General features: G+C 62.1%; 103 protein-coding genes, 1 tRNA gene and 1 riboswitch (2 of these 105 cut by a window edge). Of the genes, 51 read left to right on the top strand and 53 right to left on the bottom strand.

Annotation, left to right across the window (positions count from 1 at the left end; translation table 11 throughout):
- The 4 genes from RY831_RS07310 to apbC all read right to left on the bottom strand — a co-directional run.
- A protein-coding gene (locus RY831_RS07310) for a 4Fe-4S binding protein (protein ID WP_326505659.1) crosses the window boundary here: on the bottom strand, window positions 1-2,056 show its 5' portion. The gene continues 47 nt to the left of window position 1, outside the view; only the first 2,056 of its 2,103 coding nucleotides appear in the window; the start codon lies at window positions 2,054-2,056; the stop codon falls past the left edge of the window.
- Window positions 2,040-2,618, bottom strand: a complete 579-nt coding sequence (locus RY831_RS07305) for a DUF3306 domain-containing protein (RefSeq protein WP_326505658.1) — start codon at window positions 2,616-2,618, stop codon at window positions 2,040-2,042. Before RY831_RS07305 ends, RY831_RS07310 begins: the two co-directional genes overlap by 17 nt.
- Window positions 2,608-3,126, bottom strand: coding sequence for a DUF3305 domain-containing protein (locus RY831_RS07300; protein WP_326505657.1), 519 nt, complete (start codon window positions 3,124-3,126; stop codon window positions 2,608-2,610). Before RY831_RS07300 ends, RY831_RS07305 begins: the two co-directional genes overlap by 11 nt.
- Window positions 3,127-3,365: 239 nt before the next feature.
- A complete protein-coding gene (gene apbC, locus RY831_RS07295) occupies window positions 3,366-4,454 on the bottom strand; it encodes an iron-sulfur cluster carrier protein ApbC (protein ID WP_326505656.1) in 1,089 nt (362 codons plus the stop codon).
- Window positions 4,455-4,659: 205 nt separating this feature from the next.
- On the opposite strand from apbC, the gene mobA reads away from it, so the two are divergent.
- The 3 genes from mobA (at window position 4,660) to lon (ending at window position 9,183) form a co-directional block, all read left to right on the top strand.
- Window positions 4,660-5,259 carry a molybdenum cofactor guanylyltransferase MobA gene (gene mobA, locus RY831_RS07290; protein WP_326505655.1) on the top strand — a complete coding sequence of 200 codons (600 nt, stop codon included), beginning with the start codon at window positions 4,660-4,662 and terminating at the stop codon, window positions 5,257-5,259.
- A 48-nt stretch (window positions 5,260-5,307) separates the two neighbouring features.
- Window positions 5,308-6,588 (top strand): molybdopterin molybdotransferase MoeA, encoded by a 1,281-nt coding sequence (gene moeA, locus RY831_RS07285; RefSeq protein ID WP_326505654.1) that lies wholly within the window; start codon window positions 5,308-5,310, stop codon window positions 6,586-6,588.
- Between the two features lie 219 nt (window positions 6,589-6,807).
- Complete coding sequence (gene lon, locus RY831_RS07280) at window positions 6,808-9,183, top strand: endopeptidase La (RefSeq protein ID WP_326505740.1); 2,376 nt, start codon at window positions 6,808-6,810, stop codon at window positions 9,181-9,183.
- A gap of 26 nt (window positions 9,184-9,209) precedes the next feature.
- On the opposite strand, the gene RY831_RS07275 is transcribed toward lon, so the two are convergent.
- A complete protein-coding gene (locus tag RY831_RS07275; protein ID WP_326505653.1) occupies window positions 9,210-10,343 on the bottom strand; it encodes a cytochrome P450 in 1,134 nt (377 codons plus the stop codon).
- Between the two features lie 8 nt (window positions 10,344-10,351).
- Entirely contained in the window at window positions 10,352-10,891 is a 540-nt protein-coding gene (locus RY831_RS07270) for an antibiotic biosynthesis monooxygenase family protein (protein ID WP_326505652.1), read from the bottom strand.
- A gap of 180 nt (window positions 10,892-11,071) precedes the next feature.
- On the opposite strand from RY831_RS07270, the gene RY831_RS07265 reads away from it, so the two are divergent.
- Complete coding sequence (locus RY831_RS07265) at window positions 11,072-11,761, top strand: ArsR/SmtB family transcription factor (protein WP_326505651.1); 690 nt, start codon at window positions 11,072-11,074, stop codon at window positions 11,759-11,761.
- A 33-nt stretch (window positions 11,762-11,794) separates the two neighbouring features.
- Here RY831_RS07265 and RY831_RS07260 read toward each other — a convergent pair whose 3' ends face one another.
- The 12 genes from RY831_RS07260 to RY831_RS07205 all read right to left on the bottom strand — a co-directional run bounded on the left by RY831_RS07260 (window position 11,795) and on the right by RY831_RS07205 (window position 27,240).
- Window positions 11,795-12,562 (bottom strand): phytanoyl-CoA dioxygenase family protein, encoded by a 768-nt coding sequence (locus RY831_RS07260; RefSeq protein ID WP_326505739.1) that lies wholly within the window; start codon window positions 12,560-12,562, stop codon window positions 11,795-11,797.
- Between the two features lie 128 nt (window positions 12,563-12,690).
- A complete protein-coding gene (locus tag RY831_RS07255) occupies window positions 12,691-13,437 on the bottom strand; it encodes an energy transducer TonB (RefSeq protein WP_326505650.1) in 747 nt (248 codons plus the stop codon).
- A gap of 2 nt (window positions 13,438-13,439) precedes the next feature.
- Window positions 13,440-16,808 carry a pilus assembly protein gene (locus RY831_RS07250; RefSeq protein ID WP_326505649.1) on the bottom strand — a complete coding sequence of 1,123 codons (3,369 nt, stop codon included), beginning with the start codon at window positions 16,806-16,808 and terminating at the stop codon, window positions 13,440-13,442.
- A 45-nt stretch (window positions 16,809-16,853) separates the two neighbouring features.
- Window positions 16,854-17,513 (bottom strand): pilus assembly PilX family protein, encoded by a 660-nt coding sequence (locus RY831_RS07245; protein WP_326505648.1) that lies wholly within the window; start codon window positions 17,511-17,513, stop codon window positions 16,854-16,856.
- The gene (locus RY831_RS07240; RefSeq protein WP_326505647.1) at window positions 17,510-18,622 is read right to left on the bottom strand and encodes a PilW family protein; all 1,113 of its coding nucleotides are present in this window, start codon (window positions 18,620-18,622) and stop codon (window positions 17,510-17,512) included. The genes RY831_RS07245 and RY831_RS07240 overlap by 4 nt, the downstream gene beginning before the upstream one ends.
- A gap of 12 nt (window positions 18,623-18,634) precedes the next feature.
- A complete protein-coding gene (locus RY831_RS07235; RefSeq protein ID WP_326505646.1) occupies window positions 18,635-19,057 on the bottom strand; it encodes a hypothetical protein in 423 nt (140 codons plus the stop codon).
- Between the two features lie 10 nt (window positions 19,058-19,067).
- Window positions 19,068-19,673, bottom strand: coding sequence for a pilus assembly FimT family protein (locus RY831_RS07230; protein ID WP_326505645.1), 606 nt, complete (start codon window positions 19,671-19,673; stop codon window positions 19,068-19,070).
- Entirely contained in the window at window positions 19,673-20,104 is a 432-nt protein-coding gene (locus RY831_RS07225; RefSeq protein WP_326505644.1) for a type IV pilin protein, read from the bottom strand. The genes RY831_RS07230 and RY831_RS07225 overlap by 1 nt, the downstream gene beginning before the upstream one ends.
- 210 nt (window positions 20,105-20,314) lie before the next feature.
- Entirely contained in the window at window positions 20,315-20,629 is a 315-nt protein-coding gene (locus RY831_RS07220) for a hypothetical protein (RefSeq protein ID WP_326505643.1), read from the bottom strand.
- Between the two features lie 54 nt (window positions 20,630-20,683).
- Window positions 20,684-20,780, bottom strand: a riboswitch (cyclic di-GMP riboswitch).
- A gap of 71 nt (window positions 20,781-20,851) precedes the next feature.
- Window positions 20,852-21,496 carry an MBL fold metallo-hydrolase gene (locus RY831_RS07215; protein WP_326505642.1) on the bottom strand — a complete coding sequence of 215 codons (645 nt, stop codon included), beginning with the start codon at window positions 21,494-21,496 and terminating at the stop codon, window positions 20,852-20,854.
- A 78-nt stretch (window positions 21,497-21,574) separates the two neighbouring features.
- The gene (locus tag RY831_RS07210; protein WP_326505641.1) at window positions 21,575-24,343 is read right to left on the bottom strand and encodes an F-box/LRR-repeat protein; all 2,769 of its coding nucleotides are present in this window, start codon (window positions 24,341-24,343) and stop codon (window positions 21,575-21,577) included.
- A gap of 518 nt (window positions 24,344-24,861) precedes the next feature.
- Window positions 24,862-27,240 carry a hypothetical protein gene (locus RY831_RS07205; protein WP_326505640.1) on the bottom strand — a complete coding sequence of 793 codons (2,379 nt, stop codon included), beginning with the start codon at window positions 27,238-27,240 and terminating at the stop codon, window positions 24,862-24,864.
- Window positions 27,241-27,736: 496 nt separating this feature from the next.
- Between RY831_RS07205 and RY831_RS07200 the strand changes: the two genes are divergently transcribed.
- Window positions 27,737-30,592: an amidoligase family protein gene (locus tag RY831_RS07200; protein WP_326505639.1), complete on the top strand. Its 2,856-nt coding sequence runs from the start codon at window positions 27,737-27,739 to the stop codon at window positions 30,590-30,592.
- 288 nt (window positions 30,593-30,880) lie between these two features.
- Here RY831_RS07200 and RY831_RS07195 read toward each other — a convergent pair whose 3' ends face one another.
- A complete protein-coding gene (locus tag RY831_RS07195; protein ID WP_326505638.1) occupies window positions 30,881-32,152 on the bottom strand; it encodes an amidohydrolase family protein in 1,272 nt (423 codons plus the stop codon).
- A 230-nt stretch (window positions 32,153-32,382) separates the two neighbouring features.
- Here RY831_RS07195 and RY831_RS07190 point away from each other — a divergent pair, with 230 nt between their 5' ends.
- Window positions 32,383-33,291 (top strand): ion transporter, encoded by a 909-nt coding sequence (locus RY831_RS07190; RefSeq protein ID WP_326505637.1) that lies wholly within the window; start codon window positions 32,383-32,385, stop codon window positions 33,289-33,291.
- 32 nt (window positions 33,292-33,323) lie between these two features.
- Here RY831_RS07190 and RY831_RS07185 read toward each other — a convergent pair whose 3' ends face one another.
- Window positions 33,324-33,656, bottom strand: a complete 333-nt coding sequence (locus RY831_RS07185; protein WP_326505636.1) for a cupin domain-containing protein — start codon at window positions 33,654-33,656, stop codon at window positions 33,324-33,326.
- 235 nt (window positions 33,657-33,891) lie between these two features.
- On the opposite strand from RY831_RS07185, the gene RY831_RS07180 reads away from it, so the two are divergent.
- The 3 genes from RY831_RS07180 (at window position 33,892) to RY831_RS07170 (ending at window position 37,653) form a co-directional block, all read left to right on the top strand.
- The gene (locus RY831_RS07180) at window positions 33,892-35,016 is read left to right on the top strand and encodes a branched-chain amino acid ABC transporter substrate-binding protein (protein WP_326505635.1); all 1,125 of its coding nucleotides are present in this window, start codon (window positions 33,892-33,894) and stop codon (window positions 35,014-35,016) included.
- 184 nt (window positions 35,017-35,200) lie between these two features.
- Window positions 35,201-36,994: a thiamine pyrophosphate-requiring protein gene (locus tag RY831_RS07175; RefSeq protein ID WP_326505738.1), complete on the top strand. Its 1,794-nt coding sequence runs from the start codon at window positions 35,201-35,203 to the stop codon at window positions 36,992-36,994.
- A gap of 53 nt (window positions 36,995-37,047) precedes the next feature.
- Complete coding sequence (locus RY831_RS07170; RefSeq protein ID WP_326505634.1) at window positions 37,048-37,653, top strand: undecaprenyl diphosphate synthase family protein; 606 nt, start codon at window positions 37,048-37,050, stop codon at window positions 37,651-37,653.
- On the opposite strand, the gene RY831_RS07165 is transcribed toward RY831_RS07170, so the two are convergent.
- The 6 genes from RY831_RS07165 to RY831_RS07140 form a co-directional block, all read right to left on the bottom strand.
- Window positions 37,586-38,383 (bottom strand): SOS response-associated peptidase, encoded by a 798-nt coding sequence (locus tag RY831_RS07165; RefSeq protein ID WP_326505633.1) that lies wholly within the window; start codon window positions 38,381-38,383, stop codon window positions 37,586-37,588. The genes RY831_RS07170 and RY831_RS07165 overlap by 68 nt on opposite strands.
- Before the next feature lie 133 nt (window positions 38,384-38,516).
- A complete protein-coding gene (locus RY831_RS07160; RefSeq protein ID WP_326505632.1) occupies window positions 38,517-39,434 on the bottom strand; it encodes a manganese catalase family protein in 918 nt (305 codons plus the stop codon).
- 430 nt (window positions 39,435-39,864) lie between these two features.
- Window positions 39,865-40,671, bottom strand: a complete 807-nt coding sequence (phnE, locus tag RY831_RS07155; protein ID WP_326505631.1) for a phosphonate ABC transporter, permease protein PhnE — start codon at window positions 40,669-40,671, stop codon at window positions 39,865-39,867.
- Complete coding sequence (locus RY831_RS07150; RefSeq protein WP_326505630.1) at window positions 40,668-41,504, bottom strand: PhnE/PtxC family ABC transporter permease; 837 nt, start codon at window positions 41,502-41,504, stop codon at window positions 40,668-40,670. The genes phnE and RY831_RS07150 overlap by 4 nt, the downstream gene beginning before the upstream one ends.
- Before the next feature lie 17 nt (window positions 41,505-41,521).
- The gene (locus RY831_RS07145) at window positions 41,522-42,349 is read right to left on the bottom strand and encodes a phosphonate ABC transporter ATP-binding protein (protein ID WP_326505629.1); all 828 of its coding nucleotides are present in this window, start codon (window positions 42,347-42,349) and stop codon (window positions 41,522-41,524) included.
- On the bottom strand, window positions 42,349-43,200 hold the full coding sequence (locus RY831_RS07140; protein ID WP_326505628.1) for a putative selenate ABC transporter substrate-binding protein: 852 nt from the start codon (window positions 43,198-43,200) through the stop codon (window positions 42,349-42,351). The genes RY831_RS07145 and RY831_RS07140 overlap by 1 nt, the downstream gene beginning before the upstream one ends.
- On the opposite strand from RY831_RS07140, the gene RY831_RS07135 reads away from it, so the two are divergent.
- Together RY831_RS07135 and RY831_RS07130 are read left to right on the top strand one after the other, a co-directional pair.
- Window positions 43,199-43,402, top strand: a complete 204-nt coding sequence (locus RY831_RS07135; RefSeq protein ID WP_326505627.1) for a hypothetical protein — start codon at window positions 43,199-43,201, stop codon at window positions 43,400-43,402. The two genes, RY831_RS07140 and RY831_RS07135, sit on opposite strands and share 2 nt — an antisense overlap.
- A gap of 67 nt (window positions 43,403-43,469) precedes the next feature.
- Window positions 43,470-43,868: a chemotaxis response regulator CheY gene (locus RY831_RS07130; protein ID WP_326505626.1), complete on the top strand. Its 399-nt coding sequence runs from the start codon at window positions 43,470-43,472 to the stop codon at window positions 43,866-43,868.
- A gap of 44 nt (window positions 43,869-43,912) precedes the next feature.
- Here RY831_RS07130 and RY831_RS07125 read toward each other — a convergent pair whose 3' ends face one another.
- A complete protein-coding gene (locus RY831_RS07125) occupies window positions 43,913-44,599 on the bottom strand; it encodes a type 1 glutamine amidotransferase domain-containing protein (protein ID WP_326505625.1) in 687 nt (228 codons plus the stop codon).
- 189 nt (window positions 44,600-44,788) lie between these two features.
- Between RY831_RS07125 and RY831_RS07120 the strand changes: the two genes are divergently transcribed.
- Window positions 44,789-47,050 (top strand): molybdopterin-dependent oxidoreductase, encoded by a 2,262-nt coding sequence (locus RY831_RS07120; protein ID WP_326505624.1) that lies wholly within the window; start codon window positions 44,789-44,791, stop codon window positions 47,048-47,050.
- A gap of 202 nt (window positions 47,051-47,252) precedes the next feature.
- On the opposite strand, the gene RY831_RS07115 is transcribed toward RY831_RS07120, so the two are convergent.
- A complete protein-coding gene (locus tag RY831_RS07115) occupies window positions 47,253-47,588 on the bottom strand; it encodes a hypothetical protein (RefSeq protein WP_326505623.1) in 336 nt (111 codons plus the stop codon).
- A gap of 141 nt (window positions 47,589-47,729) precedes the next feature.
- Here RY831_RS07115 and RY831_RS07110 point away from each other — a divergent pair, with 141 nt between their 5' ends.
- A complete protein-coding gene (locus RY831_RS07110) occupies window positions 47,730-48,098 on the top strand; it encodes a helix-turn-helix domain-containing protein (protein ID WP_326505622.1) in 369 nt (122 codons plus the stop codon).
- Window positions 48,099-48,189: 91 nt separating this feature from the next.
- Here the strand turns inward: RY831_RS07110 and RY831_RS07105 are convergent, their stop codons facing one another.
- Complete coding sequence (locus tag RY831_RS07105) at window positions 48,190-48,384, bottom strand: hypothetical protein (protein ID WP_326505621.1); 195 nt, start codon at window positions 48,382-48,384, stop codon at window positions 48,190-48,192.
- A gap of 249 nt (window positions 48,385-48,633) precedes the next feature.
- Here RY831_RS07105 and RY831_RS07100 point away from each other — a divergent pair, with 249 nt between their 5' ends.
- From RY831_RS07100 to htpX, 6 genes are all read left to right on the top strand, one after another.
- On the top strand, window positions 48,634-49,866 hold the full coding sequence (locus tag RY831_RS07100) for a putative DNA modification/repair radical SAM protein (RefSeq protein WP_326505620.1): 1,233 nt from the start codon (window positions 48,634-48,636) through the stop codon (window positions 49,864-49,866).
- Window positions 49,863-51,293 (top strand): UdgX family uracil-DNA binding protein, encoded by a 1,431-nt coding sequence (locus tag RY831_RS07095; RefSeq protein WP_326505619.1) that lies wholly within the window; start codon window positions 49,863-49,865, stop codon window positions 51,291-51,293. The genes RY831_RS07100 and RY831_RS07095 overlap by 4 nt, the downstream gene beginning before the upstream one ends.
- A complete protein-coding gene (locus RY831_RS07090; RefSeq protein WP_326505618.1) occupies window positions 51,290-52,669 on the top strand; it encodes an exonuclease domain-containing protein in 1,380 nt (459 codons plus the stop codon). Before RY831_RS07095 ends, RY831_RS07090 begins: the two co-directional genes overlap by 4 nt.
- Window positions 52,670-52,788: 119 nt before the next feature.
- Window positions 52,789-54,405, top strand: coding sequence for a diguanylate cyclase (locus RY831_RS07085; protein WP_326505737.1), 1,617 nt, complete (start codon window positions 52,789-52,791; stop codon window positions 54,403-54,405).
- A gap of 78 nt (window positions 54,406-54,483) precedes the next feature.
- The gene (locus RY831_RS07080) at window positions 54,484-54,825 is read left to right on the top strand and encodes an HPF/RaiA family ribosome-associated protein (RefSeq protein WP_326505617.1); all 342 of its coding nucleotides are present in this window, start codon (window positions 54,484-54,486) and stop codon (window positions 54,823-54,825) included.
- Window positions 54,826-54,869: 44 nt separating this feature from the next.
- Window positions 54,870-55,742, top strand: a complete 873-nt coding sequence (gene htpX, locus RY831_RS07075) for a protease HtpX (protein ID WP_326505616.1) — start codon at window positions 54,870-54,872, stop codon at window positions 55,740-55,742.
- A 140-nt stretch (window positions 55,743-55,882) separates the two neighbouring features.
- Here htpX and RY831_RS07070 read toward each other — a convergent pair.
- Window positions 55,883-55,959: transfer RNA gene (locus RY831_RS07070), tRNA-Met, on the bottom strand.
- A 122-nt stretch (window positions 55,960-56,081) separates the two neighbouring features.
- Between RY831_RS07070 and RY831_RS07065 the strand changes: the two genes are divergently transcribed.
- Window positions 56,082-56,303, top strand: coding sequence for a hypothetical protein (locus RY831_RS07065; protein ID WP_326505615.1), 222 nt, complete (start codon window positions 56,082-56,084; stop codon window positions 56,301-56,303).
- An 86-nt stretch (window positions 56,304-56,389) separates the two neighbouring features.
- Here RY831_RS07065 and RY831_RS07060 read toward each other — a convergent pair whose 3' ends face one another.
- Both RY831_RS07060 and RY831_RS07055 read right to left on the bottom strand, forming a co-directional pair.
- On the bottom strand, window positions 56,390-56,914 hold the full coding sequence (locus tag RY831_RS07060) for a PaaI family thioesterase (RefSeq protein WP_326505614.1): 525 nt from the start codon (window positions 56,912-56,914) through the stop codon (window positions 56,390-56,392).
- Between the two features lie 74 nt (window positions 56,915-56,988).
- The gene (locus RY831_RS07055; RefSeq protein ID WP_326505613.1) at window positions 56,989-57,435 is read right to left on the bottom strand and encodes a winged helix-turn-helix transcriptional regulator; all 447 of its coding nucleotides are present in this window, start codon (window positions 57,433-57,435) and stop codon (window positions 56,989-56,991) included.
- Window positions 57,436-57,587: 152 nt separating this feature from the next.
- On the opposite strand from RY831_RS07055, the gene RY831_RS07050 reads away from it, so the two are divergent.
- Window positions 57,588-57,971 carry a DUF4148 domain-containing protein gene (locus RY831_RS07050; protein ID WP_326505612.1) on the top strand — a complete coding sequence of 128 codons (384 nt, stop codon included), beginning with the start codon at window positions 57,588-57,590 and terminating at the stop codon, window positions 57,969-57,971.
- A gap of 85 nt (window positions 57,972-58,056) precedes the next feature.
- Here the strand turns inward: RY831_RS07050 and RY831_RS07045 are convergent, their stop codons facing one another.
- Entirely contained in the window at window positions 58,057-59,631 is a 1,575-nt protein-coding gene (locus RY831_RS07045; RefSeq protein ID WP_326505611.1) for a CHASE domain-containing protein, read from the bottom strand.
- A 205-nt stretch (window positions 59,632-59,836) separates the two neighbouring features.
- On the opposite strand from RY831_RS07045, the gene RY831_RS07040 reads away from it, so the two are divergent.
- Complete coding sequence (locus tag RY831_RS07040; RefSeq protein WP_326505610.1) at window positions 59,837-61,039, top strand: MFS transporter; 1,203 nt, start codon at window positions 59,837-59,839, stop codon at window positions 61,037-61,039.
- A 395-nt stretch (window positions 61,040-61,434) separates the two neighbouring features.
- Here the strand turns inward: RY831_RS07040 and RY831_RS07035 are convergent, their stop codons facing one another.
- From RY831_RS07035 to RY831_RS07020, 4 genes are all read right to left on the bottom strand, one after another.
- Window positions 61,435-61,848: a hypothetical protein gene (locus tag RY831_RS07035; RefSeq protein ID WP_326505609.1), complete on the bottom strand. Its 414-nt coding sequence runs from the start codon at window positions 61,846-61,848 to the stop codon at window positions 61,435-61,437.
- Window positions 61,849-62,025: 177 nt separating this feature from the next.
- The gene (locus tag RY831_RS07030) at window positions 62,026-64,080 is read right to left on the bottom strand and encodes a putative bifunctional diguanylate cyclase/phosphodiesterase (RefSeq protein WP_326505608.1); all 2,055 of its coding nucleotides are present in this window, start codon (window positions 64,078-64,080) and stop codon (window positions 62,026-62,028) included.
- Window positions 64,081-64,246: 166 nt separating this feature from the next.
- Window positions 64,247-65,560: an MFS transporter gene (locus tag RY831_RS07025; RefSeq protein ID WP_326505607.1), complete on the bottom strand. Its 1,314-nt coding sequence runs from the start codon at window positions 65,558-65,560 to the stop codon at window positions 64,247-64,249.
- Window positions 65,561-65,570: 10 nt separating this feature from the next.
- A complete protein-coding gene (locus tag RY831_RS07020; RefSeq protein ID WP_326505606.1) occupies window positions 65,571-66,593 on the bottom strand; it encodes a MerR family transcriptional regulator in 1,023 nt (340 codons plus the stop codon).
- Between the two features lie 261 nt (window positions 66,594-66,854).
- Between RY831_RS07020 and RY831_RS07015 the strand changes: the two genes are divergently transcribed.
- Window positions 66,855-68,078 (top strand): NHL repeat-containing protein, encoded by a 1,224-nt coding sequence (locus tag RY831_RS07015; protein WP_326505605.1) that lies wholly within the window; start codon window positions 66,855-66,857, stop codon window positions 68,076-68,078.
- Window positions 68,079-68,159: 81 nt separating this feature from the next.
- Here RY831_RS07015 and RY831_RS07010 read toward each other — a convergent pair whose 3' ends face one another.
- From RY831_RS07010 to RY831_RS07000, 3 genes are all read right to left on the bottom strand, one after another.
- The gene (locus RY831_RS07010; RefSeq protein ID WP_326505604.1) at window positions 68,160-68,573 is read right to left on the bottom strand and encodes a hypothetical protein; all 414 of its coding nucleotides are present in this window, start codon (window positions 68,571-68,573) and stop codon (window positions 68,160-68,162) included.
- Window positions 68,574-69,008: 435 nt separating this feature from the next.
- Window positions 69,009-70,886: a putative bifunctional diguanylate cyclase/phosphodiesterase gene (locus RY831_RS07005; protein ID WP_326505603.1), complete on the bottom strand. Its 1,878-nt coding sequence runs from the start codon at window positions 70,884-70,886 to the stop codon at window positions 69,009-69,011.
- A gap of 135 nt (window positions 70,887-71,021) precedes the next feature.
- Window positions 71,022-72,179: a GGDEF domain-containing protein gene (locus RY831_RS07000; protein WP_326505602.1), complete on the bottom strand. Its 1,158-nt coding sequence runs from the start codon at window positions 72,177-72,179 to the stop codon at window positions 71,022-71,024.
- A gap of 449 nt (window positions 72,180-72,628) precedes the next feature.
- Here RY831_RS07000 and RY831_RS06995 point away from each other — a divergent pair, with 449 nt between their 5' ends.
- The 5 genes from RY831_RS06995 (at window position 72,629) to pdeM (ending at window position 79,176) form a co-directional block, all read left to right on the top strand.
- Window positions 72,629-73,192, top strand: coding sequence for a septal ring lytic transglycosylase RlpA family protein (locus RY831_RS06995; protein WP_326505601.1), 564 nt, complete (start codon window positions 72,629-72,631; stop codon window positions 73,190-73,192).
- A gap of 138 nt (window positions 73,193-73,330) precedes the next feature.
- Window positions 73,331-74,368 (top strand): ligase-associated DNA damage response exonuclease, encoded by a 1,038-nt coding sequence (locus RY831_RS06990; protein ID WP_326505600.1) that lies wholly within the window; start codon window positions 73,331-73,333, stop codon window positions 74,366-74,368.
- Complete coding sequence (locus RY831_RS06985; RefSeq protein ID WP_326505599.1) at window positions 74,361-75,980, top strand: ATP-dependent DNA ligase; 1,620 nt, start codon at window positions 74,361-74,363, stop codon at window positions 75,978-75,980. Before RY831_RS06990 ends, RY831_RS06985 begins: the two co-directional genes overlap by 8 nt.
- Window positions 75,981-76,015: 35 nt before the next feature.
- Window positions 76,016-78,511 (top strand): ligase-associated DNA damage response DEXH box helicase, encoded by a 2,496-nt coding sequence (locus RY831_RS06980; protein ID WP_326505736.1) that lies wholly within the window; start codon window positions 76,016-76,018, stop codon window positions 78,509-78,511.
- On the top strand, window positions 78,508-79,176 hold the full coding sequence (gene pdeM / locus RY831_RS06975; RefSeq protein ID WP_326505598.1) for a ligase-associated DNA damage response endonuclease PdeM: 669 nt from the start codon (window positions 78,508-78,510) through the stop codon (window positions 79,174-79,176). The genes RY831_RS06980 and pdeM overlap by 4 nt, the downstream gene beginning before the upstream one ends.
- 8 nt (window positions 79,177-79,184) lie before the next feature.
- Here pdeM and RY831_RS06970 read toward each other — a convergent pair whose 3' ends face one another.
- The 5 genes from RY831_RS06970 to RY831_RS06950 form a co-directional block, all read right to left on the bottom strand.
- Window positions 79,185-80,360, bottom strand: a complete 1,176-nt coding sequence (locus RY831_RS06970) for a hypothetical protein (protein WP_326505597.1) — start codon at window positions 80,358-80,360, stop codon at window positions 79,185-79,187.
- 124 nt (window positions 80,361-80,484) lie between these two features.
- A complete protein-coding gene (locus tag RY831_RS06965; RefSeq protein WP_326505596.1) occupies window positions 80,485-81,717 on the bottom strand; it encodes a metal-dependent hydrolase in 1,233 nt (410 codons plus the stop codon).
- Window positions 81,718-81,803: 86 nt separating this feature from the next.
- Window positions 81,804-82,700 (bottom strand): helix-turn-helix domain-containing protein, encoded by an 897-nt coding sequence (locus RY831_RS06960; protein ID WP_326505595.1) that lies wholly within the window; start codon window positions 82,698-82,700, stop codon window positions 81,804-81,806.
- A 279-nt stretch (window positions 82,701-82,979) separates the two neighbouring features.
- The gene (locus RY831_RS06955; RefSeq protein WP_326505594.1) at window positions 82,980-83,750 is read right to left on the bottom strand and encodes a TerC family protein; all 771 of its coding nucleotides are present in this window, start codon (window positions 83,748-83,750) and stop codon (window positions 82,980-82,982) included.
- Window positions 83,751-83,855: 105 nt separating this feature from the next.
- A complete protein-coding gene (locus RY831_RS06950) occupies window positions 83,856-84,545 on the bottom strand; it encodes a Bax inhibitor-1/YccA family protein (protein WP_326505593.1) in 690 nt (229 codons plus the stop codon).
- Window positions 84,546-84,694: 149 nt separating this feature from the next.
- Here RY831_RS06950 and nhaR point away from each other — a divergent pair, with 149 nt between their 5' ends.
- Window positions 84,695-85,606 (top strand): transcriptional activator NhaR, encoded by a 912-nt coding sequence (nhaR, locus tag RY831_RS06945; protein WP_326505592.1) that lies wholly within the window; start codon window positions 84,695-84,697, stop codon window positions 85,604-85,606.
- A 32-nt stretch (window positions 85,607-85,638) separates the two neighbouring features.
- Here the strand turns inward: nhaR and RY831_RS06940 are convergent, their stop codons facing one another.
- Window positions 85,639-86,247 (bottom strand): LysE/ArgO family amino acid transporter, encoded by a 609-nt coding sequence (locus RY831_RS06940; protein WP_326505591.1) that lies wholly within the window; start codon window positions 86,245-86,247, stop codon window positions 85,639-85,641.
- A gap of 128 nt (window positions 86,248-86,375) precedes the next feature.
- Here RY831_RS06940 and RY831_RS06935 point away from each other — a divergent pair, with 128 nt between their 5' ends.
- The 5 genes from RY831_RS06935 (at window position 86,376) to RY831_RS06915 (ending at window position 91,156) form a co-directional block, all read left to right on the top strand.
- On the top strand, window positions 86,376-87,287 hold the full coding sequence (locus tag RY831_RS06935; protein ID WP_326505590.1) for a LysR family transcriptional regulator ArgP: 912 nt from the start codon (window positions 86,376-86,378) through the stop codon (window positions 87,285-87,287).
- Window positions 87,288-87,303: 16 nt separating this feature from the next.
- Window positions 87,304-88,518 (top strand): MFS transporter, encoded by a 1,215-nt coding sequence (locus RY831_RS06930; protein WP_326505589.1) that lies wholly within the window; start codon window positions 87,304-87,306, stop codon window positions 88,516-88,518.
- A 72-nt stretch (window positions 88,519-88,590) separates the two neighbouring features.
- Window positions 88,591-89,898 (top strand): family 1 glycosylhydrolase, encoded by a 1,308-nt coding sequence (locus tag RY831_RS06925; protein WP_326505588.1) that lies wholly within the window; start codon window positions 88,591-88,593, stop codon window positions 89,896-89,898.
- Between the two features lie 59 nt (window positions 89,899-89,957).
- Window positions 89,958-90,389 carry a 4-carboxymuconolactone decarboxylase gene (gene pcaC, locus RY831_RS06920; protein ID WP_326505587.1) on the top strand — a complete coding sequence of 144 codons (432 nt, stop codon included), beginning with the start codon at window positions 89,958-89,960 and terminating at the stop codon, window positions 90,387-90,389.
- 188 nt (window positions 90,390-90,577) lie between these two features.
- On the top strand, window positions 90,578-91,156 hold the full coding sequence (locus RY831_RS06915; protein WP_326505586.1) for a CHRD domain-containing protein: 579 nt from the start codon (window positions 90,578-90,580) through the stop codon (window positions 91,154-91,156).
- A 50-nt stretch (window positions 91,157-91,206) separates the two neighbouring features.
- Here the strand turns inward: RY831_RS06915 and RY831_RS06910 are convergent, their stop codons facing one another.
- Window positions 91,207-92,607 carry a PQQ-dependent sugar dehydrogenase gene (locus RY831_RS06910; RefSeq protein ID WP_326505585.1) on the bottom strand — a complete coding sequence of 467 codons (1,401 nt, stop codon included), beginning with the start codon at window positions 92,605-92,607 and terminating at the stop codon, window positions 91,207-91,209.
- Window positions 92,608-92,788: 181 nt separating this feature from the next.
- Window positions 92,789-94,378, bottom strand: coding sequence for a cardiolipin synthase (gene cls / locus RY831_RS06905; protein ID WP_326505584.1), 1,590 nt, complete (start codon window positions 94,376-94,378; stop codon window positions 92,789-92,791).
- Window positions 94,379-94,467: 89 nt separating this feature from the next.
- Between cls and RY831_RS06900 the strand changes: the two genes are divergently transcribed.
- On the top strand, window positions 94,468-95,340 hold the full coding sequence (locus RY831_RS06900) for a DUF429 domain-containing protein (RefSeq protein ID WP_326505583.1): 873 nt from the start codon (window positions 94,468-94,470) through the stop codon (window positions 95,338-95,340).
- 267 nt (window positions 95,341-95,607) lie between these two features.
- On the opposite strand, the gene RY831_RS06895 is transcribed toward RY831_RS06900, so the two are convergent.
- Window positions 95,608-95,859, bottom strand: coding sequence for a DUF6139 family protein (locus RY831_RS06895; RefSeq protein WP_326505582.1), 252 nt, complete (start codon window positions 95,857-95,859; stop codon window positions 95,608-95,610).
- 347 nt (window positions 95,860-96,206) lie between these two features.
- Here RY831_RS06895 and RY831_RS06890 point away from each other — a divergent pair, with 347 nt between their 5' ends.
- From RY831_RS06890 to RY831_RS06870, 5 genes are all read left to right on the top strand, one after another.
- A complete protein-coding gene (locus RY831_RS06890; protein WP_326505581.1) occupies window positions 96,207-97,466 on the top strand; it encodes a dienelactone hydrolase family protein in 1,260 nt (419 codons plus the stop codon).
- Window positions 97,467-97,554: 88 nt separating this feature from the next.
- Entirely contained in the window at window positions 97,555-98,805 is a 1,251-nt protein-coding gene (locus tag RY831_RS06885; RefSeq protein WP_326505580.1) for an Hsp70 family protein, read from the top strand.
- 127 nt (window positions 98,806-98,932) lie between these two features.
- Window positions 98,933-99,703, top strand: coding sequence for a histidine phosphatase family protein (locus RY831_RS06880; RefSeq protein WP_326505579.1), 771 nt, complete (start codon window positions 98,933-98,935; stop codon window positions 99,701-99,703).
- A 17-nt stretch (window positions 99,704-99,720) separates the two neighbouring features.
- A complete protein-coding gene (locus RY831_RS06875; RefSeq protein ID WP_326505578.1) occupies window positions 99,721-100,638 on the top strand; it encodes an NAD(P)H-hydrate dehydratase in 918 nt (305 codons plus the stop codon).
- A gap of 31 nt (window positions 100,639-100,669) precedes the next feature.
- A complete protein-coding gene (locus RY831_RS06870; protein ID WP_326505577.1) occupies window positions 100,670-101,263 on the top strand; it encodes a DNA-3-methyladenine glycosylase I in 594 nt (197 codons plus the stop codon).
- On the opposite strand, the gene RY831_RS06865 is transcribed toward RY831_RS06870, so the two are convergent.
- On the bottom strand, window positions 101,245-101,976 hold the full coding sequence (locus RY831_RS06865) for a glutathione S-transferase family protein (protein WP_326505576.1): 732 nt from the start codon (window positions 101,974-101,976) through the stop codon (window positions 101,245-101,247). The genes RY831_RS06870 and RY831_RS06865 overlap by 19 nt on opposite strands.
- A 63-nt stretch (window positions 101,977-102,039) precedes the next feature.
- On the bottom strand, window positions 102,040-102,474 hold the full coding sequence (locus RY831_RS06860) for a DoxX family protein (protein ID WP_326505575.1): 435 nt from the start codon (window positions 102,472-102,474) through the stop codon (window positions 102,040-102,042).
- A 74-nt stretch (window positions 102,475-102,548) separates the two neighbouring features.
- On the opposite strand from RY831_RS06860, the gene RY831_RS06855 reads away from it, so the two are divergent.
- Both RY831_RS06855 and RY831_RS06850 read left to right on the top strand, forming a co-directional pair.
- Window positions 102,549-103,442, top strand: a complete 894-nt coding sequence (locus tag RY831_RS06855; protein ID WP_326505574.1) for a LysR family transcriptional regulator — start codon at window positions 102,549-102,551, stop codon at window positions 103,440-103,442.
- Window positions 103,443-103,571: 129 nt separating this feature from the next.
- Complete coding sequence (locus tag RY831_RS06850; RefSeq protein ID WP_326505573.1) at window positions 103,572-104,180, top strand: hypothetical protein; 609 nt, start codon at window positions 103,572-103,574, stop codon at window positions 104,178-104,180.
- Between the two features lie 280 nt (window positions 104,181-104,460).
- On the opposite strand, the gene RY831_RS06845 is transcribed toward RY831_RS06850, so the two are convergent.
- Complete coding sequence (locus RY831_RS06845; protein ID WP_326505572.1) at window positions 104,461-105,360, bottom strand: DMT family transporter; 900 nt, start codon at window positions 105,358-105,360, stop codon at window positions 104,461-104,463.
- 270 nt (window positions 105,361-105,630) lie between these two features.
- Here RY831_RS06845 and gcvA point away from each other — a divergent pair, with 270 nt between their 5' ends.
- The 8 genes from gcvA to sugE all read left to right on the top strand — a co-directional run bounded on the left by gcvA (window position 105,631) and on the right by sugE (window position 112,036).
- Window positions 105,631-106,539 (top strand): transcriptional regulator GcvA, encoded by a 909-nt coding sequence (gene gcvA / locus RY831_RS06840; protein WP_326505571.1) that lies wholly within the window; start codon window positions 105,631-105,633, stop codon window positions 106,537-106,539.
- A gap of 87 nt (window positions 106,540-106,626) precedes the next feature.
- Window positions 106,627-107,358, top strand: coding sequence for an AzlC family ABC transporter permease (locus tag RY831_RS06835; RefSeq protein WP_326505570.1), 732 nt, complete (start codon window positions 106,627-106,629; stop codon window positions 107,356-107,358).
- A complete protein-coding gene (locus RY831_RS06830) occupies window positions 107,355-107,681 on the top strand; it encodes an AzlD domain-containing protein (protein ID WP_326505569.1) in 327 nt (108 codons plus the stop codon). The genes RY831_RS06835 and RY831_RS06830 overlap by 4 nt, the downstream gene beginning before the upstream one ends.
- Before the next feature lie 113 nt (window positions 107,682-107,794).
- Window positions 107,795-109,804 carry a biofilm regulation protein phosphatase SiaA gene (siaA, locus tag RY831_RS06825; RefSeq protein WP_326505568.1) on the top strand — a complete coding sequence of 670 codons (2,010 nt, stop codon included), beginning with the start codon at window positions 107,795-107,797 and terminating at the stop codon, window positions 109,802-109,804.
- Between the two features lie 21 nt (window positions 109,805-109,825).
- Complete coding sequence (gene siaB / locus RY831_RS06820; RefSeq protein ID WP_326505567.1) at window positions 109,826-110,365, top strand: biofilm regulation protein kinase SiaB; 540 nt, start codon at window positions 109,826-109,828, stop codon at window positions 110,363-110,365.
- A gap of 20 nt (window positions 110,366-110,385) precedes the next feature.
- A complete protein-coding gene (gene siaC / locus RY831_RS06815; protein WP_326505566.1) occupies window positions 110,386-110,766 on the top strand; it encodes a biofilm regulation phosphoprotein SiaC in 381 nt (126 codons plus the stop codon).
- A gap of 2 nt (window positions 110,767-110,768) precedes the next feature.
- Entirely contained in the window at window positions 110,769-111,563 is a 795-nt protein-coding gene (siaD, locus tag RY831_RS06810; protein WP_326505565.1) for a biofilm regulation diguanylate cyclase SiaD, read from the top strand.
- 158 nt (window positions 111,564-111,721) lie between these two features.
- Complete coding sequence (gene sugE, locus RY831_RS06805) at window positions 111,722-112,036, top strand: quaternary ammonium compound efflux SMR transporter SugE (protein ID WP_326505564.1); 315 nt, start codon at window positions 111,722-111,724, stop codon at window positions 112,034-112,036.
- A gap of 31 nt (window positions 112,037-112,067) precedes the next feature.
- Here the strand turns inward: sugE and RY831_RS06800 are convergent, their stop codons facing one another.
- Window positions 112,068-112,598, bottom strand: a complete 531-nt coding sequence (locus tag RY831_RS06800) for an SET domain-containing protein (protein WP_326505563.1) — start codon at window positions 112,596-112,598, stop codon at window positions 112,068-112,070.
- 200 nt (window positions 112,599-112,798) lie between these two features.
- Here RY831_RS06800 and mnmC point away from each other — a divergent pair, with 200 nt between their 5' ends.
- Window positions 112,799-114,136, top strand: partial view of a bifunctional tRNA (5-methylaminomethyl-2-thiouridine)(34)-methyltransferase MnmC2/FAD-dependent 5-carboxymethylaminomethyl-2-thiouridine(34) oxidoreductase MnmC1 gene (gene mnmC / locus RY831_RS06795; RefSeq protein ID WP_326505562.1) — the 5' portion only. Its footprint extends 567 nt past the window's final position; only the first 1,338 of its 1,905 coding nucleotides appear in the window; it begins with the start codon at window positions 112,799-112,801; its stop codon lies beyond the right edge, outside the window.

Genomic DNA, 114,136 nt, shown 5'->3' with positions numbered 1-114,136 from the left:
TGTCGATCACGCGGCAATCGGAGCACATCTTCAGGCGCTCGATGTTGCCGGCGAAGGCGCCGTGCAGCGACAGCTTGGATAGCATGTTCTCGATCATCTGCAGCGTGCCGAACGGTTTGCTGCAGCGCACGCAGTGATAGGGCTGGGCTTCGTTGAGCACCGCCGGCTGCTTCGCCGCATCGCCCAGCAGCAGGCGCGGCGTCAGGCTGATCGCGTTTTCCGGGCAGGTCTTTTCGCACAGGCCGCACTGCACGCAGTTCTTTTCGATGAAGCGCAGCTGCGGCAGGTTGGGATTGTCGATCAGCGCCGATTCCGGGCAGGCGCCGACGCAGGACATGCAGAGCGTGCAGGCCGAGGCATTGACGCTGACGCTGCCGAAGGGAGCGCCGGCCGGCAGCGCGATCTCGGTCTTCGGCGCCGGCGCATGCTTGAGCAAATGATCGAACGCGAACTCCAGCGTGGTGCGCTTTTCCGACGCGATGTTGAACGCGGCGCGCTGCGCCGGGACTGCGACGGGTGCATTCAACTGAAATTCCTGCAGCCGCGCATCGAGTTCGCGCGCGCTCGATGCGCGCAGCAGCACGACATGCTTTCCTTCGTAGCCAAGCCCGGCGAGGATGGCCTGCGCCACCTCGATCTGCTTTTCCAGCGCCGCCAGGTATTGCGGCGCTTCCTCGCCGCTGGCCAGCACCAGCACATTGGATGCACCGTGCGCGATCGCCCCCAGCCAGCCGTCGATGCCGACCGAGGCCACGTGGTGCAGGTCCACCGGCATCACCCGCGCCGGCAGGCCGCGCAGCGCGCCGGTGCCGGCCTGGCGGCCGAGTTCGAGCAGCATCTCCGCGCCCTTCGCCTGGCTGTGCAGCAGCAATGCGGGCTGGCGGCCGCCGGCACTGGCATACGCGGTCAGCATGGTCTTGATGCGGCGTCCGAGGTCGGTCGCGCGAGGATACGCATAGCTGAGCGCGCCCGACGGGCAGACCGTGGTGCAGGCGCCGCAGCCGACGCACAGGTTGGGATTGACCTTGATATGGTTGCCGGCATGGCCGATGGCCTGCGCCGAGCAGACTTCGACGCAGGCATTGCAGCCGATGGTCTGGTTGCGGCTGTGCGCGCAGATCTTTTCCTTGTAGACGAAGAACTTCGGCTTGCTGAATTCGCCGACCATCTGCGCCATCTGCAGCGCCTGTTCGGCCTGCGCGAAGGGATCGGCGCCGGGCGCGAAATAGCCCTGCGGCGGCTGGTGCAGCGCGATCAGCGGCTGGTCGGACAGGTCGAAGATCAGGTCGAAGTCGCCGCCGCGCCCGGTGTCCTCCCGCAGGAAGTCGATGGCGCCGATGGCGCCGCAGGCCTTCATGCAGTCGCGGTGCGAGCCGCAGGCATCGAGGTTGACCTGGTAGTTCAGGTCGATCGCATTCTCGGGGCAGGCGCTGATACACGCATTGCACCGGGTGCAGAGTTCGAGGTCGATGGGATTGGCCTGCTGCCAGCGCACTTTGAAGGCGCCCAGCCAGCCGTCGATGCTGACCCTGGTGCCCGAGAACACCGGCATGCTGCGCTCCGGCAGCGCCTGCCCGGCATCGCCGGAAGTCAGCAGCATGCTCACCTGCAGCTGGGACGACAGGCGCTTCGCCCAGGGCAGCACGCGCGCGGCCGGGCCGATCAGCAGCGCCTGGCCGCCGGAATCGTAGTCGACGGTGGGAACCGGCTCCACGTCGGGCAGCGCGGCGGCGGCCAGCAGCGCCGCCATCTTCGGCAGCGATTGCTTCGCCTCCCTGCCCCAGCCGCCGGATTCGCGCAGGTTGACGAAGCGTATCGGCGCCACCGCCTGCTTCTGCTCGGCCAGTTCGGAAAACAGCGCCTGTTCCTGGGTGCAGCCGACGACGACACGGTCCACGCCCTGCAGCGTGTCGAGATAGCCGCCGACTTCGCGCCGGCACAGCTGGCTGGCCGGCTTGAGCGCCGCCGTGCCGAGCGCCTCCCCAAGCGCCGCGCCGGCGGCGGCATCGAGCGGCATGGTGTGGTTGCAGCTGCAGACTTTATATTGGGTGGTCATGTGAAGCCTGGTTCGGAGTCGTGTTGAGGTCTTGCCGCTGTTGCGCGGCCTGATCGGTATCCGCGCCGGATGTGGAAGCGGGGTCGGAGGGCGATGCGGGTGCGGTGACGGCAGCCTGCGCCGCCGCTTCCATGGATGGCGCGGGTTCGGTGTCTTCCACCGCCTGCTGCAGCAGGCGCATCAGCGGATTCTCTACCTGAGACAGCGGATCGAGCAGCGCCTGCGCATGATTGAGCGATGCCAGGATCTGCGGCGTCATCGGCTGGAACTTGCTGTAGTCGTCGATGTAGACGTCCAGCCCATCCATCACGTTGAATTGCGGATCGGCGAACAGCTTCTTCATCGCCGAGCGGCGCACGTTTTCGTCCACGCCGCGCGCGACGAAGGGCTTGAAGTCGGATTCCGGCGTCAGTGCGGCGACCTCTTCCAGCGTGGGCGGAGGGCGGGGCGCGTCATCCACCGGTACCGGCTGCGCGTCTTCGGCCGGGGCTGCCTGCTTTTTTTCATCGGCCGCTTCGGCGTTGCGCTTCGACCAGCGCGCGAAAAAGCTTTCAGCTTCCATGGGCCTTTCCTTCCTCGCTCGCCATCTGCGCCACGCCGGCACCGCCTTCGAAGGAAGGCTTGCGCCGCTTCTTCTTCGGCTCCGGCCGGTAATGCTGCTCCACGAAGCGGCGCAGGTGCTCGATGATCTCGGCCGGCGCGGGCAGGGTGTCGACGCGCTCGCCGCCATCCATCAGCCGCGCGGCTTCGTTGTAGGACAGCGTGACCTGCTTGGGCACGGCGACTTCGGCGCCGTCGATCTCTTCGATGCGCCACATGATGAACCAGCAGGGAACCGCGGAATCGATGTTGAGAAAATAACCCTCCGCCTCGTCGGTGTAGAGGCGCACGTCGAACCCGCCGAACAGCCAGCGGGTATCGGCTTCCTCGCTGCGCAGGCAGCGCACGGGTTCACCCTGTATAGGAATGCCGATGGAAAGCTCGATCGGCTTCCATGCGTAAGGCTGCCAGCGGTTGGCGATTGCGGTGCGCTGCATCACCACGGCGACCGTTAGGGCTTCTGTCTCCATCTTTTCTCCAGGACTCGGGGCGGTCCTGTGCCTTCAAATTATGCTGACGTAATAGTGCGCCAAAAAAAGGAAAATTGCAGGTGCTTTTTACAGCGGCGCGGCCGACAGGTGAAAATTTTTCCTGTTGCGCAGGTGTAAGGATGGTGAAAGGAAAGACTGCAGGGGGAGACGGAGTGCGCAGGCATGAGCGCAAATGCGTTCATGCCTGCGAGAGACGGAGAACTAAAGGGCAGGGCGGCTCAGTCGTTCTTGATGACGATGCTCGGGAACTTGCTGCTCATGTCCTTTGCCTTTTCGGCAACCTTGACCGCCACCTTGCGGGCGATGGCCTTGTAGATGTCCGCGACCTGTCCGTCGGGATCGGCCACCACGGTCGGGCGGCCGGAGTCGGCCTGCTCGCGGATGGACATGGTCAGCGGCAGCGCGCCCAGGAAATCCACGCCGTATTCGGCGCACATCTTTTCGCCGCCGCCCTGGCCGAAGATCGGTTCCGCATGGCCGCAGCTGGAGCAGATGTGCACGCTCATGTTTTCCACGATGCCGAGGATGGGAATGCCGACCTTCTCGAACATCTTCAGGCCCTTGCGCGCGTCGAGCAGCGCGATGTCCTGCGGCGTGGTCACGATCACCGCGCCGGTGACCGGCACTTTCTGCGACAGCGTCAGCTGCACGTCGCCGGTGCCCGGCGGCATGTCGACGATCAGGTAGTCTAGGTCGCGCCAGTTGGTCTGCTCCAGCAATTGCTGCAGCGCCTGCGTGACGATGGGGCCGCGCCAGACCATCGGCTCGTCGGGATCGATCATGAAGCCGATCGAGGAGACCTGCAGGCCATGGTTTTCCAGCGGTTCCATGGTCTTGCCGTCCACCGTTTCGGGGCGGGCATTGATGCCCATCATCATCGGCTGCGACGGGCCGTAGATGTCGGCGTCGAGAATGCCGACCTGCGCGCCCTCGGCCGCCAGCGCCAGCGCCAGGTTGACCGCGGTGGTGGACTTGCCGACGCCGCCCTTGCCGGAGGCGACGGCGATGATGTTCTTGACGTTCGGCATCAGCTTGACGCCGCGCTGCACGGTGTGGGCGATGATCTTCGAGGTGACATTGACGCTGACGTTGCCCGCGCCCTCCACCGCGCGCACCGCGGTGATCACGGCCTTGCGGATGCCGTCCATCTGGCTTTTGGCGGGATAGCCGAGTTCGACGTCGAGCATGACGTCGGCGCCGTCGAGGCGGATGTTCTTTGCCGACTTGCCAGACACCAGATCCTTGCCGGTGTTGGGATCGACGACCTGGGACAGGGCGGCCTTGACTGCTTCAATCGAAATGCTCATTGCTTCTCCTGAATAGATGGCTGAAGTCTAAACCAGATTGCCGTTCCCGCGCTCGGACTTTGCATGGTCCCGGCCGTCCGGCCATCCGGATGTGCGGCCGGCGCCCGGGGCCGGCGCTGCCTGCAGCGGCTGCATCGACACGGATGCGATGCAGGAACTACAATGTCCGCCACTCCCGGCCCTTCACTTCCTATGGAAACAGAACATGACGATCGCACCTGAACAGATCACCGGACTGATCCTCGCCGGCGGACGCGGCTCGCGCATGGGCCATGTCGACAAGGGATTGCAGACTTTCCGAAGCGCACCCATGGTGTTGCATGTGATCATGAGACTGTCGCCGCAGGTCGGAACATTGATGATCAATGCCAACCAGAACATCGGCCCTTACGAAGGTTTCGGCTTTCCGGTCTGGCCGGATCAGCTGGGCGGCTTCGAAGGCCCGCTCGCCGGACTGCAGACGGGGCTCTCGCATTGCGAGTCAGAATACCTGGTGACCGCGCCCTGCGATTCGCCCTTCCTGCCGCAGGACCTGGTGCCGCGCCTCGCCGCCGAGCTGGAGGCACGGGATGCCGAGCTGGCGGTGGCGGTCACGGAGGAAGACGGACGCCGCCAGCCGCATCCGGTGTTCTGCCTGATGAAGTCCTCGGTGCTGCCCAGCCTGACGGTTTTTCTGCAGGCCGGCGAGCGCAAGATCGACAAATGGTACCGTTCGCTCAGGTTTGTCGAAGTGCATTTTCCGGATGATGCCGCGTTCCGCAACATCAATACCCTCGAAGAGCTGCGCCGCTTCGAATCCGCCTGATCCGTCTATTGCGCCGTTCAACTTTCTTCAGAAGCCATCCACGCCGCCATGCCAAGCCTCTCCGAAGTCATCAGCTGCCTGTCCGATTACGATCCCAACGCGCTGCCGGTCGCTCAGGCGCAGCGCATCATCCGCGATGTCGTCGCGCCGGTCGAGGCGGTGGAAAAGGTGGCGCTGCGCAGCGCGCTCGACCGCGTGCTGGCGCACGACATCATTTCGCCGATTAATGTTCCCCAGCATGACAATTCGGCCATGGACGGTTATGCGGTGCGCGGCGCCGATCTCGCTCCCGGGGCGCCGGCGACGCTGCAGATCGTTGCCACCATCCATGCCGGCGGCCGCTTCGAGGGCGCGGTGCAGGCAGGCCAGTGCGTGCGCATCATGACCGGCGCGCCGATGCCCGCCGGCTGCGATACCGTGGTGCCGCAGGAATTCACGCAGGATGCGGGCGAGGGCCGGGTCACGATTCCCGCCGACGCGGTGAAGACCGGCGACAACCGCCGGCTGCGCGGCGAGGACCTGGAAGCCGGCAAGCCGGCGCTGGCGGCCGGAAAGATCCTGCGCCCGGCCGATCTCGGCTTGCTGGCTTCGCTCGGCATCGCCGAGGTGCCGGTGCGGCGCCGGCTGCGCGTGGCCTTCTTTTCGACCGGCGACGAATTGCGCTCCATCGGTGAACCGCTCGACGCCGGCTGCGTCTATGACAGTAACCGCTACACCCTGTACGGCATGCTGAAGCGGCTCGGCTGCGAAATCGTCGACATGGGCGTGGTCAAGGATGACCCGGCTTCGCTGGAGCAGGCGTTCCGCATCGCCTGCGAAAGCGCCGACGCGGTGATCACTTCCGGTGGCGTGTCGGTGGGCGAGGCCGACTATACGAAGCAGATGATGGCGGCGCTGGGCGACGTGACGTTCTGGACGATCGGCATGCGGCCCGGCCGGCCCATGGCCTTCGGAAAGATTTCCTCGAATGGAAAAAGCGCCTGCCTGTTCGGCCTGCCCGGCAACCCGGTGGCGGTGATGGTCACCTTCTATTTCTTCGCCCGCGATGCGCTGCTGCGCATGATGGGCGCGCAGCCGTCGAGGCTGCCCCTCATGCGCGTGGCGTCGGCGGCGCCGGTCCGCAAGAAGCCCGGGCGCACCGAATACCAGCGCGGCATCGTGTCCACCGACGAGGATGGCGTGCAGCGGGTGCGCATCACCGGCGCCCAGGGTTCGGGCATCCTGCGCTCGATGTCCGAAGCCAATTGCATCGTGGTGCTGCATCATGAACAGGACAAGGTCCAAGCCGGCGACATGGTCGACGTGCTCCTGTTCGAAGGCCTCATCTAACACCGAAGCGCTCCCCATCGTCCTGCGGCTTATCCGGCATCATCGTTTTCGCCGGAACAGCCCCGGCATGCCCTTGTCAAACTCCTGAAATATTACCGGACGGCGTTCGCCTGAATGCCGCCCACGGACTTCGGAAGCAGGAGCAAGAGGAGCGTCATGATCAAACTCGAGCAGGTTCATCTCCTTGAGGCAAGCCTTGGCGGGCAAAGCAGCACCGCGATGGACCGGATCAAGGCGGAGCCGAGCAAGCTGCCTGCGCTGCCGCCGGACGCGATGATCATCATTCCGGTGCGCTACCTCGTGCTGTTTCCCGGCATGATCGTACCCATCAGCGTCGGCCGCGAAAGCTCGATCGCCGCGGCGCAGGAAGCCGTGCGCGGCGAGCATGAGATCGGCCTGCTGCTGCAGCATGATTCGGAGCATGAAGCGCCGACCGCCGACCAGCTCTACCAGGTGGGCACCGTCGCCAGCGTCCTGCGCTATCTCACCTCCGACGAAGGCGGGCATTACATCGTGTGCCAGGGGCAACAGCGCTTCCGCATCATCGAGTTCCTCGACGGCTATCCTTTCTATGTCGCTCGCATCGAGCGCATTGCCGGCTCGACGGAACAGGGCACCGAGATCGAAGCGAGGCTGCACCAGCTCAAGCAGCTGTCCACCGAAATCATCGACCTGCTGCCGCAGGCGCCGCCGGAACTGGCCGCCGCCGCGCAGAACATGACATCGGCCGCAGAACTCGCCGACTTCGTCTGCGGCCTGATGGACCTGCCGCTGGTGCAGAAGCAGCAGATCCTCGAAACCCGGGACCTGGTGCCGCGCCTGGATCACGTGATCAGCCATCTTGCCGAACGCATCGAAGTGCTGCGCCTGTCCGAGGAAATCCATGCGCAGACCAAGGAGCGCATGGAAGACCGGCAGCGCGAGTTCCTGCTGCGCGAGCAGCTCAAGACCATACAGCACGAGCTCGGAGAAACCGAAGCCGGCGACGCCGAAGCCGAAAAACTGGCCGAAGCCATCGGCAGGGCCGGCATGCCGCCCGAAGTCGAGGCGCATGTGCGCAAGGAACTGCAGCGGCTGAGGCGCATGCCGGAAGCGGCCGCAGAGTATTCGATGCTGTGCACCTACCTGGAGTGGATGACCGAGCTGCCATGGTCGAAGCGCAGCGACGACCGGATCGACATCGCCGAGGCTCGCCGCATTCTCGACGAGGATCATTTCGGGCTGGACAAGGTCAAGCGCCGCATCCTCGAATACCTCGCGGTGCGCAAGCTCAACCCCGAGGGCAGGAGCCCCATCCTGTGCTTCGTCGGCCCGCCAGGCGTGGGCAAGACTTCGCTCGGCCAGAGCATCGCCCGCGCCACCGGCCGCAAGTTCGCGCGCGTGAGCCTGGGCGGCGTGCACGACGAAGCCGAGGTGCGCGGACACCGGCGCACCTATGTCGGCGCCTTGCCGGGCAATATCATCCAGGCGTTGCGCAAGGCCGGCACGCATAACTGCGTGATGATGCTCGACGAAATGGACAAGCTCGGCAGCGGCGGCATGCACGGCGATCCTTCCGCCGCCCTGCTGGAAGTGCTGGACCCGGAGCAGAACAACTCGTTCCGCGACAATTACCTGGCGCAGCCCTTCGACCTGTCGAAGGTGATGTTTATCGGCACCGCCAACATGCTCGACACCATTCCCGGTCCCTTGCTCGATCGCATGGAAGTGCTGCAGCTGCCCGGCTATACCACCGAGGAAAAGGCGCAGATTGCCCGCCGCTACGTGATTCCGCGCCAGCTCGAAGCCGACGGCATTACACCGCAGCATTGCGAGCTCAGCGATGCCGCGCTCGATGTCCTTATCCGCGACTACACTCGCGAGGCCGGCGTGCGCAGCCTGGAACGCGAGATCGGCAACGTGTTCCGCCATGTGGCGATGCGCATCGCCGAAGGCGAAGGCGGCACAGAGGCCTTGCGCATCGAGGCAGGCGACCTGGCCGAGATCCTGGGGCCGAAGAAATATGAAAGCGAACTGGCCATGCGCACCAGCCTGCCGGGCGTGGCCACCGGCCTGGCCTGGACCGCCGCCGGCGGCGAGATCCTGTTCATTGAAGCCAGCCGCACGCCGGGCAGCGGCAAGCTTATCCTCACCGGACAGCTCGGCGACGTGATGAAGGAAAGCGCGCAGGCGGCGCTGACGCTGGTAAAGGCGCATTGCGCGGAACTGCAGATCGATGCCGACCTCTTCGAAAAGCAGGACATCCATGTGCACGTGCCGGCCGGCGCCATGCCCAAGGATGGCCCGAGCGCGGGCGTGGCCATTTTCGTCGCGCTGACTTCACTGGTGCGCGACCGGCCGGTTGCCAGCGACTGCGCGATGACCGGCGAAATCAGCCTGCGCGGCATGGTATTGCCTGTGGGCGGCATCAAGGAAAAGGTGCTGGCCGCGCTGCAGGCCGGCATTAAGGTGGTGATGCTGCCGGCCCGCAACCGCAAAGACATCGACGACATTCCCGAAGCCGCGAAGCAGCAGCTGCGCTTCGTGTGGTTGGACACGGTGGACGAGGCGCTGCATGAGGCGATCGGAAATTTGATCATTGATGATCTGGCGTAAGGGCGACGTAGCAGGCGGCAACGCAATCAAACCCGCTCCACCTCCACCAAAATCCGCCGTGCCAGCCGCGCATTGACCAGCGGCGCATGCGCAATCTCCTGCGCCGGCAGCCGCACCCGATACCGCGCGAACAGCGCGGACATTGCTCCCGCAGCCATTGCCTGCGCAAACTCCTTCGCCGCGCAGTGATGCATGCCCGCCCCAAATGCCAGATGCACATCATTGTTGACGCGCCCCGGATCGAATTCGACCGGCCGCTCGAACACGGCAGGATCGCGATTGGCCGCCGCCAGCACCAGCAATACCGCATCGCCCTTGCGCAGCCATGTGCCGCCGATCTCGATGTCTTCAATCAGCACCCGCCGCGTATTGTGGATGGGCGGATCGAAGCGCAGGGTTTCCGTCACCCATGCCCGCCATTCCGCTGAAGACATCCGCGATGGTTCGCAAGGCTGGTGCATTGCCTGCAGCAGCACGTTGGCGAGCAGGCCGCGGCCGGCATCCACGCTCTGGATCAGCATGCCGATCAGGTTGGCGTTCAATGCGGCACGCGCCTCGGCATCGCCTTCGCCTTCACCGGCCTGCAGGCCGGAACATTGCCGAAGATGCCTGTCCACGAACGGATACACCGCACCGATCACGGCGTCGACATCGGCAAGCTGCTGCGGCGATTTGTTCGGCAGCATGACCTGGGTCAGGCGGGCGCCGAGGGGAAGCAGGCGTTCGATGTCTTCGCCGGAAAAGCCGAATCCCTTCATCACCGCCAGCATCGGCAACTTGGCGCAGACTGTCTCCACCCAGTCCAGCTGCCGCGCATCGCCGACCAGTTCGTCGAGCAGATCCGCGATCCTCGCCGGCTGCAGCTGATCGAACAGGCGCGTCAGGCCTCGGCGGAAGAACACATGCGACGGCGGATTGGCAAGACGCGCCAGCCTGCCGGCCACCAGCCGGGCCGTCTCGCCCAGCCGGCTTTCGCTGCCGGGGTTGAGCGCGGGAATATGCGCAGCCTCGCTCTGCAGCAGCCGCATGCAGTCGGCGTGCCGGTACACCGCCCAGATGCGGTTGGCAGGGTCCCATGCGACCGGCCGTTGCAGCAAATGCCTCGCGTAGACGGCGAAGGGCTCGGCGACATCGGATTGCAGGAATAACAGGTTTTCCATCGCTGGCCTCATTGACGCGAAACAGCGGGAAACCGCTGCGGCGCCTGCAGGCGATCGAACAGACCATAGTCGCGCAGCACTTCGCCGAAGCGCATGCCGTGCCGGCTGGCCGTATCGTCATCTGCAACAGCTTCGGCATTGACATCGGCAAGGCCGATCAGCCTGCTTTCATTCGCCAGGCTCTGAAAACGCCGGCCGCTATCCCGCTCGGGAGGATCGTCCTGAAGAACGATCAGCGATTGCGCCGGCGCAGCCGGAAACTTGTCATGCATGCGCACCACGCGCAGCCGGTAGTCGTCGAACACGCCGCCGCGCCCGGCTTGCTGCGCCGCATGGTGTTCGCCATGCCCGCGCCATGCCACCAGCGCGGCTTCATGCCGCCAGTACGACAGCGACAATATCCAGCCGGGAGCGGTGAGGCAGCGGAAACGCTCGATGGAAACAAAGCCTTCGATCCCGTCCAGGCGCGGGCGCAGCGCCGCAGCAGTGTCGAGATAGCGTTGATAGCCGGAAGGCGAGGGCAGAACTTCGAATACGACGGCGAACATGAACACTCCTGTTGATTCGGCCCGAAAAACGGTTCATTTTTGGGTCGCTGATCTCACCCTCTCCCTCTGGGAGAGGGTTGGGGTGAGGGGGAACCGGCTCAATTTTTATCGGGCCGGATCTCTGAAGATGTTCCAATGTTAGGATCGTTTTCCCTTCAATATTTCATCATGGGGTGAAGCATGGAATCCGCTGTCCAGATTGCAAGAGTGGCCGCCCTGCTGGGCGATCCGGCGCGGGCCGCGATGCTGTGGCTGCTGATCGACGGCCGCGCGAGGCCGGCGGGCGAACTGGCGTTCGCCGCCAACGTGTCGGCGCAGTCGGCCAGCGGCCACCTGTCCAAACTGGTGGAGGCCGAACTGCTGCGCGTCGAGACCCAGGGCCGGCACCGCTACTATTGCCTGGCGAACCATACCGTCGGCATTGCGCTGGAATCGCTGGCGGCGATCGCGCCGCAGCCGGCGCCGCGTCCGCTGCCGGCATCGATGGGCACGCCGCTGGCGATGCGCTTCGCCCGCAGCTGCTATGACCATCTTGCCGGCGAACTGGCGGTGCAGATGCTGGAGCGCTTCGAGGAAAGCGGCTTGCTGTCGCGCAGCGACAAGCAGATGGAATTGTCGGCCGAGGGCGAGCAGGCTTTCAGCAGTGTCGGCATCGATCTCGACGCACTGCGCGGCGCCCGGCGCCAGCTTGCCTGCGGCTGCCTCGACTGGAGCGAACGCCGCTTCCATCTCGGCGGCGCGCTCGGCGCGGCGCTGCTGCAGGCCATGGTGGAAAGGAAATGGCTGCTGCGCGGGCAGCAGCCCAGAGTGTTGCAGCTTACGCCGCGCGGCAGGCAAGGGTTGAAGCAAGCCTTCGGTCTGGAGGCATGAGCGAATCAGCCGCCCGGTCTCTCGCTCAGTCGCTCAGTCACTCAGCGCCACGTCGCCCGCCGCCGCCGAACGGCTGCCGGGCAGCGGCTGGTTGCTGCGGCCGCGGTAGGCGAACACCACCGAGGTCTTCACCTTGTCGCCGTTGTTGCGGCCGGCCGCATGGAACAGGCCGCTGTGGAAGAACAGCACATCGCCCGGCTGCAGCTCGACAGTGATGCCGCGCTCGAAGATCGCCTGGTTGTCTGCCACATCGGGCCGCAGGAAGTCGAGATCGTCGAGCTGTTCACGGCGGATATCCAGCCGGTGCGAACCCGGAATCACCTTCAACGCGCCGTTGGCCTCGACTTCGCTGCCGAGCGCCAGCCAGACCGAGACCAGCTCGTTGCGCATGAACGACCAGTAGCGGATGTCGCGGTGCCAGCCGGTCGCGGTACCGAAGTTGGGGTGCTTGGTCATCACGCAATTGTGGTGGGCCAGCGTCAGGTTGACCGGCTCGCCGAGCAGCTGCCGCAGCCATTCGGCGATGCGCGCATCTTCCGCCCACTGCCTGAATGCCGGGTCGCGCTGGTAGGCCGCGCGCAGGCGCCGCACCGTCCTGCCGCCCGGCGCATCGAGCGAAGCGGGCGCGCCGGCATAGCCGACTTCGGCTTCATACTCCACCGGCGCCACCTGTTGCCGCAGATGCGCCTGCGTGACGGCTTGCATCGCCGCGCAGGCTTCCGGCGCGGCCAGCCCCCTGAACACCAGGTAACCATCCTGGGCAAATTGCGCGAGCTGGGATGCGGAGAGCGGCATCTCGATGTCCTCCTTGAATGCTGAACGATGCTGAAACTGGGAAAGACTCAACGTTAGCGCAAATCGGCAGGGCGTGTACAAAGTGGGAAGCATTTCTGCCATGCCGCGGGTGAAATACCGGATGGAAAAAGGGATTACTGCAGCGAGACATCGCGCTGCAGCGCGCTTTCCAGCCGCACTTCGATGCGCATCTGGCTCTTGACCGGCGCACCGTCGATCTGGCCGGGCAGGAAACGCGCCTGCGCGAATGCCTCGATCAGCCGCTGCGCATGCATTTCCGGCAGCACCGATTGTTCGGCGGCGACGCGATCGATGCCGCCTTCCTCGTTGATGAACAGTCTCAGAATCACGGTCTGCGCCGGAACGCCTTCGAAGGCGAGGCGGGTGGTGGCGTCGTCTAGCACCGCCGGACGCACGCTCAGTTCGCGCAGCAGGTAGTAACGCGGTTCCGGCAAGGTGCCGGAAGCTGTCTCGGCGGGACGCGGCGGCTGCGGTGTGTCGGAAATGCTTTCGCTAGCGACGGGCGGCGGAGCGGGAGCGGCCGGAGCGTCGGCCGAGCGGCGCAAAGGCTTCTGCGACGGCGGTAGGGACAGGATTTGCCGGGGCTGCAGCCGGTCTGGCGACGCTGTCGCAGGTGTCGAAGATGCAGGAGGTGCCGCCGGGGCCGGCGCTGCACGTGACGAAGAAGCTTGCGCCAGGCTGACCTGCAGCACGCGCGGCGCCTGCGCCTGAATCGGCGCTTGCGTTTGTGCGTAAGCCCCCTGCGAACCGATGTGCTGCGACAGCAGCAGCAGCGCCGCGAGGTGCGCCGCCACAGACAGGCAGAGCGGGAGCGGCCGGTAACGCGGCACCCGCAGGGCCGCCATGGCCGTTGCCGCCATGATCAATCCAGCAGTTCGCGCCAGGAGACGCGCTTGGCATCACCGTCGCCGTAGGCGCTCGACGTCGGATCGTCGACGCTGCCGATATTGCCGCCGGTATCGGTGACCACGGTCACCGTCTTTCCGGTGGTGAGCTTGATGGTCTTGATACCCGCGACCAGCGCATTGGCGCTCAGGCGCCGGCCCACCATGCCCGACGCCGCGCTCTTGACGTACTGGCCGGTCTTGTAATCGAAGGAGTACAGCCAGGCATAGCCGCCCACGTTGCAGGCGTTGACATCGGGCACGTTGGCGGCCACCGTCAGCAGGCCGAGCTGCTGCTGCATGTCGACGTTGACGCGTTCGCCCGGCGACTCGTTATTCGGGTTCAGGTCCACATACCAGCCGGCCTTGGTCGACCAGTCCACCTCGTTGGTCGACGAGGTGCGGATTTTTTCGCCGCTGTCGCCGGTGCGCGAGGTCAGGGTCTGCTTGACCAGCATGCCGTTGGTGCGCACCTGTCCCAGGCCGGCTGCCGTCAGGTTGTCTTTGAACGAATAGATCGACTGCTGGCTGGTATCGCTGAGGTCGGTCAGGCCGAGGTAGCGGCCGGTCGCCACATGCACCACCGCATGCGTGCTGCCGCCGGCGCTGACTTCGGTCAGCTCCGGCTTGGTGGTGATCGGCTGCGTGCCGGCGCCGTTGATCTTGCCGAGTTCGGCGATCAGGGTCGCTTCCTTGCCGCTGGGCGGCAACACATTGTCGATGTCGAAGCGCCAGACATTGCCCAGCAGGTCGCCGCCATAGAAGCGTTCGGCGGTGTTGCTGGTGGTGCTGTTGATCCAGGCATTGATCTTTCCCAGGCCGCTCGGCGTATCGGCGCTGCCTTCGTTGGTGGCAATCTTTTCCAGCACCGTGCCGGTGTTGGCGTTGAGTACGTAAAGGAAGCCCTTTCCGGTGCCGGGCGAGACATTGTTGTAGCCGGAGCTGAACACGACGACCCAGGTGCCGTCCTTGCGCTTGGTGATCACCGGATTGCCGAAGGTGTAGCCGAGGTCGTTGTCGTCGCTGGAGGTGAAGTTCCACAAGGCCTTCGGGTTGGAAGGATCGGTGACATCGAGCGCATAGTAGCCGCGTCCGCCGGCGTTCAGGCCGCCGACCAGCACGGTCTTCCACTGGTCCCTGGTGCAGGTCGAGGACGGCGCGTTCGGGCAGATGTCGCCGATGGTGGGCGAGCCGTCGACATAGTACTGGTGGTTGGCCGAATAATTCTTGTCGGCCAGCTTGTACATGTTGGGCATGACCATGGGCGGCACATAGGCCCACATCTCGACGCCGGTATCGCCGTTGAAGGCGTGCAGCATGCCGTCGTTGACCGCGACATAAACCATCGCCTGGCGGTTATTCCACTTGTTGTCGCGGAAGTCGCTGTAGTTGTCGTCGACATAGGCGAACGGCGGTTTCTTCACATACACCGGCTGGGAACTGATCATGTCGCCCAGCACATGTTCGCGGTCGCGGTAGAGCCGGTCGGTGTTGCCGGCTTCATCCTCGAAGCCGTTCTGGCCGCGCAGGAAATTGACCAGGTTCTGGCCCGAGGCCGCCGTTTTCTGGTCGGTGGTCAGCGTCGAGCATTGCGACAGCTTGTCGGTGCCCGAGCACATGCCGTTGAAATAGGCCTTCTCGTCGGTACTCAGGTTGGCCCAGTTGAACGGCTTGAGGCGGTTGCTTGCGGTGGCGTTGTAAGTGTAGATCGTGCGGGTATCGCTGGCCGCGGCGATCTTCGTGTCGAGCAGCGGCTGCGCCGACCAGACCGGCGTCGCGGAAATGGCGCCGGTATTGGGATCGATGGTCTTGGCCTGCAGGTCGCCATCCCATTTCACGGTGCGGTACAGCGCGATGTACACGTAGTTGTCGCCTGCCACCGGCTCCAGGTTGGAAGTGGCGGCGGCGGCGGCCGAGCCGGTGCGGGCGGTCACGCCGCTCAAGGCCTTGCCGATGCCGCTGACCAGCGAATCCGGATTCTGGGCGCTGAAATAGGTGCCGCGGCCATTGACGGCGGCATGCCAGAGATCATCGATGGCGGTCGGCATATCGGCGGCCGGCGCCGGCCAGTTCTTTGTGCCCTGCGAGATCGCGGTGAAATCGGTCGAGCCGCCCGTCAGATAGTCTTCCGCATAGGCAAGCGTGCCGTTGACGCCCAGGCCCAGCGTGAATGTCGTCATGTGCTGCTGGGTATTGATGTCGGCGCCCGCGCCCGGAACATTGTTTTCGCAGACGTCGGTGCCGAGCGCGCCGGTGCAGTTGCTCAGCGAAGCGTTGCGCAAGTCGTTCTTGTAGTAATACATCGCGACATCGGACAGCGTATTGCTCCTGCCAAGGCCGTCGTACATGGGACGCGGCGTGCTGCCGCCGTCCTGGTTGCCGATGGAACTGCTGCCGTCGATCTGGTATCCGTCGCCGCCGTTCCAGTAGCCGTCGGTGGAGAGGATCGCGAAGTTCTGCTGGCAGGAATACTGCACCGGGTCCGTACCCGCCTTGCCCGCATAGATGCGGCCCACCTTGGACAGCGCCGCGCGCAGGGGCGTGCCGTCCACCGGATCGACGCCGTAGAACTTGCTGTACCAGCTGGCTTTCTGCGTCGCGTCGAAGTCCGAGATATTGAGGAATTCGCTGTTTGAATTGCTGGTGCCGGTGTAATTGATGGTGGTCAGGCCGACCCGGTAATTGTTGCCGATGTTCATGAAGGCCCGGCCCGCCGCGCTTTTCATGGTCTGCATGCGCGTGCGGTAGTACGAGTACCAGTTGGCGTAATTGGTTTTCTGGCTGGCCGATGCATCGTTGAGCTCAACCCTTTGGAAGACGCTGCTGCCCGGACTGTTCCCCTGGTTGCTATCACACTCCCTGTAGAAGGTGTTGTTGGTCCTGACGTTGCCGTTGGAGTCGTAGGTGAAGGCCAGATCGGCCTGTGTGCCGGTCGGCGAATAGACGTAGTAGTAGCGGCCGCTCAGGTCGGTGGTGCCCGACGAACTCGAAAAGCCATTGTTCCTGGCTGCGGTGAAGCTGGCGTCCGGATAGCTGTTGCCGGAGGCGTCCACCGGCGGCGCGTAGGTCGTGGCCGGGTTGTAGGCGAGGCCGTTGCAATGCTTGCTGTACTTGCCATAGGAATTGGTGCCGAAACCGCTTGCCGCATCCGGCAGGTAATCCCAGGCCATGCTGCCCGAATCATCGAGGATGAACATGATGTTGGGCTTGACCGAGCTGGCCGACGACGAGGCCATCGGCGCATTGGCAAGGTCGGTGACCGCGGCGTGGGCGGCGATGGCGGGGCAGAGCAGCACGCCCAGCTTTGCAAGGGTGCTGCGCTTGATGCGGCGATGCCGGTTTTTCATACTGATTCTCCCTGTGCTGCGGATGCGCGGCTCGTGTCCCGCTCGTTAGAAGTGGACAATGGTTTCCACGAAGCTGACGGTATTTTTCGGTCCCTTGACCCGCGACGTGATGCGGTAATACTCGGCCGGCAGCGGCTCGAAGCGCTTGTCATCGCCATACTTGAGTTCGCCGCGCTTGGGGCTGGTCGTGGTCGGCGACTTGTAATTGGCACAGGAGTTGCCCGAGGAATTGGGGTCGCCTGCCGATTTGCAGAGCCGGTGAATGATGTAGGTAACCCGATTGCCGTTTCCGGCATCGGCCGATGCCGACGGCTTGATGCAGGCTGCCGAATTGACGCCCGCGCAATTGTTGTTGTCCCAATCCACTGTCGCATAATTATCGTTGCCGCTGGTGCCGGTAACGTCCAGCGTATCCTGGCTGGTGGCGTAATAACCCTGCGTGGGCGCGTCGGCATGCAGGACCGCCGTGCCCGCATTGGCCACGAGCCAGTCGATGGCGGCCTCGATGCCGCTGTCGGCGGCGGCGGTCGCGCCCTGCTTGAAGGCGAGGTTGCCGGCGACCTGGTTGCCGGTGTCGACCGAGCGCACCAGCGCTACCGCGGCCAGCGTCATGGCTACCAGCACGATGAGCGCCACCAGCATCACCACGCCGCGCTGGCGCCGCGGCGCCAGCGGGAAAACCCGGTGTGCAATTCTCGCGTTCATCCTTCCCTCCACAGCAGGTTGCGCAGCGGGACCACGGTTTCCGTCACCTTGTAGCGGTAGCAGGTCCAGCTGCTGTTGGCGGAGCCGTCCGGATTCTTGCTGACGTCGATGTCGCCGCCGGCCCAGGTTGGCTTGTTGGCGGAGGTGGTCGTGGTGATGTTGCAGGTGCCGTCCGCCTTCGGCTTTTCCATCTGGACGCTGCGCGCGACGATGGCAAAGCGCACCGCATAGATGCGGCGGATGTCGCCGGCGTCGCCGGCGGTGCCGCTGCTGTCGGCATCGATCATGGTGTCGCTCCACGTGTCCACCCGGCCGTCGTCCGGCGTGCCCGGGCGCGTGTCGAAGCCGTATTGCGCCTGCAGGTTGACGACACCGGGAATCAGCGGCTGTATCACGGAGGTGTTGGTCGCGGAGCGGAAATCCGACAGCTGAAGGTTGTTGCGGGCGTCGACGGAATAGGTATGGTCGGTGAAGCCGCCGAAGTTGAACAGCATCGCGCCGGAGGTATAGCCGTCGGGCTTGGGAAAGATGTTTTGCCCGCCGGGCGGATTCCACGGGCTGGTGCTGTGGTGATGGATCTGCACGTTGCCGTTCGGGATATTGGTCACCTGCATCAGCGTGCAATCCTTGCCCGCCTGGGCGGCGACGATCAGGTCGCCCGGCTCGATGCCCTGGGTGGTATTGAGGAACATGTTGGTGGCCTGCGGCGGATGGTCGGTGGTGATGCGCGCCGGCACGGTCCACTTCTTCTTGGAGCTGGCGACCACGCGGATCGTATCCGGCAGCCCGTTGGCGCCATTGGTGATGGTCATCGGCGCCAGCGTGAAAGTGCTGCCGGTGCCGTTATAGCTGCTGTTGATCCGGCAGCCGAGCAGCTCGGGCATGTTGAGGCCGTAGCCCGCCATGCGCACGTCGCGCTCGATGGTGTAGCTGGCGAAGACGCTTTCCGTCTGCGCATCCGAACCGCTGCTGGTGGTCCGCTTTCTCTCTTCAAAGGTGGCGAATACCTGCAGCATCACAAGCGACGCCACCATCGCGATGACGATGCCGACCATGACTTCGACCAGGCTGAAGCCGCGGGCAGGGAGTGGATGACGGTGGGTGGGCATGATCGCTTTCTCTCAGCCGTTGATGCGGGCAATCAGCACGTAATTGTGGGCGGTGGTTTCGCCGGGCGCCCTCCAGCGCACCGTCACCGTGGCCACGTTGTTGGCATCGATGACCACCGTGGGCAGATTGGTCTCTGCGCTGGGGTCCACGCCCGGCAGCAAGCTGCCGACGCTGGTTTGCCAGGTGACGAATGAAGCCCCGCTCGGGCTTTCGAAATTGGTCTTGAGCGCGGTATTGCTCTTGTCGGAGATCCACATCTGGCCGACGATCTGGTTGGCCAGCATGCTGGCATCGTTGCGGTACTTCGCGGACGCGGAACTCTTCATCGACGAGGCGAGCAGCCCCACGATGCCGAGAATGCCGAAGGAAAAGATCAGAATCGCCACCAGGTTTTCCACCACCGCCATGCCGTCCTGCCGCGCGCACTTGTTCATCGCATCTCTCCTAGCTGCAGCCGACCGGGTTGGCCGACAGCGCGACGGCCGGATCGCACATGCGGATCAGGCCGAAGGCATTGATCGTCACCACCAGCCGCCGGGCAGAGGCATTGGCGGCATTGATCACGTCGACCCGTGTGATGTCGGCGCCGACGTTGGCCGCCGGCACGCGGCCCATGCCGTCGAAGCTCACGCCCGCCGGCAGCGCGGCGCCGGCAGCCAGCGCCGTGCCGTAGGCATTGGCCGGTGCCGGCGAAGCGACCGCGGCGACGCTGGCGCCGACGCGGGCATTGGGCGTGCCTTCGGCGGCAAGCCGTTTCTGTATTTCGGCAGGGCAGTCAGTCGTGGCGGTTGCGCAGCCTACCGTCCATGCCACCTGCCCGTTGCTTTCGGTCAGGCTGAAGCGCACCACCGCATTGCGCCTGACGGCCTCGGTGCGGGCGGCATGCAATCCGGTCTGGATGGATTCGGCCGCGGTGCGCACCTGGGCGCTTTGCAGCCACAGGCTGAACGATGGCAGACCAAGGGCGAGCCCGAGCATCAGGATGGTCATGCTGACCATCAGCTCGATCAATGACACGCCGGACTGGGCGCTGCGCATCGTCGCGTTCATCAGCAGCTGCCGCCCTTCTTGGTGATCCAGCAATCAACGGGTACCGTGCCCCAGCCGGAAGGTGCTGCGGTGGTGCGGCGCACGGGGGCTTCAGTGATTTCATAGGTAAAGCCGGTCATCGGGCCTCTGCCGGTAGCGCGTGCGACGAAGGTATTCGCCGTCAGCGTTGGACAGGAATACTCAAAATCGTCATTGACAGGAAGCGGCGCGACAGTATTGGCGACACAGGCGCCGACATACGTGCGGTTATCCTGGAAAAACTGCTCCAGCTGCACGCGCAAGGTGGCGAGATTGTTGGTGGCCTGCGGAATCCGGCCGCGTGTCACATAGTCGCGGTAGGCGGGAAGCGCGATCGAGCCGAGTATGCCCACGATGGCGACGGCAACCATCAGTTCGATCAGGGTAATGCCGCGTTGTGTGTAAAAGCGCATTTCTTTTCCATTCCTTCCAGCCTGCTCGGCATGAGGCAAAACATTTACATAAGCAATAGTTCCTTGATTATCGGCAAATCCCTTGCGCTTCTAAATACCGGTGAAGCGGGTTAAGAGGCTTCTTTTCCGTTTCCTTGCGCTTTGTTTTCCAATTCCCGCTCCCACCGCAGCTTTTTCTTTCCAATAAAGCATGCCGCTTTGAACATATCGCTATCGCTGGCCGAAATAGGTGCCCGCCTGGTGGCGGCGCTCGGCAATGCTCCAGAGCTTGCGTCCGGTGCTGTTACGGTCGTCGAAGGCTTTTCTCTTCTTCGTGTTCGGCACGCTGTCGCCTTCCAGCGCGGCGGTGACCTGTGCCTTGAACGCAGTGCGGAATTCTTCGGAAGAAAAGCAGGACTTCGCACCCTGGCCGACCACGATGGTCAGCGTATCGTCGTTCTGGGCAAAGCCGCACTCGGCACGGGCGGCGGGCGCCAGGGCAAGGCTTGCGGCAATCAGCAGGAATGTTGTCAGAAGCTTCGGCATGTGGACTCACAAAAGTGCAAGGCATGCCAAAGGCGGAAGCTTGGCTTCGCTTCGGAAGGCGGCCCCGCTGCCGTGAGCGTGTCGGATGGACACTGCTTTTAGGCCGGAAGCTTTGCGTCCCAATCTTTCAATTGGTTTGCCCTGCGGAAATATTTACTGAAGTATAGCAGCTTGCCGGAAAAATCAAGCCGTTATCTCTCAAGAGGTGGTTTTTGCCACATTTCAGCCAAAATGCGCGTCGCCGACAAAGGAATTGTGCTGCCGCTCATGGCCGAAGGTCGAGGTCGGGCCATGACCGGGAATGAAGGCCACGTCGTCGCCGAGCGGGAAGAGTTTGGTCCGGATTGCATTGATGAGGGTGTCGTAATCGCCGCGCGGGAAGTCGGTGCGTCCGATCGAACCCTGGAACAGCACGTCGCCCACCAGCGCCAGCCGCACGCCCTCGTGGAAAAACACCACATGGCCCGGCGTATGGCCGGGGCAGTGCAGTACCTGCAGCGTCTGTTCGCCGAAGCTCACCGTATCGCCGTCTTCCAGCCAGCGGTCCGGCTCGAAGGCGTCGACCGGCGTAAAGCCGGGGCGCTGGCTCGACACCGGCAGCCGGTCGATCCAGAACTTGTCCTCGCGCTGCGGCCCTTCGATGGGCACGCCGAATTCCTCGCGCACCAGGCCGGCCACGCCGCAGTGGTCCGTGTGGCCGTGCGTCAGGAACACTTTTTCCAGCGTCACGCCCAGCTGCTCCAGCGCGGCGCGCAGGCGCGGCAATTCGCCGCCGGGATCGACCAGCGCGGCGCGCCTCGTGTTCTCACAGACGAGAATGCTGCAGTTCTGCTGATAGGGCGTGACGGGAACGATGGCGCATTTCATGGCGATGGCTTCGAAGAGCGGGAGAAGCCAGCATCATACCAAGCCCCGGCATTGACTTCATGTGCGGGCCGATAGGTTTCAATTGCGGATAACATAGTTTGCATTCACTGTCTCCAATGCTGCATCACTCAGCCTGTTGCATCCGCGGACATCAAGGCTGTCAAGTAGTACCGGCAGTTCTCGCAGCGAGGCATCAGTAATCATAGGGTTGCCGGACAAATCCAGCCGCTGCAGCTTTTCAAAGCCTTTCAGGTTCGGCATTTGCGTGTCATTCAGATCGAGGCCGGATATATCCAGCTTAAGGAGCGTTCTGCAAACATGCTGGAGCGAGTTCCACATCTCATCTTTGTTCAGTGAATCGTTACCGCTTATATCAAGATTCAGCAATGAAGGATGATTTTCCAGTCTAATGTTCTGCAAGCTTTCGGATTCTGCAGCATTTAATGTTGTCAAATGCGTTAAATGAGGCAGGTCTATAACCTCCACCATAGAGCAGGATATATTAAGGCGACTGAGGTTTGGCACATGTTGCAATGCTCTGCTTAATCCGTCAGTGGTGATCTCGGATGAAGATAGATGGAGTTCTTCAAGAGCTCCTATATTCCGCAAAGTGGCATCAAGAGTGTCGTCATCAATATTATCTATGCCGAATAGATTCAGCACTCTAAGTGAGGGAACTTGCGCTACTACCTGAGCAAGCCGCGACCCACCAAGTTGATCGTTATTTGTCAAATCAAGCGATATGAGGTTTGACCCTACATGAACCAAAGCCAGTTCCAAATTTTCCAAATCGATTTCGGAACAGTTTTCCAAAACCAGCCGTGTAAGGTTCGGTCTCGCCCTCAGCATCTCAGAGAGTTGTGCGCCGTTAAGCGCCACCACTTCATCATCCGCTTCTGAAAGATCGAGACTGACGAGATTTTGTGCCGCACTGAATGCGGTATAAATTCCTTCAGGCGTGAGTTCGGGGCAATCATTCAAATGGAGATGGGTAAGATTCTGCGCCGCCGTTAATATCCCTGCAAGGGTGGCATCAGTAAGACGATCGAAACTGGATAGACGGAGACTAGTAAGGTTTGGTAAAAGATGCATCGCACTAATGAACCCGTCATGCTCCAGTGGGGCGGTGGTGCCGGTTAATTTTAGCTTCCTGACGAATTGCAAAAGATTTTTCATTTGAGAGACGTCGCTTATCCGTGGAGACAAGCATCCCAGTACCATAGCCCTTGCCATATCACTCGGCAGTTTGAGTTCCTGTAAGGCAGGCAGATACTGCTTTATAACGATTAGATTTCGAATCGTCAGGTCTCTGCACTTGGATACATCAAGAGTTTCAAGAGCGCTCAGCGAGGATTGCATTAAGCCACGCCAATCTGCGGAACCAAAGTCGATTCCATGAAGTGACCCGCGAAGCGTAAGCGATTTGATGCCGCCACGTTGAACTCTAGCCAGCGTCGTCTCGAGATCTGCTGCAAGGGATCCGGGATTTTCGATGTATAGATTTTGTATTGTTACGGCGCCCATCTCGGCAGCATGCCTGGAAACACCGCGAAACCGTTTTATATCTTCAACGGGGAGATAGCGGAGAATCTGAAGTTGTACCTCTGGGGGCAAGTTCATGAATAGGAAAGTTTTTTGTGGAATCGTGTCCTTCAGGTCGTATTGGACCGCAGTGTTTCTAAACGCCTTTCCCGATCCATCATGTTGGACTGCAATCGTTCTAAATGTCCTTACTGGTGCATGCGTGGCGTCGTGGCCAATGCCTGCAGGGGAAGGCATTGCTCCGGCTTGAGGCAAAGGCGAAGCATCAGAAGCATTTGAAGCATTTGAAGCATTTGAAGCATTTGAAGCATTTGAAGCATTTGAAGCATTTGAAGCATTTGAAGCATTTGAAGCATTTGAAGCATTTGAAGCATTTGAAGCATTTGAAGCATTTGAAGCATTTGAAGCATTTGAAGCATTTGAAGCATTTGAAGCATTTGAAGCATTTGAAGCATTTGAAGCATTTGAAGCATTTGAAGCATTTGAAGCATTTGAAGCATTTGAAGCATTTGAAGCATTTGAAGCATTTGAAGCATTTGAAGCATTTGAAGCATTTGAAGCATTTGAAGCATTTGAAGCATTTGAAGCATTTGAAGCATTTGAAGCATTTGAAGCATTTGAAGCATTTGAAGCATTTGAAGCATTTGAAGCATTTGAAGCATTTGAAGCATTTGAAGCATTTGAAGCATTTGAAGCATTTGAAGCATTTGAAGCATTTGAAGCATTTGAAGCATTTGAAGCATTTGAAGCATTTGAAGCATTTGAAGCATTTGAAGCATTTGAAGCATTTGAAGCATTTGAAGCATTTGAAGCATTTGAAGCATTTGAAGCATTTGAAGCATTTGAAGCATTTGAAGCATTTGAAGCATTTGAAGCATTTGAAGCATTTGAAGCATTTGAAGCATTTGAAGCATTTGAAGCATTTGAAGCATTTGAAGCATTTGAAGCATTTGAAGCATTTGAAGCATTTGAAGCATTTGAAGCATTTGAAGCATTTGAAGCATTTGAAGCATTTGAAGCATTTGAAGCATTTGAAGCATTTGAAGCATTTGAAGCATTTGAAGCATTTGAAGCATTTGAAGCATTTGAAGCATTTGAAGCATTTGAAGCATTTGAAGCATTTGAAGCATTTGAAGCATTTGAAGCATTTGAAGCATTTGAAGCATTTGAAGCATTTGAAGCATTTGAAGCATTTGAAGCATTTGGAGCATTTAGAGCATTTGGAGCTGGGACAGCAAGAACGGTAGAAGCAGGCAGGGTAGCCAGACCAGTCGAAACCATCTCTTCTAGTCCAGGAAAAGTCATCAGGTCAGGCAAAACGGGCCGAGCAGTCGGAGCAGTCGGAGCAGTCGGAGCAGTCGGAGCAGTCGGAGCAGTCGGAGCAGTCGGACGATATTTCTCTCTCGTAAACGTTACGAACTTGATCCGTTCCAAACGGCTTCGCCGAGCGTTTAAATCACGGTTGGGCTCCGCTGCCCTTGCTCCTGGCGCGGCTGTACCGGTTGACTCCGGACGCTCGCCAGTGTCGGGGTTTTGTCTGTTGCCGGTCTGGGGACGTCCGTCAGGACCGCGGAGATATACATGGTAACCACCAGGTAATTTCATAGTTTGCTCCTAAAAGAATGTCACTGCCTGATGGTTCGGTACGAAACCATCAGCATGCTCAGCGCAATGAGTGTCTTCAGAGAAGCTCCGGTTCCATTGGAAGACGAGCTTAGTGCCGCAGCCCGATACGCGCCCGGTATTCGCGCGGTGTCAGCCGGGTGCTGTGCTTGAACACCTTGCTGAAGGTCGAGACATCTTCATGGAGGCAGGCAGTCATGCTACTCATCGAATATGACATTCGGAATCACGGCTTGCAGCTTACTTATCGCTTCGGCGGTTAATTTTTGGCAACCTCTCACGTCAAGATGTTGCAGTGTGAAGGGAAAATTTCTTCGCAAAGGCCGGAGACCGGCGCTGGTCAGATTATTGGAACGATGAACATCTAGGTGCTCAAGATGGCGTTGCATTCGCAGGACATCGCTCAGGTGCCTGTCGGTGATTCCGGTATCGGAAATTTTCAATGTCTTGAGGGAGCGTGGCAGCCGTCCCAAAAGGCTTGAACCGGATATGTTGGCGTTCGAAATATCCAACTGATTCAGGCCTGCAAACAAGCGCAGATCCGGCATGGTCTCATCGCTGGGAATGCGTCCTTGCAAATTGAGGAGTTTGAGATTCGTTCCCGCGTTTTGGAGTACTCCGTTAAGCACATGGCTATTAGTTTCTCCTTGAGGTCGTGCATTCCTCGATAAGTCGAGCTCTTCCAGCGCGGGTAGATTCCCGGCTATTAAATTAACCAGGCTTTCGTTATTGGTCAAACTGATTCTCTTGAGAGCCGGGTGGTTTTCCAACCTTAATGTTGTCAAACCAGTGCAATGGCTCGCCTCAACATTTTCCAATGCATTCATGCCCGACAGCGCTACTTCGGCCAGATTTTCGCAGAAACTGATATTAAGCTTGCCAAGACTGGGACAGCTTTTCAACAGTGCATTGAGCGCCGTACTATCTATCCTGTTGCAGGAGGACAGATTGAGGTGAGCAAGGGCAGGAAAACTGCCTTCTGCAGGTTGAATGGCCATGAGATTGTCGCAATTGGATACATCGAGGTCTTCCAAGTGATGAAGCGGCAGATTTATCGTCCTTAACCCTGCGCATCGTGACAGATTGATATGTCGAAGATTGGGAACGTTTAGCAATGCCGTAGCAAGATCCTGATCATTAATTTGAGAATTTTCTGACAAATGGAGATGCTGAAGATCAAGTTTATTCCGCAACGCGGCGGCAAGCCCTTGACTGGTTAAATTCCGGCATGCAGACAAATCGAGGTATCGAAGATTGTGTCTTTCCTGTAATGGCCCAGCAAGCCCGAAGCCAGATAATTTCGGACATCTTGACAAATTGAGGTACTCAAGATCAGGTTTATTCCGCAACGCTGCGGCAAGGCCTAGTTCTGTTAAATTCCGACATCTTGATAAATCGAGATGCTTAATATTAGGTTGATTCTGTATCGCTGTGTTAATTCCTAGGAAACTAAGATTTCGGCAGCCTGATAAATTGAGATGGTGAACATTAAGTTTGTCCTGTAACACCGTGTCGAGCCCTCGATCAGTTAGATTCAGGCATCCCGACAGATCGAGATGTTGAAGATTAGGCTTATTCGCTAACGCTGTGACAAGCGAATAGTCCAATAGACGTTCAAGTCCTGACAAACTGAGATGCTGAAGATTGGGTTTGTTCTGTAACGCTTCGACAAGCCCATGATCAGTTAGATTGCGACATCCCGACAAATTGAGATGCTGAAGATCGGGCTTGTTGTGCAACGCTGCGGCAAGCCCTTGATCGGTTAGATTCCGGCATCCCGACAAATTGAGATGCTGAAGATTGGGCTTGTTGTGCAACGCTGCGGCAAGCCCTTGATCGGTTAGATTCCGGCATCCCGACAAATCGAGATGTTGGAGATTAGGTCTGTCCTGCAACGCTTCGGCAAGCCCTTGACTAGTTAGATTTTGACATCCCGACAAGCTGAGCTTTTGAAGAGCCGGAAGGCGTTGTAATGCTGTGGATACCCCTTGATCAGTGACCTGGATACAATCCTTTAGGAAAAGAGCTGTGAGTGTGGCAGGCAGTGCCTCCAAATTCGCATCCGTGAAAGAATGTCCTGCAATGCTGAGCAATGTAATCCTGTCAATATCAGGTGATTGTAATTTGCGCTCTAAGCTTTCCGGCGAATCCACATGTGCGGACCGAATCAGTCTGGTTACGATCGAATTCGCGTGCGTGTTCAATAAGCGATAGTTTCTACACGCTTCATCTGACAGCATGGATACAATCCGCATTTGAATGTCTGCAGGTGCGCTTGTCAGACGGTCTGCGGGAACACTTGTCAAAAGAGCCGAAGCATTCCGGGTTGCGTGACGAGCCGGCCCACCGGCCTCCTCGTTCGGTGATCTATTTCTATTATTTTTAGTGATGCAGAGTGAAAGTAAGCGACTGCGCCAGAATACTTCCTTGATCTGGCTTTTTGGTGCAATACCTTCAGACATGCCTTGCGCTGTCTGTTCTAATGTTCTTTGCCTGTTGTCGGCAGTTGCCGTATTCTTCGGAAGCCCAGTTGGGCCAAGGCCTGCGTAAATGTGCAACGAGCTAGAGATTTTAGTCATGTTTCGTTCCCTGCCTAAGAATACCTATTTACAGGGATTCATTCTTTAGAAAAGTGAATTGTGGCTGAAGTATTAGAGCGTTTTCGACCTGACCGCCTAGTCGAGGTGAAAACGCTCTAGAAGCATGAATGTGTTCAACCGTAAAACAGTTCCATACAGTTCAGCCACGATGCAAAAGATCGAAACAACGCCTTTGTCTTTGGCAACAAATTTGCGTGCGCTAAAAACACTTTCTTCAAATATCTCTTAGCTGCACGTGTGCAGTAACTTTCGGGCCTCGGGAGCTCATCGCCCCAGCTGGAAATCCACCTGTTCCGGCTGCCCCGGCAGGTTGAGTTCAGCCTGCACCGGCGGCGACTGGCCCAATTCTCGATATGGGATAAGGCCGCATGGAACTATCAAATGCAACCCTGCCACTCAATCTAGTCAAGTTTCATAAACCAAATGGTAAGCGACATCGCATTGCAGTTGTCCTTACATAATATGGACCTACGCCATGCGAATTGGAAAAAGTACTTACTCGTTGATGTGGCCAGATGCATTATCTTCCAACGAAACGCGCATGCGACGAAGAGCGAATGACGAGAGACGACGCGATGAGGGGCTTCCTGTTCCCGAACGAATGGTGTTCATTAAAAGAGACAAAGCGAAGTCGGCTCGATTTCGCCAAGCGTTATTAACGGGACAGAACGATCGTTCTCTGACTCCTTCACAAGTCCCGCCTCGTACAGCTAATCTCAATAGCGAATCGCAGGAAATCCCAACTCAGCCTCGACATGACGGCCATGTGGAGGTTCATCAGGCACTTCCTGCAGTTGAGCAGCCTGAGTTCACATCGATAAACCCTGCTCTGGTGCATGAACCGGAAAACGCCGGCGGTATAGTAACGCCTGGGCAGACATTGCAAAGCTCCGCTACCACTTCCAACACAGCTCCTGAAAACACCGCAAGGAGCTTGCAAAAGTTAAACGATGATCCGTTTCCGGATTGGCCAGGCGAACTGAAGTCCGGAAGCGATTTGGATTTGCTGAAGCAAAATTTTTCACTCCTGGCGCCGCATCTCCAATTTCTAAAAGCCAAAGACAGTGCTTGGCTTGAAAACCTTCAACTGCTTATTAACAAAAATGCGGAATTGGTTGCGTCCAATTTTAATGACATCAAAGATCTAGATTGTGAGGGATTAAGTCATCTTTTGAACTTGCTCACTCGGTATGAGGAATGGACAAGATCACACGTTGCCATGGTCTGCAATATGGACATGAAAGGTCTACTGTTACACCTCGAGAACAACCTTGATTGGACAACAAAGAACTTGCGCAAACTACAAAATTACGAAGATATCAGCGGACTGGTTCCATGGGTTAAGAAAGAGGAGAAATGGACAACGATAAATCTTCGTGCGTTAGCCCGGATCAATGGACCCAGGCTGGATTCACTTACTCGGTTGTTGGAAGTTGACCAGCAATGGACTATTAAGAATTTTAATGGCATAAAAACAATGAGCACCGCCACCTTGACGGCGTTGCCGCATATTCTGCATGATCAACCTGAATGGGTAACAAGTCATCTTAACGAAATAAAAGCCATGGAGGGCAATGCATTCGAAAAATTAGTGCCGCTGTTGAATTCACACAGAGAATGGACCCTGCTCCGTTTCGATGACATCAAAACCTTGCAGGGCGAAGCACTGGAGATTCTTTTCCGGTTCCTGGAAAAAAAACCGGATTGGACGAAAGAAAACTTCCCGCTAATTAAAAAAAGCCTTGAGGATGTGAGATTTTTCGGGTTGCTTAACCAGAATACAGACTGGGGAATAAGAAATCTCGCCATGATTCACCAGATGAGTCACATGACTTCCCTGGTATTTTGGGAGTACTACGAAAATAGTAAAAGAGATAGCGAAGCCTTAAATGCTTTCAATCCCCAAGATCTGCTAGATTTGCAAAAGACCTCTGAAGATGACGAACTGGAGGCAAAACGATTTTTCTTGAATTTAATGGATAAATGCTCCAATGGATTCAATAGTGCCGCCAACCCATTCTTGCGCAAATTTCAGGCGTCCCACAAAGTACCCAGGGACGAAGAACAAATACTGGCATCAAATGGCGCCTCACGATCGACATTGGCATTGCATAGCAATAAACAGCTTGTCACGGAGTCATTGTTGATAGAAAAGTTCAGGTGGAATCACCGTCTTTTGCCGGATGCTACGTTCGGGGTGGAGAACGAGATGTATATCCCTGGCGTCCCCCGTAATTCCAATGAGTTCAACGAAAAGATGAATTCGTTATTGGGCACAAAAAATTACTCGTATGTGGACGATCAATCCCTCTTTCCAAGATACCTTGCTTCGGCAACTGAACAAGTCACATCCATTTTGCGCAATTCATCAGACATTCATGAATTACAAAGTGCCATGTCTATCATCAATGATTGGGGAGGATTTACAACGCAAAGGGCGGGAGTTCATATACATACCGGGGTCCGGCAATGGAGCGCCGCCCATTCTTTAAAAGCGCCGCTGGAGAAGTCCGGCAATTCTGCGTTGAGTGAGTGGGATGTTCCAAATCAGAATGACTACGACATCACACCATTTCAGCTTATGTTGATGAAGCAATTCATTATCAATATGGCTTCCGTACAAGAGGAATTTTATGAAGTATCCAGAGAGTCAAAATTTAATCAACGCAATGCGCCTATAGATCCACATGAGCTTCCAGCTTTTTTTGAAAAGGTCTCCGCAGCGCCTGACCTAGCATCTCTCATCCAAGTCGCACAAAAAAATGGCAGGGACTCCTGCGTAAATCTGCATTCTTTTGCTCGGCACGGCACTATTGAAATACGCGGGTTTACTAAAAAGAATAGCGAGCATATGGGTGTTGATCCCAATATCCCCGTGAGAGATATCATATTTTTGCAAGACGTGTTAATTCATACATTGAAAGGCTTGGGCGAAGTACTCCTGTCGTGCCCTTCACCCTCACAGAAATATAGTATTAAACCTGATGAAGGTTTAAAAAATGTAATTAAAGACTACACTCAAGATGTATTTCTGCTTCAAATTGTGCACGCCTTGGGTCAAAGAGAAGTTGAAAAGCGTTTCAGAACAATGGAGGCTATTTTAAGAGACAAGGAAAAAATAAGCAGTTCTACGCTGGAAAAGATTCAAGAGAACCTGCGTGATTTGGTTGGTGACGATAATGATCGCATGGCGCAGCATTTCATTAACGTGTTGCATGGCAAGGAACAATGGAATCCGTTTTTCAATGGCCTTGCTCCAGTAAGAAGGAAGCATTCACTGCGTTTTGCAACGGACACTGTTTTAAAAGGTAAGACGGAGGTGGGAGAATAGTCAACCCATACTCAACCATTAGTGGCGGATTAACCCAGTTACCCTGCGCTACGAGAAAGCCGCGGTTGCGAAACCGGGACACGGATACACCGGGATTCCAGCTCGCAAACAATCTGGTCAAGCGCACCTTGCGCACCCTGCGCAGCTTCGTAAGCTGGCGCAAGATTGGCTTCGGGATGTGGTTTGCACACATTTCACGCTACGTCGAGTGGATCATGAACGTCGTCGGCAGTTGCAAACTGCAATGGCGCAATCGCTCGCCTTCTTCACGCATGCCGTTCAGGCCCGTTACCGCCCCAGCCGGAAATCCACCTGCTCCGGCCGCCCCGGCAGATTGAGTTCGGCCCGCGCCGGCGGGGAATGGCTGATCACCCGGCCGCGCCGCAGCACGTAGCGGCGCGCGGCGCGCAGGCGGATCGCCTCGATGGTGCTGCCGGCGTCGAGAATGACCAGGTCCGCATGGCAGCCGGCCTGCAGGCCGTAGCCCTCGAGGCCGAGGATGCGGGCCGGCGTTTCGGTGACCGCGTCGAAGCAGGCGCGCATCGCTTCCTGGCTGGTCATCTGCGCCACGTGCAGGCCCATGTGCGCGACCTCGAGCATGTCGCCCGAGCCCATGCCGTACCAGGGGTCCATCACGCAGTCGTGGCCGAAGGCGACATCGACGCCGGCGGCCATCAGTTCCGGTACGCGGGTCATGCCGCGCCGCTTCGGATAGGTGTCGTGGCGGCCCTGCAGGGTGATGTTGATCAGCGGGTTGGCGATCGCCGCCACGCCCGATTCGGCGATCAGCGGCAGCAGCTTGCTGACGTAATAATTGTCCATCGAGTGCATCGAGGTCAGGTGCGAGCCGGCGACGCGGCCGTGCATGCCGAGGCGGTTGGCATGATAGGCCAGGGTTTCGATGTGGCGCGACATCGGGTCGTCGGATTCGTCGCAGTGCATGTCAACCCGCAGGCCTTTATCGGCGGCGAACTTGCACAGCAGGCGCACCGATTCGGCGCCGTCGGCCATGGTGCGCTCGAAATGCGGAATGCCGCCCACCACGTCCACGCCCATGGCGATGGCCCGCTTGAGATTGTCGAACGCGGTCGGGCTGCGCAGCAGGCCGTCCTGCGGAAACGCCACCAGCTGCAGGTCGAGATAGGGCGCCACCCGCCGCTTGACTTCCAGCAGCGCCTCCACCGCCAGCAGACGGTCGTCGCAGATGTCGACATGGGTGCGGATCGCCAGCAGCCCGCGCGCCACCGCCCAGTCGCAGTACTGCAGCGCGCGCTCGATCAGCGCTTCCTGCGCCAGCAGCGGCTTGAGTTCGCCCCACAGCGCAATGCCCTCGAGCAGCGTGCCCGACCGGTTTACGCGCGGCAGGCCGTAGCTGAGCGTGGCATCCATGTGGAAGTGGGCATCGACGAACGGCGGCGCCGCCAGGTCGCCGTTGGCATCGATCTCGTGCCGGCCTTTCATGGCAAGGTCGGTGCCGATGGCGGCGATCCTGTCGCCGGAGATGGCGATGTCGGCCCGGGTTTGGTCGGGCAGGGTGGCGTTGCGTATGACGAGATCCATGCGGCGGTCTTCCTCTTGGGTGGTTGGATGCCGGCCGATGCGGCCGTGCAGGCAGATTGTCGCAGCATCCTGCCACGGGATGGTGCGTTCGGCTAATCAGGCGGCGAACCCTGTCATTGCCGTCGCAAGAAAGATGCCGGCAAGGACGACGGTGCATCACGGTCAAGGCGGCAACATGCCTCCTGTAGAATCAGTCCTTCCCAGGATCTCCACCTTATCTGCCTCCGATCATGAACCAGCGCACCGCCTCCTCCGGCAACGCCTCGTCTCGCCAGCAGCAGCCCGCCGAGCCGGCCGTCTATTTCGGCCGTCCCGCACCGGGATGGCGCGAGCGCCTGTTTACCATCATCTTTGAAGCCGACACGGTGCCAGGCAGGGTATTCGACTTCAGCCTGATCGCGGCAATCCTGTTGAGCGTGACCGTGGTCATGTTGGACAGCATCGAAGGCATTCATCTGCGCTACGGCCGCCTGCTCAACGGGCTGGAGTGGGTCTTCACCATCGTTTTCACGCTGGAGTACATCGGTCGCCTGTCCTGCGTGCGCCATCCGATGCGCTATGCCACCAGCTTCTTCGGCATCATCGACCTGCTGTCCATCGTGCCGGCCTATGCGGCGCTGGCCATGCCGGAGCTGCATGCGCTGATCGACTTCCGGCTGCTGCGCCTGCTGCGCATGTTCCGGCTGCTCAAGCTGACTTCCTACATCGAGGAGTATTCGATGCTGGGCAATGCGCTCATCGCCAGCCGCCGCAAGATCTTCATTTTCCTGTCGGTGGTGGCCATTCTCGTGATCCTGAACGGCACGCTGATGTACGTGATCGAGGGCGGGCCGGGCACCGCCTTCAGCAGCATTCCGACCGCCGTCTATTTCGCCATCACCGCCGTTACCACGGTCGGCTTCGGCGACATTACCCCCAAGACCGATCTCGGCCGCGCGCTCACGTCGCTGTCGATGCTGATCGGCTGGTCGATCCTCGCGGTACCGACCGGCATCATCACCTCCGAAATGACGCTGCAGAAGGTGCAGCCGAAGCCGACCACCCGCACCTGTCCGGAATGTCTGGCGAGCGGCCTGGATGCCGATGCCATTTACTGCAAGAGCTGCGGCACGCGGCTTCCGGAGTACGAGCATGACTGAAAAATCATTGAACGCGGCATGCCCGGCCGCCGTCAATAAAACACCGCCAGCCAGACCGTCTCGGTATCGGCAGCCGTCCATTCCACCCGGTGCCTTTCGTGCGCCGGGATGTTGACATAATCGCCTTCGCCCATCTCCAGCAGCCGGTCGCCGCTTTCGAAACGCAGCGCGGCTCTTCCCTTGAGCAGCAGCACCCATTCATGCTCGGCCTGGTCGTACCAGAAGCCGGGCGGCGACGCATGGCCGCGGGAGACGATGCGTTCGATGCGAACCCGCCCGGGGGTATTTCCGGTGCCGGCCAGGGTCTGCATCAATTCCTGGGGCAGGTCGGCCGGGATGCCGGTGAAAAGATTGCTTGCTTCCATGTTGTCGGATTTGTTGTCTGAAGTTCCATTGTCCCGGAAATGCCGAATTTAATTTACCTTTACCCACCACAGGAGAATAAATCGCTATAAACGCCGGGTTTTCGTAAAAAGAACGCAAGATAATTTTGCACGACCTTGTCCATAATCCACAGCCGTGACTCAACCAGTTCACAGCGCTGGCGCTGGCCGACATCATCGCCGTGCCATGGAGAAGATACTTAAACGAGGAAACCACATGTACCAGAACAAGATTATCGCTGCCCTGGCCCTGGCCGGCCTGGCAGGCATGGCAAACGCACAGGAAACCGTCGTCAAGATCGGCCACAGCGGCCCGCTGTCCGGCGCGCAATCCTTCGCCGGCAAGGACAATGAAAACGGCGCGCGCCTCGCCATCGACGAGTTGAACGCCAAGCCGATCACCGTCGGCGGCAAGAAGGTCAAGTTCGAACTGGTCAGCGAAGACGACCAGGGCGATCCGAAAGCCGGCGTCAACGTCGCGCAGAAGCTCATGGACAGCGGCGTCAAGTTCGTCGTCGGCCCCTACAACTCCGGCGTCGCGATTCCCGCTTCGCGCGTCTACAACGACGCCGGCGCGCTGGTCGCCACCGTCGGTTCCAATCCGAAGATCACGCAGCAGGGCTACAAGAGCCTGTATCGCATCAACGCCAGCGATTCCCAGCTCGGCTCCAAGATGGCGCTGTACGCCGCCAAGGAACTCAAGCTCAAGACCGTGGCCGTGATCGACGACCGTACCGCCTACGGCCAGGGTGTCGCGGAAGAGTTCAAGAAGCAGGCCAAGGCTTCCGGCCTGAACGTGGTCGGCCATGAGTTCACCAACGACAAGGCATCGGACTTCACCGCCATCCTGACCAGCCTGAAGGCCAAGAAGGTCGAAGCGATCTTCCTCGGCGGCTATGCTCCCCAGGGCGGCCCGATGGCGCGCCAGATGAAACAGCTCGGCATCAATGCCAAGCTGCTCGGCGGCGACACCATCTGCGCGGCGGAAATGGGCAAGCTCGGCGGCGACGCCGTCGGCGAGAACGTGCTCTGCGCACAGGGCGGCGCAATTCTCGACAAGGCCGCTTCCGGCCCGGAGTTCAAGAGCAAGTACAAGAAGCAGTTCAACCAGGATCCCAGCGTCTATGCCGCTTCCTTCTATGACGGCGTGATGCTGTTTGCCGACGCCATGAAGAAAGCCGACTCGGTCGATCCGGCCAAGGTCAATGCCGCCGTCCGCCAGGGTTTGTTCAAGGGCGTGGCCGGCAACTATTCCTTCGACGACAAGGGCAACATGAAGGAGTCCCCGGTGACCGTGTTCACCTTCAAGAACCAGCAGCCGGTCCCGCTGACCAGCTATTGATTGCCGCCGGCAGGGCCTGCTGAAGGGCCCTGTAGCTGGAGTCATGGCAAAGCGACGCTTCGGCGTCGCTTTTTTTTGCCTGATTTCTGTCGTCGCCGCTGCCCTACGATGCTGTCAACAGGAAAGCGGAATGCAAATTGCTTGGCCATGCGCTTCGATCATTCGCACTTCGGAGGGACGCATCATGGCCAATGTCGATAATGTCGGTAATGCAGCTACAGTCGGCGATTTCATCCTGCAGCGGCTGCAGCAATGGAAGGTGCGCCGCGTCTATGGTTATCCCGGCGACAGCATCAACGGCATCATGGGCGCCTTCGGCCGCCAGGACGCCATCGAATTCGTGCAGACCCGGCACGAGGAAATGGCCGCCTTCATGGCTTGCGCCCATGCCAAATTCACCGGCGAAACCGGCGTTTGCCTGGCCACTTCCGGCCCCGGCGCCATCCACCTGCTCAACGGCCTGTACGACGCCAAGCTCGATCACCAGCCGGTGGTCGCCATCGTCGGCCAGCAGAAGCGCGCGGCGCTCGGCGGCGATTACCAGCAGGAAGTGGACCTGCAGTCGCTGTTCAAGGATGTCGCCCATGAATACGTGCAGACCGCGATGACCCCGGAGCAAGTGCGCCATCTGGTCGACCGCGCGTTCCGCATCGCACAGGAACAGCGCGCGGTGACCTGCATCATCATTCCCAACGACTTGCAGGAACTCGATGCGGTCGAGGCGCCGCCGCGCGAGCATGGCACCGTGCATTCCGGCATCGGCAGCGTCGGCCGCAACCTGGTGCCGTCGGCGGACGGCTTGCAGCAGGCGGCCGAGATCCTCAACCGGGGAAAGAAAGTCGCCATCCTCGCCGGCGCCGGCGCGCTCGGCGCGACCGAAGAACTGGTCCAGGCCGCCGAGTTGCTTGGCGCCGGCATCGCCAAGGCCCTGCTGGGCAAGGCCGCCGTGCCGGACGACCTGCCTTTCGTCACCGGCAGCATCGGCATCATCGGCACCCGGCCCAGCTTCGAGATGATGAACGCCTGCGACACGCTGCTGATGGTCGGCTCCAGTTTTCCCTACGCGGAATTCCTGCCGCCGGAAGGGCAGGCGCGAGGCGTGCAGATCGATATCGATGCCAGGATGACCAGCCTGCGCTATCCGATGGAATGCAACCTGATCGGCGATGCGCGCGAAACCCTGAAGGCCCTGCTGCCGCTGCTGGACCGCAAGAGCGACCGCAGCTGGCGCGGGGAGATCGAGGGCAATGTCGCTCGCTGGTGGCAGACCATGGCGCGGCGCGCAATGGATGCGGCGACGCCGCTCAATCCGCAACTGCCGTTCCACGAACTGTCGAAGCGCCTGCCCGACGATTGCATCCTCACCTGCGATTCCGGTTCCGCCGCCAGCTGGTATGCGCTGCACCTGCAGGTACGGCAAGGCATGCAGGCGTCGCTGTCGGGCGGACTGTCGACCATGGGCTGCGCGGTGCCCTATGCGATCGCGGCCAAGTATGCGCATCCGGGACGTCCGGTGATCGCGCTTGCCGGCGACGGCGCCATGCAGATGAACGGCATCAACGGCCTGATCACCATCGCCAAGAACTGGCGCGCATGGAGCAGTCCGAATCTCGTCGTAATGGTGCTCAACAACCGCGACCTCAACTTCGTCACCTGGGAGCAGCGCGGGCAGGAAGGCGATCCGAAATACGCGCCTTCGCAGGATCTGCCCGATTTCGCCTATGCCGACTTTGCCCGCATGCTCGGCCTGCACGGCATCCGCGTCGAAAGCCCGGACCAGGTGGGCGACGCCTGGGACCGGGCGCTGGCGGCGGATCGGCCTTGCCTGCTGGAATTCGTGGCCGATGCCAACGTACCGCCGCTGCCGCCGCACATGACCCGCAAACAGGCCAAGTCCTATTACGAAGCGCTGGAGAAGGGGGATGCGGATGCGCAGGCAATCCGCACGGCATTGGAGCGGCAGCAATCCGAGTCCTGAGCGAAGCTTTTATAGTGAAGCGGTTTTCATTTTGCGTATGCATCTGACAAAACATGGCGCTTCCAACACATATCGGCTTCATCCCTGACGGCAATCGCCGCTGGGCGGTCAATCGCGGCATGGGCAAGCAGGACGGCTATGCGTTCGGCATCGAACCCGGCCTGCAGCTGTACGAGCAATGCAAGGCCTATGGAATTCAGGAAGTATCGGTGTACGGCTTTACGCAGGACAACGTCAAGCGGCCTGCCGAGCAGAAACACGCGTTCAGCCAGGCCTGCGTGCATTTCGCGCAGGAAGTGATGCGGCGCGGCTGCGCGCTGCTGGTGGTCGGCGACGAAGACTCGGAGCAGTTTCCCGCCGAGCTGCGGCCTTTCCGCCAACGCCAGGGCAGCGGCATCAAGGTCAATTTCCTCGTCAATTACGGCTGGAAATGGGACCTGGCAGGCATGCGGCAGGGCGACATCCGTTCCAGCGATGTGTCCCGGCTCGACATGGTGGTGCGCTGGGGCGGCGGGCGCAGGCTGAGCGGCTTTTTACCGGTGCAGTCGGTATATGCGGACATTTACGTGGTCGACGACTATTGGCCCGACTTCAAGCCGGAGCATCTCGACCAGGCGCTGGAATGGTTTTCCCGGCAGGACCGGACGCTGGGCGGCTGATCATAGCCTCCTCATCGTCCTCATTATCCTCTTCGCCGTGCTCCGATTCGATCGGCGCTATCAGGTGCGGGCCGTTGTTGCCGACGCGATTGACTTCGGTGCCGACCCGGTACCAGTCGAAGGCTTCCGGCGGCAGGGCCATGGCCCGGGCCAGATGTTCGGCCTGCTCGGGCGGCAGGCTGTTATCCATCCACAACGCCGCATCTTCCGGTGCGAATACCACCGGACGGCGGTCGTGCACGTCGATCAGGCCGCCGTCGGCCGCGGCGGTGACGATGACGAAGCCGGTGTTTCCGCCCGGCTCCTTGTCCGGCCGGTAGCCGGTGATGGCGGCCAGGAACAGCGGCCGCTGGTCCCTGCGCCGTATGTACCACGGCTGCTTGCGGCCTTTCTCGCCGGTCCATTCATACCAGCCGTCGGCGGGCACGATGGCGCGGCCCTTCTTCCATAGCGGCCTGAAATACGGCCCGGTCGCCGCCTTTTCGATGCGGGCATTGATGGCCATGGGAATCTTCTTTTCGGCAGCCCAGGACGGGCGGTAGCCCCAGTTCACCGCATCGATATGCTCGCGCTCGTCATCGAAGCAATGCATCAGCCAGGGCGAAGTGCCGGGCGCGACATTCCAGACCGAGGTGTGCCGGCCGTCGTGGCATCCGAACTCGTCTGCCTGCCAGCCCATTTCGCGGGCATAGGCAAGCTGGTTGCGATGTTGGGTGATGCGTCCGCACATGATGCGTTCAGTTTAGTTTATGCCTTGATGCGAAGTGCCGCCTTCGGGATAAGCGAATCATGCCGCAGTGCATACCCCCGGCGGCATGATTCGATGACTCAACGGTTCAATGCTTGAAGCGATGAATCAGGGATCACGGCGTGATCGTCTTGCCCTTGAGCGATTTTCCCTGGTCGGTGCCGGGGGCCGCGCCGAGTTCGGCGCCGGTCGGAGGATCGAGGGTCGGGTTGGACTGGGTGCGCTTGGCCAGCATGTCGAGCGCGGTCATTTCCTCCGGTTTCAGCTGCACGCTGGCAAGGCCGTCGCCGCCGTCGACCGCGCTCTGCTCGTTGCGGTCCGACACGAACATCCACTGCTCGCCCTGGTTCCAGGAGCCGCGCATGTCGCCTTCGCCCTGCGACATGTTGAAGTAGACGCTGGCGAAGCGCGGGTCGCCCGGCAGTTTGCCCGGCGGGAAGTTGGGCTCGATCGAATACAGCGCTTTCTCGAACGACTTCTGGTGCGCGACTTCGCGTGTCATGAGGAAGGTCAGCGCTTCCTTCACGCCCGGATCGTCAGTGCAGTTGATCAGGCGCTCGTACACGATCTTGGCGCGCGCCTCGGCCGCAATGTTGGAACGCAGGTCGGCGGTCGGTTCGCCGATGGTGTCGATGTAGGCGGCGGTCCAGGGCACGCCGGCGGAATTGATGAGGGGCGTGCCGGCGCCGTACAGCACCTGGGTCGTATGGCTGTCGTTGCCCGCGCCATTGATCTTGCGATACATCTCGGCTTCGCTGTCGATGCCTTCGGCCAGCGGACCCTTGGCGCCCTTGTTGAGCATGGCGACCAGGTGGCCGATGACTTCGAGGTGGCTGAGCTCCTCGGTGGCGATATCCATCAGCATGTCCTTGCGGCCCGGATCGTCCTCGCTCAGTGCCTGCGTGAAGTAACGACAGGCCGCGGCGAGCTCGCCCTGCGGTCCGCCGAATTGTTCCAGCAGAAGATTGGCCAATCCTGGATTGCTTTCCGTGACGCGCACCGTGTACTGAAGACGTTTGTTATGAGCAAACATGGAATTCCTCTCGTAAGTTGCCTGGCAGTGTTGCTGGGCCAGGTCGCGTTGGTAGGTGGACGCGAGGAGGATGCAAGACACGTACCACGCGTGGATCACGCGTGGCATCCGGCTGAAGATCGCTTCCATCCTTATGTACGGGCTCATACATGCGGGACAAGCGGGAATGGCTGCGGTGCGTAGCGGCAAATGCAATGCCTGCAAGCGCTACGCAAGAATTACCGGCACAAAGTACAAAGTGCATGACACAGCAGTAGCAGGCCGATGCGAGCTGTTATCGGTAATGGAGAATGCGAGCTGGCGGCCTTGTAGATGCATGGCCGTACTCATTTGCTCAGACTATGAAAGCGATTGGAAATTCCTTCGGAACTACCGGCAGGCGCAAGCGTCGGTGGCAGAGAAGCGAGAGCCTGCTTGTCGCCGGCCTTGCTCAACGCATCAGCAAGCGCCGCAACATGAAACTGCCGGCGTCGACGAAAGCAACCAGCAGCAGCATGGCGATGATCACGGTTGCCGCCTGATGCATCTGGAAAAGCGAGAGATGGTATTTGAGCATCTGGCCAAGGCCGCCGGCACCCACCACGCCGAGGATGGCAGCGGCGCGGATATTGTTTTCCCAGCGATACAGGGTATAGGAAAGCATCTGCGGCAATGCCTGCGGCAGCGTCGCATACAGGAAGGCCGGCATCGCCTGCGCGCCGTTCAGCCGCAGCGAGGATTCGGGCAGCGGCGAGGTATTCTCGAGTGCATCGGCGAACAGCCGGCCCAGCACGCCCGCCGTATGCACAGCCAGGGCCAGCGTGCCGGCGAACGGGCCGAGCCCGGCTGCCACCAGCAGGATGGAGGCCCACACCAGTTCCGGCACCGAGCGCGAACCATTGAGCAGCATGCGCGTAACGGCCCTGGCGCCCGCGCCGAAGCGTCCGCTGGCGGGCAGCGCGAGCAGCAGGCCGGCGGCTGCGGCGATGGCGGTGCCCAGCGCCGACATGGCCATGGTCTCGGCGGTGGCCGTCGCGGTCTTGCGCAGAAAATTCGGAGCGCTTTCCGGCGGCGCGAAGCCGGCCAGAAAATCACGCGTGGTGCGCAGCGCATCGAGCGTAAAGAAGGCCTTCCACTGCAGCGGCAGCGTGGCGAAGCTGGCTACAACCAGCGCCAGCAAGCCGAGCAGCAGCAGCAGGGTGGAGATGCGGATGCCGGGTGGAGGCGGCGGCGCCATGCGGGATTGAACCGGCTTCATGCCAGCCTCCGCCGCAGCAGCTTGCTGACCAGATCGGCGCCCGCCACCAGCAGCACGAAGATGATCAGCATGGTCGCCACTTCCCCTCCGGCCAGCATCTTCATCGATTCATCCATGCGCTGGCCGAGGCCGCCGGCACCGACGAAACCCATCACCACCGAACCGCGGATCGCGCATTCCCAGCGGTAGACCGTATAGGAGACCAGTTCCGATGCCGATTCCGGCAGGGCGCCGTACAGCAGGGTTGCAAGCCGTCCGCTGCCGTTGTTGAGCAGCGCATCGCTTGCATGCGGCTCGGCCGATTCCAGGATCTCCGCATACACCTTGCCGAGCATGCCGCAATAGGTCAGCGCGATGGCGAGCACGCCGGCCGTCGGACCGAGTCCGACGATGCGCACCAGCAGCAGCGCCCAGACCAGTTCCGGCACGCTGCGCAACAGGATCAGCAGCCAGCGCATCAGCTGGCGGACGCCGCGTCCGAGCGCACCGATGCGGCCGGTGCCGAGGCGCGATATCGACAGGCGTTCATTAATGACGATGGTCAGCGGAATGGCGCCAACCAGCGCCAGCGTCATGCCGGCGGTCGCCATGGCGATCGTCTGCCAGGTCGCCTCGACGACCAGCAGCAGGAATTCGGGGGAGTGCGCGGGCGGCAGGAAGGATGCGAGGAAATTTCCGGTAGCCTGCAGGCTCTGCGCGTCGAGCAGAATCCAGGGCTTGAATTCGCTCCACGCCAGCAGCGGCCAGAGAATGAGCAGCGCCAGCACGATCGCGGTGACGCGGCCGCGCCAGGCAGGATCGGTGTGGATGGCAGGAGCCGCGCCGGAGGACATGGTCGGTGCAATAGGGTTCAGTAGCAGCCGGAGGCCAAGCCGCGGCCGGCAACGATGCCGGGTTCTGCGCCGGCGGATGCCGGCGGCTCCCGGTCCCGGCCCGCCTGCTGATACAGCGCGGCGATCATCTGTTCGCTAACCGCGTCGCGCGGCGCATCGAACACCACGCGGCCGGCGCGCAGGCCGACGATGCGGGGAAAATGGGCGAGGGCCAGTTCGACCTGGTGCAGGCTGCAGACCAGGGTCGCCCTGCGCGCCGAGGCTTCCTGCTGCAGCACGTCCAGCGTCTGCCGCGCCAGCGCCGGATCGAGCGCCGACAGCGGTTCGTCGACCAGCAGCGCCTGCGCGTTCGACACCAGCAGCCGCGCCAGGCTGCAGCGCTGGCGCTCGCCGCCGGACAAGCGGTCGACGCGCGCATACAGCTTGTCCTGCAAATCGAATTTGGCCAGCGCATCGTAGGCGGCCTGCGGGTCGGACGGCTTGAAGAGCGAGGTAAGCGCCTTGTAGAGGCTCCATTGCGGCAGCCTGCCGGCGAGCACCGCGGTGACGACCCGCTGGCGCGGCGGCAGCGGCGGCGTTTGCGGCGCCAGGAAAATGCGCGAGCGCAGCGCATGGCGGCCGCTCGAACTCAGGCCCCAAGGCTCGGCATCCAGCGCGCGCAGGCTGCCGCCGTCGAGCTGGCGGGCAAACGCGAACGTATGCAGCAGCGTCGTCTTGCCGGCGCCGGATGGGCCGATCAGCGCCACCTGCTCGCCCTGCGCGATCGACAGCGTCACGTCGGACAGCGCAAGCTGCGGCAGCACCGGCGAATAGCGCACCGAGACGCCGCGCAGTTCAAAGCTCATTACTTCAGCAATCCCGCCTGCTGCGCCGCCTTTTCGATCGACGCATAGTTTTCAGCCTTGGTCGGGATGAAGCGGGTGGCGCGCTGCAGTTCGAGGATTTCCCTGCCCTGCGCATCATTCATGTTCAGCGCGAGGAAGGCATCGGTGATCTTCTTGCGCAACTCGGGATTCATGTCCGAGCGTACCGTCCAGTTGTAATCGAAATAACCGGGCGTGGTGTAGAACACGCGCAGCTTGCTGCTATCCACCTTGTTTTGCGAAACCAGTTTTTCCCAGACCGAGATGTTGAGCGCGCCGGCATCGACCTTGCCGCCGGCCACCGCTGCCACAGTGGCGTCGTGCGCGCCGGAGAAGGCGACGCGTTTCATGTCGACGTCCGGATTGACCTTGGCCGCGAGCAGGTAGGAGCGCGGCATCAGGTGGCCGGAGGTCGAGGATTCGGAGCCGAATGCAAAGGTCTTGCCCTTGAGGTCTTCCAGCTTGGCGATGGCTTTGTCGGTGGTGATGAAGACCGATTTGAATTTCTCGTCTTCCTCGCGCTGCACCAGCGGAATCACCTTGCCGCCGCTGCGCACCTTGGCCTGCACGAAGGTAAAACCGCCGAACCACACCATGTCGAGCTTGTTGTTGACCAGTCCCTCGACCGAGGCCGCATAGTCGGTCACGGGAACGAATTCCACCTTCATGCCGGTCTTCTGTTCCAGGTAGCTGCCCAGGGGCTTGAACTTGCGCTGCAGTTCGGTGGGCGCTTCGTCGGGAATGGCGGAAACGCGCAGCACTTGCTGGGCATGGACGCCGGCGGCAAGCAGCAGCGCGCCGAGAGCGGCGGTAATGCGGATCAGAGATGTCATGGCAATGGGTGAATTCGACGATGTTGTTGTTGTGCGGGACTGCGCGCTTGGGAGGGAAAACGGCATGCCGTCCGCGGCGCAGGCCGCCATGATAGCAAACTTGGCGCGCAGGATTTGCCGCGGCATCCGGCTTGCCGCCCTCGTGCATGCGGCACGAATGAATGTGTCCGCCAGGAACTTTTTGCCCTTGAAATCTTCTTAGCCCTGCTCGGGTTCAGTCGAACCCGAACTTCCGCATCTCATCCTTGTACGACAACCAACTCTATTGCATGTCTTCTCACATTCACGTTCTCGTTGTTGACGACTTTTCCACGATGCGCCGCATCGTTTCCAACCTGCTGCGCGAAATCGGATTTACAAAAATCTCCGAAGCCGAAGACGGCGAAAAGGCACTGCACTCCCTGCGCTCGTCGGGCGTGCCTGTCGATTTCGTGGTCACGGACTGGAACATGCCGGTCATGGACGGCCTGACCCTGCTGCAGCGCATCCGCGACACGCCGCAGTTCAAGCATTTGCCGGTATTGATGGTCACCGCCGAGGCAAAGAAGGAAAACATCATCGCCGCTGCCCAGGCCGGCGCCGACGGCTATATCGTCAAGCCCTTCAATGCGGCAACGCTGAAGGAAAAGGTCGACAAGATTCTCGCCAAGCACAAGCTGGCGGCTTGAAGGAAAGCCGGCTGCGTTCGCCGCCGGCTCATTGGTTCATTGGCTCAAGTGCCTTTTTTCAGCAGATTGATCACTTCCTGCGCGGCCGCCTCCGAGGAAGCGGGATTCTGGCCGGTGACCAGCGTGCCGTCCACCTGCACGTAAGATGCCCAGTCCGGGCCGCGCGAAAAGTTGCCGCCGCTTCGCTTAAGCGAGTCTTCCACCAGGAAGGGCACTACCTTGGTCAGCTGAACCGCCTCTTCCTCGGTATTGGTGAAGCCGGTGACCCGCTTGCCTTCCACCAGCGGCCGTCCGTTGTGCAGCTTGGCATGCCGGAACACGCCGGGCGCATGGCAGACCGCCGCCACCGGCTTGCCGGCCGCATGCATGCTCTGGATCATGGTCAGCGAGTCCTGGTCTTCCGAGAGGTCCCACAGGGGACCGTGGCCGCCGGGGTAGAACACCGCATCGAATTCCTCATGCGATACGCTGGACAGCAGCACGCTGTTGGCCAGCGCCTGCTGCGCTTCGGCATCCTTGCGGAAGCGCTCGGTCGCCGCCGTCTGGGCGTCCGGCTCGTCGCTTTTCGGGTCGAGCGGCGGCTGTCCGCCCTTGGGCGTGGCAACCGTGATCCTGGCGCCCGCATCCTTGAACACGTAATAGGGCGCGGCGAATTCCTCCAGCCAGAAACCGGTTTTCTTGCCGGTGTTTCCCAGCTGGTCATGTGAAGTCAATACCATCAGAATATTCATCGGGCAGGTCTTTCCTTCTTGAATGCAATCATTGAATGCGATTGGGTCGAGTTGACGTTGCGTCAACGTAGAGTGACAGCTCGCGCCGAAAGTTCTTCATTGCACGGCCAGCCGGCAATGACCTGCAAGGTAATCGCGTCTGCAGCATAATGGTTCGACAATAAAAAACCATCCAGCCAGGAGACAGTCATGCCGAGCGAGAATATTGCATCCAGCCAAACCGCTGGAACTACCGAAGCTATTGAAACCGTCGCCCATCGCATCTGTCCGCTCTGCGAGGCATGCTGCGGACTGGAGGTCCGGGTGCGGGACAACAAGGTGATCGGCATACGCGGCCATGCCGAGGATGTATTCAGCCGCGGCTACATCTGCCCAAAGGGTGTGTCGCTGAAGGACTTGCATGAAGACCCCGATCGCCTGCGCACGCCGCTGATCAAGCGCGACGGCCGCTTCGTGGAGGCATCATGGGAAGAGGCCTTCGACGAAATCGCGCGCCGCCTGCCGCCCGTCATGCAGGCGCATGGCAGCGACGCCGTTGCCAGCGTGATCGGCAATCCTTCCGCCCACAAGATCGGCCTGCTGATGTATTTCTCGCGGCTCAACAGGGCGCTGGGCTCGCGCAATTTCTTTTCCGCGTCGACGCTCGACCAGATGCCCAAGCAACTCTCATGCGGCCTGATGTTCGGAAACTGGCTGTCTTTTCCGGTGCCGGATATCGAGCGCAGCGATTTTCTACTGATTATCGGCGCCAATCCCATCGTGTCCAACGGCAGCCTGTGGACGGTGCCGGATTATCGCGGCAAGGCCAAGGCCATGCGCGCGCGCGGCGGCCGCATCGCGGTGATCGATCCGCGCCGCACCGAAACCGCGGCGGCGGCCGACGAACATCACTTCATCCGTCCCGGCACCGATGTGTTCCTGCTGCTGGGCATGGTACATGCGCTGTTCGACGAGCAGCTTGTCAATCCCGGCCGCATTGCGCCGCACCTCAACGGCGTGGAAGAGGTCCGCGCAGCAGTGCAGGATTTCACGCCGGAATCGATGGCGCCGCGCTGCGGCATGGACGCAGGCACCATCCGCGCACTGGCGCGCCGCCTGGCCGCCGCCGAGCGCGCCGCCGTGTACGGCCGCATGGGAACCTGCACTCAGGAATACGGCACGCTCTGCAGCTGGCTGATCGACGTGCTCAATGCGCTCACCGGCCACCTCGACCGGGAAGGCGGCGCGATGTTCGCAAAAGCGCCGGCCTTTGCCGCCAATACCATGGGCAAGCCGGGCATCGGCAAGGGCGTGAGCACCGGCCGCCGCGTGAGCCGCGTTTCCGGCGCGCCGGAAGTCATGGGCGAATTTCCCATGGTCTGCCTTGCCGAGGAAATCGAAACGCCGGGAGACGGGCAAGTGAGAGCGCTGATCACTATCGCCGGCAATCCGGTGCTGTCGGCACCGAACGGCGCTCGGCTCGCCGCCGCGCTCGATTCGCTGGAATTCATGGTCAGCGTCGATATCTACCTCAATGAAACCACGCGCCATGCCGACGTGATCCTGCCCGGACTGTCGCCGCTGGAAGACCTGCATTACGACATGGCATTCCCGCAGTTCAGCTACCGCAACACCGCCCGCTACAGCGAGCCGGTGCTGCCGCGCGATCCGCGTCATCCGCCGGAATGGCAGATCCTGCTGCGTCTGGCAGCGATCGCGCAGGGCAAGGGCGCCGATGTCGATGTCAATGCGCTGGATGATGCCCTGTTTGCGGAAGACGTGCGGCGCCTCGCCGGCGAGCATGCGGATGCGATCATCGCCGCCTTGTCGCACCTCTCCGGACCGGAGCGGCAGATCGACCTGGGCCTGCGCACAGGACCGTATGGCGACCAGTTCGGACGCAATCCCGCCGGCCTCAGCCTGCAGAAGCTCAAGGCTGCGCCGCAGGGTATCGATCTCGGCCCCTTGCAGCCGCGCATTCCGGAGATGCTGCGCACGCCTTCCGGCAAGGTGGAGCTTGCTCCGGAAATGCTGATCGGCGACCTGAGCCGGGTACGCGGGGCGCTCGCCGAACCCGTGCCGCCGATGGTCATCATCGGCCGGCGCCAGGTACGATCCTGCAACAGCTGGATGCATAACCTGCCGACGCTCGCGAAGGGACCATACCGCTGCACCGCGCTGATCCATCCGGACGATGCGAAAAAATTCGGCTTGCGCGACGGTGGCATGGCGCGCATCGGCAGCGGCGGACGCACGATCGATGCCGTCGTCGAATTCAGCGACGAGATGATGCCGGGCGTGCTCAGTCTGCCGCACGGCTGGGGACACGACATGCCCGGCACGCGCATGGCGGTGGCGGCGGAACGGCCGGGCAGCAATCTCAATACGGTGCTCGACGAGAGGCGGCGCGATCCCTTGTCCGGCAATGCCGTCCTGAGCGGCGTTGCGGTGGAGGTGACGGCGATTGGCTGATGCCGGCAACCGGCCCGCGCCCGACGCGCTGCCGGCATGATTATCAGGAGCATGGCTTTGTCATGGTCCGGCAATTGCTGGACCATGACCGCGTCGCTGCCCTCGGGGCGATTGTCGAGGCGGTATTCCGGCAATGGTTGGGTGAGCATTGGAGCGATGTGCCTGCGGATGCAGGCGCAAGTACAGGTTCAGGTGCGGACTCTTATTTCTTCGCTGCGTCGGATTTATCCTCGGCGGCATCCTTCTTGGCTTCGGCTACTTCCTTATTCCCTTTCGTGTCGGCCTTGGCCACCTTCTCTTCCGCCCTGACGTCGGCCTTGGCTGCGGGTGCCGTCGTGGTAATAGTGGTTGCCGTGCTGCCGTCAGGCTCGGTGATGGTTTGTGCGAAGGCGGAAGTGGCGAACAGGCCGGCAATCAGGGCAGCAATCAAAGTTTGTATATTGTGTCTCGCTTTCTCGTCGAAAGTGGTGAAAGGGGAGTGGTACAGGTTCGAAAACGGCCGCTTTGAAGGGCGAGTTGCCCCATGCTTTGTAAGCATTTGTTATCAATTCACTCATGTGTAACAGAGCCCCCTGTCTACTGCCTTACGGCACTTGCGCAAAATCAAGAGTCAGGTGGGTTTCACACCTATTCATGTTTCGCCAAGGCAAAATTGCTCATCGTTATCGAGGAGGTAAGCATGAGAAAAAAATCGCCGCTGGTAGGTCAGGAAGGTTACACGCCCAACCATTTGCTCGACACCTTGATGGAAGTGCTGGGCGCCAAGAGCGACGCTGCCTTGGCCCGTGCGCTGGACGTGCCGCCTTCGACCATCAGCAAGGTGCGGCACAAGCAGGTAGCCGTCAATTCCGACATGCTGCTGACAGCGCATGAACTGACGGAAATCAGCATCCGCGATCTGCGCGACATGATGGGCGATACCAAGTCCAAGTATTGGCTCGGCGGCATGGATCCGCAGATCAAGAGCCGCCGCGTGTCCAAGCTGCCGTCGTTCCGTGAAACGATACACCGCGACATGCCGCATGCGACCAGTGCCGGCGCAATGTAAGTATCACAGTCCCGGCAGCGCGAATGCATCATGCTGCCAACGCGGGCGCTAGCCGCCCGGTCATTCAATCGCTTGAATAACCGGGATTGCCCTAGCTGCCGTCCTGCGCGTCCTGAGACATCTCTCCGCGATTCCGATCGCTCTCCCCACTCCCGCCGTCGCTTCGGTTTGCCCTGCGGTCAATCGTATCGCGCGGAACCGAACGGCGTTCCGCGATTCGCCGCTCCCTGAACTTGTTCAGGTCATAACTGGCTTGTTCAAACAGATTTTCAGGACGGGTCATCATGGTCTCCGGTGGCCTTTACGAATGGAATCTAGGCGCAGTGTAAGACCGCCTGCACCGATACTTTTGACGCGGAGCAAATCCGTTCACATCCGATACAAATGGCGGCAACTTCATGCATTTTCGCAACGGGTAGCCGACGGGAAAAGACAGGGACCAGCAAGTGCTGATGTTCACGCCAACCCCAAAACCTGAAGCAGAACAAAGCCATCTCGCGTAAAATGCTGTACGTATGAACAGTATTGGAGTGCGATGGAACTGACCGACAAGCTTGAGATTCTTGCCGATGCAGCGAAGTACGATGCCTCGTGTGCCAGCAGCGGTGCGCCCAAGCGTTCTTCCGAGGGTAAGGATGGACTTGGCGCCACCACCGGGATGGGAATCTGCCACAGCTATACGCCGGACGGGCGCTGCGTGTCACTGCTGAAAATCCTGCTGACCAATTTCTGCATCTACGATTGCCAATACTGCGTCAACCGGCGCAGCAGCAATGTGCCGCGGGCTCGGTTTTCGGTTGATGAAGTAGTCAAGCTGACCACCGATTTCTATCTGCGCAACTATATCGACGGGCTCTTCCTGAGTTCGGGCATCATCCGCTCCGCCGATTACACGATGGAGCAGCTGGTGCTGATCGCGAAAAAGCTGCGCAATGAGCATCAGTTCCGCGGCTACATCCATCTCAAGACCATTCCCGACGCCGCGCCCGAACTTATCGCCGAGGCCGGACTTTATGCGGACCGCCTGAGCGTCAATATCGAGCTGCCGACAGCTGAAGGCATCGAGCGGCTGGCGCCTGAAAAGAACGTCCATACCATCAAGCTGGCGATGGGATCGATCCGGCGCAAGCTCGATGAAAAGGAAGCCGAGCCGAAAGCTCCCCGTTATGCGCCGGCCGGCCAGAGCACCCAGATGATCGTCGGCGCCGACCAGACCGACGACAGCACCATCCTGTCCACCGCCGAAACCCTGTACGGCTCCTACAAGCTCAAGCGGGTCTATTATTCCGCATTCAGCCCGATTCCCGAGAGCCCGAGCGGATTGCCCGCCAAACCGCCGCCGCTGATGCGCGAACATCGCCTGTACCAGGCCGATTTCCTGGTGCGCGGCTATGGCTTTCAGGCCGGCGAGCTGCTGCCTTCCGCCGGCAATCTCGCACTCGACATCGATCCCAAGCTGGCCTGGGCGCTGACGCACCGCGAACATTTTCCCCTGGACCTCAACAATGCCGACCTTGGCATGATCATGCGCGTGCCGGGTATAGGACTGCGCAATGCCCGCCGCCTGGTGGAACTTCGGCGCGCCAGACGCATCCGTTATGCAGACCTGGCACGCATGAGGTGCAGCATGGAAAAGATCAAGCCTTTCATCATCACCGCCGACTACCGCCCGCAGAACGACACGGCGCCTTCGGAAACCCTGCGCCGCGCGCTGGCCGATGCGCCGCAGCAGCTGGGCCTGTGGCCCTCGCTGCAGGAAGCCGCATGAATCCACGCGCGCAAGTCGCGTCGTTCGAGGAATGGCGCGATGCGGCACGCGGCTTTGTCGCCGCAGGCCTGGCACCGCATGAGATCGACTGGAGCGACCAAGGCGACGAGCCCGGGCTGTTCGCGGGTGATGAAAGCCTGCAGGTCCCGCCGGCCCAACCGGCGGCCCTGCAAGTCTCGCGCGAATTGATCGGCCTGCTGCAGGCGGCATCCTGTTACCGCGCGCCGGACCGATGGGCGTTTCTTTACCGGGTGCTATGGCGCTGGAGCCACGGTGACCGGGTCGTGCTGTCCGCCGCGGACGAGGACGGCATGCGCTTGCACATGATGGCCAAGACGGTCCATCGCGAGGAGCACCGGATGCATGCCTTCCTGCGTTTTCGTGAACGGCCGCATGATGCAGGCGATCCGCGCTTCGTCGCATGGTACGAGCCCGAGCATGATGTGCTGCATGACGCGGCAACACATTTCTCCAGGCGCATGGGCAAGACGACATGGCTGATCGCCACGCCGCACGGCAATGTTTCCTGGGACGGCGCGCAACTGCATTTCGGGCCGCCGGGAAACATGCGCGTGGATGATGCCGGCGATATCGGTGAAGCCCTGTGGCTGGCCTATTACCGCAGCACCTTCAATCCCGCGCGTCTTAACACCGATGCCATGGAGATGCATATGCCTGTCCGTTACTGGAAAAACATGCCGGAGAGCCGGCTGATTCCCGATCTCGTCAGCAAGGCCAGCGCCGGAGCGCAGCGTATCGCGCAGGCGCGCGAGGTCGGCCGGCGCGAGGGCGCCGTCATCGGGATCGCGCCTGCAGATGCGCAGCCGAAACGCGAGGAGCCGACATCGCTCGACCAATGCCGGCGCTGCGAATTGTGGGAGCGCGCGACGCAGGGCGTGCCTGGCAGCGGCCCTGGCGATGCGCGCATCATGCTGGTCGGCGAGCAGCCGGGAGACCAGGAAGACCTGGCAGGACAGGCATTCGTCGGACCCGCGGGAAAGCTGCTCGACGACGTATTTGCACAGGCCGGCCTGCGGCGCGACACGGTCTATCTCACCAATGCGGTCAAGCATTTCCGCTGGGAGCCGCGCGGCAAGCGGCGGCTGCACAAGACACCCGACCAGCGCCATATCAATGCCTGCAACTACTGGCTGGAACACGAGATCGCCGGCATCGTGCCGCGCGTCGTCGTTGCGCTGGGCGCGACCGCGCTTAAATCGCTGATGCACACCAGCAAGGTGACCTTGAACAGCATGCTCGGCAAGCCGGTGCAGCATGAAGGCCGCTGGATCGTGACCACCTATCATCCATCGTATGTGCTGCGGGTGCCGGATGAAAAAATTAGGGAATCCGCGTTCGCCGACATGGTCCGCGCCCTGCAGACGGCGCAGCGCCTGGCAGCGGAAGAGGCCGTCGGGCCGACATGAAGGAGCGGCGCTATCCCCGCCTTGCCTTCGTCGATCTTGAAACCACCGGCGGGTCGGCGGGAACTGACCGCATCACCGAGGTCGGGATCGTGGAAGTCGACGAGCAGGGCGTGCGCGAGTGGAGCAGCCTGGTCAATCCCGACATGCCGATCCCGGAGTTCATCCAGTCGCTGACCAACATCTCGGACGAGATGGTGCAGCGTGCGCCGCGCTTTGCCGAGCTCGCCGACGAGATCGAAGCGCGCCTTGCCGACCGTGTCTTCATCGCGCACAACGCGCGCTTCGACTTCGGTTTCCTGCGCAGCGAATTCCGCCGCATCGGGCGCGATTTCCATCCGCCGGTCTTGTGCACCGTGCGGCTGTCACGCAAGCTGTATCCCGAATTCGAAAGACACAATCTCGACACGCTGGCCGTGCGCCATGGCTTGCATGTCACCGAGCGCCACCGGGCCCTGGGCGACGCGCAGCTGATCTGGCAGTTTTGGCAAAAGATACATGAAGCGCATGCGGCCGATACCGTCGACGAGGCGATCGAAAAGCTGCTCAATCGCCCGGTGGCGCTGCCGCACGGCGAAGCGCTGCATATCGAGGACATGCCCGATACGCCAGGTGTTTACCTGTTCTACGGCGAGCACGGCGTGCCGCTGTATGTCGGAAGGGCGGACCATCTGTATCGCCGCGTGCAGGCGCATTTTCACGCCGGACGCATGCCGGCCAGGGAACAGCAGATGATGTCGCAGGTGCGACGTGTCGACTGGATGCCGACATCGGGAGAACTCGGATCGCTGCTGCTCGAAGCGCGCATGGTCAGGCAACTGCAGCCGGCTTTCAATCATGTCGCACAAGACGCACAAACGTGCGCGTGGCGGCTGGCCATGCGCAAGGGGGTGCTGCAGCCGGTGCTGATCACGACCGACGACCTGTTCTTCGGCGTGGACCTTGACCTGTACGGCCTTTTCGCCAGCAGGCGCAAGGCATGCGACGCGCTGCGCGCAGTCGCCAATGCCTATCAGCTGTGTCCTCGTCTGCTCGGACTGGAAAAGACGCGGGGCAACAAGGACGGCGCCGCCGGCGAGGGGCAATGCAAGGATGCATGCACATGCGCAGCCGGGAGCAACCTGGACGTGCACAATCAGCGTCTTCGCGCCGCGCTGCAAGGCATGCGTGTGCAGCCATGGCCTTACACCGGGGCGATCGCGATCCGGGAAAACACTGAGCTGCACGTCATCGACTGTTGGTCGTATCTCGGCTCTGTAGGAAGTGAAATAGGAGCATTTGAATTACTACAGAAGGGCAGGGGGCAATTCGAGCGGCAGGTCTATCACATCGTGCGCAAATGGCTTTCGAAGGTAGGTGTGGACATCGTCAATTTGTAGTAACTACTGGTTATGTTCGTCGTTGCCTGCACCATCTGCTTCCCCGATAATGCCGGATCATTTTCATCGGGCCGGCCATGCCATACTGTTCTCACAACTCCATCGATGACCGTTTGTCCGTGTTGCAAAAGCGCTGGGCGCGATATGCGGCGCAGGGCCGCTTCGAGCAGTTCATCGAATTCGCCATCGCCGTCAACAGCCTTGCGGAGTACTTCAACCGCTTGCGCCTGCCGGGCCTGGTCCGGCTGTGCGAAGGATTGGAGAACGCGGCGCTTGCGCGTCTCGGCGAGGAAGGCACGCACCCGGTCTCTGCTCAGGAAATCTCCATGCTGCAGCGGCAAGTCGATGCGCTTGCCGGAGCTGTCGCCACATCGCGCAACGTGGCTGCCGCGCGCCGCATGCCGGAAGCCGTGGCCGCGCCGGCCGATATCGACTGGATCAAGCCGCGTTCGGTCTGGATGATCGCCGCGCCGGAAAAGCGCGGCATGGCACATGCGCTGACGGAGCAACTGCAGTTCTTCGGATTCAAGGTCAGCGAGCACGGCTGGGAAAATGACCACGGCATGGTGGAGACCGAAAGGCCGCTTGCCGTTCTCTTCATTCCCGCGAGCGATATCGCGACGGCGAGCGAAAGCGGAAGGATCGCTGGCATCCGCGCCGCCTGTCCGGCAAGCCAGCTGATTTATCTCGGCGTGGAATCCGAGATCGAACCTATCGTCGCGCTGATGCGCGCCGGCATCGACATCACCATCGCCGCCGAAGACCAGCCGGCAATGGTGCTCAATTGCATTCTCGATCTGGTCCAGACCAATGAACAGGAGCAGTACCGGGTACTGGTGGTCGAAGATTCGCGGGTCGCCGTCGCGCTGATCCGGCGTACGCTTTCGCAGCATGGGATCAGCACCCACGCCATCCACGATCCCGGCAAGCTGCTGGACGCACTCGAATCCTACAAGCCCGACCTTGTCCTGATGGATATGTACATGCCTCGCTTCAACGGCGTGGAAGCCACGCGCGTGCTGCGCCAGATGGCAGCCTATAATTCCCTCCCTGTCGTCTATCTCTCCGGCGAATCCGCCGTGGGCATGCAGGTGGAAGCGCTGCGCCTGGGCGGGGACCAGTTCCTGATGAAGCCCTTCAACCCCGTGCTGCTTGCCGCGGTTGTCAAGACCAGGATCGAGCGCTTCCGTGAAGTGCGCCGCTCCACTCGCCTCGACGGACTGACCGGACTGCTCAATCATACGGCGGCCAAATCGCGCCTGAAGGCCATGGTCGAGGAAGCCGCCGCGGCAACGGCGGAAAGCCCGCTCACCGTGGCGATGATCGACATCGACCATTTCAAGTCGATCAACGATGCCTATGGCCATCCGGTTGGCGACCAGGTGATTCGCGGCCTGGCTTGGCTGCTCAAGGGCAGGCTACGCTCGGTGGACCTGATAGGCCGCTATGGCGGTGAGGAATTCCTGGTTGCGTTGCCGGGCGTCACGAAGGACAAGGCCTTGTCCGCGATCGATCGCATCCGCAGGGACTTTTCCGGCCTGCCCCATATGCATCAGGGCGGTACCTTGCACGCGACTTTCAGTGCGGGCATTGCTTCCCTGCCGGAAGTTGATACCGCAGCGGCATTGACTGAAGTGGCGGACGGCGCGCTGTTGCAAGCCAAACGGCTTGGCCGCAACCGGGTAGAGGTAGGACAGGATGGCCTGTTCCCAATATATTCAGTTTTTTCGGAATGAAATGTTCTGCCAACTTCGCTTTTTTGTGTGGGTGACATCCACTACGATGTGGGCTCCTTAATCAAATCGGAGCTCATCATGAAACCGACTATCGTTGCCAATGGCGTCAGGCTGCCTCAGGTCATGCGCGACCATGTTGTGCGGCGCCTGCGGTTTGCGCTTGACCGGACCCAACGATCCATCAATGCCGTCATTGTCCGCATCACCGACCAGAATGGTCCGAAGGGCGGCATCGACAAGCAATGCCAGATTCAGCTACGTATTCCGGGACTGCCGCCTGTGGTAGTCAGCGGCAAGGCCGGCAGCATCCTTGAAGCGGTCGATGTCACCGCGCATCGCGCAGCGCAGGCAATCGCCCGGCATATCGAGCGCTCGCGCCGGGTCCGGCATGCGCGCTTCCGCGCCCCCGAACTTGCCTGACCCGCAACCGTATCGATTTAAATTCATTCACCCACAGGATAATCATGAAACGAGTGATTTTGTTCGTTGGCACCAACCTTGCCATTATGCTGGTGCTGGGCATTAGCGCCAGCTTGCTCGGCGTCAACAAATACCTTACCGCAAACGGTCTTAATCTCGGCACGCTATTGATGTTCTCCGCATTGATGGGATTCGGCGGCGCATTCATTTCGCTGTTCCTGTCGAAGCCGATCGCCAAATGGTCGACGGGAGCGCGCGTGATCGAGCAGCCGAGTACATCCACAGAAATGTGGCTCATGGATACGGTGGCCAGCCAGGCGCAGCGTTCCGGCATCGCCATGCCCGAAGTTGCAATCTATGACGGCGCGCCGAACGCGTTCGCCACCGGCGCGACCAAAAACAGCTCGCTGGTCGCCGTGTCCACCGGCTTGCTGGAGTCCATGACGCGCGAAGAAGTCGAGGCTGTGCTTGCACATGAAGTGGCGCATATCGCCAATGGCGACATGGTGACCCTGACGTTGATCCAGGGCGTGGTGAACACCTTCGTCACCTTCCTGGCGCGGGTCGTGGGTTACCTGGTGGACCAGATGCTGCGCCGTGGCGACCAGGAGAACAGCGGGCCCGGAATCGGCTACATCGTTACCGTGGTGGTCTGCGACATCCTGTTCGGCATTCTCGCCAGCATCATCGTCATGTATTTTTCGCGCCAGCGTGAATTCCGCGCCGACCGCGGCGCTGCCCAATTGCTGGGTTCGCCGCGTCCGATGATCGCGGCCCTGCAACGCCTGGGCGGCCTGTCTCATGGTGAACTGCCGAAGAACATGGCGGCATCCGGAATTGCCGGCGGCGGCCTGATGTCCCTGTTCTCCAGCCATCCGCCGCTTGAAGACCGTATCGCCGCACTGCGTCACGCCTGAACCGATCCACGTCGGTCCGCCGGCGGCGTTGCCGCCGGCGCAAAGCTGTAAAGAGGGAGGCTGATGATTGATCGGACACCGCGGATCGGACCCCGCGCCGAAATGAAAAAGGCCGCGACATGCGCGGCCTTTCCTGTATCTGGTTGCGGGGACAGGATTTGAACCTGTGACCTTCGGGTTATGAGCCCGACGAGCTGCCAGACTGCTCCACCCCGCGTCTGAGGCTGCGAATTGTACAGGGGATGCAGGCATGGTGCAATCGAAAACGCGAAAACAAAAGCATGAAATAATGTGCCCCCGCGAAGTCCGCCTCAACCTCTTATCGTTATTGCCCAAAAAATGAGCAACAAGCCCGCCCGTACATTGCAATTCAAATGCAAGAAATGCTCGAAGCCCGTCAAGGTTTTCCTGCAAAAAGTATCCGCCTGCTCCCATATCCAGCCGTACCAGGGAATCTGCAGTTGCGGAGAGGTGATGCGCCACGCAACCGGACAGAAAGACGCAGTGGAATCCTTCCTCGCTTCCCTGGATGGCAGCTGGACCCATCACCATCATCATTGAAAACTTGCAGCCGTGCGCCGCTCCGCTTGCGGCGCAACGCACGGTCTATGCTCTCTAGGAGCAAGTCCGCCATCTCTGCTGCCTGATCAGATGGAAAACACCAGGCAGGTAGTGGTCGCATGCGCATACAGCTTGCCGCTTGCATCCGTGATGCGTCCCTCCGCGACGGCGACTTGGCTGCCGACATTAATGACCCGCCCTTCCGCCCGTATCGGACCGGTCTTGTCTGTCAGCGCGCGAATGTAATTCACTTTCAGTTCCAGGGTGCTATAACCCTTGCCGGCCGGGAGCATCGTGTGGATGGCGCAGCCGACACAGGAGTCGAGCAGGGTGGCCGCATAGCCGCCGTGCACCATCCCGATCGGGTTGTAATGCTGGGGTCCGGGCGAACCCTGGAAGATCATTACGCCCTTGTCCGCATGAACCGGAATGAAATCCATCAGGGCTCCGATCGGAGCGACCGGCAGCTTGCCTTGAAAGATATCGTTCAGGAATTCCATTCCCGAACGTTCGCGCAGCTGTTCGCGTGTCGCCACGCCCGGCGCGGCAAGTACCGGCCGGATGGAGGCTTCTTCCTCTTGCCACTGCTTGAGCTTTTCATGCGATTCCACGAGTTGGCCTCCTGGGTTCAATGGTTGGATAAAGCGTTGTCCGGGCCAAGGGCTGCCCGTCCCTTCAAGAGTCCTCAGGAGTCCTCGAGCGTGACGTTGCCGAGCCGTATCGGCTTGCCGCACTCCGAACAGGTCTGACCCGGCCTGGAAAGCTTGCCGCAGTCGGCGTGCCGCAGGCGCACCGGCTTGGCGTCCTCGCACTGCAGGTATTCATCGCCGAAGCGCATCAGTTCCAGCACGACTGGAAACAAGCCTCTGCCGGCCCTTGTGAGCTGGTAGTTGAAACGCGGCGGACGTTCCTGGTAAGGCACCTTTTCCACCAGGCCGCCTTCGATCATGCGGTTGAGCCGCGTCGTCAAGATATTGGTCGCCGCGCCGGTCTGCTTTTGCAAATCATCGAAACGCAGCGGGCCGCGGAACAGCGCGCGCAAGGCCAGCAGGATCCATTCGTCCCCGAGAAGCAGTGCCGAGCGCACGATCGGACAGGAGAGGGGAGCAGCGCATTTGAGTGATTTTTCCATGTATTCGATTTTAGACCCTTGCAAAATAAAAGTCACTAGGCTAAGATGGCTTCGTCGCTTGCAAAATGCAAGCCGCAAGAAGGCATGCATAGCAATAGCCTGGAACGGCAACGCACGTTGCCGCTTGATCATCGAATCCGTGGAGTATGAAAATGAATATCAAAATGACCGCCGTTGCCCTCGCCATCATCGCCACTTCGTCCGCGGCATTCGCGGCGGATGACTTTGTCGATTACACCAATGTCCCGTCCGCAAAAACGCGTGCCGAGGTGCGGGCGGAACTCAATCAGCCGTCTGTGCGCACGGCTGCGCAATCGCCGGAATTCGTCGAGGTGACTCCGATTGCCGGCGGCAAAACCCGGGCCGAAGTGCGCGCCGAACTGGATTCCGCCCATGCGCAGGGCCTGGCCGGCCGCCAGTCGGAATTCGTCGAGTTCACGCAGGTCGCCTCCACCAGGACACGCGAGGAAGTGCGCGAGGAAGCCTTGCAGGCCGCCAAGGCAAGCCGCGCCGTGCCCCAGCGCAACGGCGGCTGAACAGGCTGGAAATTATCTCCTCGTTGTTGACGTTTGCCTCTCCATATTGCAAATATGGATTTGGCCCGCCCGGTGCGGGCCTTTTTTATTGCACCCGTTCGGCCAGTTTCACGTTGGCCCGGCCAGCGCTCTTGGCTGCGTACATCGCCATATCGGCGCTCCTGATCAGCGACTTGCCGTCGCTGCCATCATCCGGATAGACCGCTACGCCGATGCTGGCCGATATGTGAAAGGTATGCCCGGCGATTTCGTACGGTTCGGTAATGCGGTTCAGAATCTTGTCGGCCACGCGCAGCGTTGCCTCGTCGTCCTCGATGCGGGAAAGCAGCGCAACGAATTCGTCGCCGCCCAACCGCGAAGCGGTATCGGATTCGCGCATGCAGCTCTGCAGGCGCCTTGATACTTCCTTGAGCAGCAAGTCGCCATAGGCGTGGCCGTAGGCATCGTTGACTGGCTTGAACTTGTCGAGGTCGATGAACAGCAGCGCTACATGGCTGTGGTCGCGCCGCGCCTTGACAAGCTCGACGGCGAGCCGCTCATCGAGCAACTTGCGGTTCGGCAGCCCGGTCAGGGCATCGTAGAGCGCCAGCTGCATCGCCTGGTCCGCCGCCTGCAGCGCGCGAGCGCGGTCATCCAGGAATAGCCAGATGAGCAGGGCGATCAGCAAGCTGATGCTGATTCCCGATTGCAGGATCAGCTTCGGTCGATCCGATTGCATGCGGACGTCGAATTGGGGCATGGCCGAAGTGACCACCGTCCATGTCCTGCTGCCCGCGTGGATATAGGCAACGCGCCTGAGCTTGCTTGCCTGCGCGCCCGGACTCATCTCCGCGTGGCTGTCATACATCAGCGCATCAGGATTAACCTGTTCGCCGTCGTAGATTTCCACGTCCAGGTCGCTTGCCAACTCGCCGGCGGCCCCGCGCATGAAGTCGTTCATGCGGAAAGGCGCGTACACCCAGCCGAGGATATTGGCGCGCCTTTCCTCGACGGTGGCCCGGGAAACATTGTTGCGAAACACCGGCAGGTACATGAGGAAACCATCCTGCACCTCATTGCCCGATTCCTGTACCAGCACCACCTTGGCGGAAATGGCCGCGGTTCCGCTGTCGCGGGCCTCTTCCATTGCGATGCGTCGGCTGGGTTCGGAAAACATGTCGAAACCGAAGGCGCGCAGGTTGCTGCCAAAGAATGGCTCCAGGTAGACGATCGATGTATAGACCTCGCGGCTGCCCGGCGGCCGGATATCGTACTCAGGAAAACCGCCGGCCCGTACGGAGGCGACATGAGCATCCTTTTCCGCCGGGGGCACGATAAGCGACAGGCCGACACCCTGAATGCCGGGAAACATGTCCTGCAGCGACAGGCTGCTGACAAAGGCGCGGAACTCGTTGCGGGTGACCGTGTCGGCGGAAGCGAAGAGGCCGACGGTGGCGCGCAGTATCTGTTCGTAAATCGCAAGGCGCTGTTCGATGCGGATATTCGACTCCCTGACCCGGAAATCGAAGGCAGTGTTCAGATTCTGCTGCGCATCGCGTTCTGCGCCCTCCCAGATGCGATAGGTCACAAGCAGGGACACGGTCAGCACGGCGAGCGTGACGAGTTCCCTTGCCTTGAATAAATGCAGGATACGCTGCCTGCGCTGCGCTGATTGTTTCATGCCGTATTGCGACGGCATGCAGTCGCCGTCCTCCGTGATTTGAAAGTTTACCGAATCAACCGGTATCATCGCCCATCAAGCAGCGGTGTTCTTGAGAACATGCAATCTCGCTGCATTGGCAAGCGTCGACGTTGACCAAGCCTGCGCGCCGTTGTCGGACGCGGTAAGCTCCGAGGTTGGCAATTGGCACCTCACAACAATAAAGATGAATCCGCTCGTAGCTTATCCGTCGTTTCGCAATTTCTTTCTCAGCCGTATCGCCACGACCGCATCGAACCAGATGCTGATGGTGGTTGTTGCCTGGCAAATGTACGACATCACGCAGAGCGCCTACGACCTCGGCATGGTGGGACTGGCGCAGTTTCTCCCGGCGCTGGCCTTGTCGCTGCTGGTGGGCCAGATCGCCGACCGCTATGACCGCCGCCGCATCCTGGCCTGGTGCCTGGTGGGGCAGCTTGGCGTCGCGGCGCTGCTGATCGCGGGCACGCTGGGCCGGTGGCTCGACCGCGAAATCATACTGCTGGCATCCCTGGCGCTGGGGGCGGCAAAGGCGTTTCAGATGCCGACCCAGCAAGCGCTCGGACCGCTGCTGGTGCCGCCGGAAGTGTTGCCACGCGCGCTGGCCATCAACTCCGCGGGCACGCAGTTCGCCATCATCCTCGGGCCTGCGATCGGCGGCTTCCTTTATGTGGCGGGCGCCGCCGCGGTCTATTCAACCTGTGCGCTGCTGTGCGTCGCGGCAATGGTGTTCACGATGCTGATCAGGGTCGACCATGCGCCGCCGCCGCGCGAACCGGTCACGCTGCAGACTTTATTCGCCGGGATCTCATTTATCTGGAACCGCAAGGAAATCCTTGGCGCCATTTCGCTCGACCTGTTCGCCGTGCTGCTTGGCGGCGCGACAGCGCTGCTGCCCATCTTCGCGCGTGACATCCTGCATGTGGGACCGTGGGGGCTGGGGTTGCTGCGCTCGGCACCGGCGATCGGCGCACTGCTGGTGTCGCTCTACCTGGCGCGCCATCCGATCCAGCGCAAGGTCGGCAGGGTCATGTTCGGTGCGGTCGCGCTGTATGGCATGGCGACACTGGTGTTCGCCCTGTCGACCTCGTTCGGACTGTCGCTGCTGGCGCTGGCGCTGACCGGCGCCTTCGACATGGTCAGCGTGGTCGTGCGGCAATCGCTGGTCCAGCTCGATACGCCGAACGAAATGCGGGGACGGGTGAGTGCGGTCAATTCGATATTCATTGGCGCGTCGAACCAGCTCGGCGAATTCGAATCCGGGGTCACCGCCGGCTGGTTTGGCGCCGTACCCTCAGTGTTGATCGGCGGCTTCGGCACGCTCGCCATCGTGGCGATCTGGATGAAACTGTTTCCTTCGCTTGCCAATCGTGAAAAATTGACCGGCTGACCGGCGAACCGCTTGAGCACGCGCATGAAGTACAGGAACCAAGCCGACCGCGCTGCGTCTGATGATAAGTGACTGATTCAACAATGGAGGTCTTCATGCGCAAGATGATTTTCCTTGCTGTTGCAGGATTCCTGTGGCGCAAGATTCAATCCAGAATGCTCACCCGCAGCTACGGCGCCCGCACTGTCCGCCGCAGCCGCTATTGAGACGTTTCCGGACGCTTCAAATCAAACGCAGGCCATCCTGCACTCGATCCCGCGACCGGGATCAGGCTTTTCGAATGCCATCGCAGGACATTGCGTCAGCTGCGATGGCATTTTTCCATCCGCTTTCATCGATCCTTCGTCGATCCCTCATCGGCTTCACACCGGCATTCGCCTGTATTTGCCAGGCATTCAGCCGGCTGCGGCCGCTGGTGACTTGCGCAGTTCGCGCAGTCCGAAATACTCCAGTTCAGCAAGCACGGCCACCGCAAGCGCCTGCACGACGATAAATGCCTGTCCCGCCGCATTCGGCGCGACCCAGCCCGACAGCAGCAGGTAAAAACTTTCCACCACCCACATTGCGTTCACCGCGATCACGGCCCAGACGGCGGCGCGCGACGGCGCCTTGCGGGTCCCGAGCCAGGCGAGAAAGGCGGCGAGCGGCAGCAGGCTGGCGCCGGCCGCCTGCAGTAATGCGGCCGGCAGGTTCAGCAAACCCTCCAGCATGCCGGCGCCGAGCAGCAACAGCAAACCGGACGCGGCGCCGGCAGCGGCATCGGCGAGCAGTACGCGGCGAAGGAAAAGTGGCGATTGGACGTTGATCATGGCAAGCTCCTCAGGTCGGATTGGGAAAATCTCCGATGCCGGCATTCGCGTGCTGCATCGTTGAATCCATCTTCCTCTCGACCCGGCCCGCGGTCGATTACCTCCAAGATCATCAGGACATGCCGCCAGGAGTCCGTCGCACCGCAGCCGACTGGCGGGGCAAGGCGCATAGAGCCACTAAAACAGGTGTTCGAACTCTTCGGCCGGCACCGGGCGCGAAAACAGGTAGCCCTGCGCGTAATCGCATTTGCTGGCCGCCAGCAGCCGGCGCTGGGTTTCGGTCTCGACGCCTTCGGCCACTACCTTGATACCCAGCTTGTGCGCCATCACGATGATGGCTTCGCACAGCGCCATGTCATCGGAGCCCGGCGCCAGGTTTTGCACGAAGGACTTGTCGATCTTGATGTAGTCGATGTCGAATTTCTTCAGATAGGACAGCGAGGAATAGCCGGTGCCGAAATCATCGAGCGCCGCCTGCACGCCGTTGTCGCGGAAGCGCAGCAATTGTCCCGGCACGCCGCGCGAGCTGTCCATCAGCATGCCTTCGGTGATTTCCACCACCATGCTTTGCCCCGGCAACTGCAGCGATTCCATGCAGCCCAGCCAGCTTTCATGGTTGACGCCTTCGCTTTGCAGCTGCACCGGCGAAACATTGACGCTGATCTGAAACGCCGGATCATGACGCGTGCGCCAGGCGCCGACCTGGCGCGCGGCCTGGCGGAAAATCCACTCGCCCAGCTCGACGATCATCCCGGTCTCCTCGGCCACCGGGATGAACTCCGCCGGGCTGATCAGGCCGCGCACCGGGTGCTGCCACCGGATCAGCGCTTCGGCCTTGCAGATGCGGCCGCTGTCGAGATCGATGATGGGTTGGTAATACACCCGGAACTGCTTGTCATGCAGTGCGATGCGCAGGTCCGTGATCAGGCGCTTGCGCTGTTGCGCGGCTTCCTGCATCGATGTCGTGAAGTAGCTATAGCGGTTGCGTCCCTGTGCCTTGGCCGCGTACATGGCCTGATCGGCATTCTTGAGCAGGGTATCGGTTTCCCGGCCGTCGGCCGGATAGAAGGTGATGCCGATGCTGGCGGAGATGTACACCTGTTCGGCGCCGAGCTGGAAAGGTTCGGTCAGCTCGCGCAGGATGTTCCCGACCGCGCGTTCGACGCTGCGGCTGTCGCTCAGCTCTTCGAGAATCACGGTGAACTCGTCGCCGCCCAGCCGCGCCACCGTATCGGTCTCGCGCACGCAGGAGCACACCCGGCGCGCCGCCTCCTGCAACAAGCGGTCGCCCATGCTGTGGCCCAGCGTATCGTTGACTTCCTTGAAGAAGTCGAGGTCGAGGAACAGCAGCGCTACCTGCTGCCCGCCGCGGTTGGCCTTGCGCATCGCCTGCTCCAGCCGGTCATGAAACATGCTTCGGTTTGGCAGGCCCGTGAGGGTATCGAAATTGGCCTGGCGCCAGATCAGTTCGTCGGTTTCCCGCTTTTTCGTAATGTCGGAAAACAGGCCGACATTGCACTGGATGGAGCCGTCGTCGTGATGGATCGAGTTGAGCGTAAGCGACAGCAGGAAATCCCGGCCGCAGCTGCGCCGGCCCCACAACTCGCCTTGCCAGCGACCGTCGCGCGCCATCGATTTCCACATCCGGGTGTACGCCTCCGGGCTTTCACGCTGCGACTTCAGCATGCGGATGTTGCGCCCGATGGCCTGCGCCTCGGTATAGCCGGTGATCTCGGTGAATGCGGGATTGATATTGATGATGACGCCGTTGCCGTCGATGACCGACATGGCTTCGCTGCTTTTCTGGTACACCAGGGAAGCGAGCCGCAGGGAATCATGCACTCGCTGGCGTTCGGTGATGTCGAACACGATGGAAAACAGCAGCGGGCGGCCGCCGATCTCGATGGACGTCGAATGGACTTCGACGGTGCGAACCTCCGCGCTGGCGAGCCGGTGGCGGAAGATGAAGAAACTGCGCCGCTCGTCGAGCGCCTGCTGCATCTCGCCGCGAATCTCCTGCTCGGATTGGATATTGATGCGGCCGATCTGCATGCCGCGCATGGTGTGCCGCGGATAGCCGTAGAAGGCAACGGCCGCCGGGTTGGCATCGACGATGGCGCCTGTTTCCGGGGCGATCAGAAGCATGACCGATCCATGCTTTCGGAACAGTTGACGAAACAGGTCTTCGTCAGCGCCGTGAGGCAGCAGTGTTGTCAGATCGGCATCGAGCATGAAGTCCCAGTCGTCGCTTGCATTGCTGCCAATAATTGTTTTCTTTGTGAAACTTTTATTATTGCCGAAAACGCGGAAGGAGTGCGAAATGACTGGAAGCAGAAAACCGGGGCCGGAGCCGGAAACCCCGATCCAGGCCGAAGGACCGGGGGCGAAGGCGCAATATCTATGAGGACAAGGAGCCTGCCGCAGGCGCGTCCGTCACCCTGCCCATGCGTGAAGCGCCGAGCGCGATCAGCACGATCACCACGAGGGCGGCGCCGCTGCATGCAAACAGCTGGACCAGTGTCACGCTGCGCAGCACCCAGCCGGTCAGCGCCGAGGACATCGGCGCGATGCCCATGAAGATGAACATGAACATGGCCATCGCGCGGCCCAGCATGGCGGGCACGACGTGGCGCTGCAGCCAGGTATAGACTGTCACCTGCACGAAGCCGCCCAGCAGGCCGATCGCGAACAGCAGCAGCATGCCCTGCCACGCAGCGCCGATCAGGCCGAGTGGAATGAACAGCAGGCCGATCGCACCGTCCAGCAGCAGGATGGTCTTGCCGAAGCTGCCGATGCGCATGCGCGGCCGCATGCCTGTCACGATCACACCAATCAGCGTGCCGAAACCGTGCGCGCCGGCCAGCGCGCCGAAGCCGGCCGCGCCCTGGCCGAGTTCGCCGGCCAGTACCGGCACCGCCACCTGCACCGGGCCGCTGATGAACAGCGCCACCGCCGCCCAGTAAGCGAAGCAGGTGCGCAGGCTGGCATCGTTCCAGCAGTAGCGCAGGCCTTCGTTCACCGAGACCCAGACCGATTGGCCCAACCCGTCCGGGCGGGGCTGCGGCATGCCGGTCCTTACCTGAGACAGTGTCCAAGCCGACAGGGCGAAGCTGCATGCGTCCAGCGCGAAGGCGATGGCGATGCCATGGGCGTCGCTTGCGTTGAGCGTGCCGCCGCCATCGCCGCCATCCCCGAACAGTGCAATGAGCAGGCCGGCCAGCAGCGGCCCGGCGAACATCGACAGCTGGCGCAGGCCCATCGATACGCCATTGGCGGCGGGAAGCAGTTCCCGCGCCACCACATGCGGCATGATCGAGGTGGCGGCCGGGATACTGAATGCCGAGGCCAGGCCAATGGCGAGAGCCAGCGCATAGACCATCCACAGGCTCAATTGCCCGCTGAAGACCAGCGCCGCCAGCAGCGCCAGCAGCAGCGTGTTGGCATGCTTGGTGAGCATGAGCACGCGCTTGGGCGAGTGGCGATCGACCAGCGCGCCTCCGAGCAGAATGAACAGTGCGCGCGGCACGCTCATCAGGGCCAGCACCGTGCCCAGTACGAGGGTATCGCCGGTCATTTGCAGCACCAGCCAGGGCAGGGCGATCAGGCTGAACTGGTCTCCCATCATCGAAATGAGCGAGCCGGCGATCAGCCAGCGGAAATTGCGGTCGCGCGAGAGCATGCCGCGCGCGGGAGCGGCAGGTGAAGTCGTCATGGAATGCTTTCTAGTTCCGGTTGTTTTCGAGATGCTTCAGGCCCTGGCCGATGAGCGCCATCAGTTCACCCTGCACGCCGCTGCCGGCCATCATGCCGGGCTCGCGGGAATGGATGTCAAGGATGCGCGCGCGCAGGTCCGGATCGCTGCCCCAGACCGCGCGGAAGAGCTCGATCCAGCGCCGGCAGAAATCCTGCAATTCAGGGCTGTCGGGAGTAGCGCCGCGCTCCATCAATTCCCTCGCTTCCGCGAACATCACGGGCCAGCGGCGGTAATGGGCGAGGTAGGCATCGCGCACGCGGCTAATGTGTTCATTTCCCAGGTGGCGCGTATAGATGCTTAGCCGGTATTCGGCGCTCACCTGGGTCATGTATTCGAGCAGGGCGGTATCCACGCCGGTCAGCAACTGCGCGCCCGGCTCGTTGCGGTGCAGGGCATCGAGCTTGAGCATCAACCGCGGATCGCCGCCCATGTGGTGCAGCGAAAGCCGCAGCCACGGTTCAGCCAGTGCCATGGCCTCGGGTGCATCGGGCGGCACGCCGCGCCGCATCAGCTCGCGCACCGTCGCAACGATGTCATTGAGCTGCTTCATCTCAAGCGCGCCCTTGCGCATCCGGGCCGATTCTTCCGGTGTGAAATAGCAGTCATAGAGGGCCATCATTTCCAGCGTCGACAGCCACTCATTGAGTTCGGGCTGCTCCTGTTCCCGCAACAGCCGGCGCAGGTCCTCGAGGCGGTTGCGAAGCGCGGCCGCCTGTTCGATCTGCCGCTCCAGCGCCGTGACCTGCTCATCGATCACGCTTTGCAGGTCGCGCGCATCGCCTTCCAGGAGCATGGCGACTTCCGCAAGGGGAAGGTCAAGCCGGCGCAGCGCCTGGATGCGGTAGAGGCGTTCGACATCGCCCCGGTGGTACAAGCGGTAGCCCGCCTCGGATCTTGCCGATGGCCGTAGCAACCCGATGGCATCGTAGTGATGCAGGGTGCGCACTGTCAGGCCGGTGCGTTTTGCCAGTTCGCCAACTTTCAACAACATGTCTCGACTCCCGTTCATGCCGTCACGATAAAGGCTGACGCAACGTAAGAGTCAATTCTTTTCGTTAGGAAAATTTTCGAAAATGGCAAACGGTTTGCCTGAAAAAGGCTGGATACACCTTGAAACAACACGCTTTGCACACTTCTCTTCCCGGTTGAGAGTTGTCAAGGGAGGGATGTTTCCACTCGGTGATGATATTTGAAAATAAGTAAGGATTCAGGGAGTTAAGTAAAAGTGTTCGCAAGATTGTTGAGGTGAAATGTGGCTACAGTAACTTTGGTCAGCCGGCTGACGGCAGGATTGATGGCGATGGCATTGGCAGCATGCGGCGGGGGCGGTAGCTCCGACAGCGCAGTGAGTCCGGCGCCAGGCAGCGGGACGACCGGGACGACCGGGACGACCGGCACAACTGGAACGACCGGCGCAGGAACGGGCGGCACCGCCCCGGTCCCGGGCACCGGTGGTGCCGCGACCGACCCGACGCCGCAAAGCGCGCCTCCTTCAGGCAATACCGGCGGCACGGGTAATGCGGTCAGTGCCACCGACGCCCGGTTCAATCGTCCGATCGGCCTTGCGCGCGATGCGGCCGGCAACATGTATGTCGCAGACTCCGGCAATTACACGATCCGCAAGATCAGCCCGTCAGGCAATGTCACCACGCTGGCCGGAACCCCGGGCAGCAGCGGCAGCGCCGACGGTTCGGGCGGCGCTGCACGATTCAGCTTCCTCAAGGGATTGAGCGTCGATGGCGCCGGCAACGTGTATGTGGTCGACGGCCACGCGGTGCGACGCATTTCACCGACCGGCGCGGTGACGACGCTGGCAGGTGCCGTCGATGTCCCAGGCAACGCCAACGGTCCGGGGGCGGCCGCTCGCTTTGCGCAGCCCTGGGGCATCGCGGTCGATCCGACGGGCGTGGCTTATGTCGCCGACACCGAAAACTACGCGATCCGCCGCGTGGCTGCCGACGGCAGCGTAAGCACATTCGCCGGCACGTCGGGCAGCCGGGGCAGCGCAAACGGCAGCGCCACCTTCCTCGGACCCAAAGGCATCGCGCGCGATGCCGCAGGCAACCTGTACGTCACCGACTGGTACGGTCCGCCAGCGCCGAGGCTGAGCGAGGCAAGCACCTTCATCCGCAGAATCGGCGCCGACGGCGTGGTGTCCACGATGGCCGGCACCTTCGGCGGTGAAACCGGACCGGCTCAGTTCCGCGATACGTTTGCGATCGCCGCCGACAATGCCGGCAATGCGTATGTCTCGGCATTCAACCGCGTGCAGCGCATCAGCGCCGCAGGCGCGGTGAGCACCGTGGCCGGCCCGGTCATCGGCTATCAGTCGCTGGAGGGCATCAGCATCGACGCGGAGGGCAACCTGTATGTCGCCGACACGCCAGGCCATGCAATCAGCCGGGTGACGCAGGCGGGCGCGGTGACAGTCATCGCCGGCAGGCAGGGCGAGGCCGGCAGCACCGATGTGCCTTGAAGCAAAGGCAGGCGGGATTGAATATTCGGGAAGAAGTCCGTCCTGCGGCGCGTGCAGGCAGGACGGTGACGGGCTCCGGGTTCAGACCCGCCAGCTCTTGCGGATGCGGTAATCGTGGCTGATGACGATACGGGTGGTGGCGATCAGCGGGCTCAAGCCGAGGACCAGCTGGGTCATCCTGTCGCCCGGCAGCGGCCAGATCTGCGACGTCGGCTGCGCCACCTGCGCGGCGGCGGCGATCAGCGGCGCGACCCATTCCGCCTCCGGCGTGACATCCAGCAGGATGTCGCCATCCTGCGTGGTATGCAGGTAGATTTCTCCGCCATGCTCCAGCCCGAAGCAGATTCCATGGCCATTCGGCTGTTTTTTGGGGTCGACGTAGAGCTGCAGCTCGCGGTTGTAATTGTCGATCCATGCCTCGACATCGTAAGTCGTGGAAAGCACGATCCAGGGGCGTTCGCCAGGTTCGGCAGAGGTGTTGTCTAGGGTATCCATGATGTTCAGGCCGTGACGCCAAGGACTGGCGCCACCGGTTGCCAAAGGCGATGTTCAGAAAGAAAACACGCTATTGTAGTCGCAACACCTCAACCTCGAAGCCCGAGCGCCGGGACGGCATTCCATGTCCGCTGGGGCGGCTTGACGGAAGGCTCCGCAGCCGACGGCTTGGTTTGTCTTTCGCATGCAGCAAGGGCTGCAGCCAGCACGAGTACAACAATGGCAATACGCTCGGGGGTCGTGCGAAGTGACATTTCATCCTTCCAGGATTGGAGATACCTGACCTAGACCGGATTGCGTTTCTTCAGTTCAATGCTTTTTTACCTGTTTTTACATTCCCCTGTTAACTGGTACAAAGATGAAAAGCCAATCTGCCAACTTCGATATCAGCCTTGCCACAAAGACGGAAAACGATGCCCGGCAGGCATGATGGAATTACAGCAGGCGCTCGAACTGCTCCGGCGGCAAGGGCTGGGAAAACAGAAAGCCTTGCGCATAATCGCAGCCTGCTTCCAGCAGCCATTGGCGCTGCTCCTCGGTTTCCACCCCTTCGGCAATCACCTGCAGGCCGAGCTTGTGGGCCATGACGATAATGGTTTCGGCAATGGTGCGGCTGGTGCCTTCGCGCGTGGTATCGCGGATGAATGACTGGTCGACCTTCAGGTAATCGACGTCGAATTTTTTTAGATAGGCCATTGATGAGTAGCCGGTGCCGAAATCGTCGATCGCGACCTGCACGCCGGCATCTCTCAGGCTGAACAGTTTCTCCGCGGTCGCATCGCTGGCATTGAGCAGCAAGCCTTCGGTAATTTCCACCGACATGCTGTTCCAGCCGAGGTCGAGAGAACTCAGGTAGGCGCCCCAGTCCAGGCTCTTGGCATTGGCAAGAAACTGCACCGGCGACTTGTTGACGCTCACCTGGAATACGCCGTTGCGCAACTTGCTCCAGCGCTTGGCCCACACCGCGGCTTCCATGAATACCCAATTGCCGATTTCATTGATCAGGCCGGTTTCCTCGGCCAGGCAGATGAACTGGTTCGGGCACACCATCCCGCGCGATGGATGGATCCAGCGCAGCAGCGCCTCGGCCTTGGCGACTCTGCCGGTGCGCAGTTCGACCACCGGCTGGAAGTACAGCGACAGTTGATGCTGCGGCAGCGCGTTGCGCAGTTCGCCGATCAGCTTGAGCCGCTGCCAGGCCTTTTCCTGCATTGAGCGGGTGAAGAAGCTGAACTGGTTGCGGCCCGCATTCTTGGCAACGTACATAGCCTGGTCTGCATTGCGCACCAGCCGCTCGGGTTCTTGCGCGTCGCCCGGATGCAGGGTGATGCCGATGCTGCCCGAGACGTGGATTTCCTCCTGCCCGAGCAGGTACGGGCGGCCGAGCGCGGCGAGAATCTTTTCCGCGATCTCTTCCACATGCGAGCGGCTGTCGAGGTCGGTCAGGATGACGGTGAACTCGTCGCCGCCGAGCCGTGCGACGGTATCGGTTTCGCGCACGCAGGAACGGATGCGCGCGGCGGTCTGCTTGAGCAGATCGTCGCCGGCGTCATGGCCGAGCAGGTCGTTGACTTCCTTGAAACGGTCGAGGTCGATGAACAGCAGTGCCAGCAGCTTGCCGCTGCGGCGCGAATTGATCACTTCGTATTCCAGCCGGTCGCGGAACAGCGCACGGTTTGGCAGGCCGGTGAGCGCGTCGAAGTTGGCGCGGCGCAGGGTTTCCTGTTCGGAAGAGATGTCGACCGTGGTGCCCACCATGCGCGTTGCCCGGCCGATGTCGTTGCGGGCGATCACGGCGCCGCGCGCCATCACCCACTTCCATGTGCCGTCCTTGCAGCGCACCCGGTATTCGGAGGCAAGAAAGCGTGTGTGGCCTTTCAGGCAAGCCATCATTTCCTCGTACACGCGCTCCCTGTCCTTGGGATGGGTGATGGCGGCCCAGTCCTGCAGGCGCAATCCGACTTCCGATTCATCGTAACCGAGCATCTGGCGGCCGCGCCACGACAGCGTGAAGTGATCGCTGGCGACATCCCATTCCCAGACGCCGTCGCCGGCGGCTTCCAGCGCGAGGCGCAGGCGCGCTTCACCGGCCTGCGGTTCGCTGGCGAGCGCGGGCGTGATGATGATTTCCGGATCGGCCGCCGGCGGAGGAAACAGTTCATGGAGGGGACGCCCGACGACATCGCCCCTGCGCAGTCCCCGCGCCTGCAGGAAGGCATCATTGGCATCGACGATGCGCAGGTCCGGCGACAGCAGCAGCAGTCCTTCGGCTGCCGCATGCATGGCGGACGGCATATCGATGGACTGCGTCATGGTCGTGGCCCTCCTCCGTGAATCGCGCCGCGGCAGGCAGCGCGCCATCCGCAGGAACGATATACATGATTAGGACGGCGCAAGGGCCTATAGTTCCGGGTTTTGTCCGCACTCATCAACCGCAAACCGCATGCGCTAATCGCAGGCCACGCGATTGCGTCCGGAAGCTTTTGCCGCATACAGGGCGGCGTCGGCGCGGCGCATCAGTTCCTGGAAAGAATCGGAATCGCGCAGCATGGCCAGGCCGATGCTGACGGTATAGGCGGGTGTGTCAGGCTGGCCTTCCACATGGAAGGCACTGGCGCTGCCTTCCATCGTCACGCGGATGCGTTCGGCGACTTTCACGCCCGCGGTGCGGCCTGTTTCCGGCAGCAAGACCGCGAATTCCTCGCCGCCGACGCGTGCAAAATAATCGATGCTGCGGATCGCGGTTTCCGCTCGCAGCACCGCATCCATCAGTACCCGGTCGCCGGTGGTGTGGCCCCAGGTGTCATTGATCGACTTGAAGTTGTCGATGTCGAGCATGAGCAGCGCCATCGGCCGGTTGGTGCGCCGCGCCAGCGACAATTCGCGCTCCGCCAGTTCGAACAGCGCGCGGCGCGACCAGGCGCCGGTCAGGAAATCGCGGTTGGCCGCATGCTCTGCCTTGGCCATCATGGTGTCATGCACCATCATCACCGCGCCGATGGTCAGGACCGGCAGCACGAAGGTGCCCGCCGACAGAAAGAACAGGTTCCACGGCGAAGGCTGCAGCAGCGACGTCAGTTCCGCCGGATTGGCGAGGTAGATCACCGCGCGCACCGCGTGGCCGAAGGCGATCAGGCCGGCCATGCCGACCGTAAACACATATGGATAATGCGAACGCCATGCCTGGCGGGAACGCGAAATCGTCATCGCGATCAGGAAGCAGATGCCACCCTGGTACAAGGCCACGGTGGCGGTGCGCAGCGCAAAGGAATCGATGGCGTAATGAAATAGGGCGATGAGCGCGGTGACGGTCAGCACGCCGAGCAGCAGCGGCCTGACATGCACCTTCCTGCCGAAGAAGCGCCGAAACCCGGCGAGTATCGCCGCACTGGCCGCGGCATAGGTTCCGTTGGCCAATTCATAGGCGGCAAGCTCGGGCAGTTCCTGTCCCAGGGCATACAGCACCAATGCGAAAAAACCGATGCCGTTGGCCACCGACCATTCACGCACGCCGGGAATGCCGCTGCGCAACAGCGAAATCAGCACAAGCAGCATGACGACGCAGAACAGGGCGCCTATGACGAGTATGTTGAATGCACTGGGCATGGTATGCGGTCAGGTCTGCAGGGAATTAAAAGGCCATGCCTGAAACAATGCTGAAAAAATGCTTTATGGATTGATGCGAGATGCACCGGATCACTGCTGCGTTCGCGGTGCACCCGACAACAGTAGGTAAGATGCATGACCCACCTTTAATGTTCCGCGATGAAAGTGGAAGTTCTGAGTGTTTTTGTGCGCACGATCAAAGGCAGTTCTACGCAGATGAAAGCGGTAGTCATCATGTCGAAACTTTAAGCCGCAGGGGCTATCGAACTTGAAACCCGATAGAGTCTTCGCATGCATTCTTCACCGCGCATTCCCCATGCGGTCGCCGTGCAGCAATTCGAGGACTCTCAAGCCTGATCTGCTTTAACGCAGGCTGACCGCGTGCGATCCCGCAGTAAAAGTCATCATCGCGCGCATTCCCATCCGTTAATGTTGCAAGGAGTACCGACATGGTTACGATGCCGTTCGCTTTGCGTATCAGTACGTTCTTGATTGCTTCCAGCATGGCCGCCGGCGCGGCGTTTGCCGACCCCTCGACCAAGTCTTCAAGCAAGCCTTCAAACGCTTCGGCACAATCGAAGGCTGCCGAAGGCAAGACCGCCTCCGCTCCGAAAAGGCTGAAGCCAGGCAAGCCCAACCTCGATCATTCCGGTGAGCCGCGTCATGGAAAAGCGTCTTACTACGCCGACATGTTCGCCGGCCGCAAGATGGCCGACGGCACCCCGATGGATCCCAATTCCAACATCGCCGCCAGCCGCACCCTGCCGATCGGCACCATCGCCGAAGTCAAGAATCTGGAGAACGGCAAGACCGAGGTGGTTGAAATCCGCGATCGAGGCCCCTACATCGACGGCCGCATCGTCGACCTGACGCCGAAGACCGCGAAGAAGCTCGACATGGATGAAAAGGGCGTAGTGCCCGTGGTGGTGACGCCGATCGAAGTGCCGCAGCCCGACGGCTCCGTCAAGCAGGGCGCGGCCGCGGACCGAGACATCAAGACCGCCGAGCGCTAGCCAGGTGTACCGCAGACCGGTGCGTTCGTACCTCCGACATCCGTACGCGCGCCGGCATGCGCACCAAATTCCGCGCTTCGTTGTCCTAGCTGAAGGAAAGAGGTCGAACACTGATCGCCGCACGACAAGGAATCCCGCATGACCGACATGGTGGTTGCACGCAAGGAAGGCCTGTATTGCGTACCCGGGGATTTCTATATTGACCCCTGGCAGCCAGTGGAAAGGGCCGTCATCACCCATGCGCACGCCGACCATGCGCGCATCGGCCACGGCCATTACCTGGCATCCGCCGAAGGCGAAGGCGTGCTGCGTTCGCGCCTCGGCGAAATCCATCTCGAAACGCTGCCCTACGGCCAAACCGTGGTGCGCAACGGCGTCACCGTCTCGCTGCATCCCGCCGGCCATGTGCTCGGCTCGGCCCAGGTGCGCATGGAATACCGCGGCGAAGTGTGGGTGGCATCCGGCGACTACAAGGTCGAAGCGGATGCGACCTGCGCGGCGTTCGAGCCGGTGCGCTGCGATACCTTCATCACCGAATCCACCTTCGGCCTGCCGATCTACCGCTGGCAGCCGCAGCAGAATATTTTCGACGACATCAACGACTGGTGGCGCGCCAATGCGCAGGAAGGCCGCGCCAGCGTGCTGTTCTGCTATGCGTTCGGCAAGGCGCAGCGCATTCTTTCCGGCATTGATGCCGGCATCGGTCCTATCATCTGCCACGGCGCGGTCGAACCGCTCAACCGAGCCTACCGCGCTTCCGGCGTGCACCTGCCAGACACGCGCATGGTGACCGACGTTGCCGACAAGGCAGAGCTGCGCCGCGCGCTGGTGATCGCGCCGCCTTCTGCCGGCAACTCACCGTGGATGAAGCGCTTCGGCGAATACAGCGATGCCTTCGCCAGCGGCTGGATGCTGCTGCGCGGCGCGCGGCGGCGGCGCGCAGTCGACCGCGGCTTCATCCTGTCCGACCATGCCGACTGGCCCGGCCTGATGCAGGCCATAGCTGCCACCGGCGCGCAGCGGGTGATCGTCACCCATGGCCAGGTGCCGGTGATGGTGCGCTGGCTGCGGCAGAACGGGCTGGATGCCGGCGCTTTCGCCACCGAGTACGGCGACGAGGAAGACAAGGGCAGTGCGGCGGAAGAACCCGACGGCGAAAGGCTCGCCAATGCGTGAGTTCGCCCGCCTCTACGCGGAACTCGACAGCACCACCGCCACCAGCCGCAAGCTGGCGGCGCTCAAGCAGTACTTCAGCCAGGCGGCGCCGGCCAATGCCGCCTGGGCGGTGTATTTCCTCGCCGGCGGCAAGCCGCGCCAGATTGTGCCGACCAAGCTGCTGCGGCAGTTCGCGATCGAGCATGCCGCCATCGACGACTGGCTGTTCGACGAGTGCTACCACGCCGTCGGCGATTTCGCCGAAACCATCGCCCACCTGCTGCCGCCGCCGAAGGAAGCTTCCGATGTCGGCCTGGCGGAATGGATGACCGAGCGCATCGCGCCCCTGCGCGGCGCGGCGCCGGAAGTCGTTCGCGAAGCGATGATCTCCTTCTGGGACCAGCTTGCCGCGCAGGAGCGCTTCGTGCTGCAGAAACTGATTGGCGGCAGCTTCCGGGTCGGCGTCTCGCGCCTGCTGGTCACGCGCGCGCTGGCCGAGGTGGCCGAGGTCGACAGCAAGCGCATCGCCCAGCGCCTGATGGGCTGGACCGACGGCAAGGTGCAGCCCACCGCCGAGCAGTACCTGCAGCTCGTCGCCGGCCATCATGAACAGGAACACGAATCGCGCGGCGGCCATCCCTATCCCTTCTTCCTGGCCCATGCTCTGCAGGCCGATCCCGCCACGCTGGGGTCGGTCGGTGACTGGATCGCGGAATGGAAATACGACGGCATCCGCGCGCAGCTGGTGCGGCGCGAGGGCCAGACTTGGCTGTGGTCGCGCGGCGAAGACCTGATCACCGAGCGCTTCCCCGAAATCAGCGGCATGCCGCTGCCGGAAGGCACGGTCATCGACGGCGAGATCGTCATCTGGAGGGATGATGCGCCGGCACCGTTCGCAGCGCTGCAGCAGCGCATCGGCCGCAAGACGCTGTCGGCGAAGATGCGCGCCGAGCTGCCGGCGGTGCTGATCGCCTACGACCTGCTTGAAGCCGAAGGCAAGGATATGCGCAGCCACCCCCAGGCCGAGCGGCGCTCGCTGCTGGAGAAGACGGTTGCGGCCATCGATCATCCCGCGCTCAGGCTGTCCCCGCTGGTGGCGGCGGCGTCATGGGGCGAGCTGGCGCAGCTGCGCGAAAGCTCGCGCTCGCGCTCCGTCGAAGGCTTGATGCTCAAGGCGGCCGCCTCGTGCTACGGCGTCGGCCGCACCAAGGACAGCGGCACCTGGTGGAAATGGAAGATCGATCCCTATGCGGTCGACGCGGTGCTGATCTATGCGCAGACCGGCAATGGCCGGCGCGCCTCGCTCTATACCGATTACACCTTCGCGGTATGGGACAGCGAGCCGGACGGCACCCGCAAGCTGGTGCCGTTCGCCAAGGCCTATTCCGGCCTGACCGATGCCGAGATCGCGCGGGTGGATGCGGCGATCCGGCGCACCACGATAGAACGCTTCGGCCCGGTGCGCAGCGTGCAGCCGACCATGGTGTTCGAGATCGGCTTCGAAGGCATCGCCGCCTCGCCGCGCCACAAGGCCGGCATCGCGGTGCGCTTTCCGCGCATCCTGCGCATGCGCGACGACAAGCCCATCGAGGAAGCCGACACGCTCGACACCCTGAAGGGAATGCTGGCGTGAGCGCCGCGCGCCTGCGCGAAGGCGCCGCTGCTCCCATGCCGCGCGCCGCGAAAGGAAAGGCACTGCCTGTGCAGGCGCCCGCGCCCGGGTCCGCGAGCGAAGCCATCGACCGCTGGTTCGAACAGCGCGGCTGGCAGGCGTTTGCATTCCAGCGCGCCGTCTGGCAGGCGGCGGCCGAGGGCAAGTCGGGGCTGCTGCATGCCACCACCGGTTCCGGCAAGACTTACGCGGTCTGGTTCGGCGCCGTGCTGCGCGCGCTGATGCAGTCACAGCGGCAGCCACCATTGAAGGCCGGCCTGCGTGTCCTGTGGATCACGCCGATGCGCGCGCTGGCCGCCGATACCGGGCGCGCATTGCAGACACCGCTGGAAGAGATATTGCCCGCATGGCGGGTCGGCCTGCGCACCGGCGACACCTCGTCCGCGGAACGCAGCCGGCAATCGAAAGCCCTGCCGCAGGCTCTCATCACCACACCCGAAAGCCTGTCGCTGATGCTCAGCCGCGCCGATGCGCAGACGCAGATGGCCATGCTGGACATGGTGATCGTGGATGAATGGCATGAACTGATGGGCAGCAAGCGCGGCGTGCAGGCGCAGCTGGCGCTGGCGCGCCTGCGGCTGTGGCGCCCCGGACTGGTGGTGTGGGGGCTGTCGGCCACGCTCGGCAATCTGCGCGTGGCGCAGGATGCCTTGCTCGGCGAAGGCAGGGGGGTACTGGTGGAGGGCCGGATCGACAAGGAGATCGCGGTCGATACCCTGATTCCTCCGAATCCGGCGATCTTTCCCTGGGTCGGCCATCTCGGCCTGCAAATGCTGCGACCGGTTATCGATGAGATTGATGCGCATGCGACCACGCTGGTGTTCACCAATACCCGTTCGCAGGCCGAACTCTGGTACCAGCACCTGATCGAGGCGCGGCCCGACTGGGCCGGCCTCATCGCGCTGCATCACGGCTCGCTCGACAAGGCCGTGCGCGACTGGGTGGAACTGGCGGTGAAGCAGGGCGAGCTCAAGGCGGTGGTCTGCACTTCCAGCCTCGACCTCGGCGTTGATTTCCTGCCGGTGGAGCGGGTGCTGCAGATCGGCAGCCCGAAAGGCGTGGCCCGCCTGATCCAGCGCGCCGGCCGCAGCGGCCATGCGCCCGGCCGGGTATCGCGCGTGACGCTGGTGCCGACGCATAGCCTGGAACTGCTGGAAGCCGCTGCGGCGAAACGCGCGGTGGCGCAGCGCCGCATCGAATCGCGCCCGGTGCCGGAGAAGCCGCTCGACGTATTGGTGCAGCACATGGTCACCATCGCGCTCGGCGGCGGCTTCACTTCCGATGCTTTGTTCGATGAAGTGAGAACCGCCTATGCCTACCGCAATCTGGGCGAGGAAGAGTGGCAATGGGCGCTGCAGTTCGTCGCCTGCGGCGGACAGAGCCTTGCCGTCTATCCCGAATACCGGCGCGTGCTGCCGGACGAGCACGGCGTGTACCGCGTGCCGGATGCGGCGCTCGGCCGCCGCCACCGGATGAGCATCGGCACCATCGTTTCGGATGCATCGATGCAGGTGAAATTCCTGTCCGGGACGAAGCTCGGCACGGTCGAGGAATCGTTCATCTCGCGGCTGCGCAAGGGCGACCATTTCCTGTTCGGCGGACGCTTGCTGGAATTCGTGCGGGTGCACGAGATGACCGCCTATGTCCGGCGCGGCAACGGCAGCAAGGCGGCGGTGCCGCGCTGGCAGGGCGGCAAGATGCCGCTGTCGTCGGAGCTGGCGATGGCCGCGCTGGAATGCCTGCAGGAGGCTGCCGAGCATCGCTACGACGGCCCGGAGATGCGGGCCATCGCGCCGCTGCTGGAAGTGCAGCAGCGCTGGTCGGGGCTACCCACCGCGCAGGTGCTGCTGGCGGAACAGACCGAGAGCCGCGAAGGGCATCACCTGTTCCTGTATCCGTTCGCCGGCCGCTCGGTGCATATCGGGCTGGCTTCGCTGCTCGCTTGGCGCGTGGCGAAAAATTCGCCGGCCACCTTCTCGATGGCGGTCAACGACTATGGCTTCGAACTGCTGTCGCTACGGCCGGTGGAATGGCAGGGCCTGCTCGGCGACGCGCTGCTGTCGAGCGAGTACCTGCTGGAAGACGTGCTGGCCAGCCTGAACGCCACCGAGCTGGCGCAGCGCCGCTTCCGCGAAATCGCCCGCATCGCCGGCCTGATTTTCCAGGGTTTCCCCGGCCAGCCGAAAAGCACGCGGCAGCTGCAGGCTTCGTCCAGCCTGTTCTTCGAAGTCTTTCGCAAGCATGACGCCGGCAACCTGCTGCTGACGCAGGCGCAGCGGGAAGTGCTGGAACAGGAACTGGAACTGTCGCGCCTGCGCGCGGCGCTCGACGACATGCGCCGGCGCAGCCTTCACTTTTACACGACGCGCAAGCCGACGCCGTTTGCGTTTCCGCTGATGGTCGAGCGGCTGCGCGAAAAGCTCAGCAATGAAAAGCTGTCCGACCGCGTGGCGCGCATGCTGCGCGAACTGGAAAAGGCGGCGCGGAAATGAGCGCCGGTATTGACTTCGCCGACATCGTCATCGAAGGCGAGACCTTGAGGTTGCTGCCCCAGCGCGCCATCTACTGGCCGGCGCGGCAGACGCTGATGATCGCCGACATCCATTTCGGCAAGGCGGCCGCCTTTCGCGCACGCGGCGTGCCGGTGCCGCACGGGACCACCGCGCAGAACCTGGCGCTGATCGATGCGCTGCTGCAGGCGCATGCGGCGGAGCATATTGTCTTTCTCGGCGACTTCCTGCATTCGCGGGCGGTGCAGGGCACGGCCAGCTTGCGCACTCTGCAGCAATGGCGCGACGCGCATGCGGACCTGCGGCTGACGCTGGTGCGCGGCAATCACGACGCACATGCCGGAGATCCGCCCGCTGCATTGCGCATGGACATCGTGGATGAGCCTTTTTGCATCGGGCCGTTTGCCTGCTGCCATCACCCTGAGCCGCGCCCGGATGCCTATGTGCTGGCCGGCCATGTGCACCCGGTCTACCGGCTGGCGGCGGGCGGCGACAGCCTGCGGCTGCCGTGTTTTCTATTTGGGGAACGCGGTGCGGTGCTGCCTTCCTTCGGCGCCTTCACCGGTGGGTATGCGGTGACGCCGAAGGAGGGAGAGCGGCTGTTCGTCGCCGCCGAGGACGCGGTGTTCGAGGTGCCGACGCGCTGAGGTTTGGGTCAGGCCGGCTGCCCGGCGCCGGGGCTGGGGTTGGCGCTGGCAGCGGCGAAGCGGGCGCGGCCGATCAGGTATTCGAGGCCGGTGGCAACCGCAAGCACCATCGAGCCGGCGATCAGTACCTGGCGCGGCGCCAGGGTTTCCGCCAGCATCCAGAACATGCCGAGCGAGGTCATGCGCAGTATCCACAGCACCAGCTCGCGCGCGAAGATGCGGTCCGACAGTGCGCCTTCGATATCCAGCGTCTGCTGGTTCAGCACCTGTTCGCTGGCCAGCAGGAAGGGGCTGCCGACCGCCTTGAGCACGGAATAGACGATGTACAGCGCCGGAATCCAGACGCTCGCACCCAGCAGCAGGAAGGCGGTGCCGACCACCAGGCAGGACGCGCCCAGCCAGCCGGCGCGGTTGCCGACATCGCGGTTGCGCCGGGTGATGTAGAGCGCGATGCCGCCGGCCAGGCCGGCGAGCGTTGCCACCCAGCCGAAGCGGCTGGCCGAGCCGAGCGCTTCCGACGCGCCCGCAGACGCCAGCGCCTGGCTGATGCCGAACAGGCCGGACTCAAGAAAGAACAGCGGCAGGCAGGCGATGAACTGCGGCTGGCGCAGCACCGTCGCCGGCTGCTGCAGCGGCGCCAGCGGCGCCTGCGGCAGGCCGCGGCCGAACAGGGTGCCGCCCAGCAGGCAGATCGCGCCGTAGACCTGATAGACAAGATCGCTGCGCTCGGTGAAGACCGCCAGCAGGCTGGTCATCGTGAGCGTGGTGCCGACGCTGAAGAGGACGGTGGCGGTGCCCGCGCGGGCGGCATAGGCATCGCGTTCGCCGTCCTTGAGCAGGGACATTTCCAGCCAGTGGCGCGCACCCCATGACAACCCGAGAAAGCTGCCGTAGGCCATGGCCAGCGTCCATCTGGAATGGTCGCCCAGGAGGAGCAGCAGGCCCGGTGCCAGGAAGGCCAGGCGCATGACGCGGGCGGCGCTCAATCGCAGGCGTGGGCCGAAGACGTAGGCGAGCGCGGTGGCGCCCATCGCCGAGCTCAGCATGGCGGCGGTGAAGCCGAACATCGCATGCACGTCGTGCGCGGCCATCACGAAATAGCCGATGAAACCGATCATGGTGCCGATGGAACCCTGCAACGCAATGAAAGGCAACATCGCGCGTTGGGATGCTGATAAGGACATTATTGTTTTCGCTAGTTGACGGATTGAACAGCGCGATGGCCGGCGGCCATGCGCGAGTGCCGTGTAGGACTAGCCTGCAGGAAAGAGGTTCCGCAAGGAAATGTCCTTGCGGAAAATGGAGTGGCTAACGCGGCGTCAGCAAGTCATGGCGGGGATAAGCCCAGGCCGGAACGTTTGGCAGGCAGGCGCGGTTTGCGAAATCGGCAAAGCGCAACGTGGAGAAGTTGCCTCGCGGGCTGGTGGCGAAGCGGATGTCGGTAGCTTGTTCCGCATTCACGGAAGGCACGCGGGCAAAGCGCATCCAGGCATCGAAATGGCAATTCTCGCTACGCAGGCGGCGCAGCGCTTTCAGATCGCCTTGCTCTTGCGAAAACAGTGCGATCCCGGTTGCGACAGGTTGTTGGGCAGCCGTATCCGCCAATGCGACGGGGCATGCAGCAACCGGCACCAGTTCCGGTGCAATGCTGACAATGCCGCGCTTGAGGGCGTATGTGCCTGCGGCCTCGTTGCTTTCCACCGAAGCGAAGGCCCAGCATAGCGGATTGGCGGGGAAGGCAGACATCGACATGTCGAGCACCCGTGTCGCGGGATCGGCGGCACGCAGGTGCGCGGCAAGCATATCCTTGCTGCGCTGCGAAGCCTGGTGCTGCACGCCGACGAACACCAGCGCGAAGACGAACGACAGCAGCAATCCGCCGCGACCGCGTTCGCCGCAGCGCTGCTGCACGACGCCGAGCACGAGAGCCATGCCGGACAGCACGGCGAACGACGGCCAGGACAGGAAGCCGCGCGTGGTGAAGTACAGCGGCACGCCGATCAGCAGCGCGGCCAGCAGAATCTTCAATGCCCGCAGGCGCACCATCCAGGCCAGTGTCATGCCGAAGGCAATCCAGAATACCGGTTCCAGGATGAACACCATGTCGCCATACAGCCAGCGCGCATCGACCGGATAGAAAGGATGGATGCCGTAGGAATTGAGGTAATCCATCATCAGGTGCAATGCGAAGCCGGTGGCAATGCTGAGCAGCAGGCCGAGGCGGGCGCTTGCACTTTGCTTGAGCAGGCGCCGCGCGGCGGGCCAGAGCAGGTAGAGCAGCGCAGCCAGCAGCAGCGCCTGCGGCAGCGCGTAGAGCACGGTATGCGTATGCCCCCGGTGATGCAGCAGATAGCCGAGCGGTGCCGGCAGCAGCGGCGTGAGCACCAGGTCGAGATCGGGAAAATTGCCGGCCAGCCAGCAGGCAATCAGCATCATGCGGTGGCGGATGCCTTGCTTCTGGCTGTCGCTTTCAGGAGGCAGGCTGCGGTGCAGCAGGGCACCGGCGGCGAGGCTGGCGACGGAGTGGCTGAGGTTGTCCATGGGGCAAGATATTACCGGCTTTTCCATGCCGCCACTGCCTTGCCCCTCGTCTTTTAACTTTTAATTTCTCCTGCGCTCGCTGAAATTCAAGGCACCGGCGGACGTCCCTGCGCCGCCATCGCCTTGAACCATTTCGCGGTCGCTTCATCGGCAGGGAAGAAAGATTCCACCCGCAATTCATGCACGGTGACGTCATGCGGCGTGCCCAGCGTGGCGATGGTGGTGAACAGGTTGAGCGACACCTCGCCTTTCTTCAGGATGACCGGCAGGAAGGGCAGGGCACGTGCATCCAGGTTGGGCGTGCGCATGGCGCCGGCAATGCCGTCGAACGCGGCAAGCTCGTCGAGCAGGCGCGTCGCTTCGCTGCCGGGGCCGTCGCTCATCGCCTCGCGCTGTATCCAGTGCAGCATGTCGCCGCAGACATCCTTCCAGTTCGGAATGAACGGACGCAGTCCGGCCGGGTCGAGCATCAGGCGGGCGACGTTGATTTGGCCGTCACGCGGAATCGGCGCATGCTCGGGCATGCCGAGCAGCCATTTCATCATGCGCCCCGCCGGCTCGTTGGGCATCACCAGGTTCCAAAGCCGGTCCACCACCAGCGCCGGATACGGCGCCTGCTGCTGCAGCATGAAATCCAGGGCCTGCTTGACCGCGCGCAGCTCGGGGTCCGACAGGCTGCGCTCCTGATAGGCTGGCGCGAAGCCGGCGGCAAGCAGCATCACGTTGCGCTGGCGCAGCGGCACGTCGAGCACCATGCCGAGTTTCAGAATCATTTCCTTGCTCGGCTGCGAACGGCCGCTTTCCAGGAAACTGATGTGGCGCTGCGAAATCCCGCTCTCGGTCGACAGCTTGAGCTGCGTCAGTCCCCGCTTTTCTCGCCAGTAACGAAGCGCCGAGGCGAAGTCGTGAAAATAGCGCTCGTGCGAAACCGGCGCGGCGGCCGGCTTGAGCGTCGCGGTGCCGGCCTGGGCTATGGCTGTCATCCTTCCTCCTTCTGTTATTGCTTGTTGCCGTCGGTGTGCATGCAGTGTACCTGCCTGAAGTCATGCTTTCATGTTCGGGATTGTGCAGGGGCTGCTGGCGCGGGTCGATTACTTGCGAGGTAATGCGCGAACCAATGGAGAGACGGGAAGAAACGCGGTGGTGCAAGGCATGAAAAAAGCCGGCAGGGAACCGAGGTTCCGTTGCCGGCCAACGCTGCAGCCGTTGCCGGCCGCGCACTGAGGTTGAAGAGACGAGAGAAACTGCTTGGGACTAACTGCTTACTGCGACTTGCTCGCTTCGTCAGGCACATACCGGGTGGCATCCAGATCGGCCCGGGTCGAATGGCGGCGCAGGCGGATGTTGAGCATTTCCACCATCAGCGAGAATGCCATCGCGCTGTAGATGTAACCCTTCGGAACGTGATGGCCGAAACCTTCGGCGATCAGCACCACGGCAACCACCACCAGGAAGGACAGCGCCAGCATCTTGATGGTGGGATGCGCGGACACGAAGCGGCCGATAGGACCAGCAAAGAACATCATCAGGGCGACCGATACGATCACTGCGGCAACCATCACGGCGATCTCGTCGACCATGCCGACCGCGGTAATGATGGAGTCGAGCGAGAACACCAGGTCGATCACCATGATCTGCATCACGATGCCGGCGAAGGTAGCCTTCACCACGCCGCCTGCGCCAGCGCCGCCTTCTGCGCCTTCGAGGGATTCATGGATCTCGCCCACGCTCTTGTACAGCAGGAACAGGCCGCCGGCCAGCAGCACGAGGTCGCGTCCGGAGAAGTCAAATCCGAAGATCGAGAACAGCGGTTGGGTCATCCCAACAATCCAGGAAAGCGTCAGCAGCAGGCCGATACGCATGAACATCGCAAGGAAAAGGCCGAGACGGCGAGTGAATTCCTGCTTTTCCTTGGGAAGCTTGTCGACCAGGATGGAGATGAAGATGATGTTGTCGATGCCCAGTACCAGCTCGAGTGCGGTGAGCGTGAGAAAGGCCATCCATATCTGCGGATCGGAGAGTAGTTCAATCATATTGATTTCCTTGGTTGATGATTATTCTTGTAGGCAAAAACAGAGGGCGCAGGCCTTGGACGGTCGCGCCCTCGTTCGATCCACGGAAGGTGGACCTGTTCCCTGTCAGTCGTTGCTGCTGAAGCCGAGCAGGTGCAGCAGGCTGGTGAACAGGTTGAAGATGGAAACGAACAGGCTCAGCGTTGCCATCACATAGTTGGTTTCGCCGCCGCGCACGATCTGGTTGGTCTCATACAGGATCATGCCCGACATCAGCAGCACGACTACCGCTGATATTGTCAGCGACAGCGCCGGGATCTGCAGGAAGATCGCGGCGAGGCTGGCGAGGAAGGCCACCAGGATGCCCACCATCAGGAAGCCGCCCATGAAGGACAGGTCGCGCTTGGTGACCAGCGCATAGGCGGACAGGCCGACGAAGGCAGCCGCGGTGCCGCCCATGGCCAGCATGACCGTTTGCGTACCGTTGGGCATGTTCAGGTAATGCGTCAGCACCGGGCCGAGCGTATAACCCATGAAACCGGTCAGTGCGAAGACCAGGGCCACGCCGAGGCCGCGGTCGCGGTACTTGTTGACCAGGAACAGCAAGCCGAAATAGCCGACCATCGTCAGCAGGATGCCGGGGTGGGGCAGGCGCAGGGCAACCGACGTGCCGGCGGCCAGCGCGCTGAAGGCCAGCGTCATCGCCAGCAGCATGTAAGTATTGCGCAGGACCTTGTGAGATGCCACATCCATCACGCTGGTTGCGGCATAGGCAGCGGGCGCCGGACGGCGCAGCGAGGTGAAGCGGTCATTCATGATGCAATCCTTTCAGGATGGTTCGAACAAGCACGAAAGCAGCAAGCACCGCCCGGGCGGCCCTTGCTGAAAACGAAGAGGATGTTAAAACTTCTTATCTGTGATAAAAAGCGAAGATAAAAGAAACGTCGCTTCGGGAAAAGTGGAATATGAAAAATACTGGGATCAACTTTCGACATCTCTATTATTTCTGGGTGGTAGCCAAGGAAGGCAGCGTGACGCGAGCAGCCGAGAGGCTCGATGTTGCAATCCAGACAATTAGTGCGCAGCTGGCGCTGCTGGAGCAGGCGGTTGGGAAGGCGCTGCTGGCGCCGCAGGGACGGCGGCTGGTGCTGACCGAAGCCGGCCGGGTCGCCCTGCGCTATGCCGACCAGATTTTCATGCTTGGCGAAGAAATGCAGGAAGTACTCACCGAATCCGATATCGGCCAGACCATGCGCCTGACCGTCGGTCTTTCCGACTCCCTGCCCAAGCTGATCGCCTCGCGCCTGCTGGAGGCGGCATTGAAGTTGCCGCAGAAGGTCAAGCTGGTTTGCCACGAAGATGACTTCGAATCGTTGCTCGGCGATCTCTCGGTGCACAAGCTCGATGTAATCCTGACCGACCGGCCGGTGCCGTCAGGCACCACCCTGCGGGTGTTCAGCCACCTGATCGGGGAAAGCGAGTTGATGCTGTTCGGTCTGCCCGAAATGGCGGAAAAATACCGGGAAGGTTTTCCGAAGAGCTTGCATGGCGCGCCGATGCTGCTGCCCACGCGCAACCATGCGATCCGCGGCCGCTTCGACCACTGGTTCGAGTCGCATGATGTGCGCCCCGACACCGTTGCCGAATTCGACGACAATGCCTTGCTCAATACCTTTGCCCGCCACGGTCACGGATTGTTTCCCGCGCCGTCGGCGCTGGCTGACGACGTGCGCGAAGAGCTTGGCGCGGTGCCGGTGGGGGAACTGACGCAGTTGAGGGAGCAGTTCTATGCCATCTCGAATGAACGCAAGATCCAGCATCCGGCGGTCGATGCCATCCTGACTGCCGTGCATGGCGGCCTGTTCGTCAAGCATTGAGTCGCTGCAGGAAGGAGGCAAATCCTTCGCTATCAACCGGCCTGCAGCGCCAGCGTCAAGGCCAGCGCCAGCATGATCGTGCCGACCGCGCCGTCCAGCAGGCGCCATGCCGATGGCTTTGCGAACCAGGGTGACAGCAGGCGCGCGCCGAAGCCGATCAGGCTGAACCAGGCGCAGGCCGCGCTGACCGCGCCGAGCGCGAACCACCACTTGCCGTCCGGCCCCTGCTGGCCGCCCACCGCGCCCAGCAGCACCACCGTATCGAGATAGACATGCGGGTTCAGCCATGTCACCGCCAGCACCGTCAGCAAGGCTTGCCGCACGGTCAGGGGCGCGCCTGACGATGCCTGCAGGCTGCCTGCGCCGAAGGCGGCCTTCCAGGCGCGCAAGCCATACCACGCGAGGAAAATTGCGCCGCCCCAACGCGCCGCGTTCAGCATCAGCGGCGAGCGCTCGATCAGGGTGCCGATGCCGGCGATGCCGGCGGTGATCAGCAGCGTCTCGCAGACGATGCATGTCAGCACCGTCAGGCCGACATGCTGACGCAGCAGTCCCATGCGCAGCACATGCGCGTTCTGTGATCCGATCGCGACGATCAGCCCGGCGCCGAGGCCGAGTCCCTTCAGATAAAAAGCAAGCATGCCGGTTTCCTGTTCCTTTTCCGCCGCCTGCGCTGTCAGGCGTAACGGCCACGATTGTTGCTCAGGCCGATGGAAAGCTGAACTAAACTTAATACAATTACGGTTTGCTAAATTTTGCTTCATCTGACATGCAGCTCGATCCCCGCCAATCGCAAGCGCTGCTTGCCGTCATCGATACCGGAAGCTTCGAACTGGCAGCCGCCACGCTGCATCTGACGGCGTCGGCCGTATCGCAGCGGGTGCGCGCGCTGGAGACCGCGCTCGGCACGCCGCTGGTGGTGCGTACCCGGCCGTGCCGCACCACGCCCGCCGGACAGCGGCTGCTGCAATACCTGCGCCGCGTGCAGTCGCTGGAAGACGACCTGCGCGCCGACTTCGCCGGCGGCCCGGAGCCGCTGGCAGTCACCATCGCCGTCAATGCCGATACCCTGGCCAGCTGGCTGCTGCCGGCGCTCGCGGATTTCATCATCGAGGAACGCATTCTGCTCGACCTGACGGTGGACGACCAGGACCATACCTATGCACTGCTGGAAGCGGGGCTGGCGCTGGGATGCGTGTCGACCGAGACCAGGCCGATGCGCGGCTGCCAGGCGCAGCCGCTGGGCAGCATGCGCTACCGCTGCATGGCGGCGCCCGCCTTTCGCGATAGATGGTTCGGCAAGGGCATGACGCGTGCCGCGGTGCAGCAGGCGCCTGTGGTGCAGTTCAACCGCAAGGACAGGCTGCAGGCCGACTTCCTGCAGCGGCACTACGGCCTGATGCCGGGTGGCTATCCGAGTCATTTCGTTCCGGCGTCCGAAGCTTTCATGCGCGCGATCGAACTGGGGCTGGGCTGGGGCATGCTGCCCGAGGTGCAGATGGCGGTCCTGCAGCGGCAGGGGGCGCTGGTCGACATTGCGCCGAACCGGCCGGTCGATGTCCAGCTGTTCTGGCATACCTGGAAAGTGCAGTCGCCCCGCATGGAGCGCCTGTCGCGGTCGCTGCTGGAAGCCGCGCGCAAGATGCTGCGCCGGCCTTCCGGCGGCGTGGGCGACAAGTAAGGGTTACACTGCGGACATGCCGAAACCGACCGCCGACATGCCGGACAAGGATCCCTGGAAGATCGTCTATCTGCTCGCCTTTACCCAGATCGTGTCCTGGGGGTCGCTTTACTACGCATTCGCAGTCGTCGCCGACGACATCCAGCGCGATCTCGGACTGCCCACCCATATCGTGTTCGGCGCCTTTTCATGGAGCCTGCTGGTCGCCGGGCTGGCCGCCACGCCGGCTGGCATGCTGATCGACCGCGTCGGCGGACGCGCGGTGATGACTGCTGGCTCCCTGCTGGCGGGCCTCGGCATGGCCGGCATCGCCTGCAGCCATTCCGCCGCAATGTATATCGGCGCCTGGACCGTGACCGGCATCGCCATGGCAATGACCTTGTACGAGGCCGCCTTCGCCACCATCAATCGTGAATTCGTGCGCGGCGCGCGCAAAGGCATCTCGGTGCTGACACTGTTCGGCGGCCTGGCAAGCACCGTGTTCTGGCCGCTGACGCTGAAACTCAACACCGCATTCGGCTGGCGCGACACGCTGCTGTGCTATGCGGCAATCCACCTGCTGCTCTGCCTGCCCATGCATGCCCTGCTGGCACAGGCCGGGACCAGGCACTCCACCGCACATGCGGCGGATGCGCAAGCTGCGCGCAGCTTTACGCTGCACGAGGCGCTGCGCGAACCGGTGTTCTGGAAACTGGCGCTGGCCTTCTCCGCCAACCTTTTCATTTTCTCCGCGCTGTCGATTCACCTGATCCCGCTGCTGCAGCGCTTCGGTCATTCCGCCGGCACCACCGTGCTGGTGGCGGCGCTGATCGGCCCGATGCAGGTGGCTGGGCGCATCGCCGAGATGGCGTTTTCCGGAAAGCTGCGGCCGCAGACGGTCGGCATCGCCACCTTCGCAGTGCTGCCGGTGGCCTTGCTGGCGCTGCTGTTGCTGGGAGCGCATCCTGCCGCCGTCGTCGCGTTCTGCATGCTGTACGGCATGAGCAACGGCGTGCTCACCATCGTGCGCGGCATTGTTCCGCAGGCGCTGTTCGGCCGGGAAAACTATGGCGCCATTTCGGGCGCGCTGGCCGGGCCTTCCCTCGTCTCCAAGGCAGCCGGACCGCTGGCGGCGGCTTCCCTGGTGGCCCATGATCCGGCGCCGGAATGGCTGCTCGGCATCCTGCTGGCGGTTTCCATCCTGTCGCTGGCCTGCTTCCTGTCCGCGGTGCGCGCCGGCGCTGTTCGGTAAGCACGCGTATCCTTCCGAAACTTCGCGCGGCCGGTCGCGGTCTACCTGCCACTGCGCCATGGGCAAGGAGGCATGATGATGTCGCCCGGATTCATCTTCGCCACGGGAATCGAGAACAGCGCTCCCACGATCAACGGCGGCCGCACCCGCATGGATGAAATGGACAAATGCGGCCATTACCACCATTGGCGCACCGACTTCAGCCTGGTGCAGGAACTCGGCATCCACTTCCTGCGCTACGGACCGCCGCTGCATGGCGCGCTGCTCGGCCCGGACCGCTACGACTGGTCGTTTGCCGATGAAACCTTCGGCGATCTCAAGAACCGGGATCTCATTCCCATCGTCGATCTCTGCCACTTCGGCGTGCCGGACTGGATCGGCAACTTCCAGAATCCCGACTTCCCGCAGCTTTTCGCCGCCTATGCGCAGGCTTTCGCCCAGCGCTTTCCATGGGTGCAGCTGTACACGCCGGTCAACGAGATGTTCATCTGCGCGGTGTTTTCCGGGCTGTACGGCTGGTGGAACGAGCAGCAGACCAGCGACCGCGCCTTCGTCACCGCGCTCAAGCACCTGGTCAAGGCCAATGTGCTGGCGATGAATGCCATCCTCAAGGTCAGGCCGGATGCGCTGTTCATCCAGAGCGAATCCTCGGAGTACTTCCATGCGGAGAACCCGCGCGCGATCCGGCCGGCGGAACTGGCCAATGCGCGCCGCTTCCTGTCGCTGGACCTGAACTACGGCCGGCGCGTCGATTCCGAAATGTACGAATACCTGATGGACAACGGCATGACGCGCGACGAGTACCGCTTCTTCATGCGCAACAATCTCAAGCATCACTGCATCATGGGCAACGACTATTACATGACCAACGAGCACCTGGTGATGGAGGACGGCAGCATGCAGGCGTCGGGAGAGATTTTCGGCTATTCGGTCATCACCAACCAGTACCATGACCGCTACCGGCTGCCCGTCATGCATACCGAAACCAACCTGGTGCAGGGGCCGAACGGCGACGAAGCGGTGTTCTGGCTGCGCAAGCAATGGGCGAACGTGCTGCGGGTGCGCAACGACGGCGTGCCCATCGTTGGCTTCACCTGGTATTCCCTGACCGACCAGGTCGACTGGGACACGGCGCTGCGCGAAAACAATGGGCACACGAACGCGCTCGGCCTGTACGATCTCGACCGCAACATCCGGCCGGTGGGAGTGGCCTACGCCAAGCTAATCCATGACTGGCGACAGGTGCTGCCGACGCAGAGCGTGTGCCTGCAGGTGCCGGTCGTCATGCCCAGCGAAGCCGACCAGGAATGGGCGAGACGCCAGCGCGCCCATGCCTACCAGACCCGGCATGAAACCGCGGCGCCTGCCAATACCGACTAGGAAGGATAGGGAAGCGGCGCTTTTATAATCCACTCTTTCAACCGCACGGAGACACCGGCATGGATCAGCAAGAAGGACAACAAGAAGGACAGCGCGATCAGCAGTATGAAGGCGGCTTGCAAAAGCGCAGGCAGGTGATGGGAGCGGAGTATGTCGAACGCGCTTTCGCCAACGCCGACGAATTCAGCATGCCGCTGCAGGAGTTCATCACCCGCAATGCCTGGGGCACGGTCTGGTGCCGCGAAGGACTGGACATGAAAACCCGCAGCCTGATCACGGTATCGATGCTGACCGCGCTTGGCCGTTCCCATGAATTGAAGGGCCACCTGCGCGGCGCGCTGAACAATGGCGCCACACCCGAGGAACTGCGCGAAGTGCTGCTGCACGCCGCCGTCTATTGCGGCGCGCCGCTGGCAGTGGACGCATTCCGTACCGCGCAGGAAGTGGTGGCCGAGTGGAGGGCGACGCGGACGCAGCAAGCACCCGGTTGACGCGGTCGGGCGGCCTGCGTATGGATGCCATGCAGGCATGATCCCTGCATGGTGATAGTCCATAACAATGAGGCAACAGCGGCTGGCGGACCAGCGGCTGGCGAAGCAGAGACTGGGGAAGCAACGGCGAGCGAGTCGCCGGTTCCGACGCACGGGGAGAACGTCGATCAACCTGACAGGAGACGGCAGTGAAGATTTTTTCCTTGCGTACAATTTACATCGGCTTGCTTTCCCTTGTGCTGGCAGCCTGCGGTGGCGGTCATGAGAGCCCGTACGAGGCATACAGCGCCGTGCTGACGGGAGGCGAGGTGGTGCCCGCGGTCGCCAGCAACGGATCCGGCAGCGCCGTGGCCACCGTCGACCTGGACCGCCGGACGCTGCTGGCCACGGTCGTCGTCACCGGCGTTGCGGCAACCGAAGTTCACCTGCATATTGCCCGCGTCGGCACTGTCGCGCCGCCGGCGTTCGCATTCAGCAATGTGCCGGGCAGTGCGGTATGGACGCTCAGTATTCCGCTCACCGAGCCGCAGCTCAATGCGCTGTGGCGCGGCGATTTCGCCATCGACGTGCACAGCGCGGCCGCGCCGAACGGCGAAATCCGAGGCCAGCTGCTGGATTATTTTCCTTCGTTCGAGCAAGTTGATATCCTGGCCCGGGCGCGTCAGCAATCGCCTCTGGTCGAGGAGCAGCTGAGGCAACTGCGCGATATCGAGGAAGAGGAAGACGACTGGCGCTTCGGCGGCGTCGGGCTCACGGTCGGTTTTTGAACCGGGTCCACCGCCTTGCCGCTCCGCCAGGAAGCGGCAAGTCACCCTAGCTAGCGCGGATACATCTGGTAAATGGCGTTGGCGTAATCGTCCGAGATCAGCAGGTTGCCCCTGGCATCGGGAATCACGTCGACCGGGCGGCCCCACAGCGACTTTGCCACCGGGTCGGTGACGAAGCCGGTAACGAGATCGTATTCGGCACCGGCATTGCCCGCCGCATCGAACGGGAAATAAGACACTTTGTAGCCGGCGCGCAGGGTGGTGCAGTTCCAGCAGCCATGCTGCGCCACCGCGGCGCCGGAGCGATAGGCTGGCGGTACGGCGCTCGCGTGCAGGAAGCTGAATCCGAGCGGTGCGGAATGGGCCCGGATGCCTTTTGCCGACCGCTCGATGGCAGCGCAATTGAGCGCCGCGCCGGTGCGGTTGAGATCGTAGTCGGGAACCGCATCCAGATTGCTCATCGCGGCGTTCGGCACGGCATTGCAGAAAGGCCAGCCGTAGTTGGCGCCGGCGCGCACCGACGTGAACAGTTCCGGCGGATTTTCGTCCACATAGGAGGGCAGCGTCTTTCCCAGGTCGTTGCTGCCGTCGCCGTCGATGTCGCCATTGACCGGCACCTGTATTTCATCGCGGTTGTTAACCGTGATCCACAGAGTGCTGGTGCCGGGAATGAAGGCCAGTCCCTCCGCATTGCGCAATCCGCGCGCATAGAGCGTTCGCTCCTTGCCATCCGCCGAATACTGGTAGATCGCTCCGCGCACCGGATCGCTGACCGTGTCCTCGGCGCAAGCGTTGCAGGCCGATGCCACCGATACATACAGCTTGTTGTCCGGCGACAATGCGATGTTCTTCAGTTCATGCCCGTAGTTGCCGCCCAGCTCCGGCAGCGAGCTGTCGGGCAGGTCGGCTACCACGGTTTCGCGTGCGGCGGTCCCGGTTTCGCCGGCCTGATAGACCGAGCGGGTCACGCGGTTGGATTCGGCAACATACAGGTAGGTGGTGTTGCCGATGACGTGGAATACCATGTCGTGCGGTTTGCGCAAACCGGTCGCATAGTCGAAGGTTTGCGGCGTATCGTTCGCCCGTTCCCGCAGCAGCACGATCTTGCCTTCGCTCGGCACCGACACCAGCACATCGCCATTGGGTGCCAGCGCCATGAAGCGCGCCTTGTTCACCCTGGCCCAGACCCGGATGCCGAAGCCGGGCGGGATGGTCAGGTTTTTCGCCGTATCGAATGGTGCCTGTGCCAGTGCGGCAGGCACTTCCAGCGGCTGTACCACCGATGCGGCAGCTGCTTGCAGCGCAACCGGCGCGGCGCTAGGCGTCACTGGCGATGCAGCCGATGTTCCACCGCCCCCGCCGCCGCAGCTGCCGAGCAATGCGGCGCCCAGAATCGTTCCCAGCGCACGTGCGGAAGCACGGTGCGCCGGCCGTTCCATCGAGAATCTCATATTGCGCTTTCTTTAATAATTCAACTGCTCGATGGATAACTATCGAATAATTTGGTTCAACGCTGATACATTCGCACCCTCGCGGGCATGCAGGCAATTAACGGTCGACAATGTCCACAGGGAACAAGACACGCTGCAGAGACTGGCAGCGACAGGAGCGTGACGGACAGAGTATGGCTGTCTACAGCCAGTATTCGAGCAGGCGGGTACTCATTTCACGCAGGCGGTCGCGCAGGCCGCGCTTGCGCCAGGCATCGAGCGTGATCTCGGTGGATTCCTGCAGGTCTCGCTGGAACAGCGCATCCATGCGGTCGGCGAATTCCGTGCTCAGGACCACCGCATTGATTTCATCGTTGTGAAGGAAACTGCGCATGTCGAGGTTGGTCGATCCTATCGTTGACCAGACGCCGTCGACGACGGCCGTCTTCGCATGCAGCATCGCGGTCTTGCGTTCATAAACCCGGATGCCGGCCCTGAGCAGTTCATCGTAATAGGAGCGCCCTGCGTACAGCAGGATGCCGACGTCGGTGAAACTGGGAAAAATGATGCGCACATCGACGCCGCGGCGCGCGGCGTTGACCATGGCGTCGATGATCTGCCGATCCGGCACGAAGTAGGCGGTGGTCAGGTGCACATACTTGTCCGCATGCGCGAGCGCCGAGATGTAGGTCTTGTACACCGCGAAGTCGGCGCGGTCGGGCGTGCTGCCGATGGCCCGCACCAGAGACTTTCCCTCCGCCTTCAGCGGTGGAAAATACCGCGCCTCCCGCGGCTGCCCGCCGGTCTGGCGTTGCCAGGTATCGAGGAACAGCTTCTGGAAATCGGCAACCACCGGCCCTTCGACCTGCATGTGGGTATCGCGCCATGCGGCATCCATCGCATCCTTCGGCGGCGGCTCGCTACGCCGGCTCTTGAGGAAGGAACTCTTGCCGTACACCTTGCTGATGTTGACGCCGCCGGTGAATGCAATGCGGCCGTCGACCACCAGCAGCTTGCGGTGGTCGCGCTGGTTGATATCCCACTTGCCCTTGGCCTCCATGGGATTGACCGGATTGAATTCGAGCACGCTGACGCCGGCGGCGCGCATGCGGTCGAAGAACTCGCGCGGCGTGGCGAGGCTGCCCACGCTGTCGTAGATCACGTTGACGCGCACGCCGGCCGACTGCTTGGCGATCAGCAGGTCGGCGAGTTCGCGCCCGATCTCGTCGGCTTCGAAGATGTAGGTTTCGAGATTGACATGGTCGCGCGCGGCGCGGATCGCACCGATCATCGCCCGCATGGTCGCGGGACCGTCGTCGAGCAGCGTGACCTTGTTGCCGGCGACCAGAGGCTGTCCGCTGATCGCTTCCTCCGCCGCCACATGCTTGGACAGCACATCGGTGTCACCCGCCTTCGCCGCGAGGCCGTCGAGCAGCGCCTGCTTGCGCTTGTCGGGCAATTCGCCTCCGGCGCTGACGATGGTCGGCTGCGCCTTGCCAACCAGGTCGCGATTGCTCAGGTAGCGGACGTCCGGCAGACTCGCGCAGCCGGCAAGCGCAAGCACGCAAAGCAGCGCAGCGGCCCGGCTCATCCGGTCGATCAGGCTGAGGGTGCTTTCAGTCCGGCCGAGCGCTCGATGCCGGCCGCCGTGCCCGCCGCGCTGCGTTGCGGTTCCTTGCCGTGTCGCCGCAGCGACAATGCGCAACGCCTTGTGCGGCAGACAATCCGCCCCCGAATCGATCGGCCGGTCGGACTGAAACTGTTCTGGCGGCGATGCACCTGGTGTGCGCATCCGACTCTTCTTTCTTCGTTATTGATATGGGATGCAATGCAGCGCAATGCATTGGTCTCGATTTGAGTGACTTTGCCGCTGGATAATTCATGCAACTCTCACATCACTTGTTTTTCGTTAAACTGGCCGGCATGCAAATCGTTGGAGTGGACTTTACCTCGGCGCCGCGGCGCGCCAAACCGATCACGGTCGCCTTCGGCGCGGCCGACGGCAAGGTGTTGCGCATCGACGGCATCGATGCCCATCCTGGCTGGGCATCCTATGAAGCGTGGCTGGCGCAGCCCGGAACCTGGATCGGTGGTTTCGACTTCCCATTCGGGCTGTCGCGCGAACTGGTCGAGCATCTGGGCTGGCCGCAAACCTGGGCCGCACTCGTGACGCACTGCGCAACGCTGGAACGCGCGCAATTGCGCGCCACTTTCAAGGCTTTCTGCGATGCGCGCCCGGTGGGCAACAAGTTCGCGCATCGCGTCACCGACGGTCCCGCCGGTTCCAGCCCCTCAATGAAATGGGTAAATCCGCCGGTGGCCTACATGTTTCACGAAGGCACGCGCCGGCTGCTCGATGCGCGGGTGACGGTATTCGGCCTGCATGCCGGCGACCCCCGGCGCATTGCGCTGGAAGCCTATCCGGGCCTGGTGGCGCGCGCGGTCACCCGTGCCTCGTACAAGAGCGATGAGCGCGCCAAGCAGACGCCCGAGCGCCGCGCCGCGCGCATGCACATCGTGCAATCGCTGGAAGACGGCACTCATCCCCTGGGCATACGGCTTGTGATGAAAAAGGCTTTGCGGCGCGAGCTGATTGAAGACGGCAGCGCCGACTGGCTCGATGCGGTCCTGTGCGCGGTGGCGGCGGCATGGGCGGCGCAGCGGCCCAACTTCGGCTTGCCCTCGCAGCTCGATCCGGTGGAGGGATGGACTGCAGGCGCCCTGCATGACGGCATACTGCCGCAAGCACGGTAAGGCCATTGCAGGACCACGGTGACCACGGTGGCATGAAGGGATATGCGGATGCGCATGCCGAAGTCGGACTCCGGCATGCGGGCTTGTCATTGCTGATGTTGAATGTCCTGCCGGGGCGACAGGACTAGCGAGACGATGACACGGGCACCGATGCTTCCGGTTTCCGGTTTCCGGTTTCAGACGCCCGACTTCAGGTCATCAAGCCTTCTTTGCCGGAGCGCATCACGGCGCCCGGCATGTTGGCCGATTCAGGTAACCCATCCTGCCTCAGACGTTGGGACCGATCCTCACCTTGTTGACGCTGGAGATCGCATATCCCTTCGCGCTGATCTGCTGATAGGCGTCCTGCGCGCTGATGCCGTGCAGCGGTTCATTGCCCGCGTCGTCGAGATCCACGTTGGTCTCGGCGCTTTCCCAATCGGTGTTGGTGGCTTCATTCGGAATGGGCCGTCCTTCAGGTACGGCGAGGTAGGAATACTTGCCTTCTGTTTCAGGGCGCTTATACACATCAACTTTCATGGTGACATCCTTATAAAACGGGTGTCTGCTATTGACCTTATGACATTGCAAAAGGTTGCGCGACGCCGACAGGAAACGCTCTGCCGCTTGTTATTGCGGCATCAGCTTCAGTCTTGGCGCATCTGAAGTTGTCCTTTTGAGATGCCTCAATCTTAACCAATGCAGTCGCATTGTTATCGTTCTGCAAAACTTGCGTAAAAAAATGTTTCGGAGTTGCATAAACGAATATTGAAGCTTGGAAAGTCCGTATTTAGAATGGGCAACGTTGCGTCGCATCAACGAGACGCAGCGGATTCGGCGGTTCGCACGACGAGCCGGTGTGTTTGCCCTTCGAAGTGTATGGATATATGTCTGACCTACTATTAGAGAAGCGCGCCGCGAAGAAGACCCGCATTTTCTCCGCATTCCGCTCCACGGTTTTTGCCACACTCACTCTCGCTACCAGCTTTCTTGCCTTTTCTCCCGCAGCCCGCGCAGTCGTTCTCGAAACCACCCTCAACGAACAAGTCGTGATGGTGCCCGCCACGTCCGGCGCCAAGACGGTGGAACTGGAAACTACCATCTTCAAGCCGCTCGGCAACGGTCCGTTTCCCTTGCTGATCATGAATCACGGCAAGGCCCTCGGCAATCCCCGCAACCAGAACCGCGACCGGTTCCTGGTCATCAGCCGTGAATTCGTCAAGCGCGGCTATGCGGTCGTGATCCCGATGCGCAAGGGCTTTTCCAAGTCCAGCGGCGACTATGCCGATCCCGGCTGCAACATGACTGCGCACGGCCAGCTGCAGGCGGAAGATCTCGACAGCACGCTTGCCTACCTGCGTACCCAGAGCTGGGCAGACAACGAGAATATCGTGGTGGCCGGCCAGTCCTACGGCGGCCTGACCACGCTGGCCTTCGGCACGCGCGCCGCGCCGGGCGTGAAGGGCTTGATCAACTTCGCCGGCGGGCTCAAGATGCATGGCGGAGATTGCCGCTGGGAGCAATCGCTGGAGCAGGCATTCGCCAGCTACGGCGCCAAGACCGTGCTGCCAAGTCTGTGGTTCTATGGCGAGAACGACAACCACTTCGGTCCGGCCCTGGCGGCGCGCCTGCGCGATGCCTATGTGCAGGCAGGCGGCCGCGCGAAACTCGTCGCCTACGGTCCGTTCAAGCGCGATGCGCATGGCATGAGCGGCAGCCGCGACGGCGTGAAGATCTGGTGGCCGGAAACGGAAAGATTCTTGAGTGAAGTCGGCATGCCGACCGAGACGCTGTATGTCATCAACGATGAATACAAGTTTCCGAAAACCGAGTATGCAGCGCTCGACAATGTGGATGCGATTCCCTACCTGCGTGGCGGCGCGCGCGAGCAATACAGGACTTTCCTGAGCAAGCCCATGCCGCGCGCCTTTGCCGTCTCGCCGACCGGGGCCTGGAGCTGGGCCGAGGATGGTGACGATCCGGTTGCGCAGGCGTTGGCCGACTGCCAGAAAAACAGCAGCCAGCCATGCCGCCTGTATGCGGTCGACGATCGTGTCGTATGGACCGACGAACAAGGCATAGGCGCCTCCACGGCAACCGCCGCGACGCCGGCGCCGGTCACGACTTCGGCCATCACCGGCCCGTGATTGTGGCGTATGATGGTCGGCTTTTTATAAGGGCTGAACAGTATCTTTCCGGCATTGCCGGGAGATGCTGCCAAGCTCTGTTCATGCCATGACCAATGCCTGCGGTGTCGATTTCGGCACATCCAATTCCACCGTCGGCTTCCACCGCCCCGGACAGCCCGCGCTGCTGGCGCTGGAAGACGGCAAGCCCACGCTTCCTTCCGTCGTTTTCTTCAATGCCGATGACAATGCGGTCAGTTTCGGCCGAGCCGCGCTGACCGATTATCTTGCCGGTTACGAAGGGCGCCTGATGCGCTCGCTCAAGAGCCTGCTCGGCACCAGCCTGATCGACAGCCAGACCGAAGTGCTGGGACGCGCATTGTCATTCCGCGACCTGCTCGGGCAATTCCTGCGCGAATTGAAATCCCGCGGCGAACAGGCCGCAGGCAGGGACTTCACGCAGGCGGTATTCGGCCGCCCCGTGCATTTCATCGATGACGATGCCAAGGCCGACCAGCTCGCGGAAGACACCCTGCGCGAGATTGGCCACAGTGCCGGCTTCCGTGACATTGCCTTTCAATACGAACCAATCGCCGCTGCCTTCGATTACGAATCCCGTCTTTCGCGGGAGGAACTGGTCCTGATCGTCGATATCGGCGGCGGCACATCCGATTTTTCGCTGGTGCGCCTGTCGCCGCAGCGTGCCAGCGCCAGCGACCGCCGCGACGATATCCTTGCCACCGCCGGCGTGCATGTGGGCGGCACCGATTTCGACAAGTACCTGAACCTGTCCTGCGCGATGCCGCTGCTCGGCCTCGGTACGCGCATGAATAACGGCAACGAAGTGCCGTCGAGCTATTACTTCAACCTTGCAACCTGGCACACCATCAACTTTGCCTATACGCAAAAGGTGTGGCGTGAATTGCAGGATGTATATCGCGATGCGCGTGAACGCGACAAGCTGGCGCGCCTTCTGAAACTGATCGATCAGCGCGACGGCCATTGGCTGGCGCTGAAAATGGAGGAAGGAAAGATCGCGCTGTCGGGTGCGGATCGCACCTCGCTCCATCTGGACCGGCTCGCCGCCGACTTGCACCTGGTCGTGCATCGCGCCAGCTTCGATGCAGCTATCGGACATCTCGTCGACAGCATCGGCAGCACGCTCGGCGGCCTGCTGCGCGACGCCGGGGTCGGCGCGGAAAAGATCGATACCGTGTTCTTCACCGGCGGTTCCAGCGGCGTGCAATTGCTGCGCCAGAATGTTTCGGCATTGCTGCCGAACGCCACCCGCGTCGAAGGCGATCTCTTCGGCAGCATCGGCGCCGGACTCGCGCTCGATGCCGTCAGAAAATTCGGCTGAGCCCGAGGCACGGCCAAGCTACACGGTCAAGTTATTGATGCAGCCCCGGTGCCGTTACGCTTGGTAACGGCCGCGCGAAACTTCGTGCGGAGGCAATTGTCATTCCCTTGAGTGAAAGGAATGCAAGATGCTGGAACAGAAATGGCCGCAGACAATCTGGATCGTGCGACACGGACAAAGCGCCGGCAATGTCGCGCGCGATGAAGCCGAGGCCGCCGGCCTGCCGCTGATCGACATCGCCACCCGCGACATCGACACCCCGCTGTCGGCGTTGGGGGAGCAGCAGGCCGATGCCCTCGGCCACTGGTTCGGCCAGCTGCCGGCGGAGCAGCGGCCCAGCGTGGTGCTGTCATCGTCCTACGTGCGGGCGCGCCACACCGCCGAGATCGTGCTGCAGTCGGCCGGCATCGACATCGACGACATCACCTTCAATACCGACGAACGCCTGCGCGAAAAGGAATTCGGCATCCTCGACCGCCTGACCAAGTTCGGCATCGTGCAGAAATACCCGGAGCTGCACGAGCAGCGCACCCATGTCGGCAAGTTCTATTTCCGCCCGCCCGGCGGCGAAAGCTGGTGCGACGTCATCCTTCGGCTGCGCAGCGTGCTCGACACCATCAGCCGCGAATACCGCGGCGAGCGCGTGCTCATCGTCGGCCACCAGGTCATCGTCAACTGCTTCCGCTACCTGGTCGAACGGATGGACGAGCGCCAGATACTGGAAATCGACCGCGTTGCCGACGTGCCGAACTGTTCCGTGACCTCGTATGAATTCGATGCCTCGCGCGGCAAGAACGGCAAGCTGGTGCCGCGCCTGGTCAACTTCGTGGCGCCGCTGCGTGAAGCCGGCGCCCCGGTCACCGCCGAGCCGGACGTGCCGGCGGCGCCGAAATCCTGAATCCTGATGGAGCTCCGATGAAAGACGCGACGCGGGCCGAACCCGTGCTGGTGGACGATGCGATGCTGCGGCAATGGCCGCTGCCGATGCCCGCCGCGGAAGGCGACAAGGAAGAGCGCGGCAAGGTGCTGGTGATCGCCGGTTCGCGCGAGATCGCGGGAGCGGCCATCCTGTCCGGCATCGGCGTGCTGCGCGCCGGCGCCGGCAAGCTGGCGATCGCCACCGCGGAAAGCGTCGCGCCCCTGCTGGCCCAGGCGATTCCCGAGGCCCGCGTGATCGGCCTGCCGGAAACCAAGTCCGGCGACCTGGCAGGCGCGGCGGCGGCTGACCGGATCGGCGGCATCATCGGACGCTACGGCGCGTTGCTGGTCGGCCCCGGCATGCAGAACGAAGAGGCCGTCTGCGATTTCACCGCCGCCTTGCTGCCGTACCTCGACGGCAGGCCGCTGCTGCTCGATGCCAGCGCGATGAGCGTGGTGCGTAAGCAGGAGGGCAAGCCGGCGTGCGTCAGCCGCTTCGAATCCCCGGCGCTGCTGACGCCGCATGCCGGCGAGATGGCGCACCTGACCGGCGCCGACAAGCAGGAGGTGCTCGACGACCCAGTCAGGGCCGCGCTGGATGCGGCACGGCGCTGGAATGCGGTGGTCGCGCTCAAGGGCGCCGTCACTCACATCGCCGCGCCCGACGGCAGGCTCTGGCGTCATGAAGGCGGCAACGTGGGCCTTGCCACTTCCGGTTCCGGCGACACGCTCGCCGGCATCATCGCCGGCCTGATGGCGCGCGGCGCGCCGCTTGAGCAGGCCTGCATCTGGGGCGTGGCACTGCATGCGCGCGCCGGCGAAAGGCTGTGCCGACGGCATGGTCCGCTCGGCTATCTCGCGCGTGAAATCCTCGATGAGATTCCGGCATTGATGCATGGCTTGCGGCCGCAGTAGAATCGGCTTTTCCGCCATTCTTCCTGCTCCCATGTCCGTTCCAGTCAATCCGGCCCCGCAGCGGTGCTTCTGGGCCAACCCCGCCAATCCGCGCTATCTCGCCTACCACGACGAGGAATGGGGCGTACCCTGCCACGACGAGCGCCGCCTGTTCGAAATGCTCAACCTCGAAGGTGCGCAGGCCGGCCTGAGCTGGGAAACCGTGCTCAACAAGCGCGACAACTACCGCATCGCCTTCGATGGCTGGGACCCGGAAAAGATCGCCCGCTACGACGCTGCCAAGGTGGCCGAACTGCTGGCCAATCCCGGCATCATCCGCAACCGCCTGAAAGTCGCGGCCGCCATCACCAATGCCCAGGCCTATCTGCGGCTGCGCGACGAGGCCGGCGGCCTTGCGCCTTACCTGTGGGCTTTTGTCGATGGCAAGCCGATACGCAATGCCTGGAGCGGCAAGGGCGACACGCCGGCCAGGACGCCGCTGTCGGACCGCATCTCCAAGGACATGTCGAAGCGCGGCTTCAAGTTCGTCGGCTCCACCATCATCTATGCCTACATGCAGGCAACCGGCATGGTCAACGACCATGCGGCGACCTGCTTCCTGCATCCTCACGCGGCGGCGGAATAGGGGCGCAGCGCCGGCGCGGCGGCCAGCAGGCGGCGCCCGAGCACGCCATCCTGGCGGATCACGAACTCGGCGAGCAGCGCCGCATAATCCTCCGATACCGCCGAGCGCACCGAAGGACGCCGGGCCAGCATTGCCCGCCAAGCCTGCAGCCTGGGCGCATCGGCGAAGAAGTCGATGCCGCTGACGCCGTCGAACACGTCGAAATACCGGAACACCGGCGCGAAGGCCGCATCGACCAGGCTGAAGCGCTCGCCGGAAAAATAAGGCCCGGCGCCGAGCGCCTTGTCGACCTGGCGCAAGCGGTCCGCCAGCACCGAGGCGGCGGCGGCATAGGCGGACTCGTCCCGCGCGGTGTAGAAGCTCCAGATCGCGTTCAGCGTGGCCGATGCGAATTCAATCCACGAGCGGTGCCTGGCGCGCTGCAGCGGATCGTCCGGATGCAGCGCTGGGCCGACGGTGTCTTCCAGGTATTCGCAGATGACGGCCGACTCGAACACGACTTCATGATCGACCCGCAGCACCGGCGTCTTGCCCAGCGGGGAGAGGGCGAGAAACCATTTCGGCTTGGCGGCGAGGTCGATGTCGATGCGCTGGTAGTCGACCTGCTTTTCCTTGAGCGCGATGACGGCGCGCTGCACGTAGGGACAGAGCTTGTGGCTGACAAGGGTAAGGGGAGTCGGGGAAGTAGGGGGAGTAAGGGGACTAAGTGCCATGATGTTGTTCTCCTGCGAGGTGGCGGGGCGGCGCGGGCGTGCGCCGCCGGGTGTGGGAATCGTTCAGGCGGTTTTCAGCCGCACGGGTAGCGCCGCTGCGGCCGGACGCAGTGCGAACGCGCCGTCGCCCAGCAAGCCGTGCACCACCGACATCGCGATCAGGAACAGCGGATATTCCCAGCCGCCGTTGGCATTGCTGAAGACCCAGCCGTTGCCGATGTGCGCGGACATCGCGCCGGCCATGATCGGCAGCAGCAGGAGCGAAGCGATGCGGCCATGCCAGCCGGCGAGGATCAGCGCGCCGCCGGCAAGTTCGAGCAGCACTACCGGCCAGGCAATGAAGGTCGGCATGCCGTGGCTGGCAAGGAAGGCTTCGAAGCCGGCGATGGAAAATACCAGCAGCTTGAGCAGCGCATGCGTGATCCACATGGTGCCGAGCGAGAGGCGCAGCAGGGTCGCTGCATAAGGGGCATAAGGGGTGAGGCGTTGATCGATCATGATGGATTTCCTTTCCAATCGGGTTGCGGTGGTGTTAATGTACGTTTGCACCGATACAATGGAAATAGGCGTTCATGAAACCGATCTATGCAAAAACGCAAACTGAGCTCAGCTATGCCGACCTCGAACTGGTTCTGGCTCTGGTGCGCGGGCGCTCTCTCGGCGGCGCGGCCGAGCGGCTGAAGGTGGATACCTCGACCGTGTTCCGCTCGATCAAGCGGCTGGAAAAGGACTTGGGCGAACTGCTGTTCGACCGCAGCCGAAACGGCTACCTGCCCACCGAACTGGGACGCGAACTCGCGGCCCATGCCGAGCGCATCGAGTCGCAGCTGCATGAGGCGCGGGATGCGGCATTCAAGAGCGGCGGCGCGCCGTCGGGCGTGCTGCGCATCACCACCACCGACACCATCCTCAACGGCTTGCTGATGCCGCTGCTGCCGCGTTTCACCGCCGCCTATCCGGGCATCGACCTGGAGCTGATCGCCACCAATGCGCTGGCCAACCTGAGCCAGCGCGATGCGGATGTCGCCATCCGCGCCACGCGCAAGCCGCCCGAGCATCTCGTCGGCAGCCGCCTCGGTACGATGCAGTCGGCCATCTATGCTTCGGAAAGCTATCTGCGGCGTTTCGATGAGGTGCCGCCCCTGGAACGAATGGACTGGATCGCGCTCGATGAATCGCTGGCAGAGCATCCCTCGGTCAAGTGGCGGCGCCAGCGCCTGCCGAAGGTCGTGCCGCGCTACCGCTGCAACAGCGTGCTGTCGATCACGGGCTGCGTGGTATGGGGCATGGGCGCCGGCGTGGCGCCGCTGTTTCTGCTCAAGGACAATCCGGCGGTACGCATGCTGGAAGGGCCGGTGCCGGAACTGGAAACCGATCTATGGATGCTCGCGCATCCGGACGTGCGCCATCTGCAGCGGGTAAAGCTGCTGTTTGATTTCATGAAAGACAATCTGGCCCTGTCCTGAGACAGCCATTGCACGCGTTTCCTGCGCAGTCTCAGGATGCTTGCCGCGGGCCATTGCGGCCACTCAAGAGTGAAATGCGGCGCTCTGGTACATCTGGGGGTTGCGACAGATTCTTTACGGGAGATTCGGATGAGGCTTCTTTTCACATCGCTGGTCATGCTCGCGCTGCTTCCCAGCGTCCATGCGGCGGAGCAAGACATCGGCGGCGTATGGGTTGCTTCACTCTGCCCACCGGATGTGCAGCGCGACAGCGGCAAGTGCGCCAGCTTCGTACTGGAACTGCATCAGCAGGACGGCAAGCTGTGCGGGACCCACCTGTTTTCCACCGCTGGCGCCGAACGCATCGATGAAGGCGCCGCGCCTTCCCTGGTCGGAGACATCAGCGACGCCGCCGCACGGGTGACTGTCGTCAGCGGCCGCTCGCCGGTGCGCGTGCCGGCCGAACTGAAGAGGGCAGGCAACACGCTGCAGTGGGCAAGGCTGGAAAGCCCTAAGGGGGATTACCTGCTGCCGCCGTCGGCGCGCCTTGCGAAATCGAAGAAGAAAACCATGTTCGCGCCGATGTTCGAGCAGGAACTGAAAGCGGCCTGTTCCTCGGTGTTCGCGATGGCTGCCGAGGCGCAACGCAAGCAGAACGAAGCCGCCGCTCCGCCGGGCGGCACTCCGCTGGGCGGCACTCCGCCGAACGAAGCGCCCAGGAGCGACGGCTCTCCATCCGGAGGCGCACCGGGGCGCTGAATCTTCTTAGAAGGAATTCACCACTTTCCGGATTTTCTCCGGCCTGAGGACTGATACATTGCCGCCGTGGTTGCACCGCAACCGCATTGGTAACGCATGCCGCGCCGGTTCATGGCGGCGCGGCAGCAGTCTCTCCTCAGTGTCTCCTGAGGTTTGGAGTGAAGGCGTCTCGTCTTCACTCCATTTTTTCCATGCCTTCGCCGGTGAATCCCGTGACGCCGATGAATGAAATGGAAAGCGGCAGCTGCGATGCAGCCGCCGGCCAGGTCGTGACGTGACGTCAGGCTTGCCGCACCGCCCTCCATTGCCTCCACTTGCCGAACAACCCCAGTGCCAGCGCGGTCGCGCACAACACGGTGACGATGCCCGCCACGGTGCCTGCCGTGATCGGCTCGCCGAGGAACAGCCATGCCCACAGCGACGCCGTTGCCGGCACCAGAAAAGTGACGGTGACCGCCTTGCTCGCGCCTTCCGCCGCAATCAGGTGGAAGAAGATCGCATAGGCGATGCCGGTGCAGACCACGCCGAGGACAATCACGGACAGCGCCACGTTCCAATTCATCGCCGCCATTCCTTGCGGCATCGACGGCGCCGTGATCGGCAGCAGCACGAGCGCCGCCGCCAGCTGGCTGCCGGTCGCCGTCGCCAGCGAGGGCAGGGCGGACGCCTTCATCCGGGTATAAGTCGCCGCATAGCCGTAGCAGGCAGCGGCCCCCATGCCGGCCAGCACGCCGAGTATGGTGTTAAGCGAGACTTCGCTCGGCCCGACGCCGACCAGCACCGCAACGCCCGCCATGCCCAGCACGCACGAAGCCATGCGCGAGGCGCTCAGTTTTTCCGATAGCAGCAGGTAGCCGAACAGGCCGGTGAAGATGGGCGCCAGGGAATTCATGGTGGCCATGTAGGAGGAAGGAATGTGCAGCGCCGACCAGGCGAACAATGCGAACGGGATCGCGGTGTTGAAGAGCCCGATCACGAGATAGGTTTTCGCGTTCTCGCGCCAGCCGAAGCGGATGCCGCGCGAGCGGGCAAAGACATACAGTGCGACGGCGGCCAGCAGCGCGCGCAGGAAGGTAGTCAGCACCGGCCCCAGCGCGGGCGAAACGATGCGCATCAGCATGAAGCTGGTGCCCCAGATGGCGCCGAGCAGCAGCAGGCGCGAGAGGTTGGCAGTGGACATGTTCGGTCGCCGGTGGTGGATGGGGAGCGGGCCTTGCAGCCGCATGTTCGCCGCATTCTCGCAGCATGTTTGCAGCGTCTTTGCCTGTTGCCGCCCTCCCGTTTTCGTATAAGATCGAAGACGGCAGACCGATTCACATGGCATGGCCTTGCGCCTGATTGTAGGCGGCACGTCCCCGCTTCGCGAACGACATTTATTCACACCAGTTGTTAGAAAAACTAACACCAGGAACAGTTTTTCCGCCGATATGCAAGTTTCTACATACCGATCATGAAACCGCCTCTTCTCGCACTGCACGTATTCGAATCCGCCGCGCGCCACGGCAGCTATACCCGGGCCGCGGATGAGCTGCATGTCACCCACAGCGCAATCAGCCAGCAGATCCGGGCGCTTGAAGGCACGCTCGGCGTGGCGTTGTTCGCCCGCGAAGGCCGCCAGATGCTGCTGACCAAGGAAGGCACGCTTCTGTTCAAGCGAATCCAGCCGGCGCTGCGCCAGCTCGGGCGGGCATTGACGGAAATCGAGGAGCACAAGCGCGCGCCGTCGATCACCGTCACCACCCTGCAGTCGTTCGCCAACCGCTGGCTGCTGCCCCGCCTGGGGAAGTTCCAGAAGCTGCAGCCCGACGTGGCCGTACATATCCAGGCGTCGCAGGATCTGAAGGACCTCGAGCGCAGGGAGGCCGATATCGCCATCCGCTACGGCATCGGCAGCTGGAAGGGATGCGACGCCGTCAAGCTGATGGATGAATGGCTGTTCCCGGTCTGCAGCCCGGCCTTCAACAAGGGCCGCCTGCCGGCGTCGCCGAAAAACCTCAAGCGCTTCCGCATCCTGCGCGACGACTGCGACATGGAATGGAATGCCTGGAGCAGCGAAGCCGGGATCGACCCTGCGGAATTCCTGCACGGCGCCAACTATAGCGACAGCAACCTGATGCTGAGCGCGGCCATGGCCGGCCAGGGTATCGCGATCGGCCGCAGCGTGCTGGTGTCGGAAGACCTTGCCGCCGGCCGGCTGATGCCGGTATGCGATGTCATCGCGCGGGGGCCATTTTCCTATTACATCGCCACCGCGAGCCAGGTTGCGAAGTCGCCGCAGCTGCTGGCGTTCGAGCAATGGCTGCTCAAGGAAGCCGCCGCATTCGAACGCCGCGAAATGCGCGCGCTCAAGGTGGCATGAATGGTGGCACGAATGGTGGCACAAGCACCGCGCAAGCAGCCGCCGGCATCCCGGTTTTTTACCATGCGCGGCTGAAAGGAATTTTCCATGTCGCATACCACGCGTTTTTCCAGTTTCGGCGCCGGCGCGCGGGATACGCTGCCGATGCTGGTGGGCGCCGCGCCGTTCGGCATCATCTTCGGCACCCTGGTCACGGCCGGGCCGCTGGCCGCCTGGCAAGGGCAGCTGATGTCGCTGTCGGTCTATGCCGGCTCCAGCCAGTTCATCGCCACCGGCCTGGTCGCCGGACATGCCGGCATGCTGGTGATCTGGCTGACCACCTTCATCGTCAACCTGCGCCACATGCTGTATGCGGCCACGCTGCTGCCGCATGTCGCCCACCTGCCGGCGCGCTGGCGCTGGACGCTCGGCTTCTTCCTGACCGATGAAACCTTCGCCGTGATGAACGGCTATTACAGCCGGCATCCGCGCGCGCCGCTCGGGCACTGGTATTTCCTCGGCTCCTGCATGGCGATGTACTGCAACTGGCAGGCCTGGACGCTGGTGGGGCTGTCGTTCGGCGCGGTGTTTCCGCAGCTGCAGTCGCTCGGCCTGGACTTCGCAATGGTGGCGACCTTCATTGCAATCGTCGTGCCGCAGCTTGGCCGGCTGCCGCACCTGGCCGCCGCGCTGGCGGCCGGCGCCTTCGCCTTCCTGCTGCGCGACCTGCCCTACAAGCTGGGACTGATGTCGGCCGTGCTGATCGGGGTGGCGGTCGGCATGCTGATGTCGCGCCGGCAGACGCGCATTTCCCGGGCTGGCGGGGAGGAGGCGGCATGAATTACACGCTCATGATTCTCGGCATGGCGGCGGTCACGGTGGCCATCAAGGCCACGATCTTCGTGCTCGGCGGACGCGTGGCATTTCCGCCGTGGCTGCAGCAGGCGCTCGGCTTCGTACCGGTCACCGTGCTCACAGCCATCATCGTGCCGATGGTGCTGGCGCCGCACGGCGAGGGGCTCGAGCTGAGCTGGCGCAACCCGCAGCTGATCGCCGCCATCGTCGCCGTGCTGGTGTGCGCCGCCACCGGTCGCCAGCTGCTGACGATTACGATTGCACTGCTCGTGTTCTTCGGCTGGCAATTCGCCGTGCTGGCAAATTGACAATCCCGGCCGGAAAATCATAGAAGCCTTGTCGGATATAAGCATTTGACATTGCAGTGCAATCCAATGGCTGTCAGAATTTCCGTTAATCATCATTTTTTACCGGAGATCACATGACAGGCGCTCTCGGACTGCGCGGCAAGTCGGTTCTCGCGTTGTTCGGCACCTGCATGCTGGTGCTGCTGCTGGCGGGCGTGGCCGGGTGGCAGGCGGTGGAATCCATCCGCTCCCACCTGGGCGTGGCTTTCACCCGCAACTTCACCCTGCTGAACCGGGAACGCATCTTGGCGCCGGTCGCGCGCGAGCTGGCGCTGTCCCTGCGGCTGGCGCGCTCGCAGTCGATCCAGCAATGGCTCAAGGATGAAAACAACCCGGAAAAGAAGGCCCTGGCGCTGCAGGAAGCGGAAAGCTTTCGCAACGATTTCGACGACAAGTCCTTCTTTCTGGCGTCGGCCTTGTCGTACCACTACTATTTTTCGGATGCGGAAAAGCCGACCAATGGCGAACCGCGCTATACGATTAAGCCGGACGATCCGCACGACATCTGGTTCTTCAATTCCCTGAAAAGCACCGAGGCGTTCAACATCAACGTCGATCCCGACCCCAAGCTGGGCCTGACCAAGGTGTGGTTCAACGTGCTGGTGCGCGACGGCGAGCGCAAGCTGGGCCTGTGCGGCACCGGCCTCGATCTCTCGAAATTCCTGAGCGATTTCATTTCCACTTCCGAGCGTGGCGTGACGCCGATGATCGTCGATGTCAACGGCGCCATCCAGGCCCATCCCGACAACCGGCACATCGCCTTCAATTCCGGCGCCGGCGTGGATGCGAGCGGCAAATCCCTGTTCGGCCTGCTCGAACACAAGGGAGATGCCGACCGGGCGCGCACCGCGCTGGTCAACGCCGCACGCCATCCCGGCAGCACCGAACCCTTCTTCGCCACGCTGCACGGCAAGAAACAGCTGCTGGCCGCCTCCTATATTCCGGAACTCAAATGGCATGTACTGACCGCGGTCGACCTGGAGGCCGCCGAAGTGATCGACAGCAGCCTGCTGAGATGGATCGCGCTGGCAGTGTTCCTGCTGCTGGGCATGGTGATGGGCGGCTTCGTGTATGCGATGAACCGGCTGGTGCTGGCGCCACTGCTGAAGCTGAAGCAGTCGGCGCGCGAACTGGCCGCCGGCAATTATGCGCTGGCGCTGCCTCCGGCCCGCAACGACGAGATCGGCGAGCTGACCGCCGCCTTCGCCGCCATGGCAAGCAAGGTGCGCCGCCATACCGAGGAACTGGAAGAGACGGTGCGCGAAAGAACCCGTGAACTGGTGCTGGCCAATCGCGACATGAGCGTCGCCCACAAAAAGATCAGCGACTCCATTTCCTATGCCAGCCTGATCCAGCGCGCCATCCTGCCGGACCGCGAACTGGCGGCCGCGCTGGGCAGCGATCATTTCGTGCTGTGGCGCCCGCGCGATGTGGTCGGCGGCGATTTCTACGTCTACCGTGAAGTCGAGGGCGGCTGCCTGATCGGCGTCGTCGACTGCGCCGGCCACGGCGTGCCGGGCGCGTTCATGACCATGCTGGCGCGCGCCGCCATCGACAAGGCGATCGACGAGGCGGGCGCGCAAGATCCCGCCGCCATCCTCGCCCGCACCGACCAGGTGGTGCGCTCCATGCTCAAGGCCCAGGGCGGCGAGCGCGACATTGCCACCATCATGGATGCCGGCCTGGTGCATGTGGATGTTGCAAACCGCCGCGCCACTTTCGCCGGCGCCAAGATTTCGCTTTACTGGAGTGAATGCGGCGAGGGCGGCGAAGTCGAGGATATCGGCAGCGCCAAGGGCGGCCGCCGCTCGCTCGGCGATCGCCATCAGGGCGAATATGCGAACCAGTCGGTCGATTTGCTGCCGGCGCGCACCTTCTACCTCGCCACCGACGGTTTCCTCGATCAGGCCGGCGGCGACAAGGGTTACGGTTTCGGCAATGCGCGCTTCATCGACATGCTGCGCCGGTACGCAGGCCGTCCGCTGGCGGAGCAGAGCGAAGCCTTCGCAGCCACGCTGGCCGAGTACCAGGGCGGCCATGCCCAGCGCGACGACATCACGCTGGTCTGCTTCCGATTCATCTGAAACTGACAATACGGATATCCCATGCTGATTGATTTATTCTCATTGCAGCAAACCTATAACCAGCAGCGCATCATGCTCTGTTTCAACGGGCCGCTGACGAAGAGCCTGATCGAAGAGATCGGCAATGCGCTGCGCAACTACATGAAGCTTGAAAACGCCACGCCGTCGTCATCGATGGACGTGTTCGGCGCCTATATCGAGATGACGCAGAACATCCGCCACTATGCGGCGCGCAAGGGCTGGTCCGACAATGAAGCTTCGGCTACCGTCGTCATCGCGCGCGATACGGAGGGGCGTTATGCGGTCATGGCCGGCAATATCATCGACCGCGCCGACGGCGCGGACCTGACGGCGTGCGTGCAGCAGCTAGCCGCGCTCGACAAGGCCGAGCTCAAGGCGCGCTACAAGGAACAGCTGCGCAAGCCGCGCGGCGAGGGCAGCACCAGCGGGGCCGGACTCGGCCTGATCGACCTGGCGCGCAAGGCCAGCGAACCGCTCGCCTGCTCGCTGCAGATGCTGGAGGACGGCCGCGCCTTCTTCAGCATCCGCGTCGTGATGTAATCCATCGGTAAGGAACAGGAATGAACAATCTGCACATAGACAGCACCCAGTCGACGCCCTCCATCATCGCCGATGCCCAGTCCGGCGTGATCGAGATGCGCGGCGACTCCTATCCCGAGAACTCCTACGAACTGTTCTCCCCGGTCATGAAGTGGATCGACGATTACCTGGCCGGCAACGGCCGCGGCCTGGTTCTCAACCTGCACCTGCTCTACCTCAATACCAGCAGCGTCAAGGCCATGATGGATATCTTCGACATGCTGGAGGAGGCGCACCGCGCAAAGCGCGAGGTGACGGTCAACTGGTACTACGACGAGCAGAATGAACGCGTGGCGGAACTGGCGGAGGAATTCAAGGAAGATTGCAGCTTTCCTTTCGTGATCACCAGCCTGGCGGGTTGAGCATGCGCGCCGACAAACAGATCGAGCAGATCGAGCAGACGGTCGAGTCGCTGCTATCGGATCCATCGCATCGGGACAACCCGCTGCGTCCGGCGCTCGACGAGCTCTATGGCGAATTCCGCGGGCTGCTGCACCAGATCGACCGCGTCACCCGCATCTCCGACCGCTATCAGCATGTCAGCCAGGCGGAAAAGCTGTCGCTGACCGAGCGCTACCAGAAGCAGCTGCGCCAGCTGGAAAAGATTGCCCGCATCTCGGACCGCTACCAGTCCATGATGCGCGATCTCAACGAAGCGCTGAAGGAAGCCTCGACCCGCGATGCGCTGACCGGCATCGGCAACCGGCGCATGCTGATGGAAAGGATGAAGACCGAATCGGCCCGCGCCGAAAGGCTGCACCGGCCGCTAACGGTGGCCCTGCTTGACGTCGACCGCTTCAAGTCGGTCAATGACGCGCACGGCCACGAGGCCGGCGACAAGGCGCTCGTCGAGATCGCGCACGCCATCGTGGCCAGCGTGCGCGACTATGACCTCTGCGGACGCTGGGGCGGCGAGGAGTTCATGGTGATCATGCCCGAGATCGGCGCCGACGAAGCCGCCATCGTGGTCGAACGGGTGCGCCAGGCCGTGATGGCGCTCGACATCACGGCCGGCGATACCCGGCTGGCGCTGTCGGCCAGTTTCGGCATTGCCGAGCGCCGTGGCGGAGAAAGCGTGTCCGAGACCATCAACCGCGCCGATACGGCCCTGTTCGACGCCAAGCGCGACGGCCGCAACCGCTACAAGATCGCTCCCTGAAACGATCCGCCGCTTCGGCTACACTTCCCATCTGCGCGGCGGCAACCTGCTGTCGCCATCCGGTGCAGGCCGCGCCTGCAACCGCCTATGAAAACGGGGACGACCCCGTCTTTCCCTGTCATCCCGTGGACGGCCACGGATTCCTGAAAGAGAAAGCAATGCCCTGGATATTGTTATTGATCGCCGGTCTGCTCGAGATCGGCTGGGCCATCGGCCTGAAATACACCGAAGGCTTCACGAAGCTGTGGCCGTCGGTCGGTACCTTGCTGTCGATGGTTCTGAGCGTGGTGCTGCTCGGCATGGCGATGAAGACCCTGCCCGCCGGTACGTCCTACGCGGTCTGGACCGGCATCGGCACCGCCGGCACGGCGATTCTGGGCATCATGCTGCTGGGTGAATCGGCATCGGTCGCCAGGCTGCTCTGCCTGGGACTCATCCTGTGCGGCGTGGCCGGGCTCAAGTTCTTCGAGTAATCAACCGCGGGCCGCCGTCCCAGACTCGGGCTCAGGCGGCCTGCTTTTTCCTGCGCTTGGGCGCCAGCAGCGTGCCCCGGCAGGACGGTGTGCCGCACAGGCACTGGTAAGCCTTCTTCAGCGCCGGCGTATGGCGCTGCTCCATGATCAGGCCATAGTCGTAATACAGTTCCTCGCCGCGCCTGATATCTCGCAACGCATAAATGTACACCTTGCCGCCTTCCTCGCGCGCCTCGCAGTTCGGCTCGCAGGAATGGTTGATCCAGCGCGAATCGTTGCCTTCGTCGCCGCCGTCGATGATCCTGCCGCTCTCCAGGCTGAAGAAGAAGGTATGGAAGCAGTCCGCCGGCTTCAGGTTCTCGCGGCGCACCGCCTCCTTCCAGCTGATGCGCTTGCCCTGGTATTCGATGATGCGGGCACCTTCCGGAATCTTGCGGATGGCGAACACGCCGTTGCCGTGAATCTTCGAGTGGCGCACGGCATAGTAGGCCTTGTCTGATGCTGTGGACGCTGCAGAAACTGCAGATGCGGATGCGATGTCCGCGGTGCTGGATGTTTTCATGTGGGCGGAAGGGCGATGGCGGCCTGGTTCGTCGTTGTCGATGTCATGTTCCATACGGAGAGCGCATGTCCGAATCCACGCACTTCCCGGAGAAACAGCGAGTGTAATCAATCGGGCCGCATCATGCATGCGCCGGCGCACATTTTCGAAAGCGCGTTCGCGCCCGGCTACAATGAAGCGTCCCTCGCCACTTCATCATCATGCCCGCTCATCGCCTCGCTCCCGCCACCCTGAAGCTGCAAGACGGCATTCCCTATGCCGATGCCCATGGCGACAACTATCACTCCGCCAAAGGCGGCCTGGAACAGGCGCGCCATGTCTTCCTCGGCGGGAACGGCCTGCCGCAACGCTGGCAGGGGCGCCGCAGCTTCGCCATCCTGGAGACCGGCTTCGGCTCCGGATTGAATTTCCTCGCGACCTGGCAAGCCTGGCGCGACGATCCGGAGCGCAGCGCGCAACTGCATTACGTGGCCATCGAAAAACATCCGTTCGCCGCATCCGATCTCGAAAAGCTGCATGCGCTGTGGCCGCAACTGCAGCCGCTGTCGGCGCAACTGTGCGCCGCCTGGCCGCCGCTGGTAGCGGGATTTCATCGCCTGGCGCTGGATGAGGGACGCATCCAGCTGACGCTGGCATTCGGCGATGTCGCCGACTGCCTGCCGGAGATCCAGGCGGCGGCCGATGCCTTTTACCTCGACGGCTTCGCTCCAAGCAAGAATCCCGGGATGCGGGCACCCCAGATACTCTCCCGCCTCAACCGGCTGGCTGCGCCGGATGCGACGCTGGCCACCTATGGCGTGACCGGCGATGGCCGGCGGGCGCTGATGCAAGCCGGCTTCCTTTGCCAAAGGCCGCCGCGTTTCAGAGGCAAGCCGCAGATGCTGGTGGCGCGTTTTGCACCACGCTGGCAACAGCCGCTGCGCATTCCGGTGCAGGACCGGCGTGCTATCGTGATCGGCGCCGGCATCGCCGGCTGCGCCGCCTGCGAGCGCCTCGCCGCGCGCGGGTGGCAGGTCACCCTGGTCGAGCGGCATGCGCAGCCGGCACGGGAAGCCTCTGGCAACATCGCCGGCATCGTCATGCCGATGATGTCGCGCGACGGCAACCAGGCTTCGCGGCTGGCGCGCGCCGCCTACCTGTATGCGGTCGCCCAATGGCGGCAGCTCGGCGGCATCGGCGCCGCCTTCGCCGGCCGCCAGTGCGGCGTGCTGCAGCTGGCGCACGATGCGCAGCAGGCGACGCTGCAGCGCGCCGCGCTGGAGGAGCTCGGCCTGCCCGCGGATTTCGTGCGCTGGTCGGAGCCGGCGGACGCGGCCGCGCTGACGGGCAATCGCGCAAGCCATGGCGGCTGGTTTTTCCCTCAGGGTGGCTGGGTGACGCCGGCCAGCCTTTGCGAAGCGATGCTGTCGGCCTGCGGCGCCAAGCTGTTGCGCTTGTTCTGCAAAGGGGCGGCTTCGTTGGAGCGCAGCGGCGGCATCTGGATGGTGCGCGACGAGGCGGGCGCGGAAATTGCAAGCGCTCCGGTGGTGGTGGTCGCC

The organism is Noviherbaspirillum album (genome assembly GCF_035916955.1).
Classification (GTDB): domain Bacteria; phylum Pseudomonadota; class Gammaproteobacteria; order Burkholderiales; family Burkholderiaceae_D; genus Noviherbaspirillum; species Noviherbaspirillum album.
Note: the sequence above shows the minus strand (reverse complement) of the source record. Positions and strands in the feature narration are given on the sequence as shown.

Coding starts and splice junctions, on each gene's coding strand:
- RY831_RS07305 (WP_326505658.1), bottom strand. CDS start 2,618: ATGGAAGCTGAAAGCTTTTTCGCGCGCTGGTCGAAGCGCAACGCCGAA.
- RY831_RS07300 (WP_326505657.1), bottom strand. CDS start 3,126: ATGGAGACAGAAGCCCTAACGGTCGCCGTGGTGATGCAGCGCACCGCA.
- apbC (WP_326505656.1), bottom strand. CDS start 4,454: ATGAGCATTTCGATTGAAGCAGTCAAGGCCGCCCTGTCCCAGGTCGTC.
- mobA (WP_326505655.1), top strand. CDS start 4,660: ATGACGATCGCACCTGAACAGATCACCGGACTGATCCTCGCCGGCGGA.
- moeA (WP_326505654.1), top strand. CDS start 5,308: ATGCCAAGCCTCTCCGAAGTCATCAGCTGCCTGTCCGATTACGATCCC.
- lon (WP_326505740.1), top strand. CDS start 6,808: ATGGACCGGATCAAGGCGGAGCCGAGCAAGCTGCCTGCGCTGCCGCCG.
- RY831_RS07275 (WP_326505653.1), bottom strand. CDS start 10,343: ATGGAAAACCTGTTATTCCTGCAATCCGATGTCGCCGAGCCCTTCGCC.
- RY831_RS07270 (WP_326505652.1), bottom strand. CDS start 10,891: ATGTTCGCCGTCGTATTCGAAGTTCTGCCCTCGCCTTCCGGCTATCAA.
- RY831_RS07265 (WP_326505651.1), top strand. CDS start 11,072: ATGGAATCCGCTGTCCAGATTGCAAGAGTGGCCGCCCTGCTGGGCGAT.
- RY831_RS07255 (WP_326505650.1), bottom strand. CDS start 13,437: ATGGCGGCAACGGCCATGGCGGCCCTGCGGGTGCCGCGTTACCGGCCG.
- RY831_RS07250 (WP_326505649.1), bottom strand. CDS start 16,808: ATGAAAAACCGGCATCGCCGCATCAAGCGCAGCACCCTTGCAAAGCTG.
- RY831_RS07245 (WP_326505648.1), bottom strand. CDS start 17,513: ATGAACGCGAGAATTGCACACCGGGTTTTCCCGCTGGCGCCGCGGCGC.
- RY831_RS07240 (WP_326505647.1), bottom strand. CDS start 18,622: ATGCCCACCCACCGTCATCCACTCCCTGCCCGCGGCTTCAGCCTGGTC.
- RY831_RS07235 (WP_326505646.1), bottom strand. CDS start 19,057: ATGAACAAGTGCGCGCGGCAGGACGGCATGGCGGTGGTGGAAAACCTG.
- RY831_RS07230 (WP_326505645.1), bottom strand. CDS start 19,673: ATGAACGCGACGATGCGCAGCGCCCAGTCCGGCGTGTCATTGATCGAG.
- RY831_RS07225 (WP_326505644.1), bottom strand. CDS start 20,104: ATGCGCTTTTACACACAACGCGGCATTACCCTGATCGAACTGATGGTT.
- RY831_RS07220 (WP_326505643.1), bottom strand. CDS start 20,629: ATGCCGAAGCTTCTGACAACATTCCTGCTGATTGCCGCAAGCCTTGCC.
- RY831_RS07215 (WP_326505642.1), bottom strand. CDS start 21,496: ATGAAATGCGCCATCGTTCCCGTCACGCCCTATCAGCAGAACTGCAGC.
- RY831_RS07210 (WP_326505641.1), bottom strand. CDS start 24,343: ATGACTTTTCCTGGACTAGAAGAGATGGTTTCGACTGGTCTGGCTACC.
- RY831_RS07205 (WP_326505640.1), bottom strand. CDS start 27,240: ATGACTAAAATCTCTAGCTCGTTGCACATTTACGCAGGCCTTGGCCCA.
- RY831_RS07200 (WP_326505639.1), top strand. CDS start 27,737: ATGCGAATTGGAAAAAGTACTTACTCGTTGATGTGGCCAGATGCATTA.
- RY831_RS07195 (WP_326505638.1), bottom strand. CDS start 32,152: ATGGATCTCGTCATACGCAACGCCACCCTGCCCGACCAAACCCGGGCC.
- RY831_RS07190 (WP_326505637.1), top strand. CDS start 32,383: ATGAACCAGCGCACCGCCTCCTCCGGCAACGCCTCGTCTCGCCAGCAG.
- RY831_RS07185 (WP_326505636.1), bottom strand. CDS start 33,656: ATGGAAGCAAGCAATCTTTTCACCGGCATCCCGGCCGACCTGCCCCAG.
- RY831_RS07180 (WP_326505635.1), top strand. CDS start 33,892: ATGTACCAGAACAAGATTATCGCTGCCCTGGCCCTGGCCGGCCTGGCA.
- RY831_RS07175 (WP_326505738.1), top strand. CDS start 35,201: ATGGCCAATGTCGATAATGTCGGTAATGCAGCTACAGTCGGCGATTTC.
- RY831_RS07170 (WP_326505634.1), top strand. CDS start 37,048: ATGGCGCTTCCAACACATATCGGCTTCATCCCTGACGGCAATCGCCGC.
- RY831_RS07165 (WP_326505633.1), bottom strand. CDS start 38,383: ATGTGCGGACGCATCACCCAACATCGCAACCAGCTTGCCTATGCCCGC.
- RY831_RS07160 (WP_326505632.1), bottom strand. CDS start 39,434: ATGTTTGCTCATAACAAACGTCTTCAGTACACGGTGCGCGTCACGGAA.
- phnE (WP_326505631.1), bottom strand. CDS start 40,671: ATGAAGCCGGTTCAATCCCGCATGGCGCCGCCGCCTCCACCCGGCATC.
- RY831_RS07150 (WP_326505630.1), bottom strand. CDS start 41,504: ATGTCCTCCGGCGCGGCTCCTGCCATCCACACCGATCCTGCCTGGCGC.
- RY831_RS07145 (WP_326505629.1), bottom strand. CDS start 42,349: ATGAGCTTTGAACTGCGCGGCGTCTCGGTGCGCTATTCGCCGGTGCTG.
- RY831_RS07135 (WP_326505627.1), top strand. CDS start 43,199: ATGGCAATGGGTGAATTCGACGATGTTGTTGTTGTGCGGGACTGCGCG.
- RY831_RS07140 (WP_326505628.1), bottom strand. CDS start 43,200: ATGACATCTCTGATCCGCATTACCGCCGCTCTCGGCGCGCTGCTGCTT.
- RY831_RS07130 (WP_326505626.1), top strand. CDS start 43,470: ATGTCTTCTCACATTCACGTTCTCGTTGTTGACGACTTTTCCACGATG.
- RY831_RS07125 (WP_326505625.1), bottom strand. CDS start 44,599: ATGAATATTCTGATGGTATTGACTTCACATGACCAGCTGGGAAACACC.
- RY831_RS07120 (WP_326505624.1), top strand. CDS start 44,789: ATGCCGAGCGAGAATATTGCATCCAGCCAAACCGCTGGAACTACCGAA.
- RY831_RS07115 (WP_326505623.1), bottom strand. CDS start 47,588: ATGCTTACAAAGCATGGGGCAACTCGCCCTTCAAAGCGGCCGTTTTCG.
- RY831_RS07110 (WP_326505622.1), top strand. CDS start 47,730: ATGAGAAAAAAATCGCCGCTGGTAGGTCAGGAAGGTTACACGCCCAAC.
- RY831_RS07105 (WP_326505621.1), bottom strand. CDS start 48,384: ATGATGACCCGTCCTGAAAATCTGTTTGAACAAGCCAGTTATGACCTG.
- RY831_RS07100 (WP_326505620.1), top strand. CDS start 48,634: ATGGAACTGACCGACAAGCTTGAGATTCTTGCCGATGCAGCGAAGTAC.
- RY831_RS07095 (WP_326505619.1), top strand. CDS start 49,863: ATGAATCCACGCGCGCAAGTCGCGTCGTTCGAGGAATGGCGCGATGCG.
- RY831_RS07090 (WP_326505618.1), top strand. CDS start 51,290: ATGAAGGAGCGGCGCTATCCCCGCCTTGCCTTCGTCGATCTTGAAACC.
- RY831_RS07080 (WP_326505617.1), top strand. CDS start 54,484: ATGAAACCGACTATCGTTGCCAATGGCGTCAGGCTGCCTCAGGTCATG.
- htpX (WP_326505616.1), top strand. CDS start 54,870: ATGAAACGAGTGATTTTGTTCGTTGGCACCAACCTTGCCATTATGCTG.
- RY831_RS07065 (WP_326505615.1), top strand. CDS start 56,082: ATGAGCAACAAGCCCGCCCGTACATTGCAATTCAAATGCAAGAAATGC.
- RY831_RS07055 (WP_326505613.1), bottom strand. CDS start 57,435: ATGGAAAAATCACTCAAATGCGCTGCTCCCCTCTCCTGTCCGATCGTG.
- RY831_RS07050 (WP_326505612.1), top strand. CDS start 57,588: ATGAATATCAAAATGACCGCCGTTGCCCTCGCCATCATCGCCACTTCG.
- RY831_RS07045 (WP_326505611.1), bottom strand. CDS start 59,631: ATGAAACAATCAGCGCAGCGCAGGCAGCGTATCCTGCATTTATTCAAG.
- RY831_RS07040 (WP_326505610.1), top strand. CDS start 59,837: ATGAATCCGCTCGTAGCTTATCCGTCGTTTCGCAATTTCTTTCTCAGC.
- RY831_RS07035 (WP_326505609.1), bottom strand. CDS start 61,848: ATGATCAACGTCCAATCGCCACTTTTCCTTCGCCGCGTACTGCTCGCC.
- RY831_RS07030 (WP_326505608.1), bottom strand. CDS start 64,080: ATGCTCGATGCCGATCTGACAACACTGCTGCCTCACGGCGCTGACGAA.
- RY831_RS07025 (WP_326505607.1), bottom strand. CDS start 65,560: ATGACGACTTCACCTGCCGCTCCCGCGCGCGGCATGCTCTCGCGCGAC.
- RY831_RS07020 (WP_326505606.1), bottom strand. CDS start 66,593: ATGTTGTTGAAAGTTGGCGAACTGGCAAAACGCACCGGCCTGACAGTG.
- RY831_RS07010 (WP_326505604.1), bottom strand. CDS start 68,573: ATGGATACCCTAGACAACACCTCTGCCGAACCTGGCGAACGCCCCTGG.
- RY831_RS07005 (WP_326505603.1), bottom strand. CDS start 70,886: ATGACGCAGTCCATCGATATGCCGTCCGCCATGCATGCGGCAGCCGAA.
- RY831_RS07000 (WP_326505602.1), bottom strand. CDS start 72,179: ATGCCCAGTGCATTCAACATACTCGTCATAGGCGCCCTGTTCTGCGTC.
- RY831_RS06995 (WP_326505601.1), top strand. CDS start 72,629: ATGGTTACGATGCCGTTCGCTTTGCGTATCAGTACGTTCTTGATTGCT.
- RY831_RS06990 (WP_326505600.1), top strand. CDS start 73,331: ATGACCGACATGGTGGTTGCACGCAAGGAAGGCCTGTATTGCGTACCC.
- RY831_RS06985 (WP_326505599.1), top strand. CDS start 74,361: ATGCGTGAGTTCGCCCGCCTCTACGCGGAACTCGACAGCACCACCGCC.
- RY831_RS06980 (WP_326505736.1), top strand. CDS start 76,016: ATGCCGCGCGCCGCGAAAGGAAAGGCACTGCCTGTGCAGGCGCCCGCG.
- pdeM (WP_326505598.1), top strand. CDS start 78,508: ATGAGCGCCGGTATTGACTTCGCCGACATCGTCATCGAAGGCGAGACC.
- RY831_RS06970 (WP_326505597.1), bottom strand. CDS start 80,360: ATGTCCTTATCAGCATCCCAACGCGCGATGTTGCCTTTCATTGCGTTG.
- RY831_RS06965 (WP_326505596.1), bottom strand. CDS start 81,717: ATGGACAACCTCAGCCACTCCGTCGCCAGCCTCGCCGCCGGTGCCCTG.
- RY831_RS06960 (WP_326505595.1), bottom strand. CDS start 82,700: ATGACAGCCATAGCCCAGGCCGGCACCGCGACGCTCAAGCCGGCCGCC.
- RY831_RS06955 (WP_326505594.1), bottom strand. CDS start 83,750: ATGATTGAACTACTCTCCGATCCGCAGATATGGATGGCCTTTCTCACG.
- RY831_RS06950 (WP_326505593.1), bottom strand. CDS start 84,545: ATGAATGACCGCTTCACCTCGCTGCGCCGTCCGGCGCCCGCTGCCTAT.
- nhaR (WP_326505592.1), top strand. CDS start 84,695: ATGAAAAATACTGGGATCAACTTTCGACATCTCTATTATTTCTGGGTG.
- RY831_RS06940 (WP_326505591.1), bottom strand. CDS start 86,247: ATGCTTGCTTTTTATCTGAAGGGACTCGGCCTCGGCGCCGGGCTGATC.
- RY831_RS06935 (WP_326505590.1), top strand. CDS start 86,376: ATGCAGCTCGATCCCCGCCAATCGCAAGCGCTGCTTGCCGTCATCGAT.
- RY831_RS06930 (WP_326505589.1), top strand. CDS start 87,304: ATGCCGAAACCGACCGCCGACATGCCGGACAAGGATCCCTGGAAGATC.
- RY831_RS06925 (WP_326505588.1), top strand. CDS start 88,591: ATGATGATGTCGCCCGGATTCATCTTCGCCACGGGAATCGAGAACAGC.
- pcaC (WP_326505587.1), top strand. CDS start 89,958: ATGGATCAGCAAGAAGGACAACAAGAAGGACAGCGCGATCAGCAGTAT.
- RY831_RS06910 (WP_326505585.1), bottom strand. CDS start 92,607: ATGAGATTCTCGATGGAACGGCCGGCGCACCGTGCTTCCGCACGTGCG.
- cls (WP_326505584.1), bottom strand. CDS start 94,378: ATGCGCACACCAGGTGCATCGCCGCCAGAACAGTTTCAGTCCGACCGG.
- RY831_RS06900 (WP_326505583.1), top strand. CDS start 94,468: ATGCAACTCTCACATCACTTGTTTTTCGTTAAACTGGCCGGCATGCAA.
- RY831_RS06895 (WP_326505582.1), bottom strand. CDS start 95,859: ATGAAAGTTGATGTGTATAAGCGCCCTGAAACAGAAGGCAAGTATTCC.
- RY831_RS06890 (WP_326505581.1), top strand. CDS start 96,207: ATGTCTGACCTACTATTAGAGAAGCGCGCCGCGAAGAAGACCCGCATT.
- RY831_RS06885 (WP_326505580.1), top strand. CDS start 97,555: ATGACCAATGCCTGCGGTGTCGATTTCGGCACATCCAATTCCACCGTC.
- RY831_RS06880 (WP_326505579.1), top strand. CDS start 98,933: ATGCTGGAACAGAAATGGCCGCAGACAATCTGGATCGTGCGACACGGA.
- RY831_RS06875 (WP_326505578.1), top strand. CDS start 99,721: ATGAAAGACGCGACGCGGGCCGAACCCGTGCTGGTGGACGATGCGATG.
- RY831_RS06870 (WP_326505577.1), top strand. CDS start 100,670: ATGTCCGTTCCAGTCAATCCGGCCCCGCAGCGGTGCTTCTGGGCCAAC.
- RY831_RS06865 (WP_326505576.1), bottom strand. CDS start 101,976: ATGGCACTTAGTCCCCTTACTCCCCCTACTTCCCCGACTCCCCTTACC.
- RY831_RS06860 (WP_326505575.1), bottom strand. CDS start 102,474: ATGATCGATCAACGCCTCACCCCTTATGCCCCTTATGCAGCGACCCTG.
- RY831_RS06855 (WP_326505574.1), top strand. CDS start 102,549: ATGAAACCGATCTATGCAAAAACGCAAACTGAGCTCAGCTATGCCGAC.
- RY831_RS06850 (WP_326505573.1), top strand. CDS start 103,572: ATGAGGCTTCTTTTCACATCGCTGGTCATGCTCGCGCTGCTTCCCAGC.
- RY831_RS06845 (WP_326505572.1), bottom strand. CDS start 105,360: ATGTCCACTGCCAACCTCTCGCGCCTGCTGCTGCTCGGCGCCATCTGG.
- gcvA (WP_326505571.1), top strand. CDS start 105,631: ATGAAACCGCCTCTTCTCGCACTGCACGTATTCGAATCCGCCGCGCGC.
- RY831_RS06835 (WP_326505570.1), top strand. CDS start 106,627: ATGTCGCATACCACGCGTTTTTCCAGTTTCGGCGCCGGCGCGCGGGAT.
- RY831_RS06830 (WP_326505569.1), top strand. CDS start 107,355: ATGAATTACACGCTCATGATTCTCGGCATGGCGGCGGTCACGGTGGCC.
- siaA (WP_326505568.1), top strand. CDS start 107,795: ATGACAGGCGCTCTCGGACTGCGCGGCAAGTCGGTTCTCGCGTTGTTC.
- siaB (WP_326505567.1), top strand. CDS start 109,826: ATGCTGATTGATTTATTCTCATTGCAGCAAACCTATAACCAGCAGCGC.
- siaC (WP_326505566.1), top strand. CDS start 110,386: ATGAACAATCTGCACATAGACAGCACCCAGTCGACGCCCTCCATCATC.
- siaD (WP_326505565.1), top strand. CDS start 110,769: ATGCGCGCCGACAAACAGATCGAGCAGATCGAGCAGACGGTCGAGTCG.
- sugE (WP_326505564.1), top strand. CDS start 111,722: ATGCCCTGGATATTGTTATTGATCGCCGGTCTGCTCGAGATCGGCTGG.
- RY831_RS06800 (WP_326505563.1), bottom strand. CDS start 112,598: ATGAAAACATCCAGCACCGCGGACATCGCATCCGCATCTGCAGTTTCT.